Annotated in this window: 109 protein-coding genes and 2 tRNA genes (1 of these 111 running past the window's edge); 49 read left to right on the forward strand and 62 right to left on the reverse strand. The window is 67.7% G+C overall.

The genetic code is table 11. From position 1 onward, the window contains the following. Nucleotides 1-491: 491 nt before the first annotated feature. On the reverse strand, nucleotides 492-2084 hold the full coding sequence (locus H4O13_09460; protein ID MBE5315616.1) for a cellulase family glycosylhydrolase: 1593 nt from the start codon (nucleotides 2082-2084) through the stop codon (nucleotides 492-494). Nucleotides 2085-3322: 1238 nt separating this feature from the next. On the opposite strand from H4O13_09460, the gene H4O13_09465 reads away from it, so the two are divergent. Further along, nucleotides 3323-3946, forward strand: a complete 624-nt coding sequence (locus tag H4O13_09465) for a transposase (protein ID MBE5315617.1) — start codon at nucleotides 3323-3325, stop codon at nucleotides 3944-3946. A 27-nt stretch (nucleotides 3947-3973) separates the two neighbouring features. On the opposite strand, the gene H4O13_09470 is transcribed toward H4O13_09465, so the two are convergent. Beyond that, nucleotides 3974-5938, reverse strand: a complete 1965-nt coding sequence (locus H4O13_09470; GenBank protein ID MBE5315618.1) for a winged helix-turn-helix domain-containing protein — start codon at nucleotides 5936-5938, stop codon at nucleotides 3974-3976. A gap of 126 nt (nucleotides 5939-6064) precedes the next feature. On the opposite strand from H4O13_09470, the gene H4O13_09475 reads away from it, so the two are divergent. The 5 genes from H4O13_09475 (at nucleotide 6065) to H4O13_09495 (ending at nucleotide 12218) form a co-directional block, all read left to right on the forward strand. Continuing rightward, complete coding sequence (locus H4O13_09475; protein ID MBE5315619.1) at nucleotides 6065-7999, forward strand: hypothetical protein; 1935 nt, start codon at nucleotides 6065-6067, stop codon at nucleotides 7997-7999. Next, nucleotides 7996-8298 (forward strand): hypothetical protein, encoded by a 303-nt coding sequence (locus H4O13_09480; GenBank protein ID MBE5315620.1) that lies wholly within the window; start codon nucleotides 7996-7998, stop codon nucleotides 8296-8298. The genes H4O13_09475 and H4O13_09480 overlap by 4 nt, the downstream gene beginning before the upstream one ends. A gap of 176 nt (nucleotides 8299-8474) precedes the next feature. Further along, complete coding sequence (locus H4O13_09485; GenBank protein ID MBE5315621.1) at nucleotides 8475-9659, forward strand: hypothetical protein; 1185 nt, start codon at nucleotides 8475-8477, stop codon at nucleotides 9657-9659. Further along, a complete protein-coding gene (locus tag H4O13_09490) occupies nucleotides 9656-10384 on the forward strand; it encodes an ABC transporter ATP-binding protein (GenBank protein MBE5315622.1) in 729 nt (242 codons plus the stop codon). Before H4O13_09485 ends, H4O13_09490 begins: the two co-directional genes overlap by 4 nt. Before the next feature lie 85 nt (nucleotides 10385-10469). After that, the gene (locus H4O13_09495) at nucleotides 10470-12218 is read left to right on the forward strand and encodes a DUF885 family protein (GenBank protein ID MBE5315623.1); all 1749 of its coding nucleotides are present in this window, start codon (nucleotides 10470-10472) and stop codon (nucleotides 12216-12218) included. 171 nt (nucleotides 12219-12389) lie between these two features. On the opposite strand, the gene H4O13_09500 is transcribed toward H4O13_09495, so the two are convergent. Further along, nucleotides 12390-13847: a PLP-dependent aminotransferase family protein gene (locus H4O13_09500; protein MBE5315624.1), complete on the reverse strand. Its 1458-nt coding sequence runs from the start codon at nucleotides 13845-13847 to the stop codon at nucleotides 12390-12392. 102 nt (nucleotides 13848-13949) lie between these two features. Between H4O13_09500 and H4O13_09505 the strand changes: the two genes are divergently transcribed. The 5 genes from H4O13_09505 (at nucleotide 13950) to H4O13_09525 (ending at nucleotide 21219) form a co-directional block, all read left to right on the forward strand. Next, nucleotides 13950-14822, forward strand: a complete 873-nt coding sequence (locus tag H4O13_09505; protein ID MBE5315625.1) for a hypothetical protein — start codon at nucleotides 13950-13952, stop codon at nucleotides 14820-14822. Next, nucleotides 14819-15448 (forward strand): SGNH/GDSL hydrolase family protein, encoded by a 630-nt coding sequence (locus H4O13_09510; GenBank protein MBE5315626.1) that lies wholly within the window; start codon nucleotides 14819-14821, stop codon nucleotides 15446-15448. The genes H4O13_09505 and H4O13_09510 overlap by 4 nt, the downstream gene beginning before the upstream one ends. A 397-nt stretch (nucleotides 15449-15845) precedes the next feature. Further along, nucleotides 15846-17504, forward strand: coding sequence for a hypothetical protein (locus H4O13_09515; protein ID MBE5315627.1), 1659 nt, complete (start codon nucleotides 15846-15848; stop codon nucleotides 17502-17504). 55 nt (nucleotides 17505-17559) lie between these two features. Beyond that, nucleotides 17560-19482: a hypothetical protein gene (locus tag H4O13_09520; GenBank protein ID MBE5315628.1), complete on the forward strand. Its 1923-nt coding sequence runs from the start codon at nucleotides 17560-17562 to the stop codon at nucleotides 19480-19482. Between the two features lie 99 nt (nucleotides 19483-19581). Then, a complete protein-coding gene (locus H4O13_09525) occupies nucleotides 19582-21219 on the forward strand; it encodes a hypothetical protein (GenBank protein ID MBE5315629.1) in 1638 nt (545 codons plus the stop codon). A 108-nt stretch (nucleotides 21220-21327) separates the two neighbouring features. Here H4O13_09525 and dksA read toward each other — a convergent pair whose 3' ends face one another. Then, nucleotides 21328-22440, reverse strand: coding sequence for an RNA polymerase-binding protein DksA (gene dksA, locus H4O13_09530; GenBank protein MBE5315630.1), 1113 nt, complete (start codon nucleotides 22438-22440; stop codon nucleotides 21328-21330). A 220-nt stretch (nucleotides 22441-22660) separates the two neighbouring features. On the opposite strand from dksA, the gene yidD reads away from it, so the two are divergent. The 3 genes from yidD to H4O13_09545 are packed head-to-tail and all read left to right on the forward strand — an operon-like array spanning nucleotide 22661 to nucleotide 24300. Further along, nucleotides 22661-23005 (forward strand): membrane protein insertion efficiency factor YidD, encoded by a 345-nt coding sequence (gene yidD, locus H4O13_09535; GenBank protein ID MBE5315631.1) that lies wholly within the window; start codon nucleotides 22661-22663, stop codon nucleotides 23003-23005. Then, nucleotides 22990-23784, forward strand: a complete 795-nt coding sequence (locus tag H4O13_09540; GenBank protein MBE5315632.1) for a M23 family metallopeptidase — start codon at nucleotides 22990-22992, stop codon at nucleotides 23782-23784. The genes yidD and H4O13_09540 overlap by 16 nt, the downstream gene beginning before the upstream one ends. Nucleotides 23785-23817: 33 nt before the next feature. Next, complete coding sequence (locus H4O13_09545; protein ID MBE5315633.1) at nucleotides 23818-24300, forward strand: YajQ family cyclic di-GMP-binding protein; 483 nt, start codon at nucleotides 23818-23820, stop codon at nucleotides 24298-24300. A 156-nt stretch (nucleotides 24301-24456) separates the two neighbouring features. Here the strand turns inward: H4O13_09545 and H4O13_09550 are convergent, their stop codons facing one another. From H4O13_09550 to H4O13_09565, 4 genes are read right to left on the reverse strand one after another with little or no spacing between them, the layout of a single operon-like run. After that, entirely contained in the window at nucleotides 24457-25305 is an 849-nt protein-coding gene (locus tag H4O13_09550; protein MBE5315634.1) for an IclR family transcriptional regulator, read from the reverse strand. 23 nt (nucleotides 25306-25328) lie between these two features. Continuing rightward, nucleotides 25329-26546, reverse strand: a complete 1218-nt coding sequence (locus H4O13_09555) for an acyl-CoA dehydrogenase family protein (GenBank protein MBE5315635.1) — start codon at nucleotides 26544-26546, stop codon at nucleotides 25329-25331. Continuing rightward, complete coding sequence (locus tag H4O13_09560) at nucleotides 26546-27610, reverse strand: phosphotransferase (protein MBE5315636.1); 1065 nt, start codon at nucleotides 27608-27610, stop codon at nucleotides 26546-26548. Before H4O13_09560 ends, H4O13_09555 begins: the two co-directional genes overlap by 1 nt. Further along, complete coding sequence (locus tag H4O13_09565) at nucleotides 27610-28386, reverse strand: SDR family oxidoreductase (GenBank protein MBE5315637.1); 777 nt, start codon at nucleotides 28384-28386, stop codon at nucleotides 27610-27612. Before H4O13_09565 ends, H4O13_09560 begins: the two co-directional genes overlap by 1 nt. A 468-nt stretch (nucleotides 28387-28854) precedes the next feature. On the opposite strand from H4O13_09565, the gene H4O13_09570 reads away from it, so the two are divergent. Then, nucleotides 28855-29172 (forward strand): H-NS histone family protein, encoded by a 318-nt coding sequence (locus H4O13_09570; GenBank protein ID MBE5315638.1) that lies wholly within the window; start codon nucleotides 28855-28857, stop codon nucleotides 29170-29172. A 283-nt stretch (nucleotides 29173-29455) separates the two neighbouring features. On the opposite strand, the gene H4O13_09575 is transcribed toward H4O13_09570, so the two are convergent. Beyond that, complete coding sequence (locus tag H4O13_09575; GenBank protein MBE5315639.1) at nucleotides 29456-30700, reverse strand: threonine/serine exporter family protein; 1245 nt, start codon at nucleotides 30698-30700, stop codon at nucleotides 29456-29458. 127 nt (nucleotides 30701-30827) lie between these two features. Between H4O13_09575 and H4O13_09580 the strand changes: the two genes are divergently transcribed. Beyond that, nucleotides 30828-31712, forward strand: coding sequence for a DMT family transporter (locus H4O13_09580; GenBank protein ID MBE5315640.1), 885 nt, complete (start codon nucleotides 30828-30830; stop codon nucleotides 31710-31712). Between the two features lie 286 nt (nucleotides 31713-31998). On the opposite strand, the gene H4O13_09585 is transcribed toward H4O13_09580, so the two are convergent. Then, nucleotides 31999-32844 carry a hypothetical protein gene (locus tag H4O13_09585; protein MBE5315641.1) on the reverse strand — a complete coding sequence of 282 codons (846 nt, stop codon included), beginning with the start codon at nucleotides 32842-32844 and terminating at the stop codon, nucleotides 31999-32001. Nucleotides 32845-32995: 151 nt separating this feature from the next. Beyond that, nucleotides 32996-33595 carry an alpha-ketoglutarate-dependent dioxygenase AlkB gene (locus tag H4O13_09590; GenBank protein MBE5315642.1) on the reverse strand — a complete coding sequence of 200 codons (600 nt, stop codon included), beginning with the start codon at nucleotides 33593-33595 and terminating at the stop codon, nucleotides 32996-32998. A gap of 153 nt (nucleotides 33596-33748) precedes the next feature. Here H4O13_09590 and H4O13_09595 point away from each other — a divergent pair, with 153 nt between their 5' ends. Together H4O13_09595 and H4O13_09600 are read left to right on the forward strand one after the other, a co-directional pair. Beyond that, nucleotides 33749-35347 (forward strand): electron transfer flavoprotein-ubiquinone oxidoreductase, encoded by a 1599-nt coding sequence (locus H4O13_09595; GenBank protein MBE5315643.1) that lies wholly within the window; start codon nucleotides 33749-33751, stop codon nucleotides 35345-35347. A gap of 2 nt (nucleotides 35348-35349) precedes the next feature. After that, a complete protein-coding gene (locus H4O13_09600) occupies nucleotides 35350-36108 on the forward strand; it encodes a hypothetical protein (protein ID MBE5315644.1) in 759 nt (252 codons plus the stop codon). 550 nt (nucleotides 36109-36658) lie between these two features. On the opposite strand, the gene murA is transcribed toward H4O13_09600, so the two are convergent. Next, the gene (gene murA / locus H4O13_09605; GenBank protein MBE5315645.1) at nucleotides 36659-37915 is read right to left on the reverse strand and encodes a UDP-N-acetylglucosamine 1-carboxyvinyltransferase; all 1257 of its coding nucleotides are present in this window, start codon (nucleotides 37913-37915) and stop codon (nucleotides 36659-36661) included. 4 nt (nucleotides 37916-37919) lie between these two features. Then, nucleotides 37920-38156: a BolA family transcriptional regulator gene (locus tag H4O13_09610; GenBank protein ID MBE5315646.1), complete on the reverse strand. Its 237-nt coding sequence runs from the start codon at nucleotides 38154-38156 to the stop codon at nucleotides 37920-37922. A 217-nt stretch (nucleotides 38157-38373) separates the two neighbouring features. Here H4O13_09610 and H4O13_09615 point away from each other — a divergent pair, with 217 nt between their 5' ends. From H4O13_09615 to ptsP, 13 genes are all read left to right on the forward strand, one after another. Then, nucleotides 38374-39396 carry a KpsF/GutQ family sugar-phosphate isomerase gene (locus H4O13_09615; GenBank protein ID MBE5315647.1) on the forward strand — a complete coding sequence of 341 codons (1023 nt, stop codon included), beginning with the start codon at nucleotides 38374-38376 and terminating at the stop codon, nucleotides 39394-39396. After that, nucleotides 39368-39940 carry an HAD hydrolase family protein gene (locus tag H4O13_09620; GenBank protein MBE5315648.1) on the forward strand — a complete coding sequence of 191 codons (573 nt, stop codon included), beginning with the start codon at nucleotides 39368-39370 and terminating at the stop codon, nucleotides 39938-39940. Before H4O13_09615 ends, H4O13_09620 begins: the two co-directional genes overlap by 29 nt. An 8-nt stretch (nucleotides 39941-39948) precedes the next feature. Beyond that, complete coding sequence (gene lptC, locus H4O13_09625; GenBank protein MBE5315649.1) at nucleotides 39949-40515, forward strand: LPS export ABC transporter periplasmic protein LptC; 567 nt, start codon at nucleotides 39949-39951, stop codon at nucleotides 40513-40515. Beyond that, a complete protein-coding gene (gene lptA, locus H4O13_09630; GenBank protein MBE5315650.1) occupies nucleotides 40496-41029 on the forward strand; it encodes a lipopolysaccharide transport periplasmic protein LptA in 534 nt (177 codons plus the stop codon). Before lptC ends, lptA begins: the two co-directional genes overlap by 20 nt. After that, nucleotides 41029-41748 (forward strand): LPS export ABC transporter ATP-binding protein, encoded by a 720-nt coding sequence (lptB, locus tag H4O13_09635; GenBank protein MBE5315651.1) that lies wholly within the window; start codon nucleotides 41029-41031, stop codon nucleotides 41746-41748. The genes lptA and lptB overlap by 1 nt, the downstream gene beginning before the upstream one ends. Then, complete coding sequence (locus H4O13_09640) at nucleotides 41748-43202, forward strand: RNA polymerase factor sigma-54 (GenBank protein ID MBE5315652.1); 1455 nt, start codon at nucleotides 41748-41750, stop codon at nucleotides 43200-43202. The genes lptB and H4O13_09640 overlap by 1 nt, the downstream gene beginning before the upstream one ends. A gap of 291 nt (nucleotides 43203-43493) precedes the next feature. Continuing rightward, nucleotides 43494-43820, forward strand: coding sequence for a ribosome-associated translation inhibitor RaiA (gene raiA, locus H4O13_09645; GenBank protein MBE5315653.1), 327 nt, complete (start codon nucleotides 43494-43496; stop codon nucleotides 43818-43820). Between the two features lie 60 nt (nucleotides 43821-43880). Further along, a complete protein-coding gene (gene ptsN, locus H4O13_09650) occupies nucleotides 43881-44351 on the forward strand; it encodes a PTS IIA-like nitrogen regulatory protein PtsN (GenBank protein MBE5315654.1) in 471 nt (156 codons plus the stop codon). A gap of 16 nt (nucleotides 44352-44367) precedes the next feature. Beyond that, nucleotides 44368-45318 carry an HPr(Ser) kinase/phosphatase gene (hprK, locus tag H4O13_09655; protein ID MBE5315655.1) on the forward strand — a complete coding sequence of 317 codons (951 nt, stop codon included), beginning with the start codon at nucleotides 44368-44370 and terminating at the stop codon, nucleotides 45316-45318. Next, nucleotides 45315-46214, forward strand: coding sequence for an RNase adapter RapZ (gene rapZ, locus H4O13_09660; GenBank protein ID MBE5315656.1), 900 nt, complete (start codon nucleotides 45315-45317; stop codon nucleotides 46212-46214). Before hprK ends, rapZ begins: the two co-directional genes overlap by 4 nt. 115 nt (nucleotides 46215-46329) lie before the next feature. Further along, nucleotides 46330-46722 carry a PTS sugar transporter subunit IIA gene (locus H4O13_09665; GenBank protein MBE5315657.1) on the forward strand — a complete coding sequence of 131 codons (393 nt, stop codon included), beginning with the start codon at nucleotides 46330-46332 and terminating at the stop codon, nucleotides 46720-46722. After that, nucleotides 46715-46984 (forward strand): HPr family phosphocarrier protein, encoded by a 270-nt coding sequence (locus H4O13_09670; GenBank protein MBE5315658.1) that lies wholly within the window; start codon nucleotides 46715-46717, stop codon nucleotides 46982-46984. Before H4O13_09665 ends, H4O13_09670 begins: the two co-directional genes overlap by 8 nt. Further along, complete coding sequence (gene ptsP, locus H4O13_09675) at nucleotides 46984-48702, forward strand: phosphoenolpyruvate--protein phosphotransferase (GenBank protein MBE5315659.1); 1719 nt, start codon at nucleotides 46984-46986, stop codon at nucleotides 48700-48702. Before H4O13_09670 ends, ptsP begins: the two co-directional genes overlap by 1 nt. A 160-nt stretch (nucleotides 48703-48862) precedes the next feature. On the opposite strand, the gene H4O13_09680 is transcribed toward ptsP, so the two are convergent. Together H4O13_09680 and H4O13_09685 are read right to left on the reverse strand one after the other, a co-directional pair. Further along, nucleotides 48863-49003 carry a hypothetical protein gene (locus tag H4O13_09680; protein ID MBE5315660.1) on the reverse strand — a complete coding sequence of 47 codons (141 nt, stop codon included), beginning with the start codon at nucleotides 49001-49003 and terminating at the stop codon, nucleotides 48863-48865. Nucleotides 49004-49006: 3 nt separating this feature from the next. Then, nucleotides 49007-49339, reverse strand: a complete 333-nt coding sequence (locus H4O13_09685; GenBank protein ID MBE5315661.1) for a hypothetical protein — start codon at nucleotides 49337-49339, stop codon at nucleotides 49007-49009. Between the two features lie 143 nt (nucleotides 49340-49482). On the opposite strand from H4O13_09685, the gene H4O13_09690 reads away from it, so the two are divergent. Continuing rightward, the gene (locus tag H4O13_09690) at nucleotides 49483-50055 is read left to right on the forward strand and encodes a sigma-70 family RNA polymerase sigma factor (protein ID MBE5315662.1); all 573 of its coding nucleotides are present in this window, start codon (nucleotides 49483-49485) and stop codon (nucleotides 50053-50055) included. After that, the gene (locus H4O13_09695) at nucleotides 50052-50513 is read left to right on the forward strand and encodes a hypothetical protein (GenBank protein MBE5315663.1); all 462 of its coding nucleotides are present in this window, start codon (nucleotides 50052-50054) and stop codon (nucleotides 50511-50513) included. The genes H4O13_09690 and H4O13_09695 overlap by 4 nt, the downstream gene beginning before the upstream one ends. Before the next feature lie 85 nt (nucleotides 50514-50598). Here H4O13_09695 and H4O13_09700 read toward each other — a convergent pair whose 3' ends face one another. From H4O13_09700 to H4O13_09735, 8 genes are all read right to left on the reverse strand, one after another. Beyond that, nucleotides 50599-51048, reverse strand: coding sequence for an iron-sulfur cluster assembly scaffold protein (locus tag H4O13_09700; protein ID MBE5315664.1), 450 nt, complete (start codon nucleotides 51046-51048; stop codon nucleotides 50599-50601). Nucleotides 51049-51122: 74 nt separating this feature from the next. After that, nucleotides 51123-52364 (reverse strand): cysteine desulfurase, encoded by a 1242-nt coding sequence (locus tag H4O13_09705; protein ID MBE5315665.1) that lies wholly within the window; start codon nucleotides 52362-52364, stop codon nucleotides 51123-51125. Continuing rightward, nucleotides 52361-53653 (reverse strand): Fe-S cluster assembly protein SufD, encoded by a 1293-nt coding sequence (gene sufD / locus H4O13_09710; protein MBE5315666.1) that lies wholly within the window; start codon nucleotides 53651-53653, stop codon nucleotides 52361-52363. Before sufD ends, H4O13_09705 begins: the two co-directional genes overlap by 4 nt. Beyond that, on the reverse strand, nucleotides 53653-54414 hold the full coding sequence (sufC, locus tag H4O13_09715) for a Fe-S cluster assembly ATPase SufC (GenBank protein ID MBE5315667.1): 762 nt from the start codon (nucleotides 54412-54414) through the stop codon (nucleotides 53653-53655). The genes sufD and sufC overlap by 1 nt, the downstream gene beginning before the upstream one ends. A gap of 191 nt (nucleotides 54415-54605) precedes the next feature. Beyond that, complete coding sequence (gene sufB / locus H4O13_09720) at nucleotides 54606-56045, reverse strand: Fe-S cluster assembly protein SufB (protein MBE5315668.1); 1440 nt, start codon at nucleotides 56043-56045, stop codon at nucleotides 54606-54608. A 37-nt stretch (nucleotides 56046-56082) separates the two neighbouring features. After that, on the reverse strand, nucleotides 56083-56541 hold the full coding sequence (locus tag H4O13_09725) for an SUF system Fe-S cluster assembly regulator (protein ID MBE5315669.1): 459 nt from the start codon (nucleotides 56539-56541) through the stop codon (nucleotides 56083-56085). A gap of 186 nt (nucleotides 56542-56727) precedes the next feature. Beyond that, the gene (gene rfbD, locus H4O13_09730) at nucleotides 56728-57636 is read right to left on the reverse strand and encodes a dTDP-4-dehydrorhamnose reductase (protein ID MBE5315670.1); all 909 of its coding nucleotides are present in this window, start codon (nucleotides 57634-57636) and stop codon (nucleotides 56728-56730) included. A 363-nt stretch (nucleotides 57637-57999) separates the two neighbouring features. Further along, nucleotides 58000-58401 carry a hypothetical protein gene (locus H4O13_09735; protein ID MBE5315671.1) on the reverse strand — a complete coding sequence of 134 codons (402 nt, stop codon included), beginning with the start codon at nucleotides 58399-58401 and terminating at the stop codon, nucleotides 58000-58002. A gap of 156 nt (nucleotides 58402-58557) precedes the next feature. On the opposite strand from H4O13_09735, the gene H4O13_09740 reads away from it, so the two are divergent. Together H4O13_09740 and H4O13_09745 are read left to right on the forward strand one after the other, a co-directional pair. Next, nucleotides 58558-59055, forward strand: coding sequence for a hypothetical protein (locus H4O13_09740; GenBank protein ID MBE5315672.1), 498 nt, complete (start codon nucleotides 58558-58560; stop codon nucleotides 59053-59055). A 75-nt stretch (nucleotides 59056-59130) separates the two neighbouring features. After that, nucleotides 59131-59206 (forward strand) — tRNA-Phe (locus H4O13_09745). Between the two features lie 751 nt (nucleotides 59207-59957). On the opposite strand, the gene H4O13_09750 is transcribed toward H4O13_09745, so the two are convergent. From H4O13_09750 to H4O13_09815, 14 genes are all read right to left on the reverse strand, one after another. Next, nucleotides 59958-60356 carry a hypothetical protein gene (locus tag H4O13_09750; GenBank protein MBE5315673.1) on the reverse strand — a complete coding sequence of 133 codons (399 nt, stop codon included), beginning with the start codon at nucleotides 60354-60356 and terminating at the stop codon, nucleotides 59958-59960. A 2-nt stretch (nucleotides 60357-60358) separates the two neighbouring features. Further along, on the reverse strand, nucleotides 60359-60919 hold the full coding sequence (locus tag H4O13_09755) for a SocA family protein (GenBank protein MBE5315674.1): 561 nt from the start codon (nucleotides 60917-60919) through the stop codon (nucleotides 60359-60361). 227 nt (nucleotides 60920-61146) lie between these two features. Beyond that, nucleotides 61147-61782 carry a hypothetical protein gene (locus tag H4O13_09760; protein ID MBE5315675.1) on the reverse strand — a complete coding sequence of 212 codons (636 nt, stop codon included), beginning with the start codon at nucleotides 61780-61782 and terminating at the stop codon, nucleotides 61147-61149. After that, nucleotides 61782-62048, reverse strand: coding sequence for a hypothetical protein (locus H4O13_09765; GenBank protein ID MBE5315676.1), 267 nt, complete (start codon nucleotides 62046-62048; stop codon nucleotides 61782-61784). The genes H4O13_09760 and H4O13_09765 overlap by 1 nt, the downstream gene beginning before the upstream one ends. Before the next feature lie 10 nt (nucleotides 62049-62058). Further along, the gene (locus H4O13_09770) at nucleotides 62059-62343 is read right to left on the reverse strand and encodes a hypothetical protein (GenBank protein MBE5315677.1); all 285 of its coding nucleotides are present in this window, start codon (nucleotides 62341-62343) and stop codon (nucleotides 62059-62061) included. Further along, nucleotides 62340-62540, reverse strand: coding sequence for a hypothetical protein (locus tag H4O13_09775; GenBank protein ID MBE5315678.1), 201 nt, complete (start codon nucleotides 62538-62540; stop codon nucleotides 62340-62342). Before H4O13_09775 ends, H4O13_09770 begins: the two co-directional genes overlap by 4 nt. After that, nucleotides 62537-63007 carry a hypothetical protein gene (locus tag H4O13_09780; GenBank protein ID MBE5315679.1) on the reverse strand — a complete coding sequence of 157 codons (471 nt, stop codon included), beginning with the start codon at nucleotides 63005-63007 and terminating at the stop codon, nucleotides 62537-62539. Before H4O13_09780 ends, H4O13_09775 begins: the two co-directional genes overlap by 4 nt. Nucleotides 63008-63150: 143 nt before the next feature. Further along, nucleotides 63151-63300 (reverse strand): hypothetical protein, encoded by a 150-nt coding sequence (locus H4O13_09785; protein MBE5315680.1) that lies wholly within the window; start codon nucleotides 63298-63300, stop codon nucleotides 63151-63153. Next, complete coding sequence (locus H4O13_09790; GenBank protein MBE5315681.1) at nucleotides 63297-64652, reverse strand: AAA family ATPase; 1356 nt, start codon at nucleotides 64650-64652, stop codon at nucleotides 63297-63299. Before H4O13_09790 ends, H4O13_09785 begins: the two co-directional genes overlap by 4 nt. Further along, the gene (locus H4O13_09795; protein MBE5315682.1) at nucleotides 64649-65110 is read right to left on the reverse strand and encodes a DNA primase; all 462 of its coding nucleotides are present in this window, start codon (nucleotides 65108-65110) and stop codon (nucleotides 64649-64651) included. The genes H4O13_09790 and H4O13_09795 overlap by 4 nt, the downstream gene beginning before the upstream one ends. A gap of 98 nt (nucleotides 65111-65208) precedes the next feature. Next, nucleotides 65209-65475, reverse strand: coding sequence for a hypothetical protein (locus H4O13_09800; GenBank protein ID MBE5315683.1), 267 nt, complete (start codon nucleotides 65473-65475; stop codon nucleotides 65209-65211). Further along, entirely contained in the window at nucleotides 65472-65687 is a 216-nt protein-coding gene (locus H4O13_09805; protein ID MBE5315684.1) for a helix-turn-helix domain-containing protein, read from the reverse strand. Before H4O13_09805 ends, H4O13_09800 begins: the two co-directional genes overlap by 4 nt. 85 nt (nucleotides 65688-65772) lie before the next feature. Next, nucleotides 65773-66396 carry a hypothetical protein gene (locus H4O13_09810; GenBank protein MBE5315685.1) on the reverse strand — a complete coding sequence of 208 codons (624 nt, stop codon included), beginning with the start codon at nucleotides 66394-66396 and terminating at the stop codon, nucleotides 65773-65775. Next, nucleotides 66393-67706 carry an integrase family protein gene (locus tag H4O13_09815; protein MBE5315686.1) on the reverse strand — a complete coding sequence of 438 codons (1314 nt, stop codon included), beginning with the start codon at nucleotides 67704-67706 and terminating at the stop codon, nucleotides 66393-66395. The genes H4O13_09810 and H4O13_09815 overlap by 4 nt, the downstream gene beginning before the upstream one ends. A gap of 1103 nt (nucleotides 67707-68809) precedes the next feature. Here H4O13_09815 and H4O13_09820 point away from each other — a divergent pair. Then, a complete protein-coding gene (locus tag H4O13_09820) occupies nucleotides 68810-69976 on the forward strand; it encodes a S8 family peptidase (GenBank protein MBE5315687.1) in 1167 nt (388 codons plus the stop codon). Between the two features lie 130 nt (nucleotides 69977-70106). On the opposite strand, the gene H4O13_09825 is transcribed toward H4O13_09820, so the two are convergent. The 6 genes from H4O13_09825 to ccoN all read right to left on the reverse strand — a co-directional run bounded on the left by H4O13_09825 (nucleotide 70107) and on the right by ccoN (nucleotide 75309). Beyond that, nucleotides 70107-71660, reverse strand: coding sequence for a 4Fe-4S binding protein (locus H4O13_09825; GenBank protein ID MBE5315688.1), 1554 nt, complete (start codon nucleotides 71658-71660; stop codon nucleotides 70107-70109). A 7-nt stretch (nucleotides 71661-71667) separates the two neighbouring features. Then, the gene (locus H4O13_09830; GenBank protein ID MBE5315689.1) at nucleotides 71668-71961 is read right to left on the reverse strand and encodes a hypothetical protein; all 294 of its coding nucleotides are present in this window, start codon (nucleotides 71959-71961) and stop codon (nucleotides 71668-71670) included. A 155-nt stretch (nucleotides 71962-72116) separates the two neighbouring features. Then, nucleotides 72117-73031 (reverse strand): cytochrome-c oxidase, cbb3-type subunit III, encoded by a 915-nt coding sequence (ccoP, locus tag H4O13_09835; GenBank protein ID MBE5315690.1) that lies wholly within the window; start codon nucleotides 73029-73031, stop codon nucleotides 72117-72119. Continuing rightward, the gene (locus H4O13_09840; protein MBE5315691.1) at nucleotides 73028-73210 is read right to left on the reverse strand and encodes a cbb3-type cytochrome c oxidase subunit 3; all 183 of its coding nucleotides are present in this window, start codon (nucleotides 73208-73210) and stop codon (nucleotides 73028-73030) included. The genes ccoP and H4O13_09840 overlap by 4 nt, the downstream gene beginning before the upstream one ends. Continuing rightward, nucleotides 73207-73854, reverse strand: coding sequence for a cytochrome-c oxidase, cbb3-type subunit II (gene ccoO / locus H4O13_09845; protein MBE5315692.1), 648 nt, complete (start codon nucleotides 73852-73854; stop codon nucleotides 73207-73209). The genes H4O13_09840 and ccoO overlap by 4 nt, the downstream gene beginning before the upstream one ends. A gap of 12 nt (nucleotides 73855-73866) precedes the next feature. Then, the gene (gene ccoN / locus H4O13_09850; GenBank protein ID MBE5315693.1) at nucleotides 73867-75309 is read right to left on the reverse strand and encodes a cytochrome-c oxidase, cbb3-type subunit I; all 1443 of its coding nucleotides are present in this window, start codon (nucleotides 75307-75309) and stop codon (nucleotides 73867-73869) included. A 165-nt stretch (nucleotides 75310-75474) separates the two neighbouring features. Between ccoN and queG the strand changes: the two genes are divergently transcribed. Next, nucleotides 75475-76569 carry a tRNA epoxyqueuosine(34) reductase QueG gene (gene queG, locus H4O13_09855; GenBank protein MBE5315694.1) on the forward strand — a complete coding sequence of 365 codons (1095 nt, stop codon included), beginning with the start codon at nucleotides 75475-75477 and terminating at the stop codon, nucleotides 76567-76569. Nucleotides 76570-76806: 237 nt separating this feature from the next. Here the strand turns inward: queG and pgi are convergent, their stop codons facing one another. The 5 genes from pgi to pcnB form a co-directional block, all read right to left on the reverse strand. Further along, nucleotides 76807-78312 (reverse strand): glucose-6-phosphate isomerase, encoded by a 1506-nt coding sequence (pgi, locus tag H4O13_09860; protein MBE5315695.1) that lies wholly within the window; start codon nucleotides 78310-78312, stop codon nucleotides 76807-76809. Between the two features lie 469 nt (nucleotides 78313-78781). Next, nucleotides 78782-79639 carry a pantoate--beta-alanine ligase gene (locus tag H4O13_09865; protein ID MBE5315696.1) on the reverse strand — a complete coding sequence of 286 codons (858 nt, stop codon included), beginning with the start codon at nucleotides 79637-79639 and terminating at the stop codon, nucleotides 78782-78784. Further along, nucleotides 79636-80463, reverse strand: coding sequence for a 3-methyl-2-oxobutanoate hydroxymethyltransferase (gene panB, locus H4O13_09870; protein ID MBE5315697.1), 828 nt, complete (start codon nucleotides 80461-80463; stop codon nucleotides 79636-79638). The genes H4O13_09865 and panB overlap by 4 nt, the downstream gene beginning before the upstream one ends. 73 nt (nucleotides 80464-80536) lie before the next feature. Then, complete coding sequence (gene folK / locus H4O13_09875) at nucleotides 80537-81031, reverse strand: 2-amino-4-hydroxy-6-hydroxymethyldihydropteridine diphosphokinase (GenBank protein ID MBE5315698.1); 495 nt, start codon at nucleotides 81029-81031, stop codon at nucleotides 80537-80539. Nucleotides 81032-81049: 18 nt separating this feature from the next. After that, nucleotides 81050-82447 carry a polynucleotide adenylyltransferase PcnB gene (gene pcnB / locus H4O13_09880; GenBank protein MBE5315699.1) on the reverse strand — a complete coding sequence of 466 codons (1398 nt, stop codon included), beginning with the start codon at nucleotides 82445-82447 and terminating at the stop codon, nucleotides 81050-81052. 55 nt (nucleotides 82448-82502) lie between these two features. On the opposite strand from pcnB, the gene H4O13_09885 reads away from it, so the two are divergent. Both H4O13_09885 and H4O13_09890 read left to right on the forward strand, forming a co-directional pair. Further along, nucleotides 82503-82578 (forward strand) — tRNA-Glu (locus H4O13_09885). Between the two features lie 68 nt (nucleotides 82579-82646). Next, on the forward strand, nucleotides 82647-82970 hold the full coding sequence (locus H4O13_09890) for a ferredoxin family protein (protein MBE5315700.1): 324 nt from the start codon (nucleotides 82647-82649) through the stop codon (nucleotides 82968-82970). Between the two features lie 107 nt (nucleotides 82971-83077). On the opposite strand, the gene H4O13_09895 is transcribed toward H4O13_09890, so the two are convergent. Next, a complete protein-coding gene (locus H4O13_09895; GenBank protein ID MBE5315701.1) occupies nucleotides 83078-83542 on the reverse strand; it encodes a hypothetical protein in 465 nt (154 codons plus the stop codon). Further along, nucleotides 83542-84489: a 4-hydroxy-tetrahydrodipicolinate synthase gene (locus tag H4O13_09900; protein ID MBE5315702.1), complete on the reverse strand. Its 948-nt coding sequence runs from the start codon at nucleotides 84487-84489 to the stop codon at nucleotides 83542-83544. Before H4O13_09900 ends, H4O13_09895 begins: the two co-directional genes overlap by 1 nt. A 214-nt stretch (nucleotides 84490-84703) precedes the next feature. Here H4O13_09900 and H4O13_09905 point away from each other — a divergent pair, with 214 nt between their 5' ends. From H4O13_09905 to H4O13_09915, 3 genes are all read left to right on the forward strand, one after another. Beyond that, nucleotides 84704-85264, forward strand: a complete 561-nt coding sequence (locus H4O13_09905; GenBank protein ID MBE5315703.1) for a glycine cleavage system protein R — start codon at nucleotides 84704-84706, stop codon at nucleotides 85262-85264. 2 nt (nucleotides 85265-85266) lie between these two features. Continuing rightward, a complete protein-coding gene (locus H4O13_09910) occupies nucleotides 85267-85734 on the forward strand; it encodes a peroxiredoxin (protein MBE5315704.1) in 468 nt (155 codons plus the stop codon). Between the two features lie 111 nt (nucleotides 85735-85845). Next, entirely contained in the window at nucleotides 85846-87243 is a 1398-nt protein-coding gene (locus H4O13_09915; protein ID MBE5315705.1) for a PhoH family protein, read from the forward strand. A gap of 91 nt (nucleotides 87244-87334) precedes the next feature. Here H4O13_09915 and H4O13_09920 read toward each other — a convergent pair whose 3' ends face one another. The 4 genes from H4O13_09920 to H4O13_09935 form a co-directional block, all read right to left on the reverse strand. Further along, nucleotides 87335-87526: a hypothetical protein gene (locus H4O13_09920; protein ID MBE5315706.1), complete on the reverse strand. Its 192-nt coding sequence runs from the start codon at nucleotides 87524-87526 to the stop codon at nucleotides 87335-87337. Between the two features lie 83 nt (nucleotides 87527-87609). Next, nucleotides 87610-89064, reverse strand: coding sequence for a UDP-N-acetylmuramoyl-L-alanine--D-glutamate ligase (locus H4O13_09925; protein ID MBE5315707.1), 1455 nt, complete (start codon nucleotides 89062-89064; stop codon nucleotides 87610-87612). Continuing rightward, entirely contained in the window at nucleotides 89045-90406 is a 1362-nt protein-coding gene (locus H4O13_09930) for an endonuclease domain-containing protein (protein MBE5315708.1), read from the reverse strand. The genes H4O13_09925 and H4O13_09930 overlap by 20 nt, the downstream gene beginning before the upstream one ends. Beyond that, nucleotides 90399-93053: a bifunctional aspartate kinase/diaminopimelate decarboxylase gene (locus H4O13_09935; protein MBE5315709.1), complete on the reverse strand. Its 2655-nt coding sequence runs from the start codon at nucleotides 93051-93053 to the stop codon at nucleotides 90399-90401. The genes H4O13_09930 and H4O13_09935 overlap by 8 nt, the downstream gene beginning before the upstream one ends. Nucleotides 93054-93266: 213 nt before the next feature. Here H4O13_09935 and H4O13_09940 point away from each other — a divergent pair, with 213 nt between their 5' ends. The 3 genes from H4O13_09940 to H4O13_09950 all read left to right on the forward strand — a co-directional run bounded on the left by H4O13_09940 (nucleotide 93267) and on the right by H4O13_09950 (nucleotide 95010). Next, the gene (locus tag H4O13_09940) at nucleotides 93267-94130 is read left to right on the forward strand and encodes a PhzF family phenazine biosynthesis protein (GenBank protein MBE5315710.1); all 864 of its coding nucleotides are present in this window, start codon (nucleotides 93267-93269) and stop codon (nucleotides 94128-94130) included. Between the two features lie 82 nt (nucleotides 94131-94212). Further along, the gene (gene upp / locus H4O13_09945; protein ID MBE5315711.1) at nucleotides 94213-94839 is read left to right on the forward strand and encodes a uracil phosphoribosyltransferase; all 627 of its coding nucleotides are present in this window, start codon (nucleotides 94213-94215) and stop codon (nucleotides 94837-94839) included. 12 nt (nucleotides 94840-94851) lie between these two features. Continuing rightward, nucleotides 94852-95010, forward strand: a complete 159-nt coding sequence (locus H4O13_09950; protein MBE5315712.1) for a hypothetical protein — start codon at nucleotides 94852-94854, stop codon at nucleotides 95008-95010. 402 nt (nucleotides 95011-95412) lie between these two features. On the opposite strand, the gene lspA is transcribed toward H4O13_09950, so the two are convergent. The 4 genes from lspA to murJ all read right to left on the reverse strand — a co-directional run bounded on the left by lspA (nucleotide 95413) and on the right by murJ (nucleotide 101630). Next, the gene (gene lspA / locus H4O13_09955; protein MBE5315713.1) at nucleotides 95413-95919 is read right to left on the reverse strand and encodes a signal peptidase II; all 507 of its coding nucleotides are present in this window, start codon (nucleotides 95917-95919) and stop codon (nucleotides 95413-95415) included. Further along, complete coding sequence (gene ileS, locus H4O13_09960; protein MBE5315714.1) at nucleotides 95919-98807, reverse strand: isoleucine--tRNA ligase; 2889 nt, start codon at nucleotides 98805-98807, stop codon at nucleotides 95919-95921. The genes lspA and ileS overlap by 1 nt, the downstream gene beginning before the upstream one ends. Continuing rightward, nucleotides 98804-99781 carry a bifunctional riboflavin kinase/FAD synthetase gene (locus H4O13_09965; GenBank protein ID MBE5315715.1) on the reverse strand — a complete coding sequence of 326 codons (978 nt, stop codon included), beginning with the start codon at nucleotides 99779-99781 and terminating at the stop codon, nucleotides 98804-98806. The genes ileS and H4O13_09965 overlap by 4 nt, the downstream gene beginning before the upstream one ends. Before the next feature lie 241 nt (nucleotides 99782-100022). Then, complete coding sequence (gene murJ / locus H4O13_09970) at nucleotides 100023-101630, reverse strand: murein biosynthesis integral membrane protein MurJ (protein ID MBE5315716.1); 1608 nt, start codon at nucleotides 101628-101630, stop codon at nucleotides 100023-100025. Between the two features lie 375 nt (nucleotides 101631-102005). Between murJ and rpsT the strand changes: the two genes are divergently transcribed. Beyond that, nucleotides 102006-102269, forward strand: coding sequence for a 30S ribosomal protein S20 (gene rpsT, locus H4O13_09975; protein ID MBE5315717.1), 264 nt, complete (start codon nucleotides 102006-102008; stop codon nucleotides 102267-102269). A gap of 475 nt (nucleotides 102270-102744) precedes the next feature. On the opposite strand, the gene pyrF is transcribed toward rpsT, so the two are convergent. The 4 genes from pyrF to H4O13_09995 form a co-directional block, all read right to left on the reverse strand. After that, nucleotides 102745-103455 (reverse strand): orotidine-5'-phosphate decarboxylase, encoded by a 711-nt coding sequence (gene pyrF / locus H4O13_09980; GenBank protein MBE5315718.1) that lies wholly within the window; start codon nucleotides 103453-103455, stop codon nucleotides 102745-102747. A 192-nt stretch (nucleotides 103456-103647) separates the two neighbouring features. Then, complete coding sequence (locus H4O13_09985; protein ID MBE5315719.1) at nucleotides 103648-105630, reverse strand: UvrD-helicase domain-containing protein; 1983 nt, start codon at nucleotides 105628-105630, stop codon at nucleotides 103648-103650. Nucleotides 105631-105735: 105 nt separating this feature from the next. After that, nucleotides 105736-108222 (reverse strand): Ig-like domain repeat protein, encoded by a 2487-nt coding sequence (locus H4O13_09990; GenBank protein ID MBE5315720.1) that lies wholly within the window; start codon nucleotides 108220-108222, stop codon nucleotides 105736-105738. Further along, on the reverse strand, nucleotides 108219-108758 hold the full coding sequence (locus H4O13_09995; GenBank protein MBE5315721.1) for a hypothetical protein: 540 nt from the start codon (nucleotides 108756-108758) through the stop codon (nucleotides 108219-108221). The genes H4O13_09990 and H4O13_09995 overlap by 4 nt, the downstream gene beginning before the upstream one ends. A 224-nt stretch (nucleotides 108759-108982) precedes the next feature. On the opposite strand from H4O13_09995, the gene H4O13_10000 reads away from it, so the two are divergent. The 3 genes from H4O13_10000 to H4O13_10010 all read left to right on the forward strand — a co-directional run. Further along, complete coding sequence (locus H4O13_10000) at nucleotides 108983-111274, forward strand: exo-alpha-sialidase (GenBank protein MBE5315722.1); 2292 nt, start codon at nucleotides 108983-108985, stop codon at nucleotides 111272-111274. 248 nt (nucleotides 111275-111522) lie between these two features. Further along, nucleotides 111523-112143 (forward strand): thymidine kinase, encoded by a 621-nt coding sequence (locus H4O13_10005; protein ID MBE5315723.1) that lies wholly within the window; start codon nucleotides 111523-111525, stop codon nucleotides 112141-112143. A 91-nt stretch (nucleotides 112144-112234) separates the two neighbouring features. Continuing rightward, on the forward strand, nucleotides 112235-112434 hold the beginning of the coding sequence (locus H4O13_10010; protein MBE5315724.1) for an AAA family ATPase. The gene runs 1405 nt beyond the window's last position; the window shows 200 of its 1605 coding nt (coding positions 1-200); it begins with the start codon at nucleotides 112235-112237; its stop codon lies off the right edge, out of view.

Below are 112434 nucleotides of genomic sequence, written 5' to 3' on the forward strand. Positions count from 1 at the left end.
AAAGGTCATCCCTGAACCGGCGCTCCCGCGGCCCCACGCGCGAGAGGCTCCCCCCCGCGGCGTACGCTGCGGTTCTTGTCCAGCGGTGTCAATTAGAAATGTAAACTTTTGCTACAGAGCTCACACGAGCGAGATCCAAGTCCGAAGGGCGGCGGCCCGCGAGTCCCCCCTGAACTGTTCGACCTCGGAAACGCCGAAATCGCAGGGGCCACGGCGGACCGGGTCCACGCTTGGCACGCCTCGGGCTGTCGCGGTGCGATCAGGCGTCGCCGCGGCGGGCAAACAGCGAACCCGAATGAAGGCCCTCGGGGCCAAGCAACCGCCCACCCGCATCGGCGGTGGGCCCTCTCGCCCCAAGGCCCGGGCGCGGCCGGGCTGAGGCGCCAACGCGCACATCGCTGCAACGAAAAGGGCGCCGTCAGCGAAGACGGCGCCCTGTCTGCTTCACGCTCCGCGTCGCGGGTGGTCTCGCCGCACGGATGGTCTCCGGATCAGTTACACACGCCGCCTGTCACCGCAACCGGGGCCGCCGGCGTTCCGGGCCGGCCCTTGTTGACGTTGAAGCCAAATTCCACCTGCTGGCCCGGCTGGATGGTCCGATTCCAGCCTACCGGCGCTGCGCTGTAGGGGTTGCCGCCCGTGAGCTGGGCATTCCAATGGTCTCGCACGCGCGAGCCATCGCCGAAGGACCAGCCGACCTGCCAGCCGTTGATCGGCGATGAACTGGTGTTGCGGATGGTCACTCGAGCGGTGTAGCCCTCGTTCCACTCACCGCTGATGGTCATCGCGCAGCGTCCGCCGCCGCCGCCGCTGGGCGGGGTGGCGTTCACCGTGATCTGGAAGCTCTGGCTGCTGCGCGCACCGCAGGCGTTCGCGTAGGTCGCCGTGGCCGTGCAGGTCTGCGTGGGCGACAGCGTCTGCTCGCGGGCCGTGCCGCTGATGCCGCACCCCGACCAGCTCCAGCTGCCGCCCGAGATCGGCTCCGGAGAAAGCTGCACGCCCTGCCCGCGGTTGATCGTCACCGCGGACGCACGCTGCCAAGCACCCCACGCACTCGCAAACACCCGCAGATTCGGAACAATCGAGGTGGCCGTACAGCCACCGCCGGTGGCGAAGATGCTCGCCTTGCGCGAGGTCGCCCGGATACCGTTCTGGCCGTTGATCAGCCGCCTGCCCCATGCGGTCAAGCGACCCGGGTCGAAGCCCTGCACGACATCCAGCGAACTCAGATTCGAGCTGTTGCCGGACCACGACCAGCCGAGGTAGCCGATGCCGTACTGCTGCGAGCGCGCCATGATCGCGTCGGCATCGACAAAGGCACCGAAATGGTCGGCCGCGAATTCGCCGACGACCAGCGGCAGATTCATGGAGCGGAAGGCGCTCAGATAGCCGTTGACGGCCGAGTCGTTCGGATATACCTCGTACATGTGCACGCTGAACACTAGGCGGCGACGCGGGTCCAAATTCATCAGCGCCGGCGCATTGCTGCGCATGATCCCTTGCCAGTCCTGGCCCCAGTTGGCGGCGTCGACCATCAGCACGTGCTCGAAGCCCTCCCGGCGCAGCCGCGCGATGGCATCGCTGTGGCCGTTGAGCCACGCGCTCGCCGGCTGGCCGTTGCCGTAGGGCTCGTTGCCGATGTTGATGATCACGTAGTCCTCTTGCCCCACCAGCACATCGCGCAGGCTGACCCAGTAGTCGACCGCCTCGCTCAGCGTGGCCGCCGTCTGCTCGCCAAAGCCGGTGGTGTCGTGGATCTCGAGCACCGTGATCAGGTCCTCGTCCTTCGCGACGCGGATGATCTCGGCGACCTCGGAGGCGGGCGTACGCCGCCAGATCTTGCCGTTGCTCAGCACGACGCGGACGGTGTTGGCGCCGGTCGCCGAGATGTCTTTCAGCGACTGGCTGGTGCGGTCCGCGTACCAGGCATGCGGCAGATTGACACCCCGCATGACGAAGTTCTGACCGTTGGCCTCGCGCAGCTGTGCGCCGGAGACCTGCAGACCCGCGAAGGCGGTCAAGCTGGAGAGGGACAGCACAGCGAACAGCCCGGTAGCGATGATGCGTTTTGCGTTGTGGCTCATAGAGGTTCCTCACGGAGGGTGGGGCAACAGGAGCAGCAGGTGCAGCGGGTGAATCAGAAACGCCTCCTCGGGTGCGTCGGACGGTCAGCGGCCTCGGCGAGCCCTTGCGACAGCGACTGATTGGGGCCGTGATGACCTGCCCGGCCGGTGCGGCCGCCCGCAGCCACCGCAGCGCCAAGGATCGCCAAGCGCAAGGCCAGCGGGCCCAGGCCCGAACCGCGGACTGCGGCAAGGCTTCGCCACTGCGAGAGGCGCGAACCGCCTCGCACAACGCTCCCGATCATCGAAAGCACCGCCCGGCCCTCCCCGGCCGGGCGACGCCAACCCCACAGTGCGCTCCCCGTCGCCGCAGCCGCGCAGGCACAAAACCCGCGCCGATGCGGAGACATGGAACCTGGCGCGCTATGCGGCGCCGCTACGCACACCCGCATCGCTAGGCTTGACGCAACACGGAGCAAGTCCGTCCTGCACTTGATCCGAGAACGCGCCCTCCAGGGCGCGAGCCAACGCTCAATTCTTCAGGCATGCCATGGACCCGCCGGAAGGACGCCGAAAAGAGAACCAAGAAGCTTCAAAAGAACTCGACCAGAACGCACAAACAACAGCGACAGAAGACCAGCGGGCCCCTTCAATTCGTCGCAGCAGTAGAGGCTTCCCGTTGGACAACGCCGTGACCCATGCGAACCCGATCTATCTGCGCCTTTCGCCTCCGAACATGCCAATCCACTGCAGCCCAGCCAGAGCTCGCCATCGAGTTCCCACACATCGCAGCAAGCGACACACTGCCAACTCACCGCCCCATCCCACATCCAGCAGGTCAAGCCGAGATCCCGGCCGAGAACGCGCACCCGTGCAGGATGCGAAGCTCGACGGAGGCGGAATGTCGGCTCCAACCCTCCACAAACCCGGAGCCGCCCCAGGCCACCAAGAAGGCTTTCGCGGCTCTCCCGCACGCCTCCCAGCACCCTTCAGAAGCGCAGCAAACCGTGCCTATCGGGTGGCGTGCAGTCCAGGCGGATCAAGCAGGCACTGAGCCCGCCAGGCCCGCCATCTGCCGGCGGCATCCTAAGTTTGTGACCAACTGTTTCAAAGCGATGTGCGTCACAAAACAGCGCTGTCAAGACTCGCGGGCATGGGAAGCGCCGATGCGAATGCAAGCGTCGTAGGAGCAGGCAGGCTTACGAGCCTGCGGGAAGGCGAAGACGACGCTGTACGACGTCGCGAATCTGCTGGATCGAATGGAGACCGCCCATCAACACGGGGCTGCCGTGAGGCTTGAACGCAGCGTCCGTGGATGCAATCTGAAACCGAAGAAGTGGCAATCGTCGACTCGCAGCAGCAAGGCCACCGTTGAAGCGTCGAACGGTTGGATCAAGTCGGCATTCGAGTTCGGGCAGTTCCCCTTACGCGGGATCGAGAGTGCGCGGGCGAACTGGAAGCTGATGTGCCTCGCGATGAATCCGCGACGGATTGCGGATTGGGCATGGGCGAATGCCAGGCGCAAAAGCCCCTACTGGGGGCACTCTCCATGCGCGAAGACGCGTCACGCCGAGCGCTTCGGAGCAGCCCCCTGCATCGCGCTGAATCGTGCTCGTTCCGCACAATGTCCGTGCATCAACCGTCTTCGCCGGGGTCATCCCGTTGCCGCGCTGGCTCCGAGCTCGTTCCCGAACGATTGTCAATGCGCCTATCAGGGCCCCACCCACGGCAGCCCTGGGGCGTGTGCAAGCCGCGCGGCAAGAAGCAGTGAGCCCGGCACTTCGCACGGGGCTCTGGTCGCCAAACGACGCACAGCTGCAGGCCGCGGCTCCGCGATCGAGGTGCTTCGGCAGGCCAGAGAAGAGCGAGGGCGCTCGCTATAGCCGCCGGCCGCGGCGGGGATTGGCAAATCACCAAGACGGCGGATAGCCGATAGCCTTCAATGCATCGGCATAGCGCGTGTCCTCACGGAGCTTCGCCAGGAGCGGATCGAAGGGCAGGTACATCACGCTGCTGTCGCCGCCGCGGGTGGCGCGCTTGATCCACTCGAAGGCGAGGTCGCTTTCGCCGCGCCAGGCGTGGACCGCGCCGACCCAGTAGCCGTCGGCGACGCCGAACTGGCGACTGAGTGCATCGAGCGCGGCGTCGGAACCGGCGCGGTCGCCGAGTTCATGCAGGGCGATCGCCGTGCCGACCAGACGGAACAGCGTCGACGAGTGTTCCAACCGCTCCAGCGCGAGTTGCGGCCGCGCTTCGAAGATGTCGCATAGGGCCAGGTAGAAGTTGGTGTGGGGGTTCTCGGGCAGGTCGTGCAGCTGCAGCAGCAGAACGGCGCGCGCGTTGCGGGTGTCGCCCAGCGCGAGGTAGTGCCACCCCTGGTTGCGCCGCGCGCCGGACTCGGGGTCGAGCGCGATGGCGCGCGCGCCGGTCGCGACGGCGTCTTCGAGCCGACCCATCGAAGCCAGCAGGCGCGCCTTCCACACGAGAAGGACGGCCGACTCGCCGCCCGGCGTGAGCGCTTCTGCGCGCTCCAGATCCGCCCAGGCGCCGGCGTAGTCGAAGCGGTAGAGCAGACGCGTCTCGGACAGCAGCAGGTAGTCGAGCGGATCAGGCTGACTCAAGTCCAGCGTTCGCTGCCAAGCCTCGAAGGCGCGCGCCCTGCCCTGCAGCAGTTCCTCCGAGCTGTCGGCGTAGTAGCCGCTGCCGCCGAGAATGCCGGCGAGCATGCGCCAGGCGTCGGCATAGTCGGGATCGAGCGCGATCGCCTCTTCCAGTACGGCAATGGTGCGGCGCTGGCTGTTGGGGTCGTTGTTGCCGGCAAACAGCGTGGAAGCCCGCAGAAAGGTGCGATAGGCCGCTTCGTTGGCGGTGCCGCGGCCGCGCGCGGGGTCGTGGCCCCAGCGCTCCGGCTGTCCACCGATGCCGTCGAGCAAACGTGCAGTGACAGCGTCGATCAGCGTGGCCTGATCGTAGGGGGCGCGCTCGAAAACTTCCGTCCAGCCGGGCGTGCGACCCTCGGTGTCGACAAGTCGCAGCTCGATCCGCAAACGATCGCCGCGGGTCGCGATGCTGCCGCCCACCAGCAGATTGGCGCCGAGCTCAGGCCCGAGCGCCGCGGGATCGAACACCGCATCGCGCACGCGCTCGCTGGGCGCGCGCGGCACGACGCGCAGCTTCGGCACGCGCTGCAGCTGATCGCGCAGGTGATTGGCCAGGCCGGTTGCGAAGACCGCGTGGCGGCCATCCTCGCTGAGGTCACGCAAGGGCAGCACGGCGACGACGTCCAGCGCAGCGGGCGCGGCCACTCCAGCGTCGAGAGCGGGCGAGGCAATCAGGTCGGTTGGCTTGGACGTCCAGATGCTCAAGGCCGCTGCCAGCGCCAGCATGCAAAGCACCGCGCCCACCCAAGCTGCCCGTCCCAATCGCCGCGCGATCGGCGCGCCAGGACGCGTGGTGGTGTCGGCGTCTGCGCCCGCAGCGTCTGCGGGGATCGCAGCAGGCGCCGGTTCCACTCGCGAGGGTTCGATGTGCTCCAGGGGTAGCAGCAGCCGATAGCCGTAGCCGTGAACCACGCGCAGGCGCTCGCCCTCTGGATCGTCGAGCGCCGCGCGCAGCTTGCCGATCGCCTTCGCGAGCGAGTTCTCGGACACCACCCGACCCGGCCAACCCGCGCGCAGCAGAGTCTCTTTCGACAGGGTTTCACCCGCCTGCGCCATGAGACAGCGGAGCAACTCGAAGCTGGCGCGGTCGAGCCTCAACTCGCAGCCCTCGCGGAAGGCCTGGGCACGGTCGAAGTCCACCACCAACCCGCCCAGACTCCAACGTCCAGACAGCGGAATCGCCGACCGCGGCGTCGCGTCTGCGGGCGCATCCATTCGCAAGCACCTGTTGTGCGGGGGACTCCAGAAACTATCAGAAGATTTCAGAATTACGCCATTGGCTGCGGCATGGGCTGCGTGCGGGAATCCGAAGGACTCCCATGACCGGTCCAGGTGGTTTCCATGCTGAACGCGTCCGCCACACTCCAGCGCCTCGCACTCGCAGCCGCGATTGCCCTTTGCAGCCCGACAGCCGGGGCCTCCGCGCCAACGACCCTGGCCTACCAAGGGCGGCTCGCGGATGCCGGTGGCTCGCCGATCAACGCCACCCTCAACATCGCGTTCCGCCTGTACGCGGCGCCGAGCGGGGGCAGCCCGCTGTGGAGCGAAACCCAGACCGGTGTGGAGGTCGACGGCGGCAATCTGGCGGTGGAGCTCGGGCAGGTGGTGGCACTGCCGCGCGATCTGTGGGGGCAGCAGCTCTATCTCGGCATCCAGATCGCCGGCGACAGCGAGATGGCGCCGCGGCCGCGCCTGACCGCCGCACCCTTCGCACTGCGTGCCGGCAGCACCCAGCGACGCACCGTGATCGTATCTGCAGAAGGCACGCCTGCAGCGAATGGCAGCGCGCTTTTGCAGACCGTCGCTCTGGTTGCCGACGCCAGCGCAAGCAGCCCGGTGGCGATTGAACTGGATGCAGGCAGCTACGATCTCGGCACTCAACAGCTGGTGCTGCCTTCGCACACGACCCTGATCGGCAAGGGCCAGAGCGCGACGCTAATCACCTCCGCATTCATTGACTCAGCCAACGGCAGCGCCACGCTCCAGCTGTCCGCCAACACGGAAGCTCGACAGCTGACAGCCCGCAACACCGGGGTCTCCAGCCTGGCGACCGACAACACCTTCGGCATCGCGGCCTTTGGCAGCAGCCCATCGAGTCCCGTCGCCATTGGCGGGGTCCGCCTGCATTCCGTGACTGGCGAGAGCATCGCCGCCTCGGGTGCTGTCGGTGGACGTGCGGGCATGTACCTGTGTGTCTTCAATTCCACTGCGACCGAGATCACCGCCCGCGCTTCTGGCGGTCAGTTCGCCATGGGTCTCCGCGCGGACTGCCCGAACAGCGGCCTCAGCATCGACGGCGCACTGCTGCAGGCCGAGGGCGGCAGCCTGGGGGTGCGCGGCACCTACCTCACCACCGGCGCGAACAGCCGTTGGTCGCGCCTGCGGGTGCAAGTGATCGCTTCGAACAGCGTCGAGACGGCCTATGGCATCCGCTTCATGGCCTTGGGCAGCTTTCCGAGCAACGGCCCTCGCGGCGTACTGTCCGACAGCAGCGTCCGCGTTTCGGGCATCGGCAGCGGCACGGTACCCACCTTCCGCGTCGAAGGCATCACCGTCGAGAACGCAGCGCAGATCGAAGCGATCGAGCGCACGCTCGTGCATCTGGACGGCGTGCGGGGGAACCTGGTCAGCGGGATGCGCCTCCTCGACCGCACCAGCAACACGCCCGCGCTGGCCGCGCTGCGCATCCGCGACAGCGAGATACGGGTCAGCGCTCTGTATGAGCCTACGGTTGGCGTCGGCGAGATCATGGGACTGCGCACCGAGGGCTACCCCCCGGCCCTGCATGGCGTGCGCATCGATGTCGAGTGCCGCAGCGGCGACGTGGGGCCCTGCCTCGGCATGGGTCAGCCCGAATACTGGGCCGAACCCAATGGCGCCGGAGAGTGGTTGATTGAAGAAACCCGCCTGCAGGTCGGCCACGCCGGCTCGGCGGGTGCGAATGCTCGCGCTGCCGGATTGCAGGTGATGGGGCGTGCCCGCGTCGATGCCTCCAGCCTGCGGCTGCTGCGCTCGGCCGGCAATGAACCGGTCAACCTGGTGCGCTGGCTGAGGCCTGCGGCGCAGATCAACATCAGCGGATCCACACTGAGTTCCAGCAACGCTGCGGATGGCAGCCCCGCCTGCCTGTTCGAGGTGTTCCAGGGCCCCGGCGGCAGCGGCGAGTGGTACGGCAACCATCTGCAGGGCCTGCGCTGCGATGGCGGTCAGGTGAACCTGGTCTGCGCGGGCAACACCCTGCGCGGCAGCGGCTTCCTGGCCGGCAGCTGCCCATGAGACCGCGATTGGTGCCGCATCGCGTGTGCGGCCTCGTGCGCAGCTTCGCCATCGTGCTGCTGATGCTGAGCGCAGCCGCCGCCGCGACCGAATCGAGCAGCCCGCAGTACCGTCTGGTGGGGCCCGCGCCAGCGAGCACCGCGAGCACGGTGGCATCGCCGATCCGCAGCCTGCGCTGGGTGGGCGGCAGCGGGCAGGCCGTGGGAATCGCTGTGAGCACGAATGCCAGCGCGGTGAGCGGCGGCGCGAGCCAGCAGCTGCCCACCAACCGCATCTTTCGCGACGGCATGGAGAACTGAGGCGACGCGGCAAGTCAGCGCACGCGCGGCCCATGCTTCCGGGGAAGCGGGCCCGAGGTGCCGAAGGCCGCGACTGCGCTCTCAGCGACCAGATGAAGCGGCGCCTGACCGAAGGCCTGTCACGGAACCTTCCGCGGCCGACAGGCTCCAAGCGCGCCCCTCAAGTGACGCTGCGCATGTCCGTATCGCTTCCCCTTCCCCCGCACCCGCTGCTGGCGCACACCGCGCTGGAACTGCGTGCGCGGGTCCGGCAGTGGAGGCAACGGCCCGGCGAGAGCCTGTTCCATGGGCTGGCCCTGAGTGCACTGGCCGCGCTGGCTGTGGTTTCGCTGCAATCACAGGCGGCGCGACTGCTGCCCGTGGTCGAGCTGTGGCGGGCGCAGCCGCTGGCTGCGCAGACGTTGTTCGCGCTGCTGGCCACGTGGCGAATGCAGCGGCGTGCGGCGCGCTTCGAAGCTGCCAGCCAGGCGCTCGGCTGGCTGGCCGCGCTGCCGGTCGCACCTGCGCTGCAGCGGCGCGGGCTCGCTGGGCAGCTTGTACTGGGCATCGCCATCAGCGCGCTGTGGGCGGCGGCCGTGGCCGCTGCCGCAGGGCTCGCGGGCCTGCTCAGCGTGAATGATGCGCGCGTCTTTCTGCTGCAGACGCTGGTGGCGCTGACGCTCGGGGGCAGCCTCATTTTCGTGTGGCGCGGTCGCGCGGGTGCGTCGAAGCGCGTGCGACCGTTCAGCGACAGCGCAGGCGCCTCGGCGCCGCTGCGCAGCGAGGTCCGCGGCTGGTCTGCCGCGCCGCGCTGGCTCGGCCCCTGGCCGGAGCTCGCACAGCTGCAGCGCCGTCAGGCCCAACGCGCCTGGCGCAGCGGTCGCGCCTGGGTCTGGCTGCTGCCGCTCGGCCTGCTGGTGCTCGCCGGCGAAGGCGCGCGCGTGCTCGCCGGCATGCTGGTGCTGGTGGTGATGCTGCCGTGGCTGCGCACGGTGCTGGACGCCAGCGCCCGTGCACTCGCCGAGGCCGAGCGCCTGCTGCTGGCAACGCCGCGCTCACGCATCGAATTCTGCGCAAGCGCGTGGCGCTATCCGGCCTCGCGTGCGCTGCTGGCGAGCGGCGTATTCGCGCTGGCGCTCGTCCTGTTTGGCGCTTCGCCGCTTGTCATCGCGCTGGGTGCGCTCGGCTTCCTGCTCATCTGCGGGCTGGAGATCGCGCTGATGCTGCACTACCCGCGCTCGCGGGCCCGCCAGCGTGGTCAGCTGATGGCGGAGATCGCCCTGCTGCTGGTGCTGGCGCGCGAAGGGCTCGGGCCGGCAGTGCTTTTGCCCGCGATCGGAATGATCGGCTGGCACGCGTGGCGTGCAAGGAGACTGCCGTGAACACTGCCGTCCTCGACGTCCGCGACCTGCACGTGACGCTGGGCAGCCGTCCCGTGCTGCAGGGCATCGACCTGCGGATCGAGGCAGGTGAATTCATCGCTCTTGCGGGCCCCAACGGCTCGGGCAAGAGCAGTCTGCTGCGCTGCATCGCCGGGCTGCTGCCCGCGCGCCGCGGAACGATCGGCATCTGCGGCCATGCCATCCACAGCGACACCGCTGCGGCGCGTGCGAAGTTCGGCATGGCGGTGGATCCCGCCGCCCTGCCCGGCCTGCTGACGGGACGCGAATGCCTGCAGCTGTTCGCTCGCACGCGCGGGCTCGGCGAGGTGCCGGCCGCCTCGCTCGATCTCGCCGAAGCGCTGCGCTACAGCGCGTATCTCGATCGCCCGGTGGAGGAGTATTCCCTGGGCACGCGGCAGAAACTTGCGGTGCTGCTGGGCCTGATCGGCGAGCCTCCACTGCTGTTGCTCGATGAACCGCTGAATGGCCTTGACCCGCCCAGCGCCTGGGCGCTCAAGCGCCATCTCACGGACCTCGCGGCGCGCGGCACCGCCATCGTGCTGGCCACGCATGCGATCGAACTCGCCGAGCGTCATGTGCATCGTGCCGTGCTGCTGGTCGAGGGCCGGCTGCGGCTCGATCTGGACCGCGCCGCACTGGCCGCGCTGCGCGCTGACCCTGATCGCTCCCTGGAGGCCGAGCTGGTCGCCGCCATGGGGGTGTGAGCGCCGCGCGATCCCGAACCTGTGGCACCCGCAGCAGGCCCCGTGCCCGGGCACAATCGAGGCCCGATCCACACCGGAGCCCGCCATGCGCCGCACCCGTCTCGCCGCCGCCCTCCTCTGCGCCCTGCTCGCGCCTGCCGCGGCGCTGGGCGCACCCTCGCTGCCCAGCGAGGCCTTGGTGCCGCCGGCCTCCGAGCACGCGCCGAGTGCGCAGCTTCTCGCGCCGCAGATCCAGCGCTTCCGCGCCGACCTTGCCGCCATCGAACACGTCAATGACATCGCCTGGGGCGAGGCGCGTCGGCGCGCGCTGGGCGAGCTTTACGCGGGCTGGCTGACGCACTTGGACGGGATGGATTTCGAGGACTTGGGCCTGGAAGACCGGATCGATTGGATCCTGTTCCGCGGCGAGCTGCAGCAGCGGCAGCGTGAACTGGCGTTCGAGCGCACACGCCTGGCCGAAGCCGCGCCGCTGCTGCCTGAAGTGGTGGGCCTGATTGAACTGGCCGAAGCGCGCCGCGCTCTGCAGCAGGCCGATGGCCGCAGCAGCGCCGGCGTGCTGGAGCGCGCCCGCGCGGCGCTGGCCGACCTCGACGCGCGCATCGAGGCCAAGGACGCTGAGCTCTCGAAGCTGTCGCCCGCGGTGGCCCATCGCGCCGCCCGCGTACTCGATGCCACGCATCGCGCGCTCAAGGACTGGCATGCGCACCAGGACGGCTACGACCCCGACTTCACCCACTGGGTCAGCCAGCCCTGGCAAGCGCTCGACGCCCAGCTGCCGAAGACCGCCGAGCTTATCCGCAAGCGTTTGGCCGGGGTCGACAACCCGGAGGTGATCATCGGCGATCCGATCGGTCGCGACGCCTTGATCGCCGCGCTCACCGCCGAGCGCATTCCGTACACGCCGGAGCAGCTGGTCGAAATCAGCCGCCGCGAGCTGGCCTGGTGCCGCGAGGAAATGCAGAAGGCCGCGCGCGAGATGGGCTTCGATGACTGGCGCGAGGCGCTGGAGGCGGTGAAGCAGAAGTCGCCGCCGGTCGGACAGCAGCCGCAGCTGGTGGTCGAGCTGGCGCGCGAAGCCATCGACTACCTCACCGAACACCAGCTGGTCACCGTGCCCGAGCTGTCGCGGCGCGACTGGCGCATGAACATGCTGAGTCCGCAGGCGCAGCTGCAGGCACCGTTCTTCCTCGGCGGCCGCGATGTGTGGGTGGCCTATCCGCATTCGAGCATGCCGCACGAGAAGCAGCTCATGAGCCTGCGCGGCAACAACCGCCACTTCTCGCGCGCGGTGGTGCATCACGAGCTGATTCCCGGCCATCATCTGCAGTACTTCTACAACCTGCGCCACCAGACCCATCGCCAGCTGTTCAGCACGCCGTTCTGGATGGAAGGCTGGGCGCTGTACTGGGAGCTGTACCTGTACCAGCGCGGCTTCGCGCAGACGCCCGAAGACCGCATCGGCATGCTGTTCTGGCGCAGCCACCGCGCCGCGCGCATCCAATTCAGCCTGGCTTTCCATCTCGGCACGATGACACCCCAGCAGGCGATCGAGCTGCTGGTGAACGAGGTCGGCCACGAGCGCGAGAACGCCGCCGCCGAGGTGCGCCGCAGCTTCACCGGCGACTATGGCCCGCTGTATCAGGCGGCCTATCTGCTGGGCGGCCTGCAGTTCATGGCGCTGCGGCGCGAGCTCGTCGAGTCGGGCCAGAGGAGCGAACGCGATTTCCACGACGCCATCCTGAAGGGCGGCACCATGCCGGTCGACCTGGTCCGGCTGCGTCTGCGCGGCGAGCTGCCGAGCCAGGATCAGCCGCTTTGGCGCTGGGAGGGCTGAGCCCCCAGCGCCGAGGCAGCGCGCATGCGGGAGCGCCCATGCGCGCCGCTGGGCGACGTTGATGCCCTCGCGTCCCGGTGCGCGCTCGCGCCCGGGCGCGTCCGGGCGGGGCCACTCAGGTCATGACGGCGTTGGCGGGGCAAGTCGGAACGTGCTGGGCCGCCATCAAACTCAGGCCCTGCGCGGGTTCGAGGTCCCGATCCTGCGGCACAGCTGTACGGCGCCCTCGCGGATCTCTTCGATCGACAGCCCGCCGAACCCGAGCGAGAGGCCGTTTCGCGGCAGGCTGCGTTGTGCGTAGTTCGACAGCGGGCGCAGCGCCATGTCGACGCGGCGCGCGACGCGCGCGGCCTCACCCGGCGCGGATTCGAACAGCACCACATGCAGCCCCGCGTCGGCCGGACCGACCTCCCAGCCCTGTGCCAGCAGGGGCTGCACACCCTCCAGCAGCGCGGACAGCTTCGACTCGTACGCACGGCGCATGTGGCGGACGTGCGCCGACAGGTGTCCCTCTTCGATGAAGCGCGCCAGCGCCCTCTGCGCGTGCACGGGAGGAAAGCCGTCCAGCAGCGCGCGAGTATTCGCCAGGCGCTCGGCCAGCGACGCGGGCACCACCGCGTAGGCCACGCGCAAACCGAGAAACATCGACTTGCTCAAGGTACCGAGATAAATGGTGCGGCAACCGCCATCGAGCGCGTGCAGGGTCGTCAGCGGCTCGCCGCGGTAGCGGAAATCGGCGTCGTAGTCGTCTTCGACCACCACCGCGCCGGTGGCGTGGGCCCAGTCGAGCAAGCTGCGGCGGCGCTCATGCGCCATCCTCGCGCCGGTTGGATACTGGTGCGCGGGGGTCACATAGGCCATGCGCGCGTCGGCGGCGATGCGCTTGCCTGCGGCCACGTCAATGCCGCAGGCATCCACGGGGACAGGCACCGGCTCGGCGCCCACCAGCGTGAGGATCGAGACCGCGTTGGGATAGCCCGGGTCTTCGCACCAGACCCGATCGCCGGAATCGAGCAAGAGCAGGCACAGCGCGTGGAAGGCCTGCGCCGTGCTGCCGAACACCAGCACCTGGTCGGCGTCGGCGCGAATGCCGCGAAACTGGGCGAGGTAGCGGGCCAAGGCTTCGCGCAGCGGGCGGTAGCCCATCGCATCGCAGTGGTTCAGCCAGGCTGAGGGCATCGATCGGGCCGCCTGGCGCAGGCAGCGCTCCCAGGTCTGGTGCGGAAACGCGCTGACATCCGGCACGCCTGCGTTGAACGGCCGCAATCGCATGGGCTCGCGTCCGCGCGCATCCGCCCCCAGCTGCGTACCCCGCTCGGAAGGGCGCAGCGATGACGCGAATGGGCCGACCGCAGCGCGCGCTGCGGGCTGCGTCAGCGCGGTGACGAAGGAGCCGCGACCGACATGGCGTTCGACCAGGCCCTCGCTCATGAGCTGGTCGTAGACGGCCTCGACCGTGCTGCGCGAGAGGCCGTGCTCGCCGGCCAGCACGCGTGAGGCAGGCAGGCGCTGCCGCGCCGCCAGGGTGCCGTCGATGATCGCGTCGCGCAGTCGCGCGTACAGCCCCGCGCGCTTGAGCCGCAGGGGCGGGTTGGCCAGCAACAGCGCGCCCTGTGCTTTGCGGGACATGCGGCCTCCGCATTGGTCTGAAAACTCAATGCTAGATGGATATTGCTCGCAATCCAATCAGCGCTAGTCTGGCCCCCGATTCCAAGCGCCTGGAGCCTTTTGATGGACATCGCCCTTGCCACCTGCGCCGCGTATCCAAACCTCAGCGAAGGCGACCAGCACCTGCCCGCAGCCTTTGCGGCGCAGGGGCTCGATGCCCGTGCCGTGGTCTGGAACGACCCTGCGGAGCCGTGGCGCGAGGCCGGCACGGTGTTGATCCGTTCGGCCTGGGACAGCCATCTGCAACCGGACGCTTTCCGGGCCTGGGCACAGGCGGTCGACGCGCATGCACGCCTCTACAACCCAGCCCGACTGGTGACGTGGAACCTGCACAAGGCCTACCTGAAGGCGCTCGCCAGCCGCGGCCTACCGGTCACGCCGACGGTCTGGTTCGATCGCGGCCATGCGCCGAATCTGATTGACACGCTGGACCGCACCGGGTGGCCTCGACTGGTGGTCAAGCCGGCCATCTCGGCCGGCGCCGCCGGCGTCTGCGTCGTCGATCGCGCAACGGCCTTGGAACAACAGGCCGCCGTAGACGCCCTGGCCGCGGCACACGACCTGATGCTGCAGCCATACCTGCAAGCCTTCGAGACCGAGGGCGAGCGCTCCTACATCTTCATCGGCGGCCAGTTCAGCCATGCGGTGCAGCGGCCGCCAACGCTGGCTTCGGCGCAACGCGGCTTTGATGCACCCCGCGCGATACCCCAGCCCGTGCCCGCGGAACTGCGGCTCACCCAAGCCGTGACCGCCGCGCTGCCCGAGGATTGGCTGTACGCGCGGGTCGATGTGGCCACCAACAACGATGGCGTCGTTCGCCTGCAGGAGGTCGAACTGATCGAGCCCGCCCTGTTCCTGTCGCTCGATCCGGGCGCGACCCAGCGGCTGGTGCATGCGGTGATCGCGCGCATGGGCGCCGAGGCGAACCGGTCATGACGACGATCCTGTGTTTCGGCGACTCGATCACCTGGGGCTACGACCCCGCCACCGGGCAGCGCCTGCCGCGGGATCAGCGCTGGCCGGTCGTGCTGCAGCGGGCGCTGGGCGAGGCGTTCGAGGTGGTGGCCGAGGGCCTGGTCAACCGCACCACCAACCTCGACGACTCGGTGTGTCCGGATCGCAACGGGCTCGCCCAGCTGCCCGCCTGCCTTGAGAGCCACAAGCCGATCAGCGTGGTGCTGGTGATGCTGGGCACCAATGACTTCAAGGCCCGCTTCGGGCGCAGTGCATCGGACATCGCCGAAAGCGCGGCGCGCCTGGCGGGCGTGGCACGGGCCTCGGCCTGTGGCCCGGCGGGCTCGCAGCCACGCGTGATCCTGCTGACGCCGCCGGCTCCAGACCCCGCAGAGAAGTACCGCGAGATGTTCGCCGGCGCCCGCGAGAAGACCAGCGGCCTGCATGGGCTGTATGCGCGCTATGCGTCCTGGGTCGGAGTTGAAGCCTTCGATGCCGGCAGCGTGACGGCGGTCAGTCCCGACGACGGCATCCATATCGACGCGCGATCGCAGGTTCGATTGGGCGAAGCGCTGGCACCGCGGGTGAGGCGGATGCTGGAGGGTTGAACTCGGCTGTCGCAGCCGAGCGACAAGCTAAGGCCACGTGGGCCCCTGCACTGCGATCAGGACCGTACATCGCCCCGCAGGACCGCTGGATGGTAGCGCTGACATTTTTTCTTGACACATTTTCATCATTGCCCAAACTCCGCTCCCACGTCGGCCGTGAAGCCATCCGTCCGGGGAGAGCTGCAGGGGCGGTGAGGACGACGACAGAAGCGGCCCGACGACCCGAGTCACAGGGGTACCGCTGCACGGGCGCTGTTCGCACCCGTGCAGCAGACCGAGCGGCACGGTCCTGCGCTTGTGCCGCCCAGCGTCGCGCTGCGCGATCCGTCTCGCTGGCGTGACCTCAGGGCGTGCGTGTCTCGCCTCGCTGAGCATCCCCTGCAACGGAGTGACCCAGATGCAACGTCGACGTTTTCTCGGACTCGCTGCAACAGTCGCTGCCAGTTTCGGCCGGCGTCGCAGCGATGCGGCCATGCTCGGCCCACCGCCTGAGCGCTGGAATGGCTTGCTCGCCGCTGGCAAGTTCATCCCCGCCAAGATGCCGCTCGCACCAGAGCGCATCGTGCTGCCGCGCCCGGATGCGGAGACTTCGACGCGCGCCTTTCACCGCAACGGGCATGTCGGGCTGCCCTACGAGCTGCCGATCGTGGTGCAGGGCGGCAGCTGGCCCTTCGTCTACGAGCTGATCGAGGGCCCTGCCGGCGCGACCCTAGGTCGCGCGCACGGCGATCCGGGCTACGGCATCCTGCGCTGGACCCCGAGCGCGAACGGCCCCTTCAGCTTCACGGTGCGGGTGCGCGATCAGGACGGCGGCAGCGTGCAGTTCAGCTGGAGCGGCGTGGTTTCAGGCACCTGGGCGCGCTTCGTCGATGCCACCCGCGGCAGCGACAGCAGCGGCAGCGGAACGCTGGCAGCGCCGTGGCGAACGCTCGCACACGCGTATGCGCAGGTCCAGGACGGCGGCGCGCTGTGTCTGCGCGCGGGCCAGTATCAGGCGCCCGCCGAAGCCATGAACATGGCGGTCAGCGGCGGCACCGGCGCCGGCCGCGTGGGCAGCCTGATCGGCTGGCCGGGCGAGGCAGCGACGATCGACTGCAGCACGCTCGCTTCCGCAAATTTCGCTTGGTACAACAGCAGCGACACCTATGTCGGCCACCTGAGCTTCATCGGTGGGCCAAGCGGCCAGGCCAATCCACGCTGTTTCGTTTCGCTGAGTGTCAATCACCGCTGCTACCAGTATCGGCTGAGCTTCGACTCGCCAACCGTCGGCACGGCGGCGGGCGGTGGTGATGACAACAACAGCTGCCTGTTCCTCGGCGCCGGTGGCGCGGTGCGTTCGTACGTCGCGCAGGTGTTCTGCACCTTCCGCCGCCTGCACGAGACCAACAACGGCTTCAGCGCCATCGACACTTACCAGACACGCTATCTGGTGGTGGCCGACAACGTCTACGACGCCCCCGCTGTCAGCACAGCGCGGTATGCGCTGTGGATCAAGGGCTGGGAACAGGAAGACGTCAGCGTGCGCGGCAATCGCTGGACGCAGGCCTGGGGCGGCTCGCTGATCGAAGTCTCGATGTCGGCCTCCGCCGGCGCGTTTTCCGCTCGTCGCATCGAGATCTGCTTCAACACGCTGGTGGCACGGGCCGGCGCTACGGCAATGAACTTCGGCAGCGCACCCAGCGGACCGGAGCGCGGGCCGATCTGGATCTACCGCAACACCCTGGTCGGGATGCCAGTGATCGCGCGGCGCAGCTGGCCGCTGATCATCAGCTTCGAGAACGATGTGGTGGTGCATGACGTCACCCCCTTTGGCGGCACCGTGTCGGGAAAGCTGTTGATGTCGGATCCGAATGCGCCCGCGGGACGTTTCTACGATCCCGCTTTGCGCGAAAACATCACGCTGACGAGTCTGAACATGGAATGCCATGGCAGCAGCAGCGACGGCATCGTCGACGCCCAGCATCGTCTGACCGGCGCCTGGCGAACCCGGTACCTGGGCAGCCACGGCGCCGAAATCGTTCCGCCCGATCGCTTGTTCGGCGATGGCTTCGAATGAGCGGCTGGCCTGCACCCTTTGAATCCCGCGTTTCCCCTGCCCCCAGGAGCTGTCCGTGAATCCACTTTGCACGCTGCTGTCGAAGCACCGCCCGTCCCGCGGCCGGCCGTATGCGTCTCAGGTCATCCGCTGCGCAGTGGTAGCGCTGCTGGTGCTGAATGCGTCGCCGATGGCGTTCGCCGGCGGCTTGGTGCCGGTCAATGTCCGGCTGGAGGGCCTGGCTCTCGGCAACTCTGTGTCGCTGCGCCAGGGCGGCGTCACCGTCAGCGCCAGCCTCAACGGGCCGCTGACGTTGGGCCAGGCAGCCGCTGGGAGCACGCTCAGCATCGACGTGCTGCAGCAGCCCGATGGTCAGAGCTGCGCGCTGTCTGCGCAGGCGCCAGCGCAGGTGCCCGCCTCGGCGGCGCCGGTGTTCGTTCGCTGCGTGCATACCGCGGCAGCGCGCATCACCGTGCCAAGCACGACGCCCGATGATCCACTGCGCTGGTGGCATGACGGTGCCGGCCTGCGTCCGATCGCCTACCCCGGCCTCGCCTACGAGAGCCGGCCCGGCGTGGTCGGCGGGCAGTTCCCCTACGAATTCCGTCTGCTGGCCGTGCGCATCAACGGTCAGAGCGCAGCGAGCAGCGGCGTCAGCCTCGACTTCCGCCGCGGCACCCTGCGCTTCGTGCCTGCAACGGCGGGCACCTACGAATTCGATCTTGAGGTCCGCGACAGCGGCGCAGTGCAGAAGGTCGCGCAGCGGACGTTCACGGTAACGGCAGCCACCGATCGCTTCCTGTTTGTGGCGCCGAACGGCGTCGATGCGCCCGGGCGCGGCGGCATCGATCAACCGTTCCAGACGATTCCCTATGCGCTGGCTCAAGGCACGTCGGCGCAGGCGCTGATGCTGCGGGCCGGCACCTATGCCGGTCGCTTCGATCTGAACGACGGCCGCACCCGCCAGATCGTGGCCTACCCCGATGAAGTGCCGGTGCTGGCCATCAATCAATCCGGCAACATCACCGTGCGCTTCAGTCAGGCGCCCGCTGCGCGCCTTGAGGGGGTCGATATCACCGGCGTGCGCCAGTACGGCATCGTCAGCGATCCCTCGCTGCCCGGCCTGGTGGTGCGCCAGGTGCGCTTTCTGGAGGGCGTGGTGGCCAACGGCGGCGAGAACCCGGCCTACATCCACGGCTGGGGTGATCTGCAGCAGCGCCATCGCTTTCTGGTGCAGGACTCCGAGTTCAACAACTACCCGGCCGGCTATGCCACCACCTGGTTTGACGCCGGCGATTCGCTGTTCGAGAACAACCAGGTGCGCTTGGGCGCCTCGACCGTGGGCGTGCACGACAAAGACAACTCGCAGCGCAATGTGTACCGCGAGAACTTCATCGAGTACGCGCCCGGCTTCGCCAACAGCAACGGCATCCAGATCTCGGCGCAGTACGGCTCCGAGCAGGTCCACATCCACCACAACCTGCTCATCAACACCGGCGTGCTGCTCGGCGGCCAATGCCTGACCGAGGGCTGCACGATGCGCGCGCACGACATCCACCACAACACGATCGCGACCGGCGCCATCGTGCTGCGCTGGGGCGCCTTCAATGTGGGCAGCGCCGACACCCGAATCAGCCACAACCTGATCCGCTCGACGCCCGCTCCGTATGCCTGGGCCTCGTGCCTCAACACCGTGCCCGCCGCCTTCGCGACCCAACTGCAGGCGCGCGCCAACCGTCTTGAGACCGGCAGCACCAACGCCATGCGCGACACCGAATGCGGCGGCTCAGTGATGAACATGAGCTGGGCCACCTGGCGCAACACCTACGGGTTGGACACGCTGGCCTCCGGCAGCGTGCTCAGCGCCAGCAGCGATCTGGTCGGCAGCGGTGCGCTGCTGCGTCTCCCCGCAGGCGATTCGCGCCTCGCCAGCCTGGGGCATCGCTATCCGCTGCCGGTAAGCACCAGCCTGAACGTGTTCGCAAACGGCTTCGAATAGGCGCCTGCCGGGCTCCACGCCAACCCGCGCCCAGATCCGTTCGGGCCGCGGAGGAAGTCATCGCGCCGCAGAACATCCAAGCCACGAGAACCTCTCACGATGAAGCGTCGCCAGTTCCTGCTGATCAGCACGGCCGCCAGCGCCGGACTTGCCCTGCGGCCAGCTGCCGCCGCCCCGCCTGCGGCAGCGCTGGGCGGATCGAACCCAGTTTTCGCCGACGGCTTCGAAACGGTGACGCCCAGCACCAACACGGCCTATCTGTTTCCGCCCGGCTACTTCGAAACCGACAGCCTGTTGCCGCTGCAGAAGATCTACCCGCAGAGCGATGCGGTGACCGCGGCCGCCTCGCACCATCGCCGCGCCTATCCCGGCCTGCGCTGGGAATGTCCGGTGCGCGCGATGGGCGGCAGCAATCCGCGCTTCTACGAGTTGCTGTCTGGCCCGCCGGGCATGCGCATCGGTGAATTCCTGCAGCGCGATGCGTTCGGTGACTACATTCCAACGCCGGATTACGCGACGCTGATCTGGGAGTCGCCAGTGGCCGGCAGCTACCTGATCCGCGTGCGCTGCAGCGACCAGAACAACACGCCGGTGCTGTTCGAGTTCCGCCTGCAGGTCGCGCTCGATGGCCATCTGTTCACCGCGCCGACAGCGCTCGGCAACGGCGACGGCAGCAGCCCGCAGAATGCGATGGCCTGGAACCAGGCGATGCTGGGCAACGGCGTCGTCTCGCCGAGTCGCGGCAAGGTGCTGGTGTGTCGAGGCGGCAGCTATCCGCTGAGTGACGACCTGCTGGTCAACGCCAGCCATATGGCGACTTCGCTGATCGCCTACCCGGGCGAAACCCCGGTGTTCAATCGAGGCCTCCAGATGCGCTCGTCCGACGTGTTCATCGGCGGGCTGCGCTTCGAGGGGATCGGCACCGGCAACTTCGGCGTGATCAACGACTGGGAGTTCAACCACCGCTGGAGCGTCTGGCGCTGCCACTTCGAGCGCTGCTTCAACTCGAACACGGCCCAGAACAACAATCAATGCTGCATCGGCGCGGTGAACGGCGGGCGGGCCGCGGGTCGGCAGCACCTGCTGCTCGCCGAGAACACTTACCGCAACTGCAGCGGCCTGCACGGCTACGACTTCTACAACGTCGACACGCATCTGTGCGAACGCGAGACCTTCGTGATCGACGATCCGGGCATCGCGGTCCGCCACTCGGTGTGGTTTCCGAAGGGCTACTGCCGCTTCTACGAGATCTCGTTCTGCCGCGCCGATCTACCGCCACAGGCGGTGGAGGTCGAGAGCATCCTGCAGGCGTACAACGCGGCCTATGCGGTGTCGCGACCCAGCGTGGGGGCGATCGAGTACAACTTCGTGCGCGGCGGCAGCAACGTCGGCGCGCTGGTCACGAACGGCGCCGGCAATGGCACTGCCGCAAGCGTCGGGCCGATCACCCTGGTCTGCCAGGTGCGCCGCAACACGTTCGTTGGCAAACGCGTCGGCGCGCGCAATTTCGATCGCGCCGTCGGGGTGGATCGACACAGCCACTTCGCCGGCAACGTGCTGCAGACGGAAAGCAGCGGCAGCATCGGGACCTGGGGACCGGACAACGCGAACCCGGTCTGGTTCATCGAGCGTGATTCGCTCAGCGCGGGCACGGGCTTGATCGGCGGCGACGGCCGTCTCGTTGACGCGAATTGGCGTGGCCGCCGCGGATCGCAGATCTGGCGCCCTGGGAATTGAAACGCCTCGTCCGCGTTCGGCCTGCACCAGAACCGGACAGCAGAAAACGCGAAAGGCCCCGCTGAGAGGGGCCTTTCGCGTTGTGGAGCACTCGCCGCAAGCCGCGGACTAGTCGCCCATCAGCTTCTGGCGATGTTCCCAGCGTTCCTGGGCGTCGAGGCACAGGGTGGCAATCGGGCGCGCTTCGAGGCGGTCGATGCCGATCTCTTCGCCGGTCTCCTCGCAGTAGCCGTAGGAGCCGTCGTCGATGCGCTTGAGCGCTTTCTCGATCTTGCTGATGAGCTTGCGGTAGCGATCACGCGTGCGCAGTTCGAGCGAGTTCTCGGTCTCGCGGGTGGCACGCTCGGCTTCGTCGCCGACGTCGCGCACTTCTTCGCGCAGGTTGTCGATGGTCTGCTTCGACTCTTCGACCAGCTCCGTGCGCCAGTTGAGGAGCTTCTGGCGGAAGTACTCGAGGTGCTCGGGGCACATGTACTCCTCGCCGGCCTTCGGCTTGTAGCCGTCGGGCAGCTCGACGCGGACGATCTGGTGAGCCACCAGCGGCTCGGGCTGGGCGACGGGACGGCTGGGGGCCACCGCGCGTGCGCGCGTACCTTCGCCGCTGCCGGCGCCGCTGGACTTGGACTTGGTGACGCTTGGCTTCATCGTGTTCCCTGTTGCGTTGGAGGCGTCCGTGCCCGCAGCGCGAGTCTTGGCTGCAGTGGCCGGGGTGGCTGCGGCGGACACTTTAACGGCCGCAGGTTCCGGTTTCTTGTCGGCCGTCGCGCTCTTGGAAGGCGCTGCGTCCGGTTTGGCGGGAGTGTTGGGCTTGACCATGCCAACAATCGCCTGGGTGATCGATTTGACCGCAGTCACCGCCTTCTTGGCGATGGCCGCCGGTTGAGCGGTGGCAGGCGCCTTCGCAGGTGTTTTCGCTACCGACTTGGCGGGCGCCTTGGCGACCGGTTTGGCGACGGGCTTCGCCGCAGGTTTGGCGGGGGCCTTGGCCGCCGCCTTCGGCGCTGGCTTGGCAGTGGGCTTCGGAACGGGTTTGGCAGCTGGCTTCGCGGGAGCCTTCGCCGCTGGCTTGGCGGCGGGTTTCGCGGCTTTGACAGCAGGCTTTGCCGCCGGCTTTGCGACTGCCTTGGCGCTCTTCGCTACGGGCTTGGCCGCAGGCTTGGCTGCCTTGGCCGGAGCCGACTTCGATTTCGACGCTGCGGCCGCCTTGGCCGGTGCTTTCACCGCTTTCGACTTCGCTGCCACGATAGCCCTTCCCTTTGTGTGAGTTGCTTGAGGCTCAGCGGGCGCGTGTTATAGCCTGTCGCCCGCGCTGCGGCAAGCAAAACCGAGGCCGCCCGAGGCCCCTACAAGGCGCTTCCGCTGTGCCCTCGCACAGCCTCTTCGACGTGCATCCCCGCCCGCGCTGTCGTCGTACTTCCCCCTTCCTCCGACTGACCCGCCCGTGCGTCAACCCCTGATCCTACTCCTGCGGGGCTACAAGCGATTCATCAGCCCCCTGCTCGGCCAGCATTGCCGTTTCCATCCCAGCTGCTCGGAGTACTCGATGCAGGCGATCGAGCGCTTCGGCGCCGTGCGCGGAAGCTGGCTGACCGCGCGTCGGCTGGCGCGCTGCCAGCCCTTGTGCGACGGTGGCCACGATCCCGTTCCGGAGACGTGGCCCGGGCGCGGCGAGCATCGCCGCTGTCGCTGCGGCGAGCCCGAATCGCAGGAGCCCGAACGCGAACACGGCGCTGCATCCCCTTCGCCACCCGACTCGAACGACTACCGCCGATGCGCTTCCTGCTGAGCCTGCTCCTTCTGCTGTGCGCGCCGCTGCTGCGCGCGGGACCGATCCCCGAGCGACTGCCACAGGGCGGCACGGCCATCGTGCAGCTCGCGCCCGGCGAACGGGCGGAGCTCGACGGCCGCGTGCTGAAGGTCTCGCCCGAAGGCTGGCTGGTGTTCGGCGTCGGCCGAGAGGCGACCGGCGAGCTGCAGTTTGTGCGCATCGCGCGGTCCGGCGCGCGCCATGCGCAGAGCATCCGCATCGTGCCGCGCGACTTCCGCATCGAGCGCGTCAACGGGCTGCCGCAGCAGACGGTGACGCCGGATCCAGCCATCGCCGAGCGCATCGCCCGCGAGCAGGCGGCCGTGGCCAAGGCGCGCGAGCGCGATGACGCGCGCATCGATTTCGCGGCAGGTTTCGTGCGCCCCATCGAGGGCGGCAGGATCAGCGGCGTCTACGGCAGCCAGCGCATCCTGAACGGCGAGCCGCGCGCGCCGCATATGGGCCTCGACATCGCCGTGCCCACCGGTACACCGATCCACGCGCCAGCGTCCGGCATCGTCAGCTTCGTCGGGCCGGATCTGTTTCTGACCGGCGGCACGGTGCTGCTCGACCACGGCCATGGCCTGTCTTCGAGCTTCCTACATCTGTCGCGCATCGATGTCCGCGAAGGCCAGCGCATCGAACGCGGCGAGACCCTCGGCGCCGTCGGCGCCACCGGTCGCGCCTCGGGCCCGCACCTGCACTGGGGCCTCAACTGGTTCGAGACCCGACTCGATCCGGCCCTGCTGCTGCCCTGACCCACAACTTTCCCACCCTTGCCGAGAGCCTCCATGCCTTCCTTCGACATCGTGTCCGAAGTGGACAGCCACGAACTCACCAATGCCGTCGACCAGGCCAGCCGCGAGCTGGGCAAGCGTTTCGACTTCCGCGGCACATCCGCCGCCTTCGAGCTGGAGGACACGACTGTCAAGCTGCGCGGTGACAGCGAATTCCAGCTGCAGCAGCTGATGGACATCCTGCGTCAGCGTCTGACCGCGCGCAGCATCGATATCCGCTGTCTGGAGCCCGGCGAGGTCGAGACCAATGTCGCCGGCGCTCGGCAGACGGTGAAGATCAAGCAGGGCATCGAGCAGGCCACGGCCAAGAAGATCGTCGCCGCCATCAAGGCCAGCGGCATCAAGGTCGACAGCCAGATCCAGGGCGACAAGCTGCGCGTCAACGGCAAGAAGCGCGACGACCTGCAGGCGGCGATCGCGCTGCTGCGCAAGAGCGACTTCGAACTGCCGCTGCAGTTCGACAATTTCCGCGATTGAGGCCAACGCGAGTCGTGCGCACGGTGCGGCAGCGCCTTCGTGATCGCCCCATGGACGATGGCCAAGGCAGCGCGGATCAAGTGGATCCCGAGCATGATCCGTAGTCGCGAATCCGGCGTCACCGGACTCGCTTGCGCTGAACTGTTCGGGCTTGCGCTAGCCCACCCGCTGCAAAATGGCGTCGCGAGCGCGCCGCAGCGCTGGCCCCACTTCGCCGACCAGACGCTCGCGGGTCATGCTGTAGACCGGGCCGTTGACGGACAGTGCCAGCAGGCGCTCGCCCCCCTGGATCGGCAGCGGCACGCCGACGGCATAAAGCTCGGGCATCCAGTCGCCGAGCGAGAACACGAAGCCATGCGCCGCGTAGTCGTGGCGCGCCTGCTCCACGCCAGCGGACACCTCTGCACGCTTGGCCTTGGGTACACGCTGCAGCAGGGTCGCCATGGTGGCGTCGTAGCGCGTCCGGTCGAGCCCGGCCAGGTAGGCGCGGCCCAGAGCGGTGGTGCCATGCGGCAGGCGCTCGCCGATCTCGCGACGGATGTGGAAGGCGTTGCTGCCGTGGCAGACCTCGAGCACCACCATCTGGGTCTGGTCGAGCGCACCCAGGATCACGCTGGCCTGCACTTCGTCGGCAAGCGCCTGCATCAGCGGCTTTGCCACGGCGCGGACATCCTCACCAGCGAGGAACGCGTGGCCCAGCGCCAGCACGCTGGCGCCCAGCGCGTACTTCTCCAGCTTCTGCGAATGCTCCAGGTAGCCCAACCGCGTAAGCGTGTAGGTCAGGCGCGATACGGTTGGACGCGGCAGGCCCGTGCGACTGGCGATCTCGCTGTTGGCCAGCCAGCGCTCGCTGCGCTTGAAACTGCGCAGAATCGCCAAGCCACGCGCCAGCGCCGTGACAAAGCGCCGGTCGCGCGCCTCTTCGGCGCGGATGCCGGCCTCGGTGGCCAAGGTGTCGTCGGCGGCGGTGCTGGTGTTGGCTGCGGGGTCGTTCCTGTCGGTCATTGCCCTGTGATTCCCTGCGTGGTTCAGCTCCAGCGTTTGAGCTCGAGCTTGGCGATGTGGTTGCGATGGACCTCATCGGGTCCATCAGCCAATCGCAGGGTACGCGCCATCGCGTAGGCGTACGCGAGCGGAAAGTCACTACTCACGCCGCCGCCGCCGTGGACCTGGATCGCCCAATCGATCACCTGGCAGGCCATCGTCGGCGCGGCGACCTTGATCATCGCGATCTCCTTGGCGGCGACCTTGTTGCCCACCGTATCCATCTGCCAAGCGGCGTTCAGCGTCAGCAAGCGCGTCTGATCGATCAGGATGCGCGCCTCGGCGATCCTCTCGCGGGTCACACCCTGCTCGGCGACGGCGCGGCCGAAGGCATGCCGCGAGAGCGCGCGCTTGCACATCAGCTCGAGCGCGCGTTCGGCCAGGCCGATCAATCGCATGCAGTGGTGGATGCGGCCCGGACCCAGCCGCCCCTGGGCGATTTCGAAGCCCCTGCCCTCGCCAAGCAGGATGTTCTGTGCCGGCACCCGAACGTTCTCGAACACGATCTCGCCGTGACCATGCGGTGCATCGTCATAGCCGAACACCGGCAAGTGGCGCAGCAGCTGCACGCCGGGCGTGTCCATCGGCACCAGGATCATCGACTGCCGCTGGTGCGGGCTCGGGTGATCGGGCTGGCTCTGCCCCATCACGATCAGGATCCGGCAGCGCGGGTCATTGGCGCCCGAGCTCCACCACTTGCGGCCGTTGATCACGTATTGATCGCCCTCGCGCTCGATGCGCGTGCGAATCTGGGTGGCGTCTGAGGAGGCCACCTCGGGCTCGGTCATCGCAAAGCAGCTGCGGATCTCGCCGGCCAGCAATGGTTCAAGCCACTGCGCCTGCTGCGCGGGCGTGCCGTAGCGCTCCAGCACCTCCATGTTGCCGGTGTCGGGCGCGCTGCAGTTGAACACCTCGGGCGCGATCGGCGAGCGCCCCATCAGCTCGCACAGCGGCGCGTACTCGGCATTGGTGAGGCCCGCGCCCCGCGAAGACTCGGGCAGGAACAGATTCCACAGCCCAGCGGCCCTGGCCTTGGCCTTGAGCGTCTCGACCACGCGGGTCGGCACCCAGGCGTTGCCGGCGCGGCGATTCGCCTCGACCTCGTCGAAGAAGGCGGCCTCGCCGGGATACACCTCGGCCTGCAGGAAGGCGTCGACGCGGGCCATCAGCTCACGCGTCCGCTGCGAGTAGTTGAAGTCCATCAGGGCGCTTCCTTCTGTGCGATGGCCCAGGCCAGCTCGGCCAGCGGCACGGCCTGTCGACCCATTTCCGCGCCCTTGCTCGACGCCGCATTGCCGGCCAGTGCGCGGGCGAGCACGCCCTGCAGAATCGCGGCGAGCCGGAACAGGTTGAACACGAGGTAGGTGTTCCAGTGTGCGGGCAGGCCATTGCTGCCGACCTCGACACCGGCGATCCGGCAGTACTCGGCGATGTACTCGGCCTCGCCGGGAATGCCGAGCGCGGCGATATCGACACCGGCCAGCCCGCGAAAGCCCGCGGCGGGCATGCGCCAGGTCAGGGTGCTGTAGGCGAAGTCGACCAGCGGGTCGCCCAGCGTGGACAGCTCCCAGTCCAGCAGGGCGCGGATCTCGATGGCCTCGGGCGCGAAGATGAAATTGTCGAGCCGCAGATCACCGTGGACGATGCGCACCGCGTTCGGCGGCGGCAGATGCGCCGGCAGCCATTCGATCAGGCGCTCCATCGCGGCGATCGGCGGCGCCTCGGAGGCCTGGTACTGGCGGGTCCAGCGGCTGGTCTGGCGCTCCAGGTAGTTGCCCGGCGCACCGTAGTCTTCCAGGCCGACGGCGGCGGGTTCGATCGCATGCAGGTCGGCGATGGTGCGCGCCATCGACAGGAAGGCCTCGCGCCGCTGCGCGGGTTCGAGATCGGGCAGCTTCGGGTCCCAGAACACGCGTCCGGGCACGTGGCGCATGACGTAGAAGGCGGTGCCGATGATGGTGTCGTCTTCGCACAGGGCAAGCGCTTCCGCCACCGGCACGGCAGTGCCGCGCAGCGCGCGGATCACCCGGTACTCGCGATCAACGGCATGCGCCGACGGCAGCAGCTTGCCCGGCGGCTTGCGCCGCAGCACCAGGCGCTCTGCGCCGACTTCGAGGTAGTAGGTCGGATTGCTCTGCCCGCCCTCGAACTGCCAGAGCTTGAGTTCGCCGCCGAGACCCAGGCTCCGCTGAAGCCAGAGGGCCAGCGCGGCCTCGTCGATGCGATGCGCCTCGCGCACCGCGGTCACACCCGCAGGCAGGACCATCAGAGCACGCTCATGCCGCCGTCGACGGCGATGTTCTGGCCGTTGATGTGCGCCGACGCATCCGAGGCCAGCAGCACCGCCAGGCCCTTCAAGTCTTCTTCGCCGCCCATCTGGCCGCGTGGCGTCAGCCGGGTCAGCAGCTCGTGCGAGCGCTCGATGATCTTGTCGGCCATCTTGCTGCTGAAGAAGCCCGGGCAGATGCCGTTGACGGTGATGCCGCGACCGCCCCACTCGGCGGCCAAGGCGCGCGTGAGATTGACCACCGCGCCCTTGCTGGCGTGGTAGGCCGCGGCGCAGAGCACTTCCGGCGGCGAAGCGCCCAGACCTGCGACCGAGGAGACATTGATGATCCGCCCCTTGCCCTGCGGCAGCAGGCAGCGGCGCGCGACCTCCTGGGTCAGCGCGAACAGCGCGTTCAAGTTCAGATCGATGACCTTGGCCCAGGCCTCGGGCGGGTGCTCCTCGGCGCGAGCGCCCCAGGTGGCGCCAGCGTTGTTGACCAGGATGTCGATACGCCCGAAGTGCGCCAGCGCGGCATCGACCAGGGCAGCGGCGGCACCGGGCTTGGCGATGTCCAAGGGCACGGCCAGCACCGCGGCGCCCTGCCCTTCAAGATGCGCCTGTGCCTGCGCCAGCTCGTCGGCCTTGCGCGCGGTGATCACCAGCTTCGCGCCCATTTCGGCCAGGCCTTCGGCGATCTGCAGGCCCAGCCCGCGCGAGCCGCCGGTGATGACGGCCACCCGGCCGCCGAGTTCAAAGAGTTGGCGTACGCCCATGGTGTTGCGCTCCGTGTGTCGAATCATCGTGTGCCGATGCGCGGAACAAAGTTCTGCACAGAAAGACGAAGCATACCTGCGCCGCAGCTGCGCTGCGGTCGGCGCCGGCGCTCGCAGGGTGCGGCGCCTATCGGCCATGAACGACGCCGCCGCGGATTCGAGCGCGCGTGGGCGTGATCCGGCCAAAGCACGCCTGGCCACGGCCTGATTGGCGAGATCCACGCTGCTCGTTTTCGGCCTTGCTCAGTTCCGCAAACAGCGAGTGAAACCACCGCTTCTGCGCTCGCTACTGCCCCCGGATTCGCTCCCGCCCGGGGTCCGTTGCCGGCAGACGCGCACCGATTCGAATAGCCCCGCAATTGCCGGAACACTCGCATTCCGCTATAACGCCGTGTGTTCCACGCCAAGTGAGAACACTCGGAGCGCGTCATTCCATAAGAATCCAGAGTTCCACCAAGGAGACGATCCATGTCCATCGACCTGACCGGCCTTTCCTCGCAACAGCTGGACGAGCTGATTGCCAAAGCCGCAGAAACCAAGCGCAACCTGCACAAGCAGCGCATCAACGATGTCCGCAAAAAGCTCGCCCAGATCGCCAAGGACGAGGGCTACTCGATTGAAGAGCTGTTCGGACTCGGCCGCAAAGGCGGCAAGGGCAGCGTTGGCGCGAAGTACGCGAACCCGGCGGACCCCTCGCAGACCTGGACGGGCCGCGGCAAGCGCCCGAACTGGTTCAAGGACGCGCTGGCCTCCGGCGCTTCCGAAGAGTCGCTGCGCGTCGGCTGATTCCTCAGCCCTCGGCAACACCGAACGCCGGCCTAATGGCCGGCGTTCTGTTTTGGGGAAGCGGTTGCTTATCGATGCTTTCCGCGCGTCGTGAAGCGCGCGTCCGCGGATCCAGCGCGCTCGCGCCTGCTCCCGCCCGACCGGGCGCAGCCAAGTCAAAGCCGCACAGCGCCTCAGCGCATCCGGACCACCGCCGGATTCGCGACCTCCGAGCGACACCCGGCGGATTTCGTGCAGACCAAGCCTCGCGAAATCGGTTCTGGAGGAGCCGCCCGACACCGACTCAGAGGCTGCGCCGCGGTGGAATGAGCAGATTGCCGAACAGCAGACCGGCGACCAGCGAGATCAGCACGGTGATCACCGTGAATCCGGTGTCCAAACCGAGAAACACATCACGCTCGAATACGAATGACAAACTTCTGAAGCCCACGCTGCCCGGCACCAGAAGAATCATGCCCGGGACCCGCACCACCGCGCCCGGGCGACTGAAGGTCCGCGCATACAGATTGCTGGCGGCACTTACTGCCATGCCGGCCATGAACACACCGGCTTCGTTTCCAAGCGCCGCGCCGCCGTAGCGGCTGCACAGATAGCCCAGAATGGCCGAGGCCATCACCACGGGATAATCGCGCCGGTCCGCACGGAACAGCACCGCGAAGGAATACGCCGCCACCAGTAGCGACGCCCATTCCAACCATTCCGGCGGCATTGGCGCGGGCGGCTCAGCCGGCACCCAGCCCAGCAGGCGCGCGAACTGGGTCGCGGCCACAGTACCGAAGGTCAGCTTGAGCAGGGTGGACACCGCCCCGGCAAAGCGCGCCGTACCGGCCATCAGATGCTGGCTCGACAGCTCGGACACTGCATTCGCCAGCGTAAGGCCGGGCAGCAGAACGATCAGGCTGGCCACGACTACCGTCTTGAGATTGATCGGCACCAGCCAGAAAGCCACTGCGGTCGCCAGCAGGGTCGCCAAAAGGGCGGCAATCGCATCCAGACCCTCCGACAGCCTGGGCCGCCCCGCGCCCAGCACATAGAGCAGTCCGATCATCCAGCCGATGCCGGCGGCGGTCGCGATATCGGCCCAGGCGGTGCCCAGCAGGCCCGCCACGCTGGCGGACGCGAGGCCGAAGCTGAAGGCCGTCAGGGCCTGTGCCGCAGGGCCGGAGGGGGCCTTGAGTTCGCGCAGCGCGCGCGAGCCCTCGTTCAAGCTCATCTCGCCCGCCAACACCTTCTCGGCGATCTCATCGGCCGCACACAGCCGGGCGAGGTCCACGTCGCCCGGCTCCAGGCGCACGACCCGCGTGGTTTCGGCAGCGGGCGCACCCTCGGCGACCACGGCGTCGGCATCCACCACAGAGAGGATCAACCCAGTCGGGTTGGCCATCGGCTGGCAGTGCAGGCGCAAGCGCACGGCCACCTTCGAGATCGCCAGCTCCAGTCGCTGCGCCGTGGTGCCGTAGGTGTGCAGACTGGCCGCGAGCTGCAGCAGAAACTCGATGCGATCGGCGTAGCTGGGCTGTGGGCTCATGGGCGTCAGGCATCGCGGGGTCGCCAAGGATACCGACAGCGCGCGGCCGACATGGCTGGACTCGCGGCAGCGCGCTCGCCTCGGCATACTTCGCGCCCCTCGTCGCGCCTGCCGGCACGGAATCCGCATGCCCATCCAGTTCGGCCTCGGCGAAGCCTTCGCGCTGCTCAGCGCGTTGGCCTGGGCGGTGGGCGTGATCCTCTACAGCAAGCTCGGCACCTGGCTGGCGCCGCTGCAGCTGAACTTCATCAAGAATGCGCTGGTGCTGGGGATGCTCGCCGCGACCGTGCCCCTGGTGCATGGCCTGACCCTGCCCAACATCAGCGCCGCCGAGATCGCCATCGCTGTCATCAGCGGAGTGATCGGGTTGGCGCTCGCCGACACGCTCTACCTGAAGGCGCTGAACCAGCTCGGTGCAGGCCGCATGGGGATTATCGGCAATCTCTACAGCCCCTTCGTGATCGCGCTGTCCTTCGTTTTTCTCGGCGAACGCCTGGGCCCGCTGCAGATCGTCGGCTTCGTACTGGTCAGCTCGGGGGTGCTGCTGGTCAGCGGCAAGCGCGAGCGCGAGGCGGGTGGCGGCAGCCTGCTGTCGGGGGTTCTGCTCGGCGTGCTCGCGATCCTGCTGATGGCGGTCGCGATCGTCATGGTCAAACGCGTGCTGGAAGCCCAGCCCCTGGTGTGGATCAGCTTGATCCGCATGGGTGGCGCCCTGGTCGGGCTGCTGCTGATCGTCGGCCTGCGTGGCGAGCTGCGCACGCTGAATCCTCTGCGCATGCGGGTGCACTGGCCCACCCTGCTGATCGCCGCCTTTGTCGGCCAGTTCCTGTCCACCCTGTTCTGGCTGGGCGGCTACAAGTACACCGACGCCATGGTCGCGGCCATTCTCAACGAGAGCTCCTCGGCCTTCATCGTGCTGCTGGCCTGGCTGTGGCTGCGCGAACCCATGGACCGTCGCCGCGCCGGCGGCATCGTGCTGGCGATGGCAGGGGTGGCCTGCATGATCGTGTGAACGCGAACTGCGGGATTCGAGAAGACGCTGGCAGCGTGTCGAAAAGCTCCCTTGCTCGGAGGTTTTCGGGTCGACGCTCCGGCAAAAGTCCGAACCGCCTCCCACAAATGCATCGCCTATGCGCTGGCTTAGTCGAATCGGCCCAGCTTGGCCGAGCCAGCGGGCTGCTGTTCAAGAGCCTTCCGAATCCAAGCAGCGCAGCTCCACGCGGCTTGTGACCGGGCTATCGACTTGGCTTGTCGCGGTCGCCGGCCGCTGGCGAATGCAGGCTCCCGACTCCCGGCTGTCAGCGTATACAGCCCTTGAGCGGCACCGCGCGGCGCAGCGGGAGGCTCCCCTGCTCGCCCGTGCTGAAACGGTAGCTCATGGTGGCGGTATTGCAGTCCTTGAAGACGAAACTGGCCTGACCCGCCCCGCGCGTGTCGAGCGACTGCTGAGCGCCAGAAAAGCTGCCGCCGGTCGTCTGGTAGACCGTGCCTTCCGCTTCGTCGCCATCGACATCGGTCAGCCCCGAGAACCACAGGTGTTCCGCCGCGCGCACCGCGCCAGGAGCGCCCTGCGCCCATGTGAACCAGGCGAAAGCGAGCTTTCCCTGATCTTCAAGCACATCGAAGTAGACGCCCTGCCCCGAGCGCTCAGGGTTGTACCAGGCGCCATCCAGACCTTCGGCGATCTGGAAGGGCGGCGGGCCCGGCAGTTCCGACTTGACGGTGTAGCCCCAGAAGCAGATCTGCCCGCCGGTGTTCTGGATGAAGGCCTTGGGGTTCTCCTCCACAAAGCCGGGCCAGCCGTCGCAAAGCTCGATAGCCAAGCCGCCGAAGCCATCGACCTGGTCGATATGCCAGCGCCACAGGCGCTGATCGGGGTCGCGGATATCGCGGTTGTAGCCATCACCGCCGTAGCCGATCTTGGCCAGCAGAATGCCCGGTGTGCGCTCATTCGGGCGACCGCCGTTGGCGATGATGGCTCGCGCCTGGGCGATGTGCTCGGGGTCGCTCAATGCCACCAGGAAACTCTGGTTGCGCTCCGCCTCGATCTCGGCCATCTCGAACCAGACCGTTTCGGCCTGAGCTGCCATGGATAGCGAAAGGCCGAGGCACACCGCTGCGGCGAGCTTCATGATCGACTTCATGGACTGCTCCTAAAGTGGGATGAACCGCGGTTCCCGCACCGCTCAGTACCGATCTCTGCCGGCGAAGCGCCCGCGACAGCGATGAATCCGGGCGGATCTTTGTCCAGCCGCAGAACGGACGCAGCGAGCATGCCACAGAACTTCTCGCCCTTCATGCCGCAGGGCGGCACCCGATCCAGCGGAAGGTGAGATTGAGTCGCGGCGGCATTGCCCGGGCGCTCTTGGCAATGGCGTGCTGATAAAGCGCCTGGGTACGTCCGCTCATGAGCAGCAGGCTGCCATGCGGCAATTCAAGCTTCAGCCGCTGCCGGCGCTCGGCGACGTCGCGAAAGGCAAATCCCCGCACCGCGCCCAGGCTGAGCGAGGCGATCACCGGCTCAGGCCCCAGCTCGGGCTCGTCATCGGCGTGCCAGCCCATGCCGTCGGCGCCGTCGCGGTACAGGTTGGCCAGCACGCTGTTGAAGCGCCCGCCGCAGGCCTGCTCGACTCTCGGCTTGAGCGCAGCCAGCGCCAAGGGCCAAGGTCGCGGCTCGAAGCGCGTGCGCGAATAGACATAGGTCGCGCCGGGGTCGCCGATCCAACAGGAGAGCCGCGGCGAGGCGTGTTCACGACCGTAGATCCGGAGGCGGTGCTGCTCCCAGGGGATCTCGGTGCGGAGCGCCGCCAGCAGCGCATCGGCCTCATCGGCCTCAAGGAAGGTGGGCGCGATCCGCAGCTCGGCGCCGGCCAGGGCGATCTCGATCCATTCCATACGCTGAAGTATGCTTGCTGCCTTCGCCGGCCAGACCTGCCCCATGCAGAGCCTGTGCGCCGACACTCTGCGGGCCGCGCGGTCAAGACGCTGTCGCCTGCACGCCCCGCCCCCGATAATGCCGCCCTTTACGCACACAGCCAGGAGCCAGCCATGAGCGAGCGCGATGTCATGGAATACGACGTGGTCACGGTGGGCGCAGGCCCAGCCGGCCTCGCCTTCGCGATCCGACTGAAGCAGCTCAAGCCGGACCTGTCGGTCTGCGTGATCGAGAAGGCCTCGACCATCGGCGCGCAGATTCTCTCCGGTGCCGTGATCGAGCCCGGCCCGCTGGATGAACTGCTGCCCGGCTGGCGCGACAACCCGCCACCGGTCTGCGTGCCCGCCACCGAGGACGAGTTCTGGTTCCTCACCAAGACCGGCGGCTACAAGTTCCCGATCGCGCCGCCGCAGATGAACAACCACGGCAACTTCATCGTCAGCCTGGGCGCCACCTGCGCCTGGCTGGCACCGCAGGCCGAAGCCCTGGGCGTGGAGATCTACCCCGGCTTCGCCGCGGCCGAGACCCTGATCGAGGACGGCCGCGTGGTCGGCGTGCGCATCGGCGACATGGGCGTGGCGAAAGACGGCTCGCACAAGCCCGGTTACACTCAGGGCATCGACATCCGCGCGCGCATCACCGTGCTGGCTGAAGGTGCGCGCGGGCATCTCGCCAAGCCGCTGATCAAGCAGTACGGCCTCGATGCCAACAGCGATCCGCAGAGCTACTCGATCGGCATCAAGGAGCTGTGGCAGGTGCCGGAGGATCGCGTCAGCCCCGGCAAGATCGTGCACAGCCTGGGCTGGCCGGCCGACTCGCGCACCTACGGCGGCAGCTTCCTGTATCACCTCACGGGCGGGCGGATTGCGCTGGGCTATGTCTCGGGCCTGGACTACCGCGACCCGAACTACCAGCCCTACGAAGCCTTCCAGCAGTGGAAGCACCACCCGACCGTGAAGCCCCTGCTGGACGGCGGCAGCATTCTCTCGGCCGGCGCGCGCGCCATCGTCACTGGCGGCTACCAGAGCCTGCCCAAGACGGAGATGCCCGGCGCGATCCTGATCGGCTGCGACGCCGGCCTGGTCAACGTGCCCAAGATCAAGGGCGTCCATCAGGCGATGCGCTCGGGCATGCTCGCCGCCGAACACATCGCCAGCACCGACACCGCCGAAGGCTGGGACGCCAAGCTGCGCGGCTCGGTGGTGTACTCGGAGCTGAAGAAAGTCCGCAACTTCAAGCCCGGCTTCAAGAAGGGCCTGATGTTCGGCCTGATCAACTCGGGCTGGGAAACGGTGACCGGCGGCGCCTCGCCGTGGACGCTGAAGGTCAAGCCGGACTGGTCCTCGCTGCAGAAACTCAGCGAAGCCGAGAAGCCCAAGCGCGACTACGTGGACCGCAGCCTCGCCCCGCGCGACCGCCTGGCCGGCGTCTACTACGCCGCCACCGAGCACGACGAAGATCAGCCCGTGCACTTGCGCGTCGAAAACACCGACGTCTGCGTGACCAAGTGCGCCGAGGAATACGGCAACCCCTGCACCCGCTTCTGCCCCGCCGGCGTCTACGAGATGGTCGAGGACGAGGCCGGCAAGCGCCTGCAGATCAACGCCGCCAACTGCGTGCACTGCAAGACCTGCGACATCAAGGACCCCTACCAGATCATCAACTGGGTGACGCCTGAAGGGGCGGCAGGGCCGAACTACCAGAACCTGTAGCCGTGGCGAAGCCGCGAATCTCGTGGCTGCGGACGCTGGGGCTGACGCTCGCCCTGGCCTTGCCTGTGGCCGCGGCTCTGTATCTGGAGCGGGAGTTCCGGCCGGCGGCTGAAGTTGGCGACTCGGAGAGTTTGCTGCCGGAGCCGTGGCTGGAGTTGCCGGGGGAGCCGCAGCAGCTCGCATTTCCGCAAACGCGTCGAGATCTGTTGGACTTCATGATTATGGAGCGGACGCTGTCTTCTGCTCCGAAAGCGCCCAACCAGGACCTGTACGAGTCTCTGGCCTTCGATTGTGATGAAGTCCATCAGATACAGGGAGTTGATGTACTTCAGTTGTGGTGGGTCTCCGCCTTTGGAGGCGGAACGAAGCTGGAGCTGCGAGTTCGCGGACGACTGGCAGACCTTGAGCTTGGCGAATGGGAGAGCATGACGCCACCTCCGCCCCCGCCAAGCCCGGCCATCGACGACATGGCCTATGGGCACTCTCTTCGAGTCGAGCCGCAGCGCCGACAGCTGCGCGGTATTCCGCTCGAACAGCTGGAAACCGCGCGCTCGGCATGGACCTCGGAAGCGCTATGGACCACGTCCAGATCCCACCATGTGCCGAGCTGCATAGATGGTGATGCCGCTATCGTCAGCGGATGCGTGCAAGGCGAGTTCGCCGTTCACGTTCACCATTGCGGCTCGGCCGCTCAAGATGCGGCGCATCGCGTTATGGATAGCTTGGCACCGCTCATCGCGAAGGCGAAGCCGGTGAATTGAACTCGAAGCCAGCCGCGAGGGCGTGATTCCGATCGAACTGATCGATGGCGAGCGCCTTGTCGAACTGTTCGAAGAGAAGGGCCTGGGCGTGAAGCCCAAACAGATCCTCACCATCGATCACGCCTTCTTTGACGAGTTCCGGAAGTAGGGCTTCAAGCCATGGGCCGACTCGTCTGCGCACGCACATCGGAGCGCGCGAGGCGGTAGCGGAGCGGGCTTAGGGCCCCTCTCCCTGTGGGAGAGGGGCTCAAGAGCAGGGTGACCGGTCCATTGATCACGTTCGCAACGCACGGATCAGAGCGCGCTCCTGCGAATCCCGAATCCCGAATCCCAAGGCCGCGCAGCGGCCGATATCCCGGGCGCTCACGCTCGAGGACACCCCGCCCTCTCCCCAACCCCTCTCCCACAGGGAGAGGGGCTCAAGAGCAGGGCGACCGGTCCACTGACAAAGCTCGCAGCGCAAGGATCAGAGCGCGCTCCTGCGAATCCCCAATCCCCAATCCTAAGGCCGCGCAGCGGCCGTCATCCCGAGCGCGCGCGCAGCGCGCGCTCAGGGCAAGCGCCGGATCAACGCCCCCAGCCCGCCCAGCTTCTCTTCAATGCACTCGTAGCCGCGGTCGATGTGGTAGATGCGGTCGACCACGGTGTCGCCGCGGGCGACGAGACCCGCCAGCACCAGGCTGGCCGAGGCGCGCAGGTCGGTGGCCATGATCGGGGCGGCGGTAAGTTCGTTGACGCCGCGGATGATCGCGGAGTTGCCCTCGACGCGGATGTCAGCACCCAGGCGACGCAGCTCTTCGATGTGCATGAAGCGGTTCTCGAACACCGTCTCGGTCACGATGCCGACGCCTTCCGCGACCGCGTTCAAGGCCACGAACTGCGCCTGCATGTCGGTCGGAAATGCCGGGTAAGGCGCGGTAGTGAGGTCGACCGCGCGCGGGCGGCGGCCCTGCATGTCGAGCTCGATGTAGTCGGCGCCGGTGTTGATGTGGGCGCCGGCCTTCTCAAGCTTCTGCAGCACGGCGTCCAGCGTGTCGGCACGGGTGTGTTTGCACATCACCTTGCCGCGAGTGATCGCGCCAGCCACCAGGAAGGTGCCGGTCTCGATGCGGTCGGCGATGACGTCGTAGCGGCAGCCGTGGAGACGCTCGACGCCGTGCACGATCAGCGTGCTGGTGCCGATGCCCTCGATCTGCGCGCCCATCGCCTGCAGGCAGTGGGCGAGATCGGTGACCTCGGGCTCCTGCGCGGCGTTCTCGATGACCGTCGTGCCCTGCGCGAGGGTGGCCGCCATCAGGATGTTCTCGGTGCCTGTGACGGTCACCATGTCGAACACGAAGCGGGTGCCGCGCAATCGCTTGGCGCGGGCGCGGATGTTGCCGCCCTCGACGGTGATCTCGGCCCCCATCGCCTGCAGCCCGCGGATGTGCTGGTCAACCGGGCGCGAGCCGATCGCGCAGCCGCCCGGGAGGCTCACTTCGGCCTGACCGAAGCGCGCCACCAGCGGGCCCAGCACCAGGATCGAGGCGCGCATGGTCTTGACCAGCTCGTAGGGCGCGACGAATCGGTCGGCACGGCTGGCATCCAGGGTGATGCGCATGCGGTCTTCGATGCCGAGCGTGACCCCCATCTGGCCCAGCAGCTCCAGGGTGGTGGTGACGTCGTGCAGGTGCGGCACGTTGCCGATGTCCATCGGGCCGTCGGCCAGGAGGCCGGCGCAGAGGATGGGCAGCACGGCGTTCTTGGCGCCGGAGATCCACACCTCGCCGTTCAGCGGGCCGTTGCCGGTGATCTGGATTTTCGCCATCGGATCAGCCCTCGCCAGCTTCGGCGGGGGTCTGGGTCTTCAGCGACAGGGCGTGGATCGCGCCGCCCATCAGGTCGCCCAAGGTGGCGTAGACCATGCGATGACGGGCCAGCGGCAGCTTGCCGGCGAAGGCTTCGCAGATGACGAGGGCTTCGAAGTGCACGCCGTCGTCGCCCTGCACATGGGCGCGGGCGCCGGGCAGGCCGGCTTCGATCAGTTCACGGATGGTTTCAGGGGTCATGGGCAGGCTTGGCAGCGCCTCGCGGCCCGGCATGCAGCGCGCGGGTCGCGGGCGGCCCCGGTGCGGGGCGGGGTAGAATGGCCGGCGATTCTAAAGCATCCCCGCCGGCCGACCCGGCCGCTGCCACAACTCGTCAGAATCTGCCGGCGTTCTGCTGCCCTCCACACTGCGGAGCGCTGCTGGATCACCGCCTACCTGGAATCCCTTACGCCCCGCCATGAGTGCCCAAGTGCAGCCCCTGCCCTCTCTTCGCGACGCCGGCGGCCTCTCGTCCGAGTCGCTGGTCCACAGCGGGCGCGAGGTCATCGACATCGAGCGCAAGGCCATCGAGGCCCTCCGCGCGCGCATCGACCAGCATTTCGTCGCCGCCTGCCGACTGATGTTCGCCTGCGCGGGCCGCGTGGTCTGCAGCGGCATGGGCAAGTCGGGCCACATCGCGCGGAAGATCGCCGCCACCCTGGCTTCGACCGGCACGCCGGCGTTCTACGTGCATCCGGGCGAGGCCAGCCACGGCGATCTCGGCATGATCACCGACGCCGACGTGGTGATCGCCGTGTCGAACTCCGGCGAGACCGACGAGCTGTTGACCATCCTTCCGGTGCTGCGCCGGCAGGGCAATCCGTTGATCGCGATGACGGGCAAGCCCGAGTCGACGCTGGCTCGCCTCTCGGACGTGCATCTCGATGTCAGCGTGCCGGCCGAAGCCTGCCCGCTGGGTCTGGCGCCCACCTCCAGCACCACCGCTGCGCTGGTGATGGGCGATGCGCTGGCGGTCGCCCTGCTCGACGCGCGCGGGTTCACCGCCGACGATTTCGCGCGCTCGCACCCGGCCGGCAGCCTGGGTCGCCGCCTGCTGCTGCACATCGGCGACATCATGCACAGCGGCGAGGAAGTGCCGCGGGTGGCGGCCTCGGCCTCGATCAGCGAGGCGGTGCTGGAGATCAGCCGCAAGCGCCTGGGCATGACCGCCGTGGTCGACGCCGAAAATCGCCTGGTCGGCGTGTTCACCGACGGCGACCTGCGCCGAGCGATGGACGACCCCGGCTTCGACCTGCGCGCCACCGTCGTCGAGAGCGTGATGACCCGCGCGCCCAAGACGATCACCGCCGACAAGCTGGCGGTGGAAGCGGCGCGACTGATGGAGTCGCACAAGATCAGCGCGCTGGTGGTGGTCGATGCTGCACAACACGCGGTCGGCGCCCTCAACATCCATGACCTGCTGCGCGCCCGTGTCGTCTGAGCTGCGCCACCTGTCCGCGAGCGAAGCCCGGGCGCGCGCCGCGCGCGTCCGCTTGGCCGCGTTCGACGTCGACGGCACCCTGACCGACGGCCGCCTGTTCTTCAGCGACGACGGCCGCGAACTCAAGAGCTTCGACGTGCACGACGGCCAGGGCCTGAAGCTGCTGGCCGGCATCGGCGTCGAGATCGCCCTGATCACCGCCCGCACCAGCCCGCTGGTGGCGCGACGCGCGGCCGACCTTGGCATCCGCCATCTGATCCAGGGCAGCCACGACAAGGGCGCAGCGCTGTCCGCCCTGTGCGCCAGTCTGCGTATCGAAACCGAGGCCGCGGCCTTCATGGGCGATGACCTGCCCGATCTCGCGGCGATGGCCGTGGCCGGTTTCAGCGTGGCACCGGCAAACGCGCATGCCTGGGTCGCGGCAAGAGTTGACTGGCAGACGCGCGCGGCCGGCGGCTTCGGTGCGGTCCGCGAGTTCTGCGACTTCACCATCGAAGCCCAGGGCCGCAGCGCCGACGTGCTTTCGCGTTTCGTGCCGGGCTGACGCAGGCCATGCAGGCGCGCCAGATCCCCGTTCTGATCGGGCTGCTGCTGGCGGCTGCGGTGAGCAGCTGGCTGGTTTGGCTATTGCGCGAGCCCGCGCCGGCGCCGGCGCTGGTCGGGCCGCCGCGCTCGGACTACTTTCTCACCGACTTCTCGATGGTGGCGCTCGACGCGCAAGGCCGAGAATCCTTCGCCGCGCAAGGCCCGCGGCTGGCCCGGCATCCCACCGCCGGCACGCTGGAAGTGAGCGCGCCCGAGTTCACTCTTCCCGACGCCGAGGGGGGTCGCTGGCTGGCCCGCGCGGACGCCGCCTGGGTGAGCGCAGACGCCGGCGAACTGCGTCTGCTGCGCGCGGTGAGAGTGACTGCGCCCGAAGGCGCAGATGGCCCGTCCGAACTCCAGACCGAACGGCTGGACCTGTTCCCGCGCATGCGCCAGCTGCGCAGCGCCGATGCTGTGACCGCCTCCGGGCCCGGTTTTATACTCCGTGGCGTCGGCCTGGAGGCCCAGCTCGACACCCGCCGTTTCCGACTTCTTGACCAGGTGAGCGCCCGCTATGAGCCCCCTTCGCGCTGACGGCCGCCTGCTGGCTGGCCTGCTTCTACTGGCTGCCGCCGGCAGCGCGCTGGCCGCCAGCGCGGATCGCCAGCAGCCTGTCGATGTATCGGCCCGCGCTGGCGACGCGACTTTGGCCGACGGCGATTCGATCCTGAGCGGCGAGGTGGTGATCACCCAGGGCAGCCTGGAGATCCGCGCCGACAAGGCCACCCTGACGCGCAGCGCCGGTGAACTCAGTCGCGTGGTGTTCGAGGGCGAGCCCGCCTCGCTCAAGCAGATCGACGACCAGGGCCAGCCGGTCAATGTGCGAGCGCGCAAGGTCACCTACACCCCGACCTCAAACGAGGTGCTGCTCGAAGGCGCCGTGCAGGTCGAGCGGCCCGAGGGCACGCTGCAGGGCGAAGTGATCACCTACGACATGGCCAATGGGCGACTGAACGCTCGCGGCGAAAGCGCCAATGACCGCATCCGCATGAGCTTCCAGCCGCGCCCGAACCCGGCCGCACCCGCCACTCCGAAGGACGGCGGCTGATGCTGAGCGCCCGCAACCTGCGCAAGCGCTACCGCGATCGCGAGGTCGTGCGCGACTTCTCGCTGCAGCTCGACCGCGGCGAAGTCGTCGGCCTGCTCGGCCCCAACGGTGCCGGCAAAACCACCTGCTTCTACATGATCGTCGGCCTGGTGCCGGCGGACGGCGGCCAGATCCAGCTCGACAAGCAGGACATCACCGCCCTGCCGATGCACGCCCGCGCACGCCTGGGCGTCGGCTATCTGCCGCAGGAGGCCTCGGTGTTCCGGCGGCTGTCGGTGTCCGACAACATCCTCGCCGTGCTCGAGCTGCGCGAGGATCTCGGCGATGCCGAACGCCAGCGCGAGCTGCAGGCGCTGCTGGATGAACTGCAGATCGGCCACGTCGCCGACAGCCTCGGCGCCAGTCTGTCCGGCGGTGAGCGGCGCCGCGTCGAGATCGCCCGCGCGCTCGCGGCCAAGCCGCGGCTGATGCTGCTCGATGAGCCCTTCGCTGGCGTCGACCCGATCTCGGTCGGCGAGATCCAGCGCATCGTGCGACATCTGAAGTCGCGCGGCATCGGCGTGCTGATCACCGATCACAACGTGCGCGAGACGCTGGGCATCTGCGACCGCGCCTACATTCTGAACGACGGCGGCGTACTCGCCGAAGGCAGCCCGGCCGAGGTGCTGGAAAACGCCGAAGTGCGCCGCGTGTACCTGGGCGACGGGTTCCGGATGTGATGAGGCCCACCCTGCAACTGCGGATGGGTCAGCAGCTGACGCTGACCCCGCAGCTGCGGCAGGCGATCCGCCTGCTGCAGATGTCGACCGTAGAGCTGGAGGCGGAGCTGACCGAAGCCATCGAGTCCAACCCGCTGCTGGAACGCGCGGAGGACGCCGAGCCGCATGCCGCCGGCGCCGACGAGCCCTCGACGACGCAGGAAAGCGATCCCGCCGCGGAGCCCGCGAGCGAATCGGGCGGCGACGATGCCGCGGCCGAAATCCTCGAAAGCCCGCTCGACTACGAACCCGACTGGGACGTCGAGACCGGCGCGAGCGGCAGCGGTGGCGACAGCGATGAGCGTCTGGAATCCCTGCAGGGCACGGCCACCGCGAGCCTGCATGACCACCTGCTGTGGCAGCTGGGCCTGTCGCATCTGTCGGCACGCGACCAGGCCATCGGCCGCGCGCTGATCGACGCCATCGGCGACGACGGCTACCTGCTGGAGGATTTCGACTCGGTGCGGGCCACGCTGCGGCCGGAGATCGAAGCCGAGGCCGATGAGCTGCAGGCGGTGCTGACGCACATCCAGCAGTTCGATCCGCTCGGCGTCGGCGCACGCTCTCTGGCCGAGTGCCTGTGCGTACAGCTGCGCGCGCTGGCGGACGACAGCCCGGCCTGGGCGCTGGCGCAGAAAGTCGCGCAAGCCCATCTGGAAGACCTGGCACGTCTCGGCACGCTGAAACTGGCGCAGCTGCTGAAGATCGACGCCGAGCGGGTGGCCGAGGCCGTGGCCCTGCTGCGCCGACTGGACCCGAAGCCCGGCGCCAGCTATGGCGGCGAGCGCGTGGAGTACGTCGCACCGGATGCCTATGCCTGGCGGCAGGCCGGAGCTTGGCGGGTCAGCCTCGCGCCCGGCTGTCTGCCGCGGGTGGGCATCAATCGACAGTACGAGGCCATGATCGGCGTCGCCGCCCGCGGTGACGCCAGCTATCTGCGCGGCCAGCTGCAGGAGGCGCGCTGGCTGATCCGTTCGCTGGAGACCCGCGCCGACACCATCCTGCGCGTGGCCGAGTGCATCGTGCGGCAGCAGAGCGCCTTCTTGGAGCACGGCCCGGAAGCCATGCGTCCGCTGGTGCTGCGCGAGATCGCCGAAGAGCTCGACCTGCACGAATCGACCATCTCCCGCGTGACCACCCGCAAGTACCTGCACACCCCGCGCGGCACCTTCGAGTTCAAGCACTTCTTCTCGTCGGGTGTGTCGACGGTGGACGGCGGCAGCGCGTCGAGCACCGCCATCCAGGCCATGATCAAGCGCCTGATCGACGCCGAGTCCCCGCGCAAACCCCTGTCGGATGCGCGCCTGACCGCGCTGCTGCAGGCCGAGGGCATCACGGTGGCGCGGCGGACGGTGGCCAAGTACCGGGAAGCGATGAACATCCCCTCCTCAAACGAGCGCCAGCGGGTAAGCTGAGCGGGAATGGCCCGCCCCGACGATCCCGGCATCCTCCTCCGCCCCACCCTTCGGGCCTTGGGTGAGGCCGCGGTGGGCGCGGCGCCTGCCGGTACGGCAGCGCGAATCTTCGTCTCAGCAGTCCGGTTTTTCTTGCACGGACTTGAGTCCCACCCCTCGATCCCAAGCTGTTCTGGAGCGGCCCTTGCATGCCGTTCCTTGCCGCGCGGACCTACCCCCGCGCCCTCCCCTGCCGCCCGGAACGTGCCGGCAGCGGGCTCCAACCGAGCGTTCCCTTAGGAGGTTCCAGCCATGCGATTCGATATCAGTGGTCACCAGATCGACGTCACCGCCGCCCTGCGCGAGTACGTCGAAACCAAGCTGGCGCGCCTTGAGCGCCACTTCGACCACCTGCTCGATGTCCATGTGATCCTGTCGGTCGACAAGCTCGACCACAAGGCCGAAGCCACCCTGCATGCCGCCGGCCGCCACATTCACGCGGAGTCGGTCGCCGAGTCGATGTACGCCGCGATCGACCTCCTGGCCGACAAGCTCGATCGCCAGGTTCTGAAGCACAAAGAGAAGCTCACCGACCACCACCGCGGTGACGCACCCTCGCGCAACGGCAGCTTTGGCTAGTACCCTACGCCGCCGGGCCGGCCTGCTGGCCCGGCGGCCCGCCTTCCCCAGGCAAAGACCATGCTCCTGATCGACCTTCTGGCGCCCGCCCGCACTTCGGTGGGCGTCAGCGCCACCAGCAAGAAGCGCCTGTTGGAAACGCTCGCCGCCAGCCTGGCCGACGGCCAGGGCGATGCCTGCGAGCGCGCCATCTTCGACAGCCTGTTCGCCCGCGAGAAACTGGGCTCGACCGGGCTGGGCCACGGCGTCGCCATTCCACATGGACGCACGCCCGGCCTGAGCAACGCCATTGGCGCGTTCGTGCGCCTGTCCGACGGCATCGACTTCGGCGCCATCGATGGCGCTCCGGTCGACCTCGTGTTCGCCATGGCCGTGCCCGAGCACTTTAGCCACCAGCACCTGGTGCTGCTCTCCCAGCTCGCCGAAATGTTCGGCGATGCCGCGTTCTGCCAGCGCCTGCGCAGCGCCTCCGACAGCGCCAGCCTGTACGCCCTGCTGGCGGACTGGCAGCTCACTCACGCCGCCGCCTGAGCCCGCGCGCGGACGCATGGACGCCCGCATCAGCGCCCGCGAGCTATTCGAGCAACTGCAGGAGCGCCTGGGCCTGCGCTGGCTCGGCGGGCAACGCGGCGAGCGCCGCGAGATCGAGCCGGGTGAGCACCTTGTGCGCCGGCCGTCATTAGCCGGCTACCTCAACACCATCCACGCCAACAAGGTGCAGATCATCGGCGCCGAGGAGTTGGCCTACCTCGATGCGCTCGATTCCCGGCAGCGCTGGGAAACACTCGCCAAGATCATGAACGCACGGCCGCTGGCTCTGCTGGTCAGCCGCGACCAGGCCGCACCTCCGGATTTGCGCGACGCCTGCAACGAGACCGACACGCCGCTGTGGACGTCGCCGCGTCGCGGCCACGAGCTTCTGACCTACCTGCAGTACCACCTGGCGCGCGCACTGGCGCGGCGCGTGACCCTGCATGGCGTGTTCATGGAGGTCTACTCGATCGGCGTGCTGATCACCGGCGATTCCGGATCGGGCAAAAGCGAACTTGCGCTGGAGCTGATCACCCGCGGACATCGGCTGGTCGCCGACGATGCGCCCGAGTTCACCCAGATCGCGCCGGATGTTCTCGATGGCACCTGCCCCGAGCTGCTGCAGGATCTCATCGAAGTGCGCGGCCTGGGCATCCTCAACGTGCGCGAGATGTTCGGCGACACTTCAGTGAAGGGCAACAAGTACCTGCGACTCATCGTGCACCTGGAGCGCTACGATCCGGCTGCGCCACCGATCGCGCTCGATCGCCTGCACGGTGATCGCAGCGTCCGCCGCGTGCTCGATCTCGACATCCCACAGATCGCACTTCCCGTCGCGCCCGGGCGAAATCTTGCGGTGCTGGTCGAGGCCGCCGTGCGCTCGCACATTCTCAAAGCCAAAGGCGGCGACCCCGCGCAGACCTTCATGGACCGCCAGGCCCACCAGATGCGGAAACTCGAACCATGAACAGCTCATCCGAGGAGCAGCCTGCCGCGCCGCAGGTCCAGGTGCTGGTCGTCAGCGGTCTCTCGGGCTCCGGCAAGTCGGTGGCCCTGCGCACGCTGGAAGACCTCGACTACTACTGCGCCGACAACCTGCCCGCCGAGCTGCTGCCGCAGTTCGTCGAGAGCGTTGTGGACGGCGATCGCGACGCCACCCGCCTGGCCGTGGGCATCGATGTGCGCAATCGCGTGGCCGATCTCGCCGATCTGCCGGGGTCCTTGGCCGCGCTGGGCGAAGCAGGACACGGCTACCGGCTGGTCTTTCTGGACACTCGCGACGATGTGCTGATCAAGCGCTTCAACGAGACCCGCCGCCGCCATCCGCTGTCGCGCAACGGCCTGCCGCTGGCCGAAGCCATTGCCCACGAGCGCGCGCTGCTGCGACCGCTGGCGGCGCTGGCCGACGTGGTGATCGACAGCAGCGAACTCAACGTGCATCAGCTGCGACGCAAGATCACCACGGAGATCGCCAGCGAATCCTCGGCCGCGCGGCTGTCTATCCTGCTCGAATCCTTTGCCTACAAGCACGGCCTGCCTGCCGACGCCGATTTCGTGTTCGATGTGCGCTGCCTGCCGAATCCGCACTGGCTGCCGGCGCTGCGCCCGCTTTCTGGTCGGGACCGCGCGGTGCGAGACCATCTGGATGATCAACCGCTGGTGCGCGACTACCTCGACCTGGTGATCCGCTTTCTGGACAGCTTTCTGCCGCGCTTCGAGAACGACAGCCGCAGCTACGTCACGATCGCGTTCGGCTGCACCGGCGGTCGGCACCGTTCGGTGTACTGCGCAGAGGCCATTGCGGCGCACCTGCGCGACAATGGCCGCGAACAGGTGGTGACCTTCCACAGGGAGATCGAGTAATGCGGGATTCGGGATTCGGGATTCGGGATTCGGAAAAGCTCGGGATTCGGGATTCGGAAAAGCACCGGATCGCGTCGCCCCGCGCGTGCGCTGCATCGCCTGGAACGCCACGCTGATGGCCGTCGGGATTCTGCTGCTGACGCACCCGGGCATCGGCACCGCCTTGAGGGCTGTCGTGCAGAAGGTGCTTGGCAATCCGACCCTGCCCGTTGAGGTGCTCGAAGTGCCGTTCGACGCTGCGCTGGACGATCTCTCGATGCGTGCACGCGGCGCGCTGGCACGCCTCGACGGCGGTGAGGGCGTGTTGATCCTGACCGACCTCTACGGCGCCTCGCCCAGCAATCTGGCGGCGCGGCTTGAGTCAACGCCGGTGACGGTGCGGCGGGTGTCCGGGCTGAATCTGCCGATGCTGCTGCGCGTGCTGAACTACCCGGAGCAGAATCTGGACGCGCTGGCCCAGACCGCGGTCACCGGCGCCCGCAGCGGAGTGGTCAACGGCCATGCTTGAACGCGAACTGCAAGTGATCAACCGGCTCGGTCTGCACGCCCGGGCCTCGGCCAAGCTGGTGCAGCTGCTCGGCAGCTTCAAGGCGAATGCGTTCCTGGTCGGGCGCGGTCGGGAAGTCAATGCCAAAAGCATCATGGGCGTGATGCTGCTGGCGGCGGCCCAGGGCAGCAGCGTGATCCTCAAGGTCGACGGCCCCGACGAGGACGCCGCCATGGCTGCCGCCGTCGACCTGTTCGCCCGCGGCTTCGACGAGGAGAGCTGATGCGTCTGGTCCTGCACGGTGTGGCGGCAGCGCGGGGACTCGCGCTTGGCCGTGCGCACGTGCGGGAACCGCAGATGCACGAGGTGCGCGAGGAGCGCATCCCCGAAGGCGCGGTCGAGGGCGAGATCGAGCGCCTGCACGCTGCGCTCGACACCGCGCGCGTCGAGCTGCAGCAGATGCGTGAGCGCGTGCAGGGTGCGCTGGCCCACGAGCTGGGCGAGTTCCTCGACATCCACCAGCTGATCCTCGACGACCCGGAACTGCTGCTGGGGCTCGACGATCTGATCCGCACCGCGCGCTTCTCCGCCGACTATGCGCTGAAGCTGCAGCGCGACCGTCTGGTCGCGATCTTCGACGCGATCGATGACCCCTACATGCGCTCGCGCCGGGAGGACATCGAGCATGTCATCGGCCGGGTCTGGGCCGCGCTGCACCGGAGTCCTGCCAGTGAAACCCCCGGAGTCGCAGGTGAGGTGCTGGTCACCGACAGCGTCGCGCCGGCAGAGCTATCGCAGCTGACCGAGCGCGGCGTCGTCGCGATCATCACCGGCGCCGGCAGCGTGCTGTCACACAGCGCCATCCTGGCGCGCAGCCTGCATCTGCCGCTGATCGTCGGTGCCCACGAGGCGGTGGCCCAGATCAACGACGGCGACGCCCTGCTGATCGACGGCCACAGCGGCGAGATCATCGTCGAGCCCGACGCCGAGGACCTGCGCCGCTTCAAGCGACTGCAGCGCGAGAATGCGCGTGAGCGGCGCGCCCTGCAGAAGCTGCGCGACGCCGAAACGGTGACCCGCGACGGCGTCGAGATCCGTCTGCTGGCCAACGCCGAGTCACGCGATGACGTCCATCAGGCCTATGCGCTGGGTGCTTCCGGCATCGGCCTTTACCGCACCGAATTCCTGTTCATGCAGGGCCGCGGCGCCCCCGATGAGGAAGCGCAGTTCCTGGTCTATCGCGACCTGGTGATGGCCATGCGCGGTCGTCCGGTGACCCTGCGCACCTTGGACCTCGGCGCCGACAAGGCCGACCGCGCCGGCATCGCGCTCAGCCATGAGCCCAACCCCGCGCTGGGCCTGCGCGGCGTTCGCCTGTCACTGTCGCAGCCAGCGCTGTTCCGCAGCCAGCTGCGCGCGCTGTTGCGCGCGTCGGCGTACGGCAAGGTCAACATCCTGGTGCCTATGGTCGGCTTCCGCGAGGAAGTGCGCGCGGTGCGCGCTCTCGTCGATGCCTGCACCCGCGAGCTTGAAGCCGACGGCCATGCGGTCGCGAAGAAGGTCGCGCTGGGCGTGATGATCGAGGTGCCCGCGGCCGCGCTCGCCCTGTCATCGGTCGGCGGCGAGGTCGATTTCCTCAGCATCGGCACCAACGATCTCGTGCAGTACCTTCTCGCCATCGACCGCGGCAACGACGCCGTCGCCGCCCACAGCAGCCCGCTGCATCCGGCCGTACTGCGGGTGCTGCGCGAGATCCTGCAGTACGGCCAGCGCCGCGGCCTGTCGACCTCGGTCTGCGGGGAAATGGCGGGCGACCCTGCCCACACGCGCCTGCTGCTGGCGCTGGGCCTGACCGAGTTCAGCCTGCACCCCAATACCCTGCTGGAGGTCCGCGCGATCATCCGCGACAGCGATCTGGCCGCGCTGCGAAAGCTCGGCAGCCGCCTGCTGCGGGCCGCCGACCGCAGCGGCATCGAGCGGCTGCTGAAGACCGTGGGCTGACGTCTCGCCCCGTGCTGGCCTGGGGCGCGCTGGCTCTCGACAGATGCCTTGATGAAGGCATCAGGCCGCGGTCGCCCGCACGCACGCGCCTGCAAAGGGCGCCGCAACCCGAAGCCTCTAGCGCTGGACAACTCCCTGCTGCCCTTGCGTAGGTGCAGCGCTAGCGTGCAAGCGTGACAACGAGCACCCACACGATCTTCAGCAGCTCCATCGGCGGCACCGGGCCCCACAGCAGCAGACCCAGCACCAGCGCCGACAGTCCGTGCCCGATCCGCGCGTGCGAATCGAACTCGGCGTCCATGGCTCAAGCGCCGCGGCTGCGCTGGGTCAGCAGGTGATAGCCCAGCATGCCGATGCCGGCGGCGACGAACATCAGGCCGAAGGTGCCTGGGCTGTCGGCGCGCAGATCCAGCCACTCGATGACACCGAAGGCGGCGCCGAGCGAGGTCAGCACCATGCCCCACTTCAACGCTGAAGTGCGACGCGCGAGCTCGTCGGCCTCGATCAGCGAGCGCACCAGCGACTCGGAGGCGCTCGACTCGACCAGACGACGCCGAACGCGGCCGTCGAGAATCACTTTGACGATGTAGGCGATCGCAGCGAACAGGCTGATCGGGATGAGGATGGCGAAGTCCATGGTGTCTCTCCTTTGCACGACAGGCTCCGTGCCTGCCTTGCGAGATCAGAGACGGCCAACGCGGGCTCGGTTGCAGCGGGCGAGAAGTCTTTTTCGCAAGCGGCACTGCAACCGTCGATGCTCACGGTGTATCTGATGTCCGCATGAGCGATGACCGCACCCTGGTGGACGATGTGCTGCGCGAGCGACCCGGCGCCTTCGCGCGCCTAGTCGAGGCGCACCAGCGCCTGGTCTGGCACATTCTGCTGCGCATGGTGCGATCACCGCAGGACGCCGAGGACCTCTCGCAGGAGTGCTTCCTGCGGGTGTTCCGCAAGCTCGACCAGTTCCGCTTCGACTGCGCGCTGTCGAGCTGGATCGGCCGCATCGCCTTCAGCCTCGGCAGCCGGCACCTGGAACGCAAGGCGCTTCCGATCGAGCGCGGCGCGGCGTTCGAGGATGGCGAGGCCTTCGACCCGCTGGACCACATCGCCGATGAGACCGATATCGCCGCAGATCTCGCCGAGGCCGACCTGCAGGCGCATGCGCAGCGCCTGATCGAAGCCCTGCCGCCGCTGCAGCGAACCGTACTGAGCCTCTACCATGGCGAGGAGCTGGGCATCGCCGAGATCGCCCGCATCACCGAGCGCCCCGAAGGTACGATCAAGAATCTGCTGTTCCGCATCCGCCTGCGCCTGCGTGAAGCGCTCAAGGATGCGATCGGAGAACCCGCATGAGCATTCGTCCTGAACCCCCCGAGTCCAGCGAAGTCCCGCTCGATCCCCGCATCGAAGCGGAGTGGCGCCGTCAGGAGGCTGCGCGCCTGTCAGCCGCGAGCGGTGACGCCGCCCTCCGCTCTCCGGATCCTCTGTATGCCGCGCTGGCGCGCGCCGCAGCGCTGCCCGCCCCTGCCCTACCCGCGGGCTTCGCTGAACGTCTGCAGCGTCGCGTACATCGCGCGGATGCCGGTGATCGTTTCGAGATCGCCCTGCTCGGCGGCGTGCTGGCCGTCGGCGGTGTGCTCGCCCTTTTCTTCGGCCTGCCGGTGGTGGCCGAGCTGCTGCAGCCGCTGCAGTGGCAGCTGCCCTCGGCCACGGAGTTCGGACTGCACTGGGCGCTGATGGGCGCGGCGACCCTGGCGCTCAGCGGGCTGGTGAGCGGGCTGATCGAACGACGGCGCAGCGGGCCTGCCTGAGCTTCGGCTTGCGGCGCGACGGGCGCACCCGGTGTGCGCGAAGCCTGGTGTTCCCCGTGCGCCGCGATTCGTTCGGCGCGCGGCATCACCTCGTGAGGTTCTCCGGAAGGGCCGCGCTCAGCGCTGCCCGCACGGCTTCCATCGCGAGTGTGACGCAGCGGTGTCGGCGCGGCAGCGCGCGCATCTCGGCGAGGTCGGCGAGAGCACCCAAGCGGCCACGCACGGCGTCGTCCGGTTCAGGCGGCGTCTGGCCCAGCAGCCGCCGCAGATCGGCCTCGATCGCGTCCAAGGTCGACGGCGCACTGCCGACGAGCGCCTCGCCCAGCATCGAGGCCGTGGCCACGACGATGGCGCAGGCCTCGGCCTCGAAGGCGTAGTCGGCGATGCGCCCGTGCTCGACGCGCAGCTGCACGGAAAGGCTGTCGCCACACAGCGCGTTCTCGCCGCAGCCGCAGTGCGTCGCATGCACCAACACGCCGCGACGATGCGGCGAGCGACTGTGCTCAAGGATGGCGGAGCGGTAGGGGTTGGACATGCCCGGGGGCGGGATTCGGGATTCGGGATTCGGGATTCGCTGGTCGAGCTGGCGTCGAAGCTCCGCCGCAAGGCTCAACCCAGCAATCTGCGGGCCTTGTCGATCCCACGCACCAGCGCTTCGATCTCCGCCTCGGTATTGAAGAACGCCAGACTCGCGCGCAGCGTCGCCGGCACACCGAAGTAGCTCATCAGCGGATGCGCGCAGTGGTGACCCGAGCGCACGGCGATGCCTTCGAGATCCAACAGCGTCGCAAGGTCATGCGCGTGCGCGCCTTCCACCAGGAAGGAGATGACGGCCGCCTTCTCGCGCGCTTCGCCGAAAACGCGCAGGCCCGGCACCGCGCGCAGCGCCTCGGTCGCCACGCCCAGCAGGTACTGCTCACGCTCGGCGATCGCCGGCATGCCGATACCGGAGAGGAAATCAACGGCGGCGCCCAGGCCGATGAAGCCCGAGATGTTGGGCGTGCCGGCCTCGAACTTGTGCGGTGGCTCGTTGAAGGTGGTGCGCTCGAAGCTGACCGTGCGGATCATCTCGCCACCGCCAAAGAAGGGCGGCATCGACTGCAGGTGCTCGCGTTTCGCCCACAGCGCGCCGGTGCCGGTGGGGCCGGCCATCTTGTGGCCGGTGAAGACATAGAAATCGCAGCCGATCGCGGCGATGTCCACCGGCATGTGCGGCACCGCCTGCGAGCCGTCGACCAGCACTGGCACCCCAAGGCGTCGCGCCATCGCGCAGATCTCGCGGATCGGCGTCACCGTGCCCAGCACGTTGCTGACGTGGGTCACGGCCAGCAGCTTGACCCGGCCGTCGAGCTTCTTTTCAAGGTCGACGAGGTCGAGCTCGCCGTTCTGCAGGATCTCGACCGGCAGCACTTTCGCCCCGGTGCGCTCGGCGATGAGCTGCCAGGGCACCAGGTTGGCGTGGTGCTCCATGCGGCTGGCGAGGATCACATCGCCGGCCTGCAGCTTCGGCAGCAGATAGCTGTAGGCCACCAGGTTGATGGCCTGGGTGGTGCCCGAGGTGAACACCAGCTCGTCGCTGCGAACGTTCAGGAACTTGGCGAGCTTGCCGCGTGCGCCTTCGTAGGCCGCAGTCGCCTCTTCGCCCAGACTGTGCACCGCGCGCGCCACGTTGGCCGTGTAGCGGCTGTAGTAGGCGTCCATCGCCTCGATGACCGCGCGCGGCTTCTGCCCGGTGTTTGCGTTGTCGAGATAGACCAGCGGCTTGCCGTGGACTTGGCGCGCCAGCACCGGGAACTCGGCGCGCAGGGCGAGCCAGTCGATGGAGGTGTTGGGCTGGCGCAGGGCGTTCACAGGGCGGCTCCTTCGATACGCGCGATCAGCGCGTCGGTGAGGGTTTCGATCAGCGCGGTCTGCTCGACGACTTCGATGGCCTCGACCAGGAAGGCGCGGGTCAACAGCGCCCGGGCCTCGTCGCGAGGGATGCCGCGCGAGCGCAGATAGAACAAGGCGGTCGCGTCGAGCTGGCCGACCGTCGCACCGTGCGCGGCCTTGACCTCGTCGGCATCGATCACCAGCACCGGCTGGGTGTTGACCTCGGCGGTGTCGGACAGCAGCAGATTGCGATCCGACAGCTCGGCGTCGGTGCCGTCGGCACCTTCGCGGATGCGGATGCCGCCGTAGAAGCTGAGCTTGCCGCGACCTGCGGCCAGCCCACGCCAGCGCAGATCGCAGCGGGTGTCGCGGGCCACATGGTCGACGCTCAGGCGCACATCCACCGCTCGCCTCGCATCGGCGAGCTGCGCGCCGCCAGAGATGAAGGCTGCCGCTTCGCCCTGCAGTTCGGCGTTGAGCTCCAAGCGCGACAGCGCGGCGCCGAGCTCCAGATCCACGCGGCGGTAGCGCGCGCCGGCCGCCAGCGCGGCATCCACGCGCGCGAACAGCTGTGCACCGTCGGCAGCATTCTGCACGCGCGCGTGGGTCAGCTCCGCCCCTGGCTTCAAGTGCACCTGCGCCAGCGTGTTGTCGAGATGCGCATGCGCCTCGAAGCCCAGCACGTGTTCGACCACGCTGAGGCGTGCATTGGCGCCAAGGTCGAGCAGATGGCGCAGATGCCAGGCGACCTCGGCCGACTCGGGCGCGCCGATCGACACCAGATGCAGTGGCGCGTCGATCTGCGCATGGGCCTCGACCTCGATCACCACACCCTCGACGGCCAGCGCCGCGTTGGCGCGTGCGAAGACGTCATCGGCAATGGTGAAGCGTCGCCCCAGATGGACGACGTCGCGCGCATGCGCGTCGGGCAGCAGACGGCCGAGCGTGTGCACCGAGAGGCCCGCGGGCAGCGCCGACAGATCGCTGAGTGCGGTGTCCAGCCAGCCGTTGACGAAGACCAGGCGCGGCCGCGGGATGTGCGTGATCAACGCAGCATCGACACTCGCGCCAGCGGAGGCGCGATAACTGCGCTGGCCGAGTGCGCGCAGGCTGGTATAGCGCCAGCGCTCGGCGCGCTGGGCCGGCAAGCCGTCGACCAGCAGAGCATCGAGCGCCGCCTTGCGCGCATCAGCCAAGCCCGCTGCTGCGCGTAGAGGCTCGGGCAGCTCGGCCCAGCGCTGGGCAAAGCTTTCAATCAGGGCGGACATCAGACCGCCTCCGGGCTCTGCCGGTCCTTGATCCAGGCATAGCCGTGCGATTCGAGCTCACGTGCCAGTTCCGGCCCGCCGCTCTCGACGATGCGGCCCTCGGCCAGCACATGCACCACGTCGGGCACGATGTAGTCGAGCAGGCGCTGGTAGTGGGTGATGACCAGGAAGCTGCGCTCGGGCGAACGCTGCGCATTGACGCCATCAGCAACGGCCTTCAGCGCATCGATGTCGAGGCCGGAATCGGTCTCGTCGAGGATGGCGAGCTTCGGCTCCAGCACGGCCATCTGGAAGATCTCGTTGCGCTTCTTCTCGCCGCCCGAGAAGCCCGAGTTGACCGCGCGATGCAGCAGCTCTTCCTTGAGGCTCAGGATCTGCAGCTTCTGCCGCACCAGCTTCAGGAACTGCATGGCATCGAGTTCTTCCTCGCCGCGCGCCTTGCGCTGCGCATTCAGCGCCGCGCGAAGGAAATAGGTGTTGTTCACCCCCGGAATCTCCACCGGGTACTGGAAGGCCAGGAAAACACCGGCAGCCGCGCGCTCTTCCGGCTCCAGGGCCAGCAAGTCGACGCCGTTGAACTCGACCGAGCCCTGCGTGACCTCATAGCCCTCGCGCCCGGCCAGCACATGGCCGAGCGTGGACTTGCCGGCACCGTTGGGGCCCATGATGGCGTGCAGCTTGCCGGGCTCAAGCGTCAGCGACAGACCCTTGAGGATTTCGCGCTCACCGGCGCGGACGTGGAGGTTGGTGATCTTGAGCATGGGATTCGGGATTGGGGATTCGGGATTCGTGGGGTGGCGCGGCAATACTTGCCGCAGCCTCAAACTTTGGGCCCCTCTCCCCACGGGAGAGGGGTTGGGGTGAGGGGCGATACAGAGCGGCAGCCGGGATAACTTGGGAGAGTCAAAGGCTCGGGCTTTGAATCCCTAATCCCCAATCCCCAATCCCGGCTCTATCCAACCGCTCCCTCAAGCGACACCTCAAGCAGCTTCTTCGCCTCCACCGCGAACTCCATCGGCAGCTCCTTGAAGACCTGCTTGCAGAAACCGTCGACGATCATCGACACCGCGTCTTCCTCGCCGATGCCGCGAGCGCGGCAGTAGAAGAGCTGGTCGTCGCTGATCTTGGAAGTGGTCGCCTCGTGCTCGACGATGGCGTCGGGACGGCGTACTTCGATGTACGGAAAGGTGTGGGCGCCGCAGCGCTTGCCAATCAGCAGACTGTCGCACTGGGTGTAGTTGCGCGCGTTCTCCGCACCCTTGCCGACGTGCACCAGGCCGCGATAGGTGTTCTGGCCGCGTCCGGCGCTGATGCCCTTGCTGATGATCTTGCTCTTGGTGTTCTTGCCCAAGTGGATCATCTTGGTGCCGGTGTCCGCCTGCTGGCGGTGATGCGTCAGTGCCACCGAGTAGAACTCACCCACCGAGTCATCGCCCTTCAGCACGCAGCTCGGGTACTTCCAAGTGATGGCCGAGCCGGTCTCGACCTGGGTCCAGCTGATTTTCGACTTGGCCCCGCGACACTCGCCGCGCTTGGTCACGAAGTTGTAAATGCCGCCGACGCCGTTCTCGTCGCCCGGGTACCAGTTCTGTACGGTCGAGTACTTGATCTCGGCCCGCTCAAGCGTCACCAGCTCGACCACCGCCGCATGCAGCTGGTTCTCGTCGCGCTGCGGTGCGGTGCAGCCTTCGAGGTAGCTCACGTGGCTGCCCTCGTCGGCAATGATGAGCGTGCGCTCGAACTGGCCGGTCTCAGCGGCGTTGATGCGGAAGTAGGTGCTGAGCTCCATCGGGCAGCGCACGCCCTTCGGGATGTAGACGAAGCTGCCGTCCGAGAACACCGCCGAGTTCAGCGCGGCGAAGTAGTTGTCGGCCACTGGCACCACGCTGCCGAGGTACTGGCGCACCAGCTCCGGGTGTTCGTGCACAGCCTCGGAGAAGCTGCAGAAGATCACACCGACCGCGGCCAGCTCTTTCTTGAAGGTGGTGCCGACCGAGACCGAGTCGAACACGGCATCGACGGCAACACCGGCGAGCTTGGCGCGCTCGTGCAGAGGCACGCCGAGCTTCTCGTACGTCTCCAGCAGCTTGGGATCGACCTCATCCAGCGAGGCGTACTTCTTCTTCGGCTGCGCGAAGTAGCTGATGTCCTGGTAATCGATCGGGGCGATCTTCAGCTTGGCCCAGTCCGGCGGCGTCATCGTCAGCCAGTGCCGATAGGCGGCCAGCCGCCATTCGGTGAGCCACTCGGGCTCGTCCTTCTTGGCGGAGATCATGCGCACGACATCTTCGCTCAGGCCCTTGGGCGCGATCTCAGTGTCGATGTCGGTCACGAAGCCGGCCGAGTACTGTCGGGCCAAGGCTTCTTCGATGTCCTTGCGTTCGGTGGCCATGGGGCTGCCTATGCGATGTGGCAAACGGATGGAGCGGTCATTCGCTGGCAATGACCAAGGGGATGGATTGGGTCTTGCGAACCGGGCCACGCGGCGGCGGCCTCAGCAGGTCGATCAGGCTGACGCCGTGCAGGGCTTCGGCAATCACATCGTTGACGCGCCGCCAGTTGGCGCGCACGCCGCAGCGATGCTCGATACCGCACTGGCCCTGCTGGCCCACGCATTCGGTGACCGCCAGCGGCCCTTCGATGGCCTCGATCACATGGATCAGCCTGATCTCCTCGGCCGCGCATGCCAGCCGGTAGCCGCCGGCCGCACCGCGGAAGCTCTGCACCAGCTGTGCTTGTGCCAGCAGCTTCAGCAGTTTGGATACGGTCGGCAGCTCCAGCCCCGCCTTCTCTGCCAAGCCGGCAGCGCTATGCACAGCCTCGCCATCGGCGGCCATCACGGTCAGCACGAGGGTGGCGTAGTCGGTGAGCTTGGTGACGCGAAGCATGCGCGGCAGCCGGTTCCGTCAAACAGGACCGAAATTGTACTCATTGACGGACGCCGGCTCAATCCACGCGGGATGAAGACGACTCGCGCACGGCGTGGTCCTTGAAGCCCGCGCGCCCTGAATCCAGCTGACGCGCGACCGCGCAATCGGTTCGTGCAAACCACCGCCCGCGCAATGACTTCGGCTTTAGTCGCGGGCGAGTTCGGCAATCACCTGCTGCAGACCGATCCGCCAGTCCGGCAGCGCCAGCCCATAGCCCTGCTGAAGCTTGGCGTTGTCGAGACGGGAGAAGGCGGGCCGCTTCGCCCTGGTCGGATACTCGGCGGTGGTGATAGCGCGCACCTCCGGCGCTGCGGCGATCAGGCCTGCGGCCAGCGCTTCCTCGAAGATCGCCCAGGCAAACGCGTACCAGCTGCACTCGCCTGCGGCGGTCAGATGCAAGAGTTCGCCATGCGGCGCATCGAGATCGGTGCGAGCCAACAGCGCCGCTGTCGCCGCAGCGATCCAGCGCGCCGGGGTCGGTGCGCCGCGCTGATCGGCCACCACTGAGAGCTGCGGGCGCTGCTCCGCCAATCGCAGCATGGTGCGCAGGAAGTTCTGCCCGCGCGCCGCGTACACCCAGGACGTGCGCAGGATGAAGTGGGCGCAGCCGCTTTCCACGATGGCCGATTCACCCGCACGCTTGCTGGCGCCATACACGCCAAGCGGAGCGGTGGCGTCCTGTTCGCGCCAAGGGCGTGCGCCCTGGCCGGAGAAAACATAGTCGGTCGAGTAGTGCAGCAGCCAAGCCCGCTGCCGGGCACAGGCAGCGGCCAAGGCCGCGACGGCTTCCGCATTCACCTTGAAGGCAAGATCGGGCTCGTCCTCGGCGCGATCGACCGCGGTGTACGCCGCCGCATTCACCACCACCCGCGGGCGCAGGCGCTCGACCAAGGCGACCACGGCCTCTGGTTCGGCGATATCGAGCGCATGGCATCGACCCGTTCCGGGTAGCCGCCCTGAACGCGTGGTGCACTCGATGGCCCCCAAGGGTGCCAAGGCGCGCACCAGTTCGAAGCCCACTTGCCCGTTCGCGCCCAACACCAGTATCAACATCGAAACACTCCAACACTTGGAAGCGGCGCAGCGTACCTCCGCCTCAGCTCGCGGTGCGTGGGTCGATCGTCCGGCTGCGAAGGAACGCATGGCCGCCGGTGATCCAAGTTCAGAACGCAAGCAAAGATGCACTCCCGGCGGGCACCAGGCGCATTCCCGGAACTGGGCGCCTCACCTCGCGGCAGAGTGTGACCGAGCCCGTGCAACGCCGGGCACCGAATGAGAAGCACCGCTGGGCTCGCTGCGGAGCGCGCCACCCCATCAAGTTCGCGCTGCAGGCCAGCAAGAGCGAGGTCCGCGCAGCGGGGCCGTCACAGACGTCGAGGGGAAGCCCCTGCGGGCAGGGGGCCTTGTCGCAGGCCCTCAACTCGACGCCTGACGTCGCCGCTCTGCCTTCATGGCGCGCACGTCGACGGGGCGAATCTCTCGAATCCGGCAGATCTGGTGGTCGAAGCGCACCGTGTCGAACTTTCCGTACACCCGCGAACCCGTCGAAGTGAGCTGTATGGCTTGAGCGAAATCCAAGCCTTGGCAGGGTTGATCCAGCTCAAGCAGCCAGGCTTGATTGACGCCGGTGTAAACCGCCACGTGGGCTCCTCCAAGCGACACCCATTCACGCATCAGCCGAAGATGAAAGCTGGCGACGGGCTCCCCCGCGTGCGCGCTGTAGCGCGCGAGCGCGGCCTCTTCGCGCTCACGCGGGCTGGTTGAAGCGCACGCGGCCAGGGCAAGGCAAAGCGAACAGGACACAAGAAAGCGGAACATGGATAACCTCCTCTGCGGGCGAGCACGTGGCGCAAGGGGGAGCGCCTCAGTCCGATGTTGCACTTAGCGTGGCGCAAGGCCGGGGCAAACCGGAACAACGCCGCCTCGGAAGTGTTCAAGGCATTGGGTCCGCGTTCACCCTCGGCGCCGAGTGTCATGAAAGCCTGCGAGTCCGGCGCGTGCACCGCCTGCCGGTTCTCAGCCAACCTGAACACTCACGAGGTGAACTTTATGAATGCCGGAACGCGATGGAGACAAATGTGGCTTGGCGTGGCCGCTGCTTTGCTCGCATCTGCAGGTGCCTACGCAGGAACGGTGAGTGCGACAGCGAGGACCCTCGATCACTACGAGCGCTTCGCTGGCGATCCCGTCTCCAGCTTCTTTCTGAGGGACTTCCGCAACTGGGAACTGCTGGATCGTGAACACCTGCTCGTTCATGCGAATCCACGCGAGGCCTGGCTGATCAGCGTGCGTCCCCACTGCCGTGGGCTCAACGAAGCCTGGCGTGTCGATATCGGCGAAGCGGGCAGCCGAATCTACGCGAACTCGGGCATCGTGCGCTTCGACAGCGGCAGCTGCCGCATCGATACCATCCGCAAAGTCGACATGCGCCAAGCGCGCAACGGGCGTCCTGCTCCGGCGGGGGCAGGCTGATCTGCAAGGCTTGACGTCCTGTTGAACTGCCGCTTTAATAGCCCGCTCTGCGACGCTGGTGTGACGGCTTCGCGAGGCCAAGTAGCTCAGTTGGTAGAGCAGGGGATTGAAAATCCCCGTGTCGGCGGTTCGATTCCGTCCTTGGCCACCAATAACTCCACGCCCCGCCTAGGTTTTTCCTACGCGGGGCGTTCTGTTTCTGAACTTCCGTTTTCTCGTGTCACGTCCATGTCATGGCCGCGCGGGTGTCATTGCGCCGGCTGCGCGGGGCCAGCGACACGGCGGACTCAGACGCGCGCCCCACACTTCCTCACACGCTCCTCCGCGGATGCGTTCGGCAGCTGCAGCAGCTCCGCGCCTCCCACAGCAGGCCGCTTGCTGTTACCCGGTAACGATGGCAGTCTTCCCGTTACCCGGTAACAGGCGGATCAGGCGATGGCACAGACAGCGGCACAAAGGCAGCAGGCGTTCCGCCAGCGCAGGCTCACAGACGGCACCGACGTGCGCTTAGACGTGATGGTATCGGCCACCACGGCAGCAGCCTTGCAGCGACTGGCGAGGCATCAGGGACTAAGCCAGCGGGCGATGCTTGAACGGCTGCTAGCGGATGCAGAGCAAACGGTGATCGCGACGCTACCCGACCCAGCGGCATACCTTGACGTTACCGGGTAACGCGTCAGCCGCGCAAAAGAGAAAGCCCCGCGTCCCTGCAGGGCTCTCTGTGCAGTCGCCTCGGCGTAGCTTGCTGCGAACTCACCCGCCGCAGGGGTCGCGCTGGACTTCCGGGGAGGGACCAGCGCCAGGGCTTCCAAGGCGCGGCCAGTGTGCCGCCACGGTCGCGCGCTGACAGTCGGCAGACGGCTCGGCTTGGGGTAGGAGAACTCCTAGAGAGCCGCAAGCACCTAAATTGCCTCCTGCCAATGCAGCAACGCCTTAATCTCCGGGCTTGCGTACATGGAGGCCTTCAGGCCCGCGCAGATGCGATCGTATAGCTCTCTGGCCACGGGGCGGTGCGGAATCATCTTGTTCGACTCGACGGCCGCTACAAGATCCGCCAACGGCACGCGCCACGCACGTCGGTAAACAACGTAGGAAAGACGCTTAACAAATGGATGCTCGCCGCAGTCGATCAGGCACGCATCGTCGTGGGGCACGTCAGGGCGAACCGACGAAATGTTCACCATCAGGACCTCTTCTTGCTCGCCCAGAGGTTCAGTGAGCAAAACAAAAAGGTGCCTTTCCTTGGGGTTGTTCGGATCTGTCGCAGCGAGCACCGTAGCCCGCGGAAGCGGCAGGAACACGGTCAGAGAGCTGCCATGAATCGCTGCAGAGCGTTATCTTCACGGACGGATTCCGCGATAGCTCTGGCAACGCTTCTGGTGACGCCTTGCGCTTCCAGAACTTCGGTGGTCGTGATGGGCACGGAAGACCCCTTCGGGTCCAGCCACTCGTGACAGTTGTCGTGAGTGAAGTCCACCAACTCCTTGCCGGACATGTGCCCAAACTCCTCGAAGATTGCATCCAACTCTGCAATCTCAGCGTCGCAAAGCTTCTGCATCGCTTCCCTGTCAACCGAAAGATCCGCGCGAAGGCTTATAGCGTGCTCAGAAACGGGGTTGAGCCAACGTGACCATTCAGACACACGTGCCCCAGAGGCCTTGATCAGGTCGTACGTGGAGGAAACCACAGGGCCGTACTGCATAGAAACGAACCGGTCACCAGTGATCAGAGCTCCGTGTTTCCTCAAGTACGTGCGCTCGGCCAAGTACAGCATCTTTATCAGCTGCCACTTGTCCAAGCGGCCTCCTGCCTTGTTCAACAACCATGCGATAGCCTGAACAGCTTTTGCTTCGTTGAAAGGCATGAGGTGCTCCAGAAAACAATGCCAGCGGCGGCATCTCTTATATGTATCACAGCGGATGTCAACAGAGGTGAGCGGCAGACGACGAAACCCCGCCCCTATCCCCGGCCTCGCGCTCGGTCAATGGTGGGGCGGGTTCCGGCTGGCTTGCGACCGTCTGCCAGCGCGACGGCGGGGCCTCCGAAACCCCGCGGCAACCGGCGCCGAGGTGAGCGCCGGATGCTTGACCATCAAACGTTCGCGTAAATCCCCAAGCGGTGCCGGGCGTCGGCGGTCGCGTCTTCGACCCCAATCGAGTCCGCGAAGCCCTCGGGCCAGCGCATGACCCCGTGCGCTCGCTCGCCGATCTGTCGCGCCATTGCGGCCAAGCGGGGCGGCAGTGCCTCGGCCTCGACGGGAGCATCAGGGCAGGCATCGCCAGCGTTACGTCGATGCTGTGCGACCGTCTGCGCGGCAGCGTTCACTGCATCCATCGCGGCCCATGCCGAAGCAAGCGCGGCCTCCGCGGCGGCCACCGCGAGTGCAGCGCCACTGTAGGCTTGCGGCAACCCCTGCAACGCCTCACGACGGCGGGCGGTGCGGCGCAGCTGGCCCAGCAATTCAAGCTGGCCGGCCAACTGTTCGCGCTGGCGCCGCACATGCTCTGCGAGGGCTTCCACCTCCGCAGATCGACCAGCCGCAGCCTCGCGCAGCCGCTCGGGACCGCCAGGACGCAGCTGTCGCCACCGCTTTTCCAGCAGCTCGCCGAACGGCGCTACACGGCGCTGCAGGGCTTGCAGCTCAGCCTCGGCAAGCGGATTCCGCTGGTCTGCGGCCAAGCCTTCGGCCACCTCGGCCAGTACGGCGTCAATCTGTTGGGCGTCCATCAGCGTGCGCTCCGGTTGCGGTAATCCATCAGGTGCTTCATCGCGCAATAGGCGCCGTGCGCGGCATCGGACACGCGGCCTCCGCGCTGGCGGGCAATAGCTTCGCCCGCGATCCGGTAAGACTCCGAATCAGTGAAGGGCCGGGGGCCTTGGGCGGCGTCCTGCAACAGCAGCGGCACGCGGATGCGCTCGCCATCGCGCAGAACGTCGTTTTCCCCAAGCTCACGGGTCCGGCCTAGGGCGTCGATTGCGAAAACAGTATTCATCGGGTGAACCTCAAGTCAGGGAGCGGGGGCGGCCGTTTGCGTCGGCCAGCTTGTTCATGAACTCGCGGCGCTCGGCTTCGGAGCACAGCTCCAGCAGGTCAACCACAGCAACTGCGCGCTCCGCGATTGATCGGGCGGCTTCAAGGCTCGCCGCTAGGGCGCCGTCAACGTCGTGGGCCTGTAGCAGCTCCCGCAGGGCCTCCGATGCCGCGCGAGCCTCGGCGGTGTCTGCACTGCGAACGCGGGCGGCGAGCACCTCCAGAGCTTGCAGACGGTTTTGCAACGTGCGATTCATCGGGCAGCCTCAGCTCTGGCGTGCAGGGCCTCCAGCGGCTCGCCGGGCTTGCGTTCGATGAAGGCATGGCCGGGGCGGTTCACCACGCCCACGACTTCGCGGCTGGCGTCGATTACCTCGCGGGCAATCCGCAGCCCATGCACCACGCGGGCGGCCTCCAGTCGCTGCAGGCGGGTGCCTAGGGTTTGCTTGCTCACTTGCTGGCCTCCAAGGCTGCAATGCGCTGTTCCAACTCGGCCACTTCGATGATTCGGCAGACGGTGCCGATGCCATCCAGAAGCGCCTTGCCAACGTCCGCGGGCAGCTCGCCGGCAGCGATTGCGCCGACGATTGCGCGGGCCTGATCTGCGGGTGACGAAGCTTCGGCGAGCGCGGGAATCTCGACCGTGCGACTCTCGGGCTTGCGGGCCGGCGCCAGTCGCTCTAGGCAAAGCTTCAACGCCTGAACGTCGCCCTCTAGGGCTTTCTCCACCGCGCGCCGCGTGAGCCTTTCGGCCTCGCCCTGCAGCAGAGCCTCGACGGCTTTCGTCGCGCGTGTCCGTGTACCGGGCAGGCGGCCAGCGTTGCCGGGCGCAAACCGTCCGCGGGCGTCGCGGCCTTCCGCAATCGCGGCGGCTTCGCGGCCTTCGGTGTCGCCCTGACTTTCGGTGTCGTTCTGCGTCATATCTTTTCTGCACTTGCTTTCCTGCGGAGCGTCCCATGACACTGGCGTGACATGAAAGCCCCAAGCGGTGACAAAGCGAGACAGGGCAGGGATTGAAGCGTCGAGCCTCGGGGATACGCTATCCCCTACCCTACCTCCGGGCCTCACGCCGGAATGCTCAAGACGAACCAACCCAGCCATGCAGTGCCGACTGCCACGGCCGCAGTGGCGGCGACGATGAAGGCCAAGGCGAAGTTTTCGAGCGTGCAGAGTCGGCGCAGGGCCAGACGGGCGAGGCACACAGGGCGGATCATTGCTCCCCCCTCGCAGCCAGATAGGCCGCTGCGTCGGTTTCGTGGGTTTCGTCGGTTCCCGTAGAACTCACGACTCCCCCTGCTGCGTGGGTTTCGTGGGTTCCCGCGCACAGGGGTGTGGGGTTATATGCAGCGCACTTCCGGGCGCCGAGAACTGACGCGCCTGCGGCTGTCACTGCGAACACCTCGCGCTGATTCCGGCTCGGGCCCGTGTGATTCCTGCCCTCGATCCAGCCTTCCCGCTGGCATCGGGTGACAGCCGCCCAAAACCGTTCCTTGGAGTCTTTGCCGCTTCCGCGCAGGTGCTTGGGCAGGTCGGGAAAGGTCAGCAGCGCATGGCGGGTTGTAGCGGGGCCAGTGCGGCCAGTGCCCACGACTGCGCCCGATCGCTCTGCGTCTGCGATTGCGGCCAGCACCGCCATCGCGTCGGCAGCGTCGGATTCAGCCTGCGCCGCGCTCTGGTCGGCGCCAGCACCGGCAGGCATCAGCACGCCGGCATCGCTCCAGGTCAACCGCAGCGGGGCGCGCACGCGGCCGAAGTTTGCTTTTTCGTGCGCCACCTCCACGCCGCCATCCTCGCCAGCCATCGCAAGGCGCGAGCGCGCGGAATTGTTCCACGCGGTCGAGCCGCTATAGGCGTTTCCGTTTGCGCCGAACTTGGCCGCAGCCTTGTCCACATGCGCCAGCAACAGCAGTCCCGCGTCGCAATCCTTGGCGATCCGGGCGAGCGCGCGGACAAAGGCCCGAACCTGTCGCCTGTCGTTTTCGTTTCCGCCAAACGCATCGCTAGCGTTGTCGATAACGATCAAGTCATGACCGGGCGCAGCTTCGGCCACCGCGTGCATCGTTGGAGTCGGGCCAATCATCCGCACGCCATCATGTGCGAACTCGGACGCTAGGGCGGCGTCGGCCTCGCTGCCGTCCAGAACAGTGAGCCGCTGCGCTACCGTTCCGGGATTCAAGCCGAACGCTTCCACTATGCGGCGCAGGCGGTGCAGAACCACGTCGCCGGCGTCCTCCAGGCTCACGAAAAGGGCGCGGCCGGGGCTCACGTCCAAGTCGCCGAACGGTCGGCCCTGCGTGACGTGGGCGCATAGGGTCAGCGCCAGCAGCGACTTGCCGCTGCCGCCGTGGGCACCTAGCAAGGTCAGCACGCCGCGCGGTATCCAGTCCGCCACCACGAAACGGGGCGGGGCTAGGGTTGCGTCCATCATGCGGGCTACCTCGACAGGGCGAAGGGTTCCGGGCTCGATCTCAGGTTCCGGGTGCGGCGCGTCCGCAAACGTGGCGAGCCGCGCCAAGTCCGCCTCACGCTGTCGCTCGATTGCCTCGGCGTACGCGGCGGCGGTCATCGCACCAGCTCCAAAGCGGCCACGGCAGCGGTGCATCGCTCGCGCGCTTCGCGTAGCCGGGTGCTGTCGTGGGACTGCAAGGGCTCGCCGGCCTCGATCTGCAAGGCGGCCAGCTCGATCAATAGCCCTTCCGAAGACAGGACGCGGGCAGCTGCAAGCGTGCTCGCGTGCTGCATCGCTTGCCGTCGCTCCGCGCGCTGCATCGGCGACAAGTCGCGAACGGGCGTGGCGTACAGGTCGCGCAGCTCAAGGCCGATCGCGGCCAGCACGTCGCCGACATAGCAGCCAGCAAAGCAATGAATCAGGGCCTGCCCTTCCCTACCCTCGCCGAGACTCAGCGATGCGGTTTTGTCAGTGTGGGCAGGGCATCGAGCGGTCCAGCCGCTGCCAGTCTTGCGGACGCGATCAAGACGAGGCAGCACCAATTCCTGCAGCGGCGACAGCACATGCGTGGTCAAGCGGTAGCCGCTAGACTGTTCGCGCAGCCGCTGCCCTTGTGCCTGCATCTTCGGAGCCCGCGACGTGCCAGCGTCCGGGCTTCGCTCGTTTCGTGGGGTCATGTGCCACCTCGGGTGATCTGCCGCAGCGTCCCGACAAGGCGAGTCAGGCCCGGCAGCGCGCGGCTCAAGTCCTCGACGCCCCCCAGCGTCTCCAGGTCATGCGATGCCAGTGCCCGCGCCGCTTCGGTGATCTGCTGGCGCAATGCGGCGGGATCGGTTTGCGGCTCGCTGGCTACGCGATAGAGCCCGGCCAGCCGGTTCATATGCTGAACATTGCGGGCCACGGTGACGGCCAGCTGGTCGCGGGTGCGGGCCTCGGTCACTTGGCGGCCTCGCGCTGCGCCTCGATCCACGCGGCCACGTCCGAACGGCGGTAAAGGCGTCGGCCGCACAGCAGGACAGACGGCGGACCGATTCGCTGCCAGCGCCACCGCGCAAGCGTCCGCACGGTGACGTGAAGCTCCGCGGCCAGCTGCTCGCGGGTCAGGTAATCGGCCAGTAGGGGGGCGGCAGTTTCTTGCTCAAGCTTTTTCATCTTCGTCCTCCACAGCGCCAAGGTGTGCGCTTCGGGGACAAGCTTGTTTCCGAACACTTCGGAAGACCGAACGGCTCTCCGAATGTCAGCGCACGCGGGCTTTCCTCGGCTTACGGGGCTTGGCGTTGGGGTTGCTGATCTCCCGCGAAATTGTGTCGGCCTTTTCCTCGCAGCCGAGACGGTCGCGCACTTCCTGCGCCACAGCATCCTTCGTCCAGCGCGGATGGTCCGCCCACACTTCAAGCGCGACGCGTTGCCATTCAGCGTGGCGGGGCTTCGCCGCCCTCGCCTTGGACTCGGCCTGATTCACGCATCGCGTAACGCGCAACTCCACGGCCTTGAGCTGGCGGCCCTGCATCGTGAGCCAAGACAGGTGCAGCAGCTGCTGAAACACCTGCACCCTCTGGCGTAGCTCTGTCATCGGAAGCTCAGCGACGGCGACCAGCAGGCCGCGCAACTGAATCAATGCGACAGCCTCGCCGATCATGGGTTCAGACTCGCGGCCATCGGTTGCGGTGAACAGGCAATCGAGCAATCCGGCGCCGTCGCGCGCGAATAGATACTCGGCACGCCAACGGGCGGCCAGCTCCGGGAAGGCATCGTTCAAACGCTTGTCGATCTGCGGGGCCAGCCTCGCGGCGTGGGCTCGCATCCCGTTGGGGCCGGCCAGAATCAGGCGCTCGAAGGCAACAGCATCGGCGGCTTTCACTTGGCGCCCCCCCGGCGCCGCGCAGCGATCGGCGTCACGCTCGCGCTCTCCCCCTCCAGAATCTGCAGCAGCAGCAGCAGGGCGGCCCTCTTTTCGTCGCCGTATGAATGGCGGTCATAGTGTTTCGCCTGCACTCCGCCCAGCCCGTGGCTTTGTAGCTGTGCCCGGACTTCAAGTGACACGCCAGCAGCAGCTAGGCGAGTTTCCACGGTGCGGCGAAGGTCGCCCAAGGTGAACGGCTCCGAAGCCTCGCCGGCATCCTTCATCGCTGCCGCGATCCGGGCGACGCGAAGCCGGGCGACGTGATAGCCCGCGCCGGTCTTACCCTTGTTCGCGGTGAACAAGTGTGCGCCCTTGGCGTCATTAACCGGGCGCATCGCGCGCAAGGCGTCGGCGGCTCGATCCAGCAGCGGCACGATATGCGCGCGAGGCTTGGCGCGGCGGCCCTTGCTGTCCCTCAACGTGATGGTCTGTGCGTCGCGGTCCCAATCCGCCAGCGTCAGGCGGCCCATCTGTTCGACGCGCTGCGCCCCGGACAGCAGGTGCAGCCGGAGCATTGCGCCATAGGGTTCGGGCTCGGATTGCAGACGGCGCCAGTAGCAGCGCAATTCCTCCACCGACAAGGCGCGCTCGCGTGTGCCGGTTGGCGTCTCGGACGGCGGAAGATCGGCCACGGGATTGACGCGCAGGGCCATAGCGCGAAGGTCGGTAGCTGCCTTGGGATCGAGTCGCGCGCGAACTGCACGGGCGAAGGCTGCCCGCAGGTAGGCGCGCACCTTGGCGGCTTCGCGATCTTTGCCGGCAGCATGAAGCCGGGCCAGCACCTCGACTGCATGTTCCGGCTGGAAGTCAGCCGCAGCCAGTCCCCACACCTTGGGGAGCGCATCGCGGACGTGCAGCTGCAGGGCCTTGCGCACCTTGGCGGCGCTGGCCTTCCCCTGCGCCTCTAGGGCATCCGCGTACAGCCCCAGCAACTTGCCCACCGTCCCGCGCTCCGCCTCGGCTTCACGCTCCGCTGCGGCTGCGCGCTTTTCGGCCAGGGGATCGGCGCCTAGCAGAATCTCCGCGCGAAGCTCTCGCGCACGGCGTCGGGCAGCCTCGGGGCTCAGGTCGGGAAACGGCCCGATTGTCAGCCGGCGCTGTTTGCGATCGGCCGTGACATAGCTCAGGACGAAACTGCGCGCGCCCGCTGCAGTGATCCGCAGTCCGAAACCGGCGGGGGCGTCCTTGTGGCCATCCGTGACGATCTTCTGGCCTGATTCGGGCGCAGGCTCGCTGCGGCAGGTGCTGGCGGAAAGGGTCTTGGGCATGTCGGCGCGCTCCGGTCTTGGGCTAGTCCCCGTGTTCCGTGTCACGCCCATGTCATGGTGGGCAGGCGGTAATCGGGGCGCACACAGTTTCCCCTTGTGTCACAGCAAAGGCAATACTTGTCATATAAGACAGGCACTTAGACGCGTCTCTCGCACCGGAAATCAGGGGCTTAGAATCCTGCGAACGTGGATTGAAAATCCCCGTGTCGGCGGTTCGATTCCGTCCTTGGCCACCATCTTCAAAGCCCCGCTTCGGCGGGGCTTTTTTTGTTTGCGCTGAGCGAAGGCAAGGTGTCCGCAGCCCACCCGCACTGCCTTCGCCTCGCAACGCTCGTGAGCCTGCCGGCGGGCACATGGGTCGAGTCGCCGCTAACAGATTGTTGAATGACTCCGTTCCGGGGAGATTTTCAAGTCGGCGGTCCGGCGCAGGTCCGTACCGCCTCAGGACACATCCATCGCTTGCGCGCTTGCTTTGTCGTCCCGGCCATCCCTGGCCGGACTAACTTGCAAGCTGCTTTTCAACAGCCTGCCAGGGTTCGGCGCTGAACTCCGCGAAAGCCATCAATCACGCCACCGTCCAAGCTCGGCCAAGGCAGAACATGTGTTGCGCCGCAGCCGAGGCGCGCATCTCGACATGCGGAACAGGACTGAGTGCACGGCCGGCGTTCTCGGCCAAGCTCACGAAGGCGGACAGTCCCGGGGTTCGCGCGCGCATGACCGATCAGCGAGGGCTGCCGGCACGACAAAGCGATGAACGTTCAGGCACTTGACCCGCTCGGTGTTTCCCGCGGTGGAACATACGGGTCCATTCGGTGCCGCGCTGGGTACTTGACGCTCTCTCGCGCGCCCCACATTCGGCGCCTGCTGTCGGGTTTGTCCCGACGGTTCAACGGCTTGGCGCGTAAGCCACAATTGTCGCAGCGCAGCCAGAACGGCCGGCAGCAGAACATTGACAGCGTCTGAACGAGGTGCGAAAACTCGCGGCGGGCGGGGCCGGGCCATCGGGGGATGGCTTTTCCGCAGCTGTTGCGGACGGCATTCGCCCGATCACCGCGTCACCTTCGGGGCCAGTCGGCCCCATCACTCAAACGGGGAAAGTTCAGATGAAGATGAAACTCGCAGTGCTCTGCTCGATGATTGCTGCCTCGCTGCCGGCGACCGCCAACGAGCTGCGGCGCGCAGAGGCGCCCATCAGCGGGCAGTACATCGTGGTTCTCAAGGACTCGGCGTTCGAAGCCGAGCGCGGCGCCAAAGCTCCGGACGCAATGCGCCTGGCTGCGGAGCTGGCGGTGTCCCTGAAGCTCGATGTGGACCGCGTGTATGAGCACGCGCTCAAGGGCTTTGTGGTGAAGAACGCCAACCAGAAGCAGATCGAGCAGCTGCTCTGGGACGACCGCGTCGCGTTTGTCGAGGAAGACGGCATGGTCTATCTCGACGTCACCCAGACCGGTGCCACCTGGGGCTTGGATCGCATCGATCAGCGCAGCCGTCCGCTGAACGGTACGTACATCTACAACACCACCGCCACAAATGTGCGCGCCTACATCATCGACAGCGGCGTGCTGGCTTCGCACTCGCAGTTCGGCGGACGGGTCAGCGGCGGCGCCGGCTTCATCAACGATGGACGCGGCACCACCGACTGCAATGGCCACGGCACGCACGTGGCGGGCACGGTAGCGGGTTCGGTGCACGGCGTCGCCAAGGGTGCGCGCGTCATTCCCGTACGCGTGTTCGGGTGTACGGGCGGTAGCGCCAACTCCACGATCATCGCGGGCATCGACTGGGTGCGAGCGAATCACGTCAAGCCGGCGGTCGCCAACATGAGCCTCGGCGGCGGCATCTCGGCAGCCACCGACACCGCCACCAACAACCTGATCAATGCCGGTGTGACCGTGGTCGTGGCGGCTGGCAACAGCAATGCCAACGCCTGCAACTTCTCGCCGGCGCGGGTAGGCAACGCGATCACGGTCGGCTCGACCACAAGCACCGATGCGCGCTCCTCGTTCTCGAACTTCGGCACCTGCCTGGACGTCTTCGCGCCGGGTAGCAGCATCACCTCGGCCTGGTTCACCAGCAATACCGCGACGAACTCGATCAGCGGTACGTCGATGGCGTCCCCGCACGTGGCGGGCGCTGCGGCGCTTTACCTGGCGGGCGCTCCCTCGGCCACGCCGGCCACCGTCCGCAGCTTCATCTTCAACAACGCGACGCAGAACGTCGTCACGGGCGCCGGCACGGGCTCGCCCAACCGACTGCTGTTCGTGCAGTAACACCCTGTCGAATCTGACAGGCGCGAAGCGCTGCCGGCTGCTGCACAATTGACCCAACAGCCTTGTGGCTGTTGACGCAGCAACCGATGGGTAGTTTTTGTGGCCGCTCAGACCCAAGCACCGACGGTGTTCACGGCTCAGGAGCAAAGAAGCGCGTGGTGTGCTGCAGCCGCAGGCTCGGGTCGTCGAGGCCCTGCACTTCCAGCACAACATCGCGCTTGCCGCGAATGCCGCCTGCGGCCGCGCGAAGCGTAAAGGCGAGGTTGACCACCTCCTCCGGGCCCGCCGCGATCTCGAGTGGCGTCTCTGCCAGCTCGATATCCGGACCTTGCACGGTGACTCGGTAGCGTTGGGCGTGAGCCTGTTTGTTGATGAGCTTGAGGGTGTAGCCGTTCTCGATGCTGCCATCCCCAGCCACGCGATACAGGGCATTGCGATCGCGCAGCACATCGACGTTCAAGCTCTGCCGGTGGGTCACGCCCCACAGCCAGCCAGCGAAGATGCCCGACAGAAGCAGCCCGTAAAGGATCACGCGCGGCCGCAGCACGCGGGTGGGCTTGCTGTCGACGGCGTTCTGGGTGGTGTAGCGAATCAGGCCGCGTGGATAGCCGACCTTGTCCATCACCTCGTCGCAGGCGTCGATGCAGGCGCCGCAGGCGATGCACTCGTACTGCAGGCCGTTGCGGATATCGATGCCGGTCGGGCACACCTGCACGCAGATCGTGCAGTCGATGCAGTCTCCGAGATCCTCCGGCGAGTTCACCGTGGGCGCTGCACTGGTGTCGAGTTCATCAACCGCCAGCGCCGTCGTTGCTCGCGCCTGCACCTTGGATTCGCCGCGCATCGCTGCATGTGCCGCCGCGATCACCGCGGCCGTGGCTGCACGCACATCAAGCAGGCCACGCGCGCGCTCCAGCACGCTGGGCAGGCCGCGCTTGCGCGCGCCGCGCGGCTCCCCGCGCATGGGCTCGTAGCTGATGATCAGCGTGTTGCGGTCGAACATCGCACTCTGGAAGCGCGCATAGGGGCACATGTACTTGCAGACCTGCTCGCGCAGCACGCCGGCGTTGCCCCAGGTCGCCAACGAGTAGAACAGCACCCAGAAGGTCTCCCAGGCGCCCCACTGCAGGGAGAACAGGCGCGCGCCGAGATCGGTGATCGGGGTGAAGAAACCGACGAAGGTGAAGCCTGTCCACAGCGCGAAGATCAGCCAGAGCGCGTGCTTGCCCGCTTTGCGCATCGCCTTGTCGCGCGTCCAGGGTGAGGCGTCCAGCTTCATTCGCTTGGCGCGATCGCCTTCGAAGAAGCGCTCGATCCAGACGAACACTTCGGTCCACACGGTCTGCGGACAGGCATAGCCGCACCAGAGGCGCCCCGCGAGCGCGGTGAAGAAGAACAGCGACAGGCCCGCCAGGATTAGCAGCAGGGCAAGGAAGATAAAATCCTGCGGCCAGAAGCTCAGGCCGAACACGTAGAACTTCCGTGCCGGCAGATCGAACAGGACCGCCTGGCGATCGTCCCAGCGCAGCCAAGGGAAAACGTAGTAGATGCCGAGCAGCAGCCAGACCGCAGCGACGCGCAGCCGCGTATAGCGGCCGTGGGTCTCACGCGGATACACCTTGGCTTCGGAGGCGTAGAGGGCATTGCCACCCTCGGTGAGGACGGAGGGAATGTCTTTGGCCATGAGGTTTTCAGTCCTCCTTGGGCAGGGGACGATTGAAGCGGCTGGCGGGGCGCAGAAGGATCCAGGTGAACAGGCTGGAACTGGCGGTGCAGGCCCAGAACATGAAGAAGCCCAGCGTGTAGCCGAGTTCGCGCTGAAGCTCCCAGTCAGGAAAGGTCATGTCGCGCAGGGCGAGCGGATCGACGAAGGCAAAGAACACCATGGTCGCGACGCCAGCGGCGAAGAAGCTCGGCCACAGAATCGCCCCCAAGCGCTGGGCCAGCGGGCGAGGAGGATGATCGAACGGGTCTGGAGGGCTCATGCGCCGGTTCCGATCTGGAAGCAGAAGATGGAGTCGAGCATTCCACGTTCGGCTCGGGGCGCACCCCCGGTTCGATCAATTTCGGCGCAAAGAAGTCGCCAAAGACAAGGCCCGGGACGTGCCCGGGCCTCGCGTTGACCTCAAGCCCTGTTTCTTCAGCGCTCGCTGAGCTGCTGGCCTTGGCCCTGACTGAGCGAATAGACATAGGCGGCGACCAGACGGGCGCGATCGTTGCCGATGATCGGCCCATGCGGCGGCATCATGCCGTTGCGGCCCTTGACGATACCCTCGCGCAGCGTGGGGAGGTCACTGCCGTAGAGCCAGGCATCGTCCGTCAGGTTGGGCGCGCCCAGCATCTCGTTGCCCTTGCCTTCAACACCGTGGCAAGCCGCACAGACGCCCTCGAAGCGTGCTTTTCCCGCGGCGGCCAGCGCAGGGTCAACCTTCATGCCCGACAGGCTCTGCACGTACACGGCGGTCTCGGTGATCGCCTGGTCGGAGCCGAGCACGGCCCCGAAGGCGGGCATCGCCGCCTGACGGCCGTTCAGCACCGTGGTGAGGATGGCTTCAGGGCTGCCGCCCCAGTTCCACGCGGTATCGGTCAGGTTGGGAAATCCACGGCTGCCGCGCGCGTCCGAGCCGTGGCACATCGCGCAGTTGTTGGCGAACACCGACTGCCCCAGCGACAGCGCTTTCGGATCGTTGACCAGCTGCGGAATCGGCACATCGGCGAACTGCGCGAACAGCGGCGCAAGGCGCGCTTCGGACTCCGCCTTTTCGGCGTCGTGCTGACTGGCGCTGCTCCAGCCACTCACGCCGGCGAACGCACCGACGCCGGGGTAGTACACGAGGTAGCCGACCGTGAACACGATGGTGATGTAGAAGAGGTTGATCCACCACTTCGGCATCGGCTTGTTGTACTCGGTCAGATCACCGTCCCAGATGTGGCTGGTGTCTTCGGGCTTGGCGTCGCCGGGACGCTTGCGGCCGGTGTAGTAGATCAGCAGGACGCAGCCGACCAGGTTGATGATCACCAGGGCTGCGATGTACCAGGTCCAGAAGGCGCTCATGGTGCGTTCTCGCTTTTTCGTTGTGCGGTGCCGTGCGGGGCTGGGCCATCCTCCAGCGGCAGCCTGGCGGCGGCGTCGAACTCAGCCTTGCGCTTGCTGCTGTAAGCCCAGATCACGCCGACGATGAAGGTCACGAACAGAAAGGCCGTGAGCAGGCCGGAGAAGGTGCCCTGGCTCATGGCGCACCTGCCTGCTGCGCGACTGCAGCGCCAGGGCGCGGAGCCTGCTTGCCGAGACCCTGCAGGTAGGCGACGACGGCGTCGAGTTCGGTCTTGCCGGCAACGGCAGCCGTCGCGCCTTCGATCTCTTCGTCGCTGTAGGGGTCGCCGATGGTCTGCAGCGTACGCATGTGCTTGACCAGGCTTTCCGGATTGACCGCACGCTCGGCCAGCCACGGATAGGCCGGCATGTTCGACTCGGGCACGACGTCGCGCGGATTGATCAGGTGCACGCGATGCCAGTCATCGCTGTAGCGGCCGCCGACGCGGGCCAAGTCAGGCCCGGTGCGCTTGCTGCCCCACTGGAAGGGCCGGTCATAGACCGACTCACCTGCCAGCGAGTAATGGCCGTAACGCTCGGTCTCGAAGCGCAGCGTGCGGATCATCTGCGAATGGCAGTTGTAGCAGCCCTCGCGGATGTAGACATCGCGGCCGGCCAACTCCAAAGCGGGATACGGCTTGATCCCGGGCAGCGGCTGCACCGCTTCGGCTTGGAACATCAGCGGGACGATCTGCGACAGGCCGCCGAAGGAGATAGCGACCGCGATCAGGATGCCCATCAGGCCGATGTTCTTCTCGACTTTCTCGTGGAAGTTGTTGCTCATGTTCGGTCGACCTCAGGCGTGAGCCGGTTCGGCGGCGGGCGGCAGCACGGGGGCGTCTTCCACCTGCTTGGCGAGCTGGTAGGTCTTCCAGACGTTGTAGGCCATGACCAGCATGCCGCCGAGCACCAGCAGGCCTCCGAGCAGCCGGATCAGGTAGTACGGATAGGTCGCGACCAGGGACTCGACGAAGGTGTAAGTGAGCGTGCCGTCCTCGTTGGTGGCGCGCCACATCAGGCCCTGCATGACGCCAGCGATCCACATCGAAGCGATGTAGAACACCACGCCGATGGTGTGCACCCAGAAGTGGGTGTCGATCAACTTGACCGAGTACATCTCGGTGAGGCCGAGGAGCCGCGGCAGCAGCGCATACAGCGAGCCCACGGTGATCATCGCCACCCAGCCCAGCGCGCCGGAGTGCACGTGGCCGATCGTCCAGTCGGTGTAGTGGCTGAGCGAGTTGACCGTCTTGATCGACATCATCGGCCCCTCGAAGGTGCTCATGCCGTAGAACGACAGGGCGACGATGAGAAGCTTGATGATCGGGTCGGTGCGCAACTTATGCCAGGCGCCCGAGAGGGTCATGATGCCGTTGATCATGCCGCCCCAGGAGGGCGCCAGCAGCACCAGCGAGAACACCATGCCCAGGCTCTGCGCCCAATCGGGCAGCGCCGTGTACTGCAGATGGTGCGGGCCGGCCCACATGTAGATGGCGATCAGCGCCCAGAAGTGCACGATCGACAGCCGGTAGGAGAACACCGGGCGGCCGGCCTGCTTCGGAATGAAGTAGTACATCATTCCGAGGAAGGCGGCGGTCAGGAAGAAGCCGACCGCATTGTGGCCGTACCACCACTGGGTCATGGCATCGACCGAGCCCGACAGGATTCCGTAGGACTTCAGCCCAGTCGACGGCAGCGCCAGGTTGTTGCCGATGTGCAGCACGGCGATGGTGATGATGTAGGCGGCGAAAAACCAGTTGGCGACGTAGATGTGCTTGACCTTGCGCGTCGCGATCGTGCCGAAGAACACGATGCCGTAGGCCACCCAGATGACCGTGATCAGCCAGTCGATCGGCCACTCGAGCTCGGCGTATTCCTTGCCCTGGGTGATGCCCAGCGGCAGGGTGATGGCAGCGAGCACGATCACCAGCTGCCAGCCCCAGAAGGTGAAGGCCGCGAGCTTCTCGGCGAACAGGCGCACGTGGCAGGTGCGCTGCACGATGTAGTAGCTGGTCGCGAACAGCGCAGAACCGCCGAAGGCGAAGATCACCGCATTGGTGTGCAGCGGGCGCAGCCGCCCGTAGGACAGCCACTCGATGCCGGCCGTGAGATCCGGCCAGTAGAGCTGGGCGGCGATTATCACCCCCACCAGCATGCCCACGATGCCCCAGAGCACGGTCACCACCGCGAACTGGCGCACCACCTTGTCGTTGTAGTACGCGGATCTGTCTATCGCCATCGCCATGGGGGCGGTCCCCTCTATTGAGTCGGGCCGAAGTGTGGCGGTGCGACATTCGGTCGCGGTTGATCAGAGTCAACTGCAGGTGAAGGGCCTGGAGCGTGCGTCACGCGCGTCTTGCAAGCGCCTGATCTGACAACGTTTCGCGCCTCTATACTGACGTCGATGAAAGCGCCCACCGACGTATCGGAAGACAGCGGCACTGCGACCTTGGTCGAGCGCACCGAGCTCGAACGCTGGGCGCGCGCGCTGGGCTTCGCCGCGATCGGCGTGAGCGGCATCGACCTCGGCGAGGACGAAGCGCATCTGCTCGATTGGCTGTCGCAGGGCTGCCACGGCGAGATGGACTATATGCAGCGCCACGGCACCCTGCGCTCGCGCCCGCAGGCGCTGGTGCCGGGCACGGTGCGGGTGATCTCGGCGCGCATGGACTACCTGCCCGAGGGGCAGGCAGAGGCTGAGGCCGCGCTGGCCGATCCGCAGCGGGCCTATGTCTCGCGCTACGCGCTGGGCCGCGACTATCACAAGCTCATGCGCACACGCCTGCAGAAACTGGCCGATCGCATCGCCAAGGCCATCGGCCCCTTCGGCTACCGCGTGTTCACCGATTCGGCGCCGGTGCTGGAGAAAGCCTTGGCGCGCAATGCGGGCTTGGGCTGGATCGGCAAGCACAGCAATCTCATCGACTCGAAGACGGGCTCGTGGTTCTTTCTCGGCGAGATCCTGACCGACCTGCCGCTGCCCATCGACGCACCAGCCAGCAATCATTGCGGCACGTGCACGCGCTGTCTCACCGCCTGCCCGACCGCGGCCATCGTCGCGCCCTACCGGGTCGATGCACGGCGCTGCATCTCCTACCTCACCATCGAGCTGCACGGCGCGATCCCGGAAGAGTTCCGCGTCGCGATGGGAAATCGCATCTACGGCTGCGACGACTGCCAGCTCGCCTGCCCCTGGAACAAATTCGCAAAGCTCAGCGCCGAACCGGATTTCCGGGCGCGCCATGCGCTCGATTCGAGCAGCCTGGTCGAGCTGTTCGACTGGAGCGAGGAGGAATTCCTGCGCAAGACCGAGGGCTCGGCGATCCGCCGGATCGGCCACGAGCGCTGGCTGCGCAACATCGCGGTGGCGCTCGGCAATGCACCGCCTTCGCCCGTGGTGCGCGCGGCGCTCGCAAAGCATCAGGCGCATCCCTCAGCGCTGGTGCGCGAGCATGTCGACTGGGCGCTGAAACGCCAGGACGCGTCAGATCCAGGCTGACGAAGCGGCCACCGGTGAGGGCGTCGGCCCCGGCTGGGGCAAGGCGGATCAAGTCGATACTAAAGTCGATCCGTGGTCGCCAGTCCGGACACCTTTCCGAACTCACTTGCGCCGGATGCGGCATCGCACGCTCGATCCGCTGCCCTACCCTGCAGCGCGCACCGCAGCTCTAACGGCGTCCGCGTTGCCGTCGATCCACTCTGCCCGACACACCTCGCGAGCCGGATGCGCGAGGCCTCAGCCCGCAGAACGAATGCGCTGGAGCAAGGCCTGCGTTAGCGGATCACCGGCAGGCTGCTCCGCGGTCAGCGCGGGCAACAGCTGGTTGGCGAGCTGCTTGCCCAGCTCCACGCCCCACTGGTCGAAGGCATTGATGCCCCACAGCACCGACTGCAGATAGACCGAGTGCTCGTACAGCGCCAGCAGCGCGCCGAGACTGCGCGCGTCGAGCCGCTGCAGGAGAATCAGGCTGCTCGGCCGGCCGCCGGGATAGTGGCGATGGGGATCTTCGCTGTCCTGCCCGCGCGCCAGCGCCTCGCACTGCGCCAGCAGGTTCGACAGCAGGGCACGATGGTTGTCCTCGAAGCCGTGATCGGGCTGCAGCACGCCGATGAAATCCGAGGGCACGATCTGGGTGCCCTGATGCAGGGCCTGGAAGAACGAGTGCTGGCTGTTGGTGCCGACGCCGCCCCACACCACCGGCACGCTGTCCAGTTGCAGCTCGGAGCCGTCAAGACTGACGCGCTTGCCAAGGCTTTCCATGACGAGCTGCTGCAGGAAATCCGGCAGCAGCGCAAGCCGCTGGTCATAGGGCAGCACGGCCTGCGTGGCGAGGCCCAGGCCGCTGCGGTTCCAGACCGCCAGCAAGGCATGCAGCGCCGGCAGGTTGGCCTCCAGCGGGGCTTCCAGCGCATGCGCGTCCATCTCCGCGGCACCCTCGCGCAGATCGTCGAAACCGGCGCGCCCCAGCGCAAGCCGGATCGACCAGCCCACGGCCGACCACAGCGAGTAGCGGCCGCCCACCCAATCCCACATCGGCAGCACACGCTCGGCGGCCACGCCGAACTCGGCGGCGCGCTTGACGTTGGCCGAGACCGCATAGAGCCGCGTGTCGTCGCGCAGCCAGGCCCTCAGCAGTTGGCCATTGAGCAGGGTCTCCTGCGTACCGAAGCTTTTGGACACCAGCACCACTGCGGTACGCGAGGGGTCCAGCGCGGGCAGCAGGCGCGCTGCGGCGTGGCCATCGACATTGGCCAGAAAGTGCACGCGGAAACGCGAACGCGCTTCCGCCGAGAGCGCGTCGACCACCAGACGTGGGCCGAGGTCAGAGCCGCCGATGCCAACGCTGACGATATCGGTGACCGAGCTGCCTTCAAGCGCGGCGCTGAGCCGCTCCATCCGCTCAAGCGTGGCGTGCACCTCGCCGCGCGCCGCCTTGGCCGTGGCGTGGTCGACCAGATCCGAGCGCAGTGCGGTGTGCAGAGCGGGTCGGCCTTCGGTGGAGTTGACGATCGCCCCGCCGAACTGATGCTGCAGTCGCTCCTTTAGACCCAGCCGCTGGGCCTCGCCGAGCAGGGCAGCCAGAGCCCCTTGATCGAGCCGCTGTCGACCGTAGTGCAGTTCGATGCCAGCACCCGCTGCCCGCATGCGCTCCGCCCGGTCTGGTTCGCTGAGCAGGGACACCAGCGAAACCTCGCCCAGCCGGGCGGCATGATCGGACAGCAGCTGCGGATCGATGGACATGGATTGGCGTCTGCGCAAGGAACACGAGCGTGAAGCCTAGCAGCCACCCGCATGCACTGCGGCCCCTCCGCCCGCATGCACCGTGTCCGACTATCGCCATCGGCGAGCGTCACTGCTGACGGGCAAGTCGGGGCTGCACTGCGAACCAAGCAACGGACCGCAGACGGATGAGGCCCCAGCGAGCGTTGCACAGACGCAACACCGCGCTGGTCAGGCATCGCAGGCGGGATCCCCTGCTCGTCTCGCCCAACTCTGCGCAAAAAAAAACCCTCGCGGGATGCCCTGCGAGGGTGGAAACGGAGTGACGATTACCTAGCGATACGCCCTGCTGCTCCTCGGGGGCCAGCGCCTGTCAGTCGCGGCCGTCTCTGGAGACGGAGTCAGAGGCTACGCCTGTCGAAGAGAAAAAACAACACCCGCGATGTTTTTTTGCAACTTGTGCTTTCGAAGTCGCCTTTCTGCCCATGGCTCACTCGACGGCAAACTCAAGGTTATCGATCAAGCGCGTTGAACCGAGCCGGGCCGCCACCAGCACCACCCAATCTCCCTTTCCCCACACCGCAGGGGCCGCGAGCTTAGCGGGGCGGCGAAGTGCCAGGTAGTCCACCTTGAAGCCTTCGCCCGCCAGCGCGTCGGCCCCCCAGGCTTCGATGGCTGCCACCGGCTCACAAGCGCGCAGACGCTCGCGCGCCTCGCACAGCGTCGCGTAGAGAACTGCCGCGCGACGGCGCTCATCGGGCTGCAGGTACTGGTTGCGCGAACTCATGGCCAGACCATCCGCTTCGCGGACCGTCTCGCCGGCTTCGATGCGGGTCGAAAAAGCCAGGTCAGCCGCGAGATGGCGGATCACTGCCAGCTGCTGGAAGTCCTTGCGGCCGAACACGGCTACGTCGGCTTGGACCTGGTTCAACAAGCGGGCCACGACGGTAGCAACACCGGCGAAATGGCCCGGGCGGAATGCCCCACAGAGCACATCCGACAGTTCAGGCACCTCGACCCGGACCGTGCGCTCGACGCCCAGCGGGTACATGGCCTCCACCGAAGGCAGAAACAGCAGATCGCAGCCGGCTTCATCCAGGGCTTTCGCGTCGGCCTCCAACGTGCGCGGATAGCGCGCATAGTCCTCGTTGGGGCCGAACTGGGTCGGGTTGACAAAAATGCTGCAGACCACGCGGTCGGCCTGCCCGCGCGCCTGCGCGATCAAGGCCAGATGTCCTCGATGCAGGTTGCCCATGGTCGGCACAAAGCCGACGCGCAGCCCGGCGCGGCGCCATTCCGACACTCGCGCGCGCAGCGCCTCGACCGATTCGACGCGCTCAAGAGTCATTGGAAGCAGTGCTCCGGCGCAGGGAAGCTGCCGCTACGCACGGCCTCGGTATAGGCGACGAAGGCCGCTTCGACGGTACCAGCACCCGCCAGGAAATCCTTGACGAAGCGCGGCCTGCGCCCGGGGGTCACGCCCAGCAGGTCATGCATGACCAGCACCTGCCCATCGCAGTCGGGGCCAGCGCCGATACCGATCGTGGGAATGGCGATATCGCGGGTGATCTCGGCCGCGAGGCTGGCCGGCACGCATTCGAGCACCAGCAGTTCGGCACCGGCCTCAGCCACGCGCCGTGCGTCTTCGCGCAGGCGCTGGGCGGCCTCGGCGTCGCGCCCCTGCACGCGATAGCCGCCGAGCTTCAGCACCGACTGCGGCGTGAGCCCTAGGTGGGCGCAGACCGGAATATCGCGCGCGCTGAGGAACTCGATGGCGTCCAGTACATGCCCCGCCCCCTCCAGCTTGACGATGGACGCTTGGCCCTCGGCCTGTAGACGGGCCGCAGAATCCAAGGCGCGCTGCGGCGTGGCGTAGCTCTGGTAGGGCATGTCCGTCATCAACACGGCCCGATGCAAGCCACGCGCGACGGCCGCCGAGTGGTAGACCATCTGATCCACAGTGACTGGCAGGGTGCTGGCATGGCCTTGCACGACCATGCCCAGGGAATCCCCCACCAGCACCAGATCGACGCCTGCGGCATCCATGGCGGTGGCGAAACTGGCGTCGTAGGCGGTGAGGCAGACGATGCGCTGCCCCTGCGACTTCATGCGCCGAAAGCTCGGCACGGCCAGCGGAGCCGCAGTGGGCGCGCCCGGTTCGGAGCTGTACATGGTTCGGCCTCGATGACAACGGGCCGCCATGCTACCGGAGCCCACCGTGGATGGGAGGCCATGCCTCTCGCGCCTACTCGACCGCGGGCAGGCGCACGATGCCGTCGCCAGGCAGCGCGTCAGCGATCGCCGCTGCCCTGCCCCAAGCCCCCAGCACCAGATCGGGCGCGATCTCCGCGAGCGGCCACATGACGAAGGCGCGCTCCTGCATGCGCGGATGCGGCAGGACCAGACGCGGGCTGTCGACCACCGCGTCGCCGTGCATCAGCAGATCGAGGTCGATGACCCGCGGGCCGTAGCGCCGCGTGCGCACACGGCCCATCTGCAGTTCGATGGCGAGCAGGGCGTCGAGCAGGGCCAAGGGTTCCAGCGAGGTTTCGAGCCGCGTGACCGCGTTGATGAAGTCAGGCTGATCGAGGTCGCCCCAGGGCGGCGTGCGATACAGGCTGGATGTGCGCAGCACGCGGGTGCACGGCAGGCTCGACAAAGCACGCAGAGCGAGGCCGATCTGGCGCTCGGGCTGATCAAGGTTGCTGCCCAAGGCCACAAAGACCCGGTCGCTCGACATCACGCGACCACCCGCGTCTCAGCCGCGGCGACCGCCGCGGCGACGGCGACGCGGACCACCGCGGCCAGCCGGTGCAGCCTGCTCTAGGCGCTCGGCCAGACCAGCGTCATCGAGATCGAGGGTATCCATCCACCAATCGCGCTCAGGCGCAAGCTCAGGTACGACGGCAGCGCGCAGCTCCAGAAAATCGTAGGCAGCCTTGAAGCGCGGATGCTGGCGCAGGCGGAACACGCGCTTGCGCTGGCGCAGTGGGAAGCGCGACTGCAGGAACCAGATCTCGTGCATGGGCACGCTGAAACGGCGCGGGATCGCAATGCGCTCGGTCTGGCGCAGGGTGACGCGGTCGGCGGCGCGCTGCTCGGCGACGGCCAACTCATGGCCCTCCTCCAGCAAACGCGCCAAGTCCTGCGCATAGGCTGGCCACAGCAAAGCGGCAAACAGAAAGGCAGGAGTGACTGGCTTGTCCTCGCGCACACGCGCATCGGTATTGCGCAGGCCTTCCAGCATCAGCGCCCTGCACTGCCCGCTGCCATCCGCGGCAAGCGCTGCCGCGGTGTCGGGGAACAGCGCCGGCAGCAGCCCGGTACGTTCCAGGCCGAGCAGGCTTTCGACGCCGTGGCCGGACATCAGCATCTTCAGACACTCGTCGAACAGGCGAGCGCTGGACGCATCGACCAGCAGAGCCGCCATCCGCGGAATGGGTGAAGCGGCTTCGGGAGCGATCTCGAAGCCGAGCTTGGCTGCCAGACGCACAGCCCGAAGCATGCGCACCGGGTCTTCGGTGTAGCGCGCCTCAGGGTCGCCGATGAGGCGCAGACGTCGCGCCATTACATCTTCGTAGCCACCGACGAAATCGCGCACCGAGAAATCCTCGATCGCGTAGTACAGGGCATTGGCGGTGAAGTCGCGACGCACAGCGTCGTCTTCGATCGTGCCGTAGACGTTGTCGCGCACCAGCACGCCGTTGTCGACCTCACGATCGCCCGAACCGTCATCGGCGCTGGCGCGGAAAGTCGCGACCTCGATGATCTCCTGACCGTAGACGACGTGCGCGAGGCGGAAGCGCCTACCGATCAGGCGACAGTTGCGGAACAGGCCGCGCACTTCCTCAGGCGTGGCATTGGTGGCGACATCGAAATCCTTGGGAGCGCCGCCGATCAATAGATCGCGCACCGCGCCGCCAACGAGATAAGCGCCGAAGCCGGCTTCATGCAGACGGTAAAGCACGCGCAATGCGTTCGGACTGATCTGCTTGCGCGAGATGCCGTGTTCGGCACGGGGGATGATGCGGAGTTCGCTGACTTGTGGATGCACGAGTATTCGAGGCTGTGGATGCGTGGCGCGCTGCGCCAGCGGATCGACGAAAGGCGCGACCGCTTCGTTCAAGGGGCGCAGGATGTCGCCTCCGCGTGCCATTGTCAGCGGCGGCAAGCCTGCTATACTAGCGGTTCGACTAGAGGCTGAACACCACGCTCCCTTCGTCTAGCGGCCTAGGACGTCGCCCTCTCAAGGCGAAAACACGAGTTCGAACCTCGTAGGGAGCGCCACCTCTTCCCGTCGCGCTGGCAGCGCCAGCCTCTGCACAAGCCTTCCCGCAGCTACCCTCCCGGTCTCCATGGCATTCGTCGTCACCGAGAATTGCATCAAGTGCAAGTTCACCGACTGCGTCGAAGTCTGCCCGGTGGACTGCTTCCATGAAGGCCCGAACTTTCTCGTGATCGACCCGGACGAGTGCATCGACTGCACGCTCTGCGAGCCCGAGTGTCCCGCCAACGCGATCTTCCCCGCTGAGGATGTGCCCGGCGGCCAAGAGCACTTCACCGCACTGAATGCCGAACTGGCGAAAGCGTGGCCGGTGATCACCGTGCGCAAGGAGCCTCCAGCCGACGCCGAGAGCTGGAACGGCAAGCCCGAAAAGCTGAAGCTGCTCGAACGCTGACGCGCTCTTTCGGCAAGGAAGTCGACGCCGAGCGTGAACTAAAGATCCGATGCGAAAAGGGCGACCTACGGGTCGCCCTTTTGCTTGTCTCGATTGCAGCGCATGGCTTACAGCAGGCGCTGGCGCAGCTGCCCGAGCAGGCCGGTCGCCGCTGCGGTAGTCGCCTCGCGGCCATCGGCTGAAACGGCCGACACGCGGCTCTGACCACCGTCGTCGCCCACGCGCACCAGGAAGCTTTCACCCTGATAGCCGACGTTGTAAGCCCCTGCGATTTCGGCGCGCTCGCTGATGCTCACCCCTTCGATGCGCTCGAGCGCGACACCCACGCGACGCCAGACGGAAGCCTTGGAATCCGCGACCTGAAAGGCCGCAGAGCGGGCCGCCAGCTCGGGCACCCGCATCGCCTGAGTGGTGTTTGGCAGGGTGAGGTCCGGCGGCACTTCCAGCGGACGGTTCTCGGGGCTTTCGGCATACGGGCTGCTGCCTCGGAGCCACTTGCAGCCCGACGTTCCCAGCACGCAGGCGATCAGGGCCAGCGAGGCAAGCACGCGCAGCGGGGATTGGGTCAGCATCATCGGGTCTCTCCCTGGAAATTCGGATCCTTCGCCAGCTCGGTCGAGGCAGCGAACTCAGTGGTGCTCAGGTCCGGAAGCAGAGCTTCCATCGCCGGGCGGTTGTCGGCGGCCAGACCGGTCAAGGGCAGTCGCGGGTAGTCGGAGCCCAGGCCCTTGCCTGCCAACAGGGCCTTGAGCGGAATCGGGTTGGGCTCACAGCCCAGGAACGCGAACAGCGGGGCCAGCTTCGCCTCAAGTACCGCGACCGCCTCTGCGCGGCCCGCGCGGGCCAGATCACACAGGCGACGCATCGCTGCCGGCGCGACGTTCGAGGCTACCGAGATCACGCCGTCGGCACCGGCCAACATCGCGCGGCCGCAGGTGGGGTCGTCCCCGCTCAGCACGCTGAACCCCTCGCCGCGCAGCGGCAGCAGAGCTTCCATGCGCTCCTGCTCGGTGCGCGCTTCCTTGATGCCGACGATGCGCGGATGCTGGGCCAGCCGTGCGACGGTGGCCGGCAGCAGATCACAGGCGCTGCGCGCCGGCACGTTGTAGAGGATCACCGGCAGGTCGCCACTCTCGGCCACCGCGATGTAGTGCGCGTAGAGCCCTTCCTGTGTGGGCCGGACGTAGGGCGGGGTCACTACCAGCGCGGCCCGCGCGCCGGCGCGAGCAGCCAGACGGGTCAACGCGATGGTCTTGCGCGTGTTCGACAGGCCGGTGCCGGCCACGACGGCCATCGGACCGGCGAGCTTCAGTGCGCGCTCGATCAGCTGCTGCAGTTCGGACTCGTCCAGCGCACTGCCCTCGCCGGTGGAGCCGGCGACGACGATGCCCTCCGTGCCGCCAACCCGCTGGGCTTCCACCAGCCGGTTCCAGGCATCGAAATCGATCGCGCCGTCATGCGCCGCAGCAGGCGCGGTGAAAGGGGTTGCAAGCGCGGTCAGGCAGCCGGTGATGCGCAAAGGTGGGCCTCGTGGCGGCGCGGGCGCCCTGCGCCCGTCAGTCGAATGGAGAACCCGCGGGTGCCAAGGCCCCGCGGTGCAGCCCGCGATGGTACTGGCCGCGCCGATCCACGGACAAGCCGCGACGGGTGCAGGTCACCGCGTGTTCATGTCGCCGATGTACTGCGGCAGGCGTTAAGCTTGCGGCCGCACGCCACTTTGATCGGACACCGCCTTGAGCGACCCCGCGCCCCGCCCGCAGACCAACGAAAACTACCTGCTGATCAACGCTTTCGCCGTGCATCCGGAATCGCCGCTGCTGCCCGTCTCACGGCGCATCGCCGACAGCGGCTGCAATCTGGTCGATGCGCGTCTGTCCACGGTGGGTCGCGACGTCTCGGTGGTAGCGCTGGCGGTGGGCTCCTGGGACGCCGTGGCCAAGCTGGAATCCTCGCTGGCACGTCTCGAACGCGAAGAAGGCTTGCGCCTCGTGTGGTATCGCACCGCACCCAAGCCGCTGCAGAGCAACCTGTTGCCCTACATCGTCGAGGTCGTGGCCGCCGACAAGCCGGGCATCCTGTTCCAGCTGGCCGATTTCTTCGACCGTCAGGGCATCACGATCGAAAGCCTGCACAGCACCCGCTACCGCGCCATGCAGACCGGTGCCGACATGTTCTCGGCCCAGGTCACCATTGGCATCCCCTCGAACATGCACATCGCCGCGCTGCGCGACGACTTCCTCGAGTTCTGCGACCATCTGAACCTGGACGCGATCATGGACCCGATGAAGTTCTGAGCATGACGAAACCCCTGACCCTGCCCAGACTGAAAGTGGCCCTCGGCTCGGGCGAAACGCTCGACCTCGCGAGCCTCAAGGGTCGCTTTGTCGTCATCTACGCGTACCCGAAGGACAGCACGCCTGGCTGCACCCGCGAGGGTCAGGACTTCCGCGATCTGCACCCGCAGTTCGCGGCGCTGGGTGCGGAGGTGTTCGGGCTGTCGCGCGACTCGGTCGCCTCGCACGCGCGCTTCGCCGAAAAGCAGGGTTTTCCCTTCGCGCTGATCAGCGATCCGGACGAAACCCTGTGCCGTGCGCTCGACGTGATCCAGGAGAAGAGCCTGTATGGCCGCAAGTTCATGGGCATCGAGCGCAGCACCTTCCTGTTCGGCCCGGACGGCGCCCTGATCCAGGCCTGGCACAAGGTCAAGGTGCCCGGCCACGCGCAGGCCGTCCTCGACTCGCTGAAAGCCGCCGCGCATGGCTGAACGCCACGCACGCATCGATAACATCCCCGATACCGAGCGGCCCGCCTCGCCCTGCGATGCGGGCCGTTTCGTTTGCCACCGCAGCACTGCCAGAGGAATGACTTCCCGATGATGAGCCAAGGCAAGCGGATCTACGTGCTGGACACCAACGTGCTGATGCACGACCCGACCGCGCTGTTCAAGTTCGCCGAACACGACATCTACCTGCCGATGGTGGTGCTGGAGGAGCTCGACCACGGCAAGAAGGGCACCACCGAAGTCGCGCGCAACGCCCGCCAGGTCAGCCGCTTCATCAATGAACTCATCGAGGCCAGCGGCAGCAGCAACATCCAGGCGGGCCTCAAGCTCGAGCGCCCGGCCTCGCTCAATCTGCGCGCGCAGCCGGCGATCGGCCGCCTGTTGTTCCAGATCGAGGCCACCGGCACGCAGAAGCGCGAAGGCGCGCCCCTGCCCGACAACCAGATCCTCGCGTCTATCCTCAAGCTGCGCGAGCAGCAGGCCGGCACCGAAGTCGTGCTGGTGTCGAAGGACATCAACCTGCGGATCAAGGCCAGCATCTTCGGCATCCCCGCCGAGGACTACGAGAACGACCGCGCGCTCGACGATTTCAGCCTGCTCTACTCCGGCGTGCGCGAGCTCGACGACGGCTTCTGGGATCGCCATGAGAGCGACCTGCGCAGCTGGATCGAGCGCGGTCACACCTACTACGAGATTCGCGCGGCCGAAGCCGAGGACTGGCGACCCAACGAGTTCCTCTGCTTCAACGGCGACGAGGACGCCGAGCTGCGGGTGATCGGGCCCAAGGGCGACCGCGTCGTGCTGCAGCTGGTGGAGAACTTCCGCGCCAGCTCACGCCAGGTCTGGGGCGTCTCGGCGCGCAATCGCGAGCAGAATTTCGCGCTCAACGCGCTGATGGACCCGGAGATCGACTTCGTCACCCTGCTGGGCACGGCCGGCACCGGCAAGACCCTGCTTGCGCTGGCGGCGGGGCTTGCGCAGACGCTGGACCAGCAGCGCTACCGCGAGATCATCATGACCCGCGCCACGGTCAGCGTCGGCGAGGACATCGGCTTCCTGCCGGGCACCGAAGAGGAAAAGATGACGCCTTGGATGGGCGCGCTGACCGACAACCTCGAAGTGCTGACCAGCCCGCAGGACGGCGGCGCCTGGGGCCGCGCGGCCACCAACGAACTGCTGGCTTCGCGGATCAAGATCCGCTCGATGAACTTCATGCGCGGCCGCACCTTCCTGAGCCGCTACGTGATCATCGACGAGGCGCAGAACCTGACGCCCAAGCAGATGAAGACTCTGCTGACGCGTGCCGGCCCGGGCACCAAGATGGTCTGCCTCGGCAACGTCGAGCAGATCGACACGCCGTATCTCACCGAGACCACCTCGGGCCTGACTTACGCCGTCGACCGCTTCCAGCACTGGCCGCATAGCGCCCACATCACTCTGCGCCGCGGCGAGCGCTCGCGGCTGGCCGACTTCGCGTCGGAGGCGCTGTAACGGAAAGCGCCTGCAAACAAGCGGACGCCTCACGCCGTGTGGGGCGACGCTTGTCCGCGGCAGCGGATGCGCTTGGCGGTCCTCGGGAAACTCAGCCGCCGCTGCCGAGCAACAGCGCCAGGTGGCCAGCAACGCCACGCGACCACACCAGATCGCAGTCGCGGCAGCCGTAGAAGCGCGCTCCGGACAGGAGCCGCACGTCGCGCTCAAGCTTCAACAGCGGCAGGCCTTCGGGCGCAAAGGCGGCACCCGCGCCATCGGAAACAGCGACGCGGCCTTTCACGATGCGGTCCGAGCCACAGTCCGGGCAGGTTTGGGGCGGCCATTCCATGAAGGAACCTTGCTTCGCGGTCGAAGGACCAGAGCCTAGCGGATGCCAAGGCCCTCGATCTGTCCGAGGGCCTCGGCATCGAAGCCCGTCAGCGCGGCGAAGCGGCGGCCGCGCTCGGCGTAGTCGCGGAACTCGCCGAAGCTCGGTGCGCCGGGGCTGAGCAGCAGCACGCCGCGGTCGTCGTCGGATGCGCACGCATCGAGGGCTGTTTCGGCCGCGGCCACCGCCGCCGGCAGATCCGGCGCTTCGAGCAAGGCGAAGCCTGAAGCCGCCGCAGCGCGCAGCGCCAGCGCGATGCGTGGGCCGTTGGCGCCCATGCAGACGATCACCGACGGTGCTTCACTGCGCATCGCGGTGACGAAGTCCGACCAGTCGAGCCCGCGATCATGGCCGCCGACCAGGATCGCCACGCGACGCCCGCGGTAGTGCGCCAGCGCGGCGAGGCTGGCATGCGGCGTGGTGCTGATGCTGTCGTTGACGTACAGCCGCCCGGCCCGCTCGCCCAGCGGCTGCAGGCGATGCGGCAGCGGACGGAAGCTGCGCGCGGCCTGCGCCAGCGGCCGCGCATCGATGCCCAGCGCCTCGATCGCCGCCAGCGCCGCGCACAGGTTGCGCGCATTGTGCGCGCCGGGCAGCGGCAGCTCGGCCGCTTCGAAGACGCGCTCGCTGCCGCGCAGGATGCCGCCGCTCGCGGCGTCGAAATGCCAGCCCTGCGGGGTGCCGAACCACGTCGCATCAGCGCATGCACCGAAGCGCTGCACGAGCGTCGGGCTCTCGGCGTTCAGTACCACTTGCTTCGCGCCCACGCCCTCGATCAGCGCGCACTTGTCGGCGTAGTAGCGCGCCTCGCTACCGTGCCAGTCGAGGTGCTCGGGATAGAGGTTCAGCAGCATCGCCACATCGGGCGCGATGGCATCCGAAGTCTGGTAGCTCGACAGCTCGATGACGTAAGCGTCGAGCGCTGGCGCTGCCAGCGCGCCAGCATCGGCAAGCGGCTCCGCAGTCGCAGCAGGCAGCAGCAGCTCCAGCAGCGGCAGCCCGATGTTGCCAGCCAAGGCCACGCGGCGGCCGCTGGCGCGCAGCAGGTGCGCGACCAGGGCAGTGGTCGTGCTCTTGCCCTTGCTGGCGGTGATGCAGATCACCGGCACCTGCGGGTCGCGTGCGCGGTGCTCGCCAAACCACAGCGCAGTGCCTGAGGTGAAGCGCACGCCGGCCTGCAGCGCCTCGGCAGCCACCCCGCGATACGGGCTGATGCCCGGCGACTTCACGATCCACTCGAAGCGCCGCAGCAGGTCGAGTGATGGCTCGCCGGCATGCAGATCGATCACCTCGCCGAACTCCGCGCGGGCGGACTCGGCTTCGTCGGCGCTGCAGATCAGGGCGAAGCGCTGCGCCGGCAGCGCGCCGAGCAAAGCACGTAGCGCCGCCCTGCCCTCGCGCCCATAGCCCCAGACGGCGGTGGCGCGGCCCTCAAGCGCCGAAATGCGCATGCAGGCGGTCCATCAGCTCCATCGGCACGCCGTGCGGCCCGGCCGGCTGCAGCTGCGCATCCAGCGCCAGCGCCGAGGCATCGAGCTGGGGCAGGATCTCCTCGCGGAAGCGCGCGACCAGGGCGTCCTCGCGCCAGGCCGGGCTTTGTGCGAGATGCGCAAAGGCTGCGCGCGATTCGACGGCCTCGCCCACGCATTCGAAGGGCTTGTGCTCGCGGTATTCGATCAAGGCGTCAAAGCCCGCGGCCAGCTGCGGCTCGTCCAGCAGGTTGCGGCCGAAGATCGACACCAGGCGCGGCTTGGGCATGAAAGGCGCCAGCGCCAGGAACACGAAGTGGCACTTCGGGCAGACCCCGCACCAGCGCTCGGCCGGACGCTCGCCCAGCAGATGGAAATTGCGGTTGCAGCTGGAGAAGTGGCGGTCGTAGCCCTCGATGCGCGCGAACTGCCGCGCGATGGCGAGCTCGGACCAGGGCCGCAGCAGCGAGTAGTAGTGCAGGTCAGCGGCGACCTCGTCGCGCAGCAGAGCGGCGAAGTGCTGCTCGAAGTCCCAGCCCTTGCTCCACTGGTGGTTGACCTCGCCGGTGCCCGGGATCTGGCTGCCGTAGCTGGCCGAGCGCTCGTTCGAGAACACCACTTGGTCGACACCCTGCAGCAGCGCCGCCAGCGCCAGGATCGCCGAGTTGATCGCCGTCACCGGAATGTGGCCGTTGTAGGCGCCCTGGCGGTTCAGCTCGAACAGCTCGGGCGCGATCGCGCGCTCGATCTTCAGGCCCGGCAGGCCGGTGCGTTCGGCGCAGGCGGCGATCAGCTGCGAGCTGCCGATCCAGCTCACGGTCTGCTCGACGCCCAGCGAACGCAGGCTCTCGATCGAGACCAGCGAGTCCTTGCCGCCGCCGATCGCGACCAGCGCGTGTGGACGCAGGCCCAGCGCCGGCGCGGTCGAGGGCGATGGCCCGGGCACGGGGAAGTTGAGCCGCGCTTCGAGGTCGAGCCCGTTGCGGTGCGCGAATTCCCCCAGGCCCAGCCGATAGACCTCGCCCAGCAGGGCGCGCGCCTTCAGCGAGGGCTGGTCGCCTTCGAACACCAGCTGCGGCGGCACGGCGGCCTTGTAGTAGCTGACGCCGGCGATCCAGTGCAGCAGATCCAGCGCACGGCCCACTGCCAGCGCGCGCTCGCCATCCAGCGCGAAGGGCGCGCCCGGAATGCGCAGGCGCTCGGTGAGCAGCGGGCCCTCATCGAAGCGGTATTCCAGCTCGACGGCGCCGGTCTGCGCGTCGAGCCGGCTGGCGACGAAGCGGAAGCTGCGGATCGCGTCGCGATCGAAGGTCCACTCAGTCATCCAGCACATCCTCGCTCGGCAGGGGGCGCAGATTGTAGGTGTTGGCCATCACTGCGCCATAGGCGCCGGAGGTGGCGATCAGCGCAACATCGCCTTCGGCGGTCGCATCCGGCAGGCGACGCCTGCGTCCGAGCACGTCGCTGCTCTCGCAGATCGGGCCGACCACGTCGGCCGGCGCACCGGGCGCGGCGTCGAGCTTCGAGAGATTGACGATCTCGTGATAGGCACCGTACAGGGCCGGACGCATCAGCGCGTTCATGCCGGCGGCGAGGCCGACGCGGCGCACGCCGGACTTCTCGACCACCTGGGTCACGCGGGTCAGCAGCACGCCGGCTTCGGCCACCAGGAAACGTCCCGGCTCGATCCACAGCGCGTATTGCGGATAGGCCTGCTTGAGCTCGGCGAGCGCCGCCGCATAGCCAGCGAGATCGAAGTCGGGCGCGTCGGGCTCGTAGGGCACGCCGAGGCCGCCGCCGACATCGATGCTCTCGATGCTGCCGATGCCGTCGGCGATCGCCGCCAGCTGCGCATAGACCGTGCGCCAATGGCCGGCGTCGAAGACGCCGCTGCCGATGTGCGCGTGCAGGCCGGTGATGCGCGCGCCAGCGGCACGCGCGGCGTCCAGCACCGGCGCCAGCCCGCTGGCCGGCAGACCGAACTTGGCGCCCTTGCCGCCGGTGCGCACCTTCTCGTGATGGCCGCTGCCAAAGCCCGGATCGATGCGCAGCACCAGCTCGGCGCCGCGGAAGATCTCGGGCCAGTGGATCAGCGGATAGGCACTGTCCACGGTCATGCGCACGCCCAGTTCGCGGGCGCGGGCGTACTCGGCGCGCGGCGCGAAGCTGGGCGTGAACAGCACGCGCGCAGCATCAAGGCCCGGCACCGCGGCGAACACATGCTCCAGCTCGCCGATCGACACGCATTCCAGCCCGAAGCCCTCCTGGACCAGCAGGCGCAAGATGGCCGGATGCGGATTGGCCTTGATCGCGTAGTAGCGGCGGTCGACGCAGGCGATGGCGGCGAGATCGCGCGCGCGCTGGCGCACGGTCGGCAGGTGATAGACATAGCGCGGCGCATCGCCCGCACGCAGCAGCAGTTCGGCCGCACGCGCGCGCCACCAGGGCGCGCTGCGCCTGGCCTCGGTGCCGCACAGCTCCAGCCAGCTCGGGCCGAAGACCGCGACTTCATCCACCGGCATCGCGGTGCTGGCGATCAGCATGCCGTGCAGCTTGGGCAGCATGCCCTCGGCCACGGCCTCGTCGACCACGAAGGTCAGGTTGAGGTCGTTCGAGCTCTGCGAGATCAGATGCACGCGCTCGCGGCCGAACTCGGCCAGCACGTCGGAGAGCTTGTGCAGCAGCGAGCGCATGCCGCGGCCGACTAGCGTGATCGCCGCGCAGGGCGCGATCACCTTGACCCGGCAGAAGGGTTCGAGGTCGGCGCAGAGCGCGTCGAGCACGTTGGAGTTGACCAGGTTCTCGGACGGATCCAGCGACACTGTGACGTTGGATTCCGCTGAGCCGATCAGGTCCACCGACAGGCCATGCGCACGGAAGCGCTCGAACACGTCGGCGAGAAAGCCGACCTGCTGCCACATGCCGATCGACTCCATCGACACCAGCACGATGCTGCGGCGCGAGGAGATCGCCTTGACGCCGGGCGGGGCATCGGCGGCCACCGCATCGATCAGGGTGCCTGGAAAATCCGGCCGCTCGGTGTCGCGCACCCACAGCGGCACGCGGCGTTCGCGGCAGGGCCCGATGCAGCGCGGATGCAGCACCTTGGCGCCGGTGGTGGCGATCTCCTGCGCCTCTTCGTAGTCCAGCCGCGAAAGCAGGCGCGCCTGCGGCACCTGGCGCGGATTGGCGCTGAACATGCCGGGCACGTCGGTCCAGATCTCGACGCGGGCGGCCTTCAGCAGGGCGCCGAAATAGGCGGCCGAGGTGTCCGAGCCACCGCGGCCGAGAATCGCGGTGCGACCCGCCGAATCGCGGGCGATGAAGCCCTGGGTGATCAGCAGATCGCCCTGCTGCGCGAAGCGTTCGGCGAAGCCGGGCTCGGGCGTGGTGTGGCAGTTGACCGACAGATGCCGCGACCACGCGCTCTGGTGCGGCAGCTCGATCGCGCGCAGATGCTCGCGCGCATCGACCCAGGCGATCGGATGCCCCTGCGAGCGCAGGTAGGCCGCTCCCAGCGCGCTCGACATCAGCTCGCCCAGGCTCAAAAGCTCGGCCTGCCAGGGGATCTCGGCCGTGGCAGCGCGTGGGTCCGCAGCCAGCGCGCGCAGCTCGGCAAAGCGTGCGCCCAGCACGGGCTCGACATCGAGCCCGAGTTCGGCCGCGAACTCGACGTGGCGACGGACGATGGCTTCGGCGCCCTCGGCCTGCTTCGCCGCATCGCCTGCGGCATCGATGATCGCCTGCAGGGCGTTGGTGATGCCGGACACCGCCGACACCACCACCAGCACTGGCCCGCCCTCGTTGCGGCGGGCGGCCGCGAGTTTCCCGATGTTGTCCCAGCGATGACGTTTCGACACGCTGGTCCCACCGAATTTCAGCACCGACCAGGCAGCGGTCGGGGCGGGCGTCGGGCGGGTGGCAGCGGCAGAAACGGAGGCGGACAAGTTCGGTACTCCTTGAAAGATCATCGGGGTGAGAAAGCGCCGGGCCCAGGCACACGGCGCCGCCAGCGCGGCGGCGCAGCATGCCAAGCGCGAACCTGGCTCGCCAGCGCCCTCGCCGGGATATGTCAGGACCGCATGGCCCAGAGCGGTTGCGAGCGGCGACACGCCGCCGGAAGTTTGACGCAAGCGCAGCGATGCTGCCCAATCACCGCCCCGCCCGTCGCCGGAGTCACCCGCATGCGCACTCGCGAATTCGCCCAGATCGACGTCTTCGCCTGTCGCCCGTTCGGCGGCAATCCGGTCGCCGTTGTGCTCGAGGCCGAGGGGCTGGACGGTGCCGAGATGCAGCGCATAGCGCACTGGACGAACCTGTCCGAGACGACCTTCGTGCTGCCGCCCGAAACGCCCGGCGGCAGTTACCGCGTGCGTATCTTCACGCCCCGCCAGGAGCTGCCCTTCGCCGGCCATCCCAGCATCGGCACCGCACATGCGGTGCTGGAGGCCGGCCTCGCCGCACCCGACGCCGAGGGCCAGCTGATCCAGGAATGCGCCGCCGGGCGCCTGCCGCTGCGTCTGCGCGGCGAAGGCGCGGGGCGCGAGCTGTTCGTGCGCCTGCCCGAGCCGCGCATCGCTCCACTCGCCGGCGCGGAACAGACACAGCTCGAAGACGCGCTCAAGGCACCGCTGACGCCCGCCGCCGCGGTCAATGTCGGTCCCGTGTGGATCGTCGCCGGCCTCGCGTCGAGCGAAACCGTGCGCGCGCTGCAGCCGGATTTTGCCGCCCTTGCCCGACTCAGCCTCGCCACCGGCGCGGTCGGCATCAGCGTCTACGGCCGCGATGCCAGCGGTGAGGCCGACCTGGTCGTGCGCAGCTTCGTGCCGGCCGACGGCATTCCGGAGGATCCGGTCTGCGGCAGCGGCAACGGTGCGATTGGCGCCTACCTGCAGGCCCGCGACGGTCTGCCCGCGCCCAGCTACACCAGCAGCCAGGGCCGCGAATGCGGGCACGACGGCCGCGTCCGCGTCGAGGTCGATCAGGACGGCCGCCTGTGGATCGGCGGCCAGGCCCGCACCTGCATCCGCGGCCGCATTGAGGCTTGAGGAAAGACGCCGCAGCCCGCGCTTGCCTCAGGCGCGCGGATCGGTTGGGATGCCGCGCAGTCCCTGCGCACGAGAGCCGCCCATGCCCGTCATCGAAGTCCGCCACCCTCTGATCCAGCACAAGCTTGGCCTGATGCGCGAGGCGCACATCAGCACTCGCGAGTTCCGCACGCTCGCGGGCGAGGTCGCCTCGCTGCTGACCTACGAGGCCACCAAGGATCTGGAGACCGAGGACGAAGTGATCGAGTGCTGGTCCGGCCCGGTGACGGTGCAGCGGATCAAGGGCAAGAAAATCACGGTCGTGCCGATCCTGCGCGCGGGTCTGGGCATGCTGCCCGGCGTGCTGGAGCTGATCCCGGCGGCGCGCGTCAGCGTGGTCGGCATCGCCCGCGACGAGGACAGCCTGCGGCCGGTCACCTACTACGAAAAGCTGTCCGGCCACATGGACGAGCGCACCGCGCTGATCGTCGACCCCATGCTGGCCACGGGCGGCACGCTCATCGCCACCATCGAGCTGCTGAAGGACGCCGGCTGCAAGCGCATCAAGGGCCTGTTTCTGGTCGCCGCGCCAGAGGGCCTGCAGCGCCTGGCCGACACCCATCCGGACGTCGAATTGTTCACCGCCTCCATCGACGAACGCCTCAATGAGCACGGATACATCCTGCCGGGCCTGGGCGATGCCGGCGACAAGATCTTCGGCACCAAGTAGCGCCGCGCCCAGTTGTTCCGCAGCGGGCTGGAGGGGCGCTCGCGCCGACAGGCCGGGCTTGAAGTGGAACTGCGTGTCGCCCTGCGCGAGCGGCAGCTGTTCGTGGAGCTGCAGCCGCAGATCGAGCTGTCGAGCGGAGCGATCACCTGCGTGGAGGCGCTGGTGTGCTGACGCGCCCGGCCCGCGCTCGCGCCGCAGGCCAAGCCTTGCGCGCGGAATGGAGGGAGGCAGGCGCGGCAAGGGTGAGGCAAGGGTGAGGCAAGGGCGCGGCTTCGGTGGGTCAGACCCACCCTATGGGTCGCCGGGCTTCGCGGATCGATCCAATCGCACCAGGGGGCGCCGGCTCTTGTAGGTTGGGCCAAGCGCAGCGCGGCCCAACAGGCCCCAACCGAGGCGTGGGTCAGGCCTTCAACATCGATGGCCGCGGCGAGGGCGCGGCTTCGGTGGGTCAAGACCCACCCTATGGGTCGCCGGGCTTCGCGGATCGGTCCAAGCGCACCAGGGGGCGCCGGCTGTTGTAGGTTGGGCCAAGCGCAGCGCGGCCCAACACCTCGCCCGAACGTCGCGCGCCCGCTACTTCGCCGGCTCGCGCGCGCCGAAACCTGAGATCGCGATCATCACCGCGCCGACCACGATCGCCGAATCCGCGATGTTGAAGGCCGGCCAGTGGTGCACGTCGTAGTAAACGTCGATGAAGTCGACCACGTAGCCAAAGCGCAGGCGGTCGATCAGGTTGCCGATCGCGCCGCCGATCACCAGCGCGAACGGCAGCGCCTGCCTCCAGTCCGCGCGCGGCAGGCGCGACAGCCAGTAGGCCAACAGGCTGCTGATGACCACCGCCAGACCGCTGAACAGCCACTTCTGCCAGCCGCCGGCATTGCCGAGAAAGCTGAAGGCCGCGCCGTAGTTGTAGAGCAGGGTCCAGTTGAGCAGTCCGTCGATCACCGGCACTGGCCGGTTGTAGTCGAGCGCGCCCAGCGCCAGATGCTTGGTCCACTGGTCGAGCGCGATCACTACGATCGACAGCAGCAGCCAGATCAGGGCGCTGTCGCGCGGCGTCGGTGTGCTTGGAGCCGTCATCAGAAGAACAGCCTCTGTTCGCCGGCGCCGTCGACGTTGTCGACGCAGCGGCCGCACAGCTCGGGATGCTCGGCGTGCTGGCCGACGTCCTCGCGATAGTGCCAGCAGCGCACACACTTCGCGGCTTCACTCGGCAGCGCTTCAACGTAGACCTCCATGCCCTCGACCTTTGCGACTTCGCCGCCGAGGACGGGCTCCGCCGACACCGGCACCAGGCTGAGTTCCGAGGTGATGAACAGAAAGCGCAGCTCGTCCTGCAGATCGCCAAGCTTCGCTCCCAACCCCTTCGAGGTGTCGATGTGCACGGCCGCGCGCGCCTGCAGCGAAGCGCCCAGCTTGCCGGCCTTGCGCATGGGCTCCAGCAGGGCGGCCAGCGCGGCGCGGATCTTGAGCAGCGCGTCGAAATCCTCCGCGTTCAAGGCCGCATCGGCGGGCAGCGGCGCCAGCCCCTCATGCCAGGTCTCGAACAGCACGGACTCCCCGCGCTCACCGGGCAGGTGCTGCCAGATCTCTTCTGCGGTAAAGCTGGTGATGGGAGCGATCCAGCGCACCAGGGCTTCGAGAATGTGGAACATCGCGGTTTGCGCCGAGCGCCGGCCGCGGCTGTCTTCCTGCATCGTGTAGAGGCGGTCCTTCGTCACGTCCAGATAGACCGCGCCCAGCTCGTTGATGCAGAACTGCTGCACGGCCTGGACGATGTCGAGAAACTCGTAGTCATCGTAGGCGCGCAGGATGCGCTGCTGCAGCGCATGCGCCGCCGCGATCGCCCAGCGGTCGAGCAGCAGGAGCTCGTCCAGCGGCAGCAGGTCGCGGGCCGGATCGAAGCCGTCGAGGTTGCCGAGCAGGAAGCGCGCGGTGTTGCGGATACGCCGATAGGCGTCGGTGGTGCGCTTCAGGATCTCGTCGCTGACCGACATCTCGTTGCGGTAGTCGGTGGACGCCACCCACAGGCGCAGCACGTCAGCGCCCAGCGTATCCATCACCTTCTGCGGGGCGACCACATTGCCCAGCGACTTCGACATCTTGCGGCCCTGCGCATCCACGGTGAAGCCGTGCGTCAGCACGTGGTGATACGGGGCCTTGGCGTACATGCCGGCCGAGGTCAGCAGCGAGGAGTGGAACCAGCCGCGGTGCTGGTCCGAGCCCTCGAGGTACATCACGCGGTAGTCGTCGACACCCTTGGCTGACAGCTCTTCGCGGGCCTCGACCACGCAGTAGTGGGTGACGCCCGAGTCGAACCAGACATCCAGAATGTCGGTGACCCGGTCGTACTGATCCGCCTCGGCGCCCAGCAGCTCGGCCGCATCGAGGTCGTACCAGACGTCGACGCCGCCGGCCTGCACGCGGTCAGCCACGCGGCGCAGGATCGCCACGCTGTCGGGGTGGATCTCGCCCGTCAGCTTGTGTACGAACAGCGCGATCGGCACGCCCCAGGTGCGCTGGCGGCTGATGCACCAGTCGGGGCGGTTTTCGATCATGCCGTGGATGCGCTCCTGGCCCCACTCCGGCACCCAGCGCACGTTCGGAATGGCATCGAGCGCGGCGCGGCGCAGGCCGTTCGCGTCCATGCTGATGAACCACTGCGGGGTGGCGCGGAAGGCCACCGGCGTCTTGTGGCGCCAGCAGTGCGGATAGCTGTGCAGCAGCTCGCCCAGCGCCAGAAGAACGCCGCGCTCGCGCAGGGCTTCGATCAGGACCGCATTCGCCTTCCAGATGAACTGGCCTTCGACCAGAGGCGTGCCCGGCAGGAACACGCCATTGCCGCCGACCGGGTTGATCTCGGCCGCGCTGTAGTGCTCGGTGATGCCGTATTTGGCGCAGACCGCGAAGTCCTCCTGGCCGTGGCCCGGCGCGGTGTGCACCGCACCGGTACCGGCGTCGGTGGTGACGTGCTCACCGAGCAACACAGAAATTTCTCGTGCGTCGATGAAGGGGTGCTTGAGCTTGAAGCCCTCCAGCGCCGCGCCCTTGGCACGGCCGAGCACGGCGGGTTCCGCCAGGCCGTAGCGCTTGGCGACGTCGGCAAGCAGGGCTTCTGCCACCACCACGCGCACCAGCGCATGGCCCTCGCCTGCGGCTTCGACGAGTACATAGTCGAGCTCACCGCCCAGGCTGACCGCGAGGCTGGCCGGCAAAGTCCAAGGCGTGGTGGTCCAGATCGGGATCGCGATCGGCGCGCCGTCCGTTCCGACGCCGAACACAGCGGCGATCGCGGACTGATCAAGCGCCACGTAGGCCACATCGATCATCGGCGAGGTCTTGTCAGCGTACTCGATCTCGGCCTCGGCCAAGGCCGAGCCGCAATCGAAGCACCAGTGCACCGGCTTCGAGCCGCGGCTCAGGTGACCGTTCTCGACGATCTTCGCCAAAGCCCGCAGCATGTCGGCTTCGAAGCTGAAGTCCATCGTGCGGTAGGGATTCTCCCAGTCGCCCAGCACGCCCAGGCGCTTGAAGTCGCGACGCTGCACCTCGATCTGCTCGGCGGCGAACTCGCGGCACTTGGCGCGGAAAGTTCGCGCATCGACTTTCTGCCCGACCTTGCCGACCTGCTTCTCCACCGCCAGCTCGATCGGCAGGCCGTGGCAGTCCCAGCCCGGCACATAGGGTGCGTCATAGCCGGAGAGCAGCTTCGACTTGACCACCATGTCCTTCAGGATCTTGTTCACCGCATGGCCGATGTGGATCGAGCCGTTGGCATAGGGCGGGCCGTCGTGCAGCACGAAGCGCTTGCTGCGGCCTTGGGTCTTCTCGCGGATCTGCGGGTAGCGGCCGGCGGCCTCCCAGGCGGCGAGCATCTCGGGCTCGCGCTTCGGCAGGTCGCCGCGCATGGCGAAGGCGGTTTCCGGCAGGTGGATGGTGGGCTTGTAGTCTTTCGGTTCCGAACTCACGCCGGGCTCCAGCTTGCAGAACGGCCGAGCGCGGCCGCGGGGACAGAGGACAGGATCTCGCGCGCCCGGGCCGCATCGCGGTCCATCTGCACGATCAGGGCGGGGAGATCGGGGAAGTTCAGCTCATCGCGCAGTTTGGCGACGAACTCGATCGACAGACGACGACCGTAGAGGTCGCCACTGAAGTCGAATATGTGGGTTTCGAGCAGCGGCTCCCCGCCCTGCACCACTGGCCGCGTGCCCAGGCTGGCCACGCCGGCCAGGGGCGCGTCACCGATGCCGTGCGCACGCACCGCGTAGACGCCCCACAACGCCGGCACGCAGCGGCCGAAGCGCTGGTTGGCAGTGGGATAGCCCAGCGTGCGGCCGAGCTGCTGGCCGCGCACCACGCGGCCCGAGATCGCATACGGGCGCCCCAGCAGACTGGAGGCCAGCTCCAGCGCGCCGGCCGCCAGCGAATCGCGGATGCGCGAGCTGGATACGCGCTCGCCGTCAACGCAGGTGACGATGTCCAGCGCGTGGGCCGCCAAGCCGAGCTCGGCGCCCATTCGCTTCAGCAACTCCACGTCGCCGGCGCGGCCGCGGCCGAAGCGGAAGTCGGGCCCCACCCAGACCTCGCGCGCATTCAGGCGCTTGACCAGCACCTCGCGCACGAAGTCCTCGGCGCTCATCGACGCAAGTGCCGCGTTGAATCGCAGCAGGCCCACGGCATCGCAGCCCAGCGCCGCCAGGCCTTCGAAGCGCGAGCGCGGCAGCTGCAGCCGCGCAGGAGGGTTGGAGCGGGCGAAGTGCTCGCGCGGCAGCGGCTCGAAGCTGAGCGCCACCGCCTGCAGGCCAGAAGCGCGCGCACGCGCCACCACCTCGCCCAAAAGGGCGCGGTGGCCAAGGTGCAGTCCATCGAAGGCACCGACGCAGACGATGCTGCCGCGCGGCGCGATGCAGGGCCCGAGCGGGTCGCGGAATAGGCGGGTCATGGGGGGCGGAGTATAGCGGCGCGCCGTGGGCGCGCCGCCGGGATTGGGGATTGGGGATTGGGGATTGGGATTGGGGATTGGGGATTGGGGATTCGGGATTCGAGATCCGCTGGGGCGGCTGCGGTGGGTTTGGGCTTGCGCCCTGTGGGAGCCTGCCGGCGTGCGCTGGCGAGCGGACATCCTCATGTTGCAGAGCTGGAGGAGGTTCCAATCCCGAATCCCCAATCCCGGCTTCCAGGCCCTAGCCTCGCGCTTCCCTCAAGTCTCGGGGTCGGAACCCCAGCGCCAGCATCACCAGACCGAACACCGCGGCACCGCCGCCGACCAGCACGGCGAGTCGCCAGCTGCGGCCCTGCCAGCCATAGGCCCCGAACTCCGGCCACAGCTGCAGGCCCGTCCATAGCGCAGCCGCCATCGCCGTGCAGGCGAGGCCGAGCCGCAGCAGGTGGCGGGTCCAGCCCGGCTGGGCGCGGTACACGCCCTGGCGGCGCAGCACCCAGGCCAGCAGCAGCAGGTTCAGCCAACCTGATGCCACGCTGGCCGCCGACAGCGCGAGATGCAGGCCCGGCAGCGCGGCCAGCTTCTCGAACACGCTGAGGCCCGGCGCGAACTCGTCGGCGCGCCACCACAGCAGGGCGGCGAGGAACGCGAAATTGAATCCCATGTTGGCGATCATCGCGGCGATGCCGATCTTGACCGGCGTGGCGGTGTCCTGGCGGGCATAGAAGGCGGGCGCCACCACCTTGATCAGCACAAAGGCCGGCAGGCCGAAGCTCACGGTCATCAGCGACAGCGCCACCATCTGCGTATCGAAGGCCGTGAACGCGCCGTACTGCAGCAAGGTCGCGAGGATGGGCTCGGCGAGCAGCATCAGGCCGAGCATGGCCGGCAGCGCGATCAGGAGCGCGATGCGCAAGCCCCAGTCCAGGGCGCGCGAGAAGCCGGCAGGGTCGGTATCGACGTGATGTCGAGACAGCGCCGGCAGGATCACCGTGCCGAGTGCGACGCCGAAGATGCCCAGCGGAAACTCCAGCAGGCGGTCGGTCTGCGCCAGCCAGGTCTGCGAACCGGCGATCAGGAACGCCGCGATCACCGTGTCCAGCAGCAGGTTGACCTGGGCCACCGAGCTGCCGAACAGGGTCGGCACCATCAGCTTCAGAATCCGCCGCACGCCCGCATGCGCGCCGCCCCAAAGCGGCCAGACCAGCAGGTCGAGCCGGCGCAGCGCAGGGAACTGCACCAGCAACTGCAGCACACCGGCGACCAGGATGGCGATCGCCAGCGCCATCACCGGCACCTCCAGCAGCGGCGCCAGCCACCAGGCGGCGGCAATCATGCAGATATTGAGGATCATCGGCGTCGCCGCCGGCAGAGCAAAGCGCCCATACGCATTGAGCGCGCCGCCGGCCAGGGCGGTCAGCGAGACGAACAGCAGGAAGGGAAAGGTCACCCGCAGCAGGTCGGCGATCAGGTCGACCTTGTCGGCGTCTGCGCTGGTGGCTGGCGCGAACAGGCGCGCGATCTCCGGCGCGAACAACATGCCCAGCGCGGTCACCACCAGCAGCACCGCACCCAGCGTGCCGGCGGTGCGCGCGATCAGCTCGCGCAGCTCGGCCTGCTCGCGGGTCTGCTTGTACTCGGTGAACACCGGCACAAAGGCCAGCGAAAACGAGCCCTCCGCGAAGAGACGACGGAAGAAGTTGGGAATGCGAAAGGCGATCCAGAAGGCATCGGTCGCCGCGTTGGCGCCGAAGGTCTGGGCGATGACCATCTCGCGCACCAGCCCCAGGATCCGCGACAGGAAGGTCGGGCCACTGAAGGAGGCGAGCGAACGGAGGAGGTTGGGCATTTTTTTCGGCTGTGCCGGCGCGGCGGCGTTGCCGCCGCGGCGCGGGATTCGGGATTCGGGATTGGGGATTCGTAGAGCGGGCAACATCGGTCGCGGCAAGAAGCGGGCGTTGATCCCTGATCCGTGCGTGCGGTGCGAAAGGCTACCCCAGCCGAGAGCTTGCGCCACGCGCGCGGCCAGCGACGCCCCAGCGCGGCGGCAAGCGAAGTCTGGCGCTGCAAGGCCTCCTCAATCGCCCCGACCTTCGGTCGAATCCCGAATCCCCAATCCCCAATCCCATCCGGCCGCAACGCGGCCGGATTGACGCGCCCCCGCCTCCCCCGCATACTTGCGCGTCTTGTCCCGCCCTTACCGCTACGCCTCGAGGAGTTTCCCTTGGCCAATATCAAGTCCGCTAAGAAGCGCGCGAAGCAGTCCGAAGTTCGCCGCGCCCGTAACGCCAGCGCCCGCTCCATGGTGCGCACCACGATCAAGAAGGTCATCAAGGCGATCGACACCGGCGCCGCCGATGCCGCCCGCGCCGCTCTGGCCGCCGCCGAGCCCGTGCTTGACCGCTACGCTGCCCGCGGTCTGATCCACAAGAACAAAGCTGCCCGCCACAAGAGCCGCCTCACGGCGCGCATCAAGGCGATGGCGTAAGTATCGAGCCGCGCAGCGGTTTCGGGACAGCAGAAAGCCGGCCTTAGGGCCGGCTTTTTTGTTGCCCGCGATTCGCTCTCAGCGCTCGGAACCCCCAAACAAGAACGGGAGCCCCCTGGGACTCCCGTCAAGCCGGATCGAAGCCGGCATTTTCTTGTTGTCGGCAGCCCTGTCTGCGGCTGCTCGGCTTTGGGCGCTCGCTGCGGCGGTGAACCGTCAGTGGCGGCGCCAAGCCTAGACTAGGTCAATTGCTGATGCAACACCTGAAGTAAGTCGCGCATCACACTGAGTGGAAAGACTTTCCTGATTCCGCCCCTTGCAGCCGCCAAGGGCTCTTCTCCCCTCTCCCCTTGCGGGAGAGGAGCCGGGGGAGAGGGGTGAAACCCACCTCACGCCCACCCTGCTCCTCGGGAAACCGGCTTGTGACGAGCGGGCGTGAATGGCACAGAGCCGCCCAACCGACAGGTCGCGCCGATCACGCAATCCCCAGCGCAGCCTCGATCTCGTCGACGATGCCGTTCGCGGCGAGCCGCGGATCGGCCGCCTGCCGTATCGGCCGTCCCACCACGATGTAGTCGGCGCCCGCGGCAAACGCTTCGGCTACGCCGACCGTGCGCTTCTGATCATCTCCGACCGGGCCGCCAGGACGGATGCCCGGGCAGACGATCAGGAACTCCGAACCGCGCGCGGCGCGCAGCTTGCCGGCTTCCTGACCTGACGCGATCACCCCGTGGCAGCCGGCCGCCTGCGCCAGCGCCGAACGCGCCAGCACCTGCTCGGCCGGGCTGCGACTGATGCCGTCGGACGCGAGATCACCGGCGTCCATCGACGTCAGCACGGTCACCGCGAGGATCTTCATGCCCCCCGCAGCCTCCGCGGCGGCGCGCATCATCGCCGGCTGCTGACCGTGGATGGTGCAGAAGTCGACCGGCCAGCGCGAAAGACCTCGCACCGCATGGCCTACCGTCGCCGGCACATCGTGGAACTTGAGATCGACGAAGATCCGCTTGCCGGTGTCCGCGAGCTTTTCGAGTACGCGGAAGTAGTCGCCCGAGCTCAGCAGCTCCATGCCGATCTTGTAGAAGGCCACGCTGTCGCCGAGGCGTTCGATCCAGGCGTCGGCCTCGGCGGCGGTCGAGACGTCGAGGGCGAAGATCAGGCGCTGGCGGGCGGGGATGCGTGACATGGCGGGCTCGGGCAGCGGAAGTGCGAACGCATTCTAGTCGCGCGGGATCGGAACGCGGCGCAGGCGCGCGAGTGCCGGTGGGTCGAGACCCACCCTATGGTCTGCCGTAGGTCGGGCCAAGCGAAGCGCGGCCCAACGCCGCGGACTCGACACACACGGAACGGATCGGATCTGCCAAAAGCCAGCCGGAACTCAGTCGCCGAACAAGGCGGCCAGCTTGGCGAGGCTCGCGGCGGCGACATCCTCTCGGCGCTCGGCATCCTTCTCCGCGTCGCGACCGACCCAGTGCAACTCGGCAGCCGGGATCTCGCTGAGGAAACGACTGGGTTCGTTCTTCGAGACTTCGCCGAAGCGCTTGGCGCGCTTTGGATAGGACAGATGCAGCAGTTCCTTGGCGCGGGTGATGCCCACGTACATCAGGCGGCGCTCTTCCTCGATCTTGCCTTCGTCCAGGCTCGCGTCGTGCGGCAGCGAGCCCTCGTGCACGCCGACGATGAACACGTAGCGGAACTCCAGGCCCTTGCTGCCGTGCAGGCTCATCAGGCGCACGCTCTCGCCCGGGTCGTCGCGATCGGCGTGGCTGAGCAGAGCAAGCTGGGCCGCGAGCTCGCCCGGGCCACCGCCGCCGCGCGCGGCCTCCAGCCAGCCGGCGAGCTCCTCCAGATTGCCGCGGCGGCGCTGGAACAGGCTGTCGTCTCTTGATGTCGCGCGCACTTCGGCGAGCAGGCCGGAGTCTTCGATCAGCTTGCGACACAGGTCCGCCGCCGGCAGCGCGTTCGAGAGCTGGCGAAAGCGGCGGATCAGCTGCACGAAGCCATCCAGCGCCGCCGAGGGTCGTGCCGGCAGCACCTTCAGCACCTCGTTGCGCTCGGCGGCCTTTAGCAGGCCCTCATGGCGCTGGCCGGCAAGCTCGCCGAGCTTGGCCAGGGTGGTGCTGCCGATCTCGCGCTTGGGCGAAGTGACCGCGCGCAGGAAGGCGGCGTCGTCGTCGGGGTTCGCAACCAGGCGCAGCCAGGCCAAGGTGTCCTTGACCTCGCCGCGATCCAGAAACGCCGTGCCGCCGGCCAGGTGATACGGAATGCGCAGGAGCTGCAGAGCTTTCTCCAGCGGCCGCGACTGATGGTTGCCGCGGAACAGCACGGCGAAGTCGCTCCACGGCGCGCGGTGCTTCTCGGCGAGATGCGAGATCTCCGCGGCCACGCGCTCGGCCTCGTGCTCGTCATCGCGACACTCGAACACGCGGATCGGCTCGCCCTCGCGGTGTTCACTCCACAGGGCCTTCAGATGTTCGTGCGGGTTGTTGGCGATCAGCGCATTGGCCGCGCGCAGGATGCGCTTTGCGCAGCGGTAGTTCTGCTCCAGCTTGATCAGACGCAGGTTCGGGTAGTCGACGCTGAGCTGGTTCAGGTTCTCGGGATTCGCACCGCGCCAGGCGTAGATCGACTGGTCGTCATCGCCCACGCAGGTGAACATGCCGCGCGGTCCGGCCAGCAGCTTGACCATCGCGTACTGCGCGGGATTGCTGTCCTGATACTCGTCGACCAGCAGATAGCGCAGGCGCTCGCGCCAGGTCCGCTGCAGGTCCTCGCTGCCGGCGAGCAGGGCCACCGGCAGGCGGATCAGGTCATCGAAGTCCAGCGCATTGAAGGCGCCCAGGCGGCGCTGGTACTCGGCATAGATCTCCGCCGCCTCGCGCTCCCGCGGACTGCGCGCCGCCGCCATCGCCTGCTCGGGCGAGAGCACATCGTTTTTGGCGCGCGAGATCAGACCGCGTACGCCGTCGACCACGTCCGGCTTGGCCCCCTTGGGCAGCAGCTCCTTGAGCAGCGACGTGCTGTCGTCGGAATCGAAGATCGAAAAGCCGCGGCGCAGGCCGGCGGCCTCGTGCTCGATCTGCAGGAACTTGAGCCCCATCGAATGGAAGGTGCAGACCGTGAGCTCCTGCGCCTGCTCGGACTTCATCAGCTTGCCAACGCGCTCGCGCATTTCGCGCGCGGCCTTGTTGGTGAAGGTGATCGCGGCGATCTTGTTCGGCGCCAGATGGTCCTCGCGCACCAGCCGCACGATCTTCTCGGTGATCACCTTGGTCTTGCCCGAGCCGGCGCCAGCCAGCACCAGCAAAGGACCACTGCGATAGGCCACCGCGGCGGCCTGCTGGGGGTTCAATCCGGACATGCGAGGGGATCTGTAGGGGCCGACCGCGCGCGCGGCCTCGGGGTCGCCATTCTAGTGGCCGCACGGCGCGTACAGGGTACGGCGCAGCCGCCGACCCCGCGCGGTTCAGGGCGGCGAGACCGCCGCCTCGATCGCCTCGAAGCCGCTGCGGAACAGCGCATCGGCATCGACGCTGTGGGCCGCGCTGATGACGGCTGGCTCGAAGTCTGCGCTGCCGGCATAGCTGAACTGCAGGCTGCGCGGTCCTGCCGCGCCCAGGCTCAGCGTGCAGCCGCCCGCGACCACGGGCGCGGAGCAGGTCTCGCCCGGTCCCGCCGTCACCGTGACGGTGCCACCCGGGCTGCCGGCCGCCGGCGGCAGCACCTCCACGGCCCAGCGCACCTGCAGCGCCGAATTGACCGGCGAAGGCTGCGGGTACAGTCCAGTCACGCGCAGCGCGGTCGCTCCACGCAGCACGCTCTGGCTGCCGCTGGCGCTACTGGCCGTGAAGTTGGCGTTGCCGGCATAGCTGGCCTGCAGCGAGCGGGTGCCCGCCCCACCGGAACTCAGCCGGCAGCTGCCGGCGCCACCGGACAGGAAGGCGGTGCAGGCGCCCACCCCTTCGCTGACCTGCACGCCGCCGTCGGGGATGACATTCGGGCTCTCGACACGCACCAACAGGTCGTAAGGCTGGCCCACGCGCACCGGCGAGGGCGTCACCGACTCGATCCGCAGGCTGGTGCTCGCCGGGTTGACCTGATGCGTCAGGCTGGCGCTCGCCGCATTGAAGTTCGGCGTCTGTGCAAAGTTCAGATTGAGGCTGCGGCTTCCCGCGCCGAACAGGGTGAGGGTGCAGGCGCCTGCAGTGGCACTCGCGCTGCAGTTCTCGCCCCCCGGCACCGCTGCGACTGTGACGGTACCGACCGGACTGGCCGTACTCGGCGCCTGCGCGGCCAGGCCGAAGTTCACGGTCACCGTCTGGCCATGCGCGGACGGCGTCGGCTGCACGCCGCTGCTGGCGAACACCGCACTGGCACGCGCGATGACATGGCTGGCCGTGCCGCTGCTGGCAGCGAAACTGCCGCTCGGCGTGTAGCTCGCGGTGAGCGCGCGCGTACCGGCAAGGATCGATGGCATCACGCAGCTCATGCTCCCGCCGGACAGCGTCGCCTGGCAGCTGTTGCTGCCGTCGCTGACCTGCACGCTGCCGGTCGGTGTGCCGGTGTTCGCCGCCACGCTCACGTTGACCGTGTAGCTCTGGCCGACCACGGTGCTGCTCGGCACCCGCGAGGTAATGGTCGTGGTGGTCGCGGCGGTATTGCTCACGCTGTGGCTGGCCGTGCCCTCGCTGTAGTCGAACCCGCCGCGCCCGAGATAGCGCGCGGTCAAGGTGCGCGGGCCGGCGCTGCCGCCCGGCATCACGCAGCTGCCCTGCCCGTTCATCGCACTGGCAAGCTCGAAACTGCAGCTCGCCCCCTGGCCGTCGTCCACTTCCACAGTACCGAAGGGATTGCCGCTGATGCTGATGCCGTTGGCTTCCTCCACTCGCACGCTGACCGTATAGCTCTGGCCGACGGGGCTCGGGTTCGGCGAAGTCGAGCTGATCTGGGTGACCGTGTTGGGACCCGGCGAGTAGTACCAGTTGATCTGCGAGTTCATCGCGATCTGCGCCTGGGTGATGCGCCACTGGCTGGTGTTGTTGTTGATCGCCAAGGCACTGACGCCGCACACGGCGAAGCCGGTGCTGGTGTCGATGCGGATGCGCACATTGCAGTCGGTATTGGAGGGGTTGGAGAGCCGACCCACGTAGCGCAGCTGGTAGCGGTAGTCGTCGCTGTTGCCCTGCACCCGGTTCAGGCCGGAGCGCGCGAAGCGGATCGTCATCAGGTCGTCGTGGTGCAGATGCCGCTTGGCCTCGCGGGCCGGCGTACCCTGCTGCATCACCGCCTCGGAGTTGGCGAAGCCCAGCGCCGCCATCACGCTGCGGTCCGCATTGGCAGCGAAGCGATGACCGGACGGCAGGAGGTTCAGCTCGCGCGCCATCGTTGTACTGTCGGCAATCGCGTTGAACAGCCCGGGATTGTTCTGCCCGCGCAGATACCAGTGCAAGTTGACATCATCGCCGCGCAGGTCGTCGCGCGAGCCGTGGATACCGTCATTGCCTGCGGCCTGGTTGAGCACGCCGTCAGCGCCAACGCCGGATTTGGTGCCATTGGCCTGCGGATCGTTGAAGCCCGATTCGCTGGCGTGATTGACATGGTTCAGGCCCTGGCAGTGGCCCAGCTCATGCAGCAGCACAGACTCGAAGTCGTAGCCCGACGCGATGTCGGTCGCGTTGTTCAGCGCATAGTTGTCGGCGCCCAGCGAACGCCCACGGTTCCAGGTATCAATGGCCTTGATCACGGCCGGCTCGGCCTCGGAGGTCAGGCTGCTGTTGACGCTGCGATCGAGGCAAACGGTCAGGTCCGGCCGCTCGCCGCCGGTACCGCTGTAAACCTGCGGATGGGTCACCGCATCGGGGTAGTCCTCGGCGAAGATGAAGGCGCCAGCGCTGGCGCCGCCGCTCGCCAGCAGACCCAGCACCGCCCAAGGCAGGCCGCGCAGGGCGCTCATCGCGAAACCTCGGCGCGGAGGTCCGGCAGCGCATCGAGCGCCAACACCTCGCCGATCGTCTCGGCCAGAAGCGCCAGCTCCTTCGACTGCGGGTGCAGCTCGGCCTGCTGGAAAATCGATTCGGCCTTGAGCTCGATCGTTTCCCCGCCCGCAGCCAGACGCAGCACGTAGCCGGTCGGGTGCGAGATGTGGGTGCGCCGCAAATCGCCCAGCGCCTGGGCGCGCTGAGCCAGGTCCGCTTCGGCTTCACGCAGCGCGCGCGCCGGATCGCTGGCGCGCAACTCGGCGTCGCTGGCAAGGCGCTGTATGGCGCGCAGCGCCGAGGCATCGATGCGCGCAGCGTACGTCCCCGGCTGGCGATGAAACGGGGGCCGCCGCACCTCCACGCAGCCATCGGCGTGCACGCGGATCCGGTGCAGACGATCAAAGCCTTCGCCGCGATCACTGGTCACGCGCAGCTCGACCAGCAGGGGCTGGGCATCCGCACAGGCCGCGACCGCATTGAAGGAGACGCCACCGCACACGGACACACTCAAGAGAACTCGGGCAGCGATGGCGCGCATGGCGAACGGGAGGGCAGAAGGGGCGCCAAGTTTCTCCGAACCGCGGTCGCCGCGCGTGAGGCTGCCGACCAGCGCAGTAAGGCGGGGGCCGAAGGGTTTGGCGCGGCCACCCTCACGGAATCACGGACGGCCGCCGCGCTTGTTAAGGCGGCGCGAACGGGCGCATCCTTCGCAAAACGTGTGCCCAGGGGGCCTTCATGTCTTTCCGTTCGACGCGGATGCGTCTCGCCGCGGCAGTGGCGATCGCCTGCACAGTCTCCGCCTGCATGGCACCGGTCCGCAGTGAGTATGCGGACAGCGAATACCGCAAGCGCGGCGCCGAGCCGGTCGACCCGGCGGAATACAGAGAGCCGGTGCTGCCGCCCGAACGCCCTGACAAGCAGCGCCTGCTGGGCGCACCGCCCTCGGCGCTGGCCTGGATCGAACGCGGCCCGGCGCCCACCCGCAGCGCCCAGGTCAGGGTGCCGCCGAACAACGAAGTCTGCGGGGGTATCCAAGCGCTGGCACCACATCCGACCAATGCCAACATCCTCTACATCGGCGCGGTCAACGGCGGCATCTGGCGCACCGGCAACGCACTGGCAGCCTCGCCCACCTGGACGCCGCAGACCGATCAGCTGCCCTCGCAGTCGATCGGCGCTCTGGCGTTCGACCCGACCGACACGAGCCATCAGACACTGGTCGCAGGCCTCGGCCGCTGGAGCAACTTCGCCCAGCGTGGCGATGACGAAGTCGGCGTGTATCGCACCACCAACGGTGGTACCACCTGGACCCAGCTCGGTGCCAGCGCCCTGCTCGGTCAGAAGATGGTCGCGGTCTGGCCACGCGGTGCGACGATCCTCGCGGCCGCCCGCAACGGCGGCCTGTGGCGGAGCACCGATACGGGCGCGAGCTGGTCCCTGGTCTCGGGCACCGGCGGACTGCCGGCGGGCGGCATCGGCGACATGGCGGCGCATCCTGATGCGCCGCTTCGCGTCTACATCTCGGTGCTCGGCGCGACGCGCAACGTGCTGCGCAGCGATGACGGTGGCGCCACCTGGACCGATATCAGCGCCGGCATCACAGCGATGGGCAGCAGCAGCGGCAATGTCCGGCTGGCGGTAGGACCCGGCGCCAGCGGCGCGGTATTCGTCGCCGTCGTCAACACCGGCGCCCTCGCCGGGGTATTCCGTTCGGCCAACCAGGGCACCAACTGGACGGCGATGGACGTACCTCCCGTGCATCCGGGCACACAGGGCGTGGTCAACACCTCGATCGTGGTCGATCCGGGCAATCCGAACCTGGTCTACATCGGCGGCGACCGGATCACCGCCTCGCCCTTCACTGCCAACATCCGACGCGGCGATGCGACCGCTGTCGCCGGCAGCCAGTTCACCACCATCATGGACGCCAACGCCGGCAACACGACGCCGCATGCCGACAGCCGCAACATGGCCTTCGACGTCAACGGCAATCTGCTGCAGGTCGACGATGGCTGCATCTACCGGCGCGCGACGCCGACCTCGTCCGCCGGCACCTGGGCCTCGGTCGCCGGCAATCTCAAGGTGATGGAGGTGCACGACCTCGACCACGACCGTGTCTCCGACATCCTGGTGATCGGCACGCAGGACAACGGAACGCACATGCAGCAGGCAGCGACCAACCCGATCTGGGTGTCGATCAACGGTGGCGATGGCGGCGACGTCGCCATCGAGGATTCGGGCACCGACGGGTTGCGCTTCATCAGCTCGCAGAATCTCGGCGGCTTCCGTCGCGCCACCTACAGCGCCGCCAATGCGCAGACCGCGAACGTTTCGGTCCCGACCGGCGGCATCGTCACCGACCCGCAGTTCGTGACACCCGTGGAAGTCAACGTCGACGATCCAGGCCGGATGCTCGTCGGTGGAATCAACACGCTCTACGAGTCCAGCAACGCCAATGCGGGATCGCCAACCCTGGCCTCGATCGGAGGCCCGGGCGCCAACCGCAACGCGATGGCGTACGGCGCCAGCGGCAACCCCGGCGTCGCCTATGTGGGGCGCGGCAGCCAGGTGTTCCAGCGCACCGCCGGCGGCTTCGTCGCCACCACCGCCCTGCCCGCGGGCGCATCGACCGTTACCGATGTCGCGCTGGATCCGATCAACCCGGCCCGGGTCTGGGCGATCGACGACAACCAGGTGTTCTTCTCGTCGAACAGCGGCACCAGCTGGACCGACATCACCGGCAACCTGCCCGCGATCAGCTCGCAGGACTTCCGCACCATCGAGTTCATCCACGCGGACGGCGCGGTGCCGGCACGGATTGCGCTGGGCACGCGCTCGGGTGTCTACGCGGCGACCAGCGGCACCGGCGACTGGGCGCTGTTCGGTGATTTCCTGCCCGACGTACTGGTGTTCGACCTGCGCTACGTGCACGACCAGCGCACCCTGTATGCCGGCACGCTTGGGCGCGGCGTGTGGTCGCTGAGGGTCGTGGCGGGCAGTCTGTTCTCGAACGGGTTCGAGCCCTGAGAGCGCGCTGACTCCCGCACGCCGGTGAATGGCGCCGACCCAGGCGCGGTCGCCGGCGATGGCGGAACGCAGCAGACCGCGCGCCACAAGCGCGGTGCGGCGACCGCAGAGTGTCCGGTGCCTCCATCAGGCACCCTGCCGCAGTGGCGAGTTGACGTTGGCGCATGCGCCGACGCCTCGCGCCGCTTGGCCCGCGTAGGACGCGTTCGGGCATACTCCCGCCGCTTTCCGCCGGCACGGAACCGATCTTGGCCAAGCTCTACTACTACTACTCGGCGATGAACGCCGGGAAGACCACGACCCTGCTGCAGAGCGCGCACAACTACCACGAGCGCGGCATGCGCACGCGCATCTTCACACCACGCCTGGACAACCGCTACGGCGCCGGCATCGTCGCCTCGCGCATCGGCCTGCAGGCGACCGGTGTGATATTCGACCGTGAAGACGATCTGCTGGGCATGACCCAGCGCGACATCGCGGTGCACGGGCCGCTGCACTGTGTGCTGGTCGATGAAGCCCAGTTCATGAGCAAGGCCCAGGTCTGGCAGATCACCGAGATCGTCGACCGTCTGAAGATCCCGGTACTGGCCTACGGGCTGCGCACCGACTTCCGCGGCGAGCTGTTCGAGGGCAGCCAGTACCTCTTGGCCTGGTCCGATTCGATCACCGAGATCAAGACCATCTGCCACAGCGGCAAGAAAGCGACCATGGTCGTGCGCGTCGACGAGAACGGCAGAGCGGTGTCGGAAGGCCCCCAGGTCGAGATCGGCGGCAACGAGCGCTACGTATCGGTGTCGCGCGCAGAGTTCAAGGCGATCATGGAAGGCCGGCACGCCATCGAGCCGCAGCAGCCGCGCCTGCCTCTGTAGCTCAACGCAATGATTTAACGAAGACCTAACCCGCCTCGACGGCGCGCCGACCTACAGTGCGTCAGTCCACCCACCGCCCTTGGCCGCCAGGATGTATCTGCAGTTCTACGGCCTCGCCGAGCCGCCCTTCTCGATCACGCCCGACCCGCGCTTCGTGTTCCTGTCCGAGCGCCACCGGGATGCGCTCGCGCATCTGCTGTACGGCATCGGCCAGGGCGGCAGTGGTGGCTTCGTGCAGCTCACGGGCGACGTGGGCACCGGCAAGACCACGCTCTGCCGCTTGCTGCTGGA

The organism is Lysobacterales bacterium (assembly GCA_014946745.1).
GTDB lineage: Bacteria > Pseudomonadota > Gammaproteobacteria > Xanthomonadales > Xanthomonadaceae > Aquimonas.

Coding starts and splice junctions, on each gene's coding strand:
- H4O13_09460 (MBE5315616.1), bottom strand. CDS start 2,084: ATGAGCCACAACGCAAAACGCATCATCGCTACCGGGCTGTTCGCTGTG.
- H4O13_09465 (MBE5315617.1), top strand. CDS start 3,323: ATGGAGACCGCCCATCAACACGGGGCTGCCGTGAGGCTTGAACGCAGC.
- H4O13_09470 (MBE5315618.1), bottom strand. CDS start 5,938: ATGGATGCGCCCGCAGACGCGACGCCGCGGTCGGCGATTCCGCTGTCT.
- H4O13_09475 (MBE5315619.1), top strand. CDS start 6,065: ATGCTGAACGCGTCCGCCACACTCCAGCGCCTCGCACTCGCAGCCGCG.
- H4O13_09480 (MBE5315620.1), top strand. CDS start 7,996: ATGAGACCGCGATTGGTGCCGCATCGCGTGTGCGGCCTCGTGCGCAGC.
- H4O13_09485 (MBE5315621.1), top strand. CDS start 8,475: ATGTCCGTATCGCTTCCCCTTCCCCCGCACCCGCTGCTGGCGCACACC.
- H4O13_09495 (MBE5315623.1), top strand. CDS start 10,470: ATGCGCCGCACCCGTCTCGCCGCCGCCCTCCTCTGCGCCCTGCTCGCG.
- H4O13_09500 (MBE5315624.1), bottom strand. CDS start 13,847: ATGTCCCGCAAAGCACAGGGCGCGCTGTTGCTGGCCAACCCGCCCCTG.
- H4O13_09505 (MBE5315625.1), top strand. CDS start 13,950: ATGGACATCGCCCTTGCCACCTGCGCCGCGTATCCAAACCTCAGCGAA.
- H4O13_09510 (MBE5315626.1), top strand. CDS start 14,819: ATGACGACGATCCTGTGTTTCGGCGACTCGATCACCTGGGGCTACGAC.
- H4O13_09515 (MBE5315627.1), top strand. CDS start 15,846: ATGCAACGTCGACGTTTTCTCGGACTCGCTGCAACAGTCGCTGCCAGT.
- H4O13_09525 (MBE5315629.1), top strand. CDS start 19,582: ATGAAGCGTCGCCAGTTCCTGCTGATCAGCACGGCCGCCAGCGCCGGA.
- H4O13_09540 (MBE5315632.1), top strand. CDS start 22,990: ATGCGCTTCCTGCTGAGCCTGCTCCTTCTGCTGTGCGCGCCGCTGCTG.
- H4O13_09545 (MBE5315633.1), top strand. CDS start 23,818: ATGCCTTCCTTCGACATCGTGTCCGAAGTGGACAGCCACGAACTCACC.
- H4O13_09550 (MBE5315634.1), bottom strand. CDS start 25,305: ATGACCGACAGGAACGACCCCGCAGCCAACACCAGCACCGCCGCCGAC.
- H4O13_09555 (MBE5315635.1), bottom strand. CDS start 26,546: ATGGACTTCAACTACTCGCAGCGGACGCGTGAGCTGATGGCCCGCGTC.
- H4O13_09560 (MBE5315636.1), bottom strand. CDS start 27,610: ATGGTCCTGCCTGCGGGTGTGACCGCGGTGCGCGAGGCGCATCGCATC.
- H4O13_09565 (MBE5315637.1), bottom strand. CDS start 28,386: ATGGGCGTACGCCAACTCTTTGAACTCGGCGGCCGGGTGGCCGTCATC.
- H4O13_09570 (MBE5315638.1), top strand. CDS start 28,855: ATGTCCATCGACCTGACCGGCCTTTCCTCGCAACAGCTGGACGAGCTG.
- H4O13_09575 (MBE5315639.1), bottom strand. CDS start 30,700: ATGAGCCCACAGCCCAGCTACGCCGATCGCATCGAGTTTCTGCTGCAG.
- H4O13_09580 (MBE5315640.1), top strand. CDS start 30,828: ATGCCCATCCAGTTCGGCCTCGGCGAAGCCTTCGCGCTGCTCAGCGCG.
- H4O13_09585 (MBE5315641.1), bottom strand. CDS start 32,844: ATGAAGTCGATCATGAAGCTCGCCGCAGCGGTGTGCCTCGGCCTTTCG.
- H4O13_09590 (MBE5315642.1), bottom strand. CDS start 33,595: ATGGAATGGATCGAGATCGCCCTGGCCGGCGCCGAGCTGCGGATCGCG.
- H4O13_09595 (MBE5315643.1), top strand. CDS start 33,749: ATGAGCGAGCGCGATGTCATGGAATACGACGTGGTCACGGTGGGCGCA.
- murA (MBE5315645.1), bottom strand. CDS start 37,915: ATGGCGAAAATCCAGATCACCGGCAACGGCCCGCTGAACGGCGAGGTG.
- H4O13_09610 (MBE5315646.1), bottom strand. CDS start 38,156: ATGACCCCTGAAACCATCCGTGAACTGATCGAAGCCGGCCTGCCCGGC.
- H4O13_09615 (MBE5315647.1), top strand. CDS start 38,374: ATGAGTGCCCAAGTGCAGCCCCTGCCCTCTCTTCGCGACGCCGGCGGC.
- H4O13_09620 (MBE5315648.1), top strand. CDS start 39,368: ATGACCTGCTGCGCGCCCGTGTCGTCTGAGCTGCGCCACCTGTCCGCG.
- lptC (MBE5315649.1), top strand. CDS start 39,949: ATGCAGGCGCGCCAGATCCCCGTTCTGATCGGGCTGCTGCTGGCGGCT.
- lptA (MBE5315650.1), top strand. CDS start 40,496: ATGAGCCCCCTTCGCGCTGACGGCCGCCTGCTGGCTGGCCTGCTTCTA.
- lptB (MBE5315651.1), top strand. CDS start 41,029: ATGCTGAGCGCCCGCAACCTGCGCAAGCGCTACCGCGATCGCGAGGTC.
- H4O13_09640 (MBE5315652.1), top strand. CDS start 41,748: ATGAGGCCCACCCTGCAACTGCGGATGGGTCAGCAGCTGACGCTGACC.
- raiA (MBE5315653.1), top strand. CDS start 43,494: ATGCGATTCGATATCAGTGGTCACCAGATCGACGTCACCGCCGCCCTG.
- ptsN (MBE5315654.1), top strand. CDS start 43,881: ATGCTCCTGATCGACCTTCTGGCGCCCGCCCGCACTTCGGTGGGCGTC.
- hprK (MBE5315655.1), top strand. CDS start 44,368: ATGGACGCCCGCATCAGCGCCCGCGAGCTATTCGAGCAACTGCAGGAG.
- rapZ (MBE5315656.1), top strand. CDS start 45,315: ATGAACAGCTCATCCGAGGAGCAGCCTGCCGCGCCGCAGGTCCAGGTG.
- H4O13_09665 (MBE5315657.1), top strand. CDS start 46,330: ATGGCCGTCGGGATTCTGCTGCTGACGCACCCGGGCATCGGCACCGCC.
- H4O13_09670 (MBE5315658.1), top strand. CDS start 46,715: ATGCTTGAACGCGAACTGCAAGTGATCAACCGGCTCGGTCTGCACGCC.
- ptsP (MBE5315659.1), top strand. CDS start 46,984: ATGCGTCTGGTCCTGCACGGTGTGGCGGCAGCGCGGGGACTCGCGCTT.
- H4O13_09680 (MBE5315660.1), bottom strand. CDS start 49,003: ATGGACGCCGAGTTCGATTCGCACGCGCGGATCGGGCACGGACTGTCG.
- H4O13_09685 (MBE5315661.1), bottom strand. CDS start 49,339: ATGGACTTCGCCATCCTCATCCCGATCAGCCTGTTCGCTGCGATCGCC.
- H4O13_09690 (MBE5315662.1), top strand. CDS start 49,483: ATGAGCGATGACCGCACCCTGGTGGACGATGTGCTGCGCGAGCGACCC.
- H4O13_09695 (MBE5315663.1), top strand. CDS start 50,052: ATGAGCATTCGTCCTGAACCCCCCGAGTCCAGCGAAGTCCCGCTCGAT.
- H4O13_09700 (MBE5315664.1), bottom strand. CDS start 51,048: ATGTCCAACCCCTACCGCTCCGCCATCCTTGAGCACAGTCGCTCGCCG.
- sufD (MBE5315666.1), bottom strand. CDS start 53,653: ATGTCCGCCCTGATTGAAAGCTTTGCCCAGCGCTGGGCCGAGCTGCCC.
- sufC (MBE5315667.1), bottom strand. CDS start 54,414: ATGCTCAAGATCACCAACCTCCACGTCCGCGCCGGTGAGCGCGAAATC.
- sufB (MBE5315668.1), bottom strand. CDS start 56,045: ATGGCCACCGAACGCAAGGACATCGAAGAAGCCTTGGCCCGACAGTAC.
- H4O13_09725 (MBE5315669.1), bottom strand. CDS start 56,541: ATGCTTCGCGTCACCAAGCTCACCGACTACGCCACCCTCGTGCTGACC.
- rfbD (MBE5315670.1), bottom strand. CDS start 57,636: ATGTTGATACTGGTGTTGGGCGCGAACGGGCAAGTGGGCTTCGAACTG.
- H4O13_09735 (MBE5315671.1), bottom strand. CDS start 58,401: ATGTTCCGCTTTCTTGTGTCCTGTTCGCTTTGCCTTGCCCTGGCCGCG.
- H4O13_09740 (MBE5315672.1), top strand. CDS start 58,558: ATGAAAGCCTGCGAGTCCGGCGCGTGCACCGCCTGCCGGTTCTCAGCC.
- H4O13_09755 (MBE5315674.1), bottom strand. CDS start 60,919: ATGCCTTTCAACGAAGCAAAAGCTGTTCAGGCTATCGCATGGTTGTTG.
- H4O13_09760 (MBE5315675.1), bottom strand. CDS start 61,782: ATGGACGCCCAACAGATTGACGCCGTACTGGCCGAGGTGGCCGAAGGC.
- H4O13_09765 (MBE5315676.1), bottom strand. CDS start 62,048: ATGAATACTGTTTTCGCAATCGACGCCCTAGGCCGGACCCGTGAGCTT.
- H4O13_09770 (MBE5315677.1), bottom strand. CDS start 62,343: ATGAATCGCACGTTGCAAAACCGTCTGCAAGCTCTGGAGGTGCTCGCC.
- H4O13_09780 (MBE5315679.1), bottom strand. CDS start 63,007: ATGACGCAGAACGACACCGAAAGTCAGGGCGACACCGAAGGCCGCGAA.
- H4O13_09785 (MBE5315680.1), bottom strand. CDS start 63,300: ATGATCCGCCCTGTGTGCCTCGCCCGTCTGGCCCTGCGCCGACTCTGC.
- H4O13_09790 (MBE5315681.1), bottom strand. CDS start 64,652: ATGACCGCCGCCGCGTACGCCGAGGCAATCGAGCGACAGCGTGAGGCG.
- H4O13_09805 (MBE5315684.1), bottom strand. CDS start 65,687: ATGAAAAAGCTTGAGCAAGAAACTGCCGCCCCCCTACTGGCCGATTAC.
- H4O13_09815 (MBE5315686.1), bottom strand. CDS start 67,706: ATGCCCAAGACCCTTTCCGCCAGCACCTGCCGCAGCGAGCCTGCGCCC.
- H4O13_09820 (MBE5315687.1), top strand. CDS start 68,810: ATGAAGATGAAACTCGCAGTGCTCTGCTCGATGATTGCTGCCTCGCTG.
- H4O13_09825 (MBE5315688.1), bottom strand. CDS start 71,660: ATGGCCAAAGACATTCCCTCCGTCCTCACCGAGGGTGGCAATGCCCTC.
- H4O13_09830 (MBE5315689.1), bottom strand. CDS start 71,961: ATGAGCCCTCCAGACCCGTTCGATCATCCTCCTCGCCCGCTGGCCCAG.
- ccoP (MBE5315690.1), bottom strand. CDS start 73,031: ATGAGCGCCTTCTGGACCTGGTACATCGCAGCCCTGGTGATCATCAAC.
- H4O13_09840 (MBE5315691.1), bottom strand. CDS start 73,210: ATGAGCCAGGGCACCTTCTCCGGCCTGCTCACGGCCTTTCTGTTCGTG.
- ccoO (MBE5315692.1), bottom strand. CDS start 73,854: ATGAGCAACAACTTCCACGAGAAAGTCGAGAAGAACATCGGCCTGATG.
- ccoN (MBE5315693.1), bottom strand. CDS start 75,309: ATGGCGATAGACAGATCCGCGTACTACAACGACAAGGTGGTGCGCCAG.
- queG (MBE5315694.1), top strand. CDS start 75,475: ATGAAAGCGCCCACCGACGTATCGGAAGACAGCGGCACTGCGACCTTG.
- pgi (MBE5315695.1), bottom strand. CDS start 78,312: ATGTCCATCGATCCGCAGCTGCTGTCCGATCATGCCGCCCGGCTGGGC.
- H4O13_09865 (MBE5315696.1), bottom strand. CDS start 79,639: ATGACTCTTGAGCGCGTCGAATCGGTCGAGGCGCTGCGCGCGCGAGTG.
- panB (MBE5315697.1), bottom strand. CDS start 80,463: ATGTACAGCTCCGAACCGGGCGCGCCCACTGCGGCTCCGCTGGCCGTG.
- folK (MBE5315698.1), bottom strand. CDS start 81,031: ATGTCGAGCGACCGGGTCTTTGTGGCCTTGGGCAGCAACCTTGATCAG.
- pcnB (MBE5315699.1), bottom strand. CDS start 82,447: ATGGCACGCGGAGGCGACATCCTGCGCCCCTTGAACGAAGCGGTCGCG.
- H4O13_09890 (MBE5315700.1), top strand. CDS start 82,647: ATGGCATTCGTCGTCACCGAGAATTGCATCAAGTGCAAGTTCACCGAC.
- H4O13_09895 (MBE5315701.1), bottom strand. CDS start 83,542: ATGCTGACCCAATCCCCGCTGCGCGTGCTTGCCTCGCTGGCCCTGATC.
- H4O13_09910 (MBE5315704.1), top strand. CDS start 85,267: ATGACGAAACCCCTGACCCTGCCCAGACTGAAAGTGGCCCTCGGCTCG.
- H4O13_09915 (MBE5315705.1), top strand. CDS start 85,846: ATGAGCCAAGGCAAGCGGATCTACGTGCTGGACACCAACGTGCTGATG.
- H4O13_09925 (MBE5315707.1), bottom strand. CDS start 89,064: ATGCGCATTTCGGCGCTTGAGGGCCGCGCCACCGCCGTCTGGGGCTAT.
- H4O13_09930 (MBE5315708.1), bottom strand. CDS start 90,406: ATGACTGAGTGGACCTTCGATCGCGACGCGATCCGCAGCTTCCGCTTC.
- H4O13_09935 (MBE5315709.1), bottom strand. CDS start 93,053: ATGATCTTTCAAGGAGTACCGAACTTGTCCGCCTCCGTTTCTGCCGCT.
- H4O13_09940 (MBE5315710.1), top strand. CDS start 93,267: ATGCGCACTCGCGAATTCGCCCAGATCGACGTCTTCGCCTGTCGCCCG.
- upp (MBE5315711.1), top strand. CDS start 94,213: ATGCCCGTCATCGAAGTCCGCCACCCTCTGATCCAGCACAAGCTTGGC.
- lspA (MBE5315713.1), bottom strand. CDS start 95,919: ATGACGGCTCCAAGCACACCGACGCCGCGCGACAGCGCCCTGATCTGG.
- H4O13_09965 (MBE5315715.1), bottom strand. CDS start 99,781: ATGACCCGCCTATTCCGCGACCCGCTCGGGCCCTGCATCGCGCCGCGC.
- murJ (MBE5315716.1), bottom strand. CDS start 101,630: ATGCCCAACCTCCTCCGTTCGCTCGCCTCCTTCAGTGGCCCGACCTTC.
- pyrF (MBE5315718.1), bottom strand. CDS start 103,455: ATGTCACGCATCCCCGCCCGCCAGCGCCTGATCTTCGCCCTCGACGTC.
- H4O13_09985 (MBE5315719.1), bottom strand. CDS start 105,630: ATGTCCGGATTGAACCCCCAGCAGGCCGCCGCGGTGGCCTATCGCAGT.
- H4O13_09990 (MBE5315720.1), bottom strand. CDS start 108,222: ATGAGCGCCCTGCGCGGCCTGCCTTGGGCGGTGCTGGGTCTGCTGGCG.
- H4O13_10000 (MBE5315722.1), top strand. CDS start 108,983: ATGTCTTTCCGTTCGACGCGGATGCGTCTCGCCGCGGCAGTGGCGATC.